The following is an 85,691-nucleotide window of genomic DNA, read 5'->3' as shown; positions in this document are numbered from 1 at the left end:
ACTCAACTTCGACTGCGCCGTCACTATTGCCGGAGGGAGAACTTAACAGCCCTGGGGTGTGAGTGGCCATGCTGGAAAAAATGAAAACGCCGACTTCATCGTAATGGGTTCTCCTTGGCAGCAACGGCAGACAACACGAACCGGCGCAAACACCGGCGAGCGGATGAACGCATGAGGCGCTCACTGTCGCGATCGCTTCGCGTGACCCGCGTTGCGAGTTTTCAACGATCGGATGATCTGAATGTGCCGCAGCCGCAAGGGGCGCAGCGCATTCTGGGGGCGGCCGTAGCTACCGGCCCGGCACGGTGAAAGAACGCCGTCGACTTTGAATCAGATTCTGATTGCGCGGCACCGTTCCATTGCAGCGTGTGCGGCCAGCGGCGAGGCACGACGCGGAAAAGAACGGCGATTGTGCCATAGCTTTTTCAGACTTGACCGAAAAGACAGGAACATGCAGGCAAAACGGTAAAAACGTACGTTATCTTCGCGAGATGAGGAAAAAGCGACCGTTTTAAAACCGGGTCGGGCTCTCATAGCGTACAGATTCGACGTTGCAGATGTGTTTCCTGGCACACGGCCGGCGGCGTTTTCCTTCAACTTTCGACGCTTCGGGCTCAACGATTGCGCTCGATCTCGGGACGGCCTTTCTGTTTACAGGTTTACCGTATGTATACGTAGTAACAGTTAACAAGGTGACTCGTTTTCTGTGGATAACTCCGGTTTACCGAATTGATTCATCGGCTTGCCGCTCGCATAACAGGATGCACAGCGTGTGCGGCAGCGGAGGGTATACAAGGGTAACTTTTCGCGATTTTCGGCCGCGGCAAAGTTACCCCGTTTACGTCCACAACGGTTCCACATGAGTTGCGCCGGTAAACGGCGCGGTTATCCACAAGTTTCAGTGGATAACTTTTCTTGGCGCCGATGTTCGGTGCGCGCGGTTAACTACGGGTTAACTCACCGTACCCTGGCGCAACGCACGCAAGAGGAAGCGGGCAGGATCGATGTCTTCGGCCAAATCCCGTTCGAGCGGCCACGGTTCACCTTCGATCTGCGAGGCGATCAGCTCCGCTCCAAGTGCCGCCCATACCAGACCGCGAGAACCGTACGCGAACCCGCCGTACAAGCCGTCGACGCGTGGCAGATCGAGCGGCCATGCGCCACGCAGGCGCTGGGCATCGCGGGCCGAGGCGGCTTCGTCGGCGAAGTTGCCGATCATCGGCATCCGGTCGCTCGTGACGCAGCGAAACGCGACGCGCCCGGCGAGCTTCACCGCCTCTGCCGGGTCGACGATGCCGTCAAAGGCCGGCAGCATCTGCGCAACGCGCTCGAGGTTTTCCAGATGGCCATCCGGTCGCAACGCGGTGTCGGGGTCGTCGAGTTCGTAGGTGGCGCCGGTCAGCGTGACGCCGTCGGCGAGCGGGACCGCGTAGCCTTCGCCTATAACCGGCATCTCGAGTGTGAGCACCGTGCCCGGCGGCAGCAAAGTCAACTGGCCGCGGATGCTGCGGGTCGGCGCGTACTGCAAACCGGCGAGCCGCGCGGCGTCGTGCGCGCTCGCGACAATGACCACCGGCGCGCGCGCGATGGCTTGCCCAGTTGCGTCGAAGACGGTCCATTGATTGCCGGACCGTTCGAGGCGCGCCACGTCTACTCCGAAGCGGCGTTCGAGCAGCCCGCCCGCGGCTGCGCACTGCGCGGTGCAAAGCGACGCCGGGTCGATCCAGCCGCCTTGGGGGAAAAGCCAGCCGCTTCGCGCGAGCGGCATGCCCGCAAGCCTTTGCGCCTCGTTCAGCGAAACGGGCGTCACATATTCCGCCGGGTAACCGAACGCGGCGATTGCCTCGCTCATCGAGCGGGCTTCTTCGTCGTCCGCGGCGATCTGCAACAGCCCTGGCGCGCCGCGCAATGGACGGTAACCAAGCCGTTCGAGCGCGGCCCAGCGTCTGAGCGTGTAGAGAAAGCCCGCGCGCGTGACGCGCGAAGCGACGCTGTCGTCGCGCGAGATCATGGGATGGAACACGCCGGCCGGATTACCCGAGGCGTCCTGAGCCACCGACGCGTGCCGCTCCAGCGACGTGACGCGCCAGCCGCGTGCGGCCAGCCGCTCGATCGCCGCGCAACCCGCGAGGCCGGTGCCGATTACGATCGCATGCCGCTCATCGACTTCAAGTGGCGCGGGCGGCTCATAGCGGCGGACACGCCAGCGCGGCGCGAAATGGCCGACCAGCATCGCGCGTTTCCAGCCGAAACCATCGACTTTTTGGTACACAAAGCCGTTTTGCGTCAACGCGCGCTTGATGTCGCCGGCACTGCTGTAGGTTGCGAATGTGGCGTTCTCGCCGGCCATCCGGGCGAGCGCCTTGAAGATCGCCGGCGTCCACATTTCTGGGTTTCTTGCCGGGGCGAAGCCGTCGAGATAGAACGCATCGGCGCGCAGCCTCAACGCCGGCAGGCTCTCCGCGGCGTCAGCGAACACCAGTGTCAACGTGATTCGCCCACCCTCGAATTCGAGCCGGTGCGTGCCGGGGACGAGCATCGGCCATTCAGTTGCCAGCGTTTCCGCGAGCGCGGCGATCTCGGGATTCGAGATCGTCGTCGCATAGACGCTGCGCAAATCGGCTTGAGTAAACGGATGCTTCTCGGTCGACACGAAGTGCAAGCGCTCGCAGCGCGCCGGATCGGCACGCCAGGCGGCCCAGGTCATCAGGAAGTTGATCCCCATGCCGAAGCCGGTTTCGAGCACGGTGAAGACGCGGCGGTCCTGCCATCGCTGCGGCAGTCCATTGCCGCGGAGAAAGACGTATTCAGCCTGTTCGAGACCGCCGACAGCGCTGTGATAGATGTCGTCGTAGAACGGCGAAAAAGGCGTGCCGTTGTCGCGAAAAGCGAGGACGGCGGGGATCAGCGGATCGGTCATGCGCGGCGGAAATGACGCTCGAAAGAGCGAGTCAGACGTTACCGCCAGCGCGCGCAGCTCGCCGGGCGGCGAAAAAGACGCGCTGCAACGTTGGCAAAAACCAACGCTAAGCCCCGTCCATACTGGGTTTCAGCCTTCAATTGGGCTCTGCGAGGAGGAAAAAGGAGGGTTTCCCCTCGATATCTGCCCCAGAACCGCTTAAATCTTCGAAACCCTTATCCTGATTGGGTTTGCGCTGCGCTATCATAGCAAGCGCCGCGAAGGGAGCGGCAGCACGGCCGACGGGCAGTCACTGCCCGGCGCTAATTGTCCGGAGGGGATCCGGAGCCGCAGCTGCTCGACGGCGCGGCCCGCGCACGTATAATCGGCGCGTTCGCGCTGTTCGTGTCAACCTAAACTCAGAAAGGAACCTTAATGAACAAACAGGAACTGATCGACGCCGTCGCAGGACAGACCGGCGCCAGCAAGGCTCAAACCGGTGAGACGCTGGACACGTTGCTTGAAGTGATCAAGAAGTCTGTGTCGAAGGGTGACGCGGTCCAGTTGATCGGCTTTGGCAGCTTCGGTTCGGGCAAGCGCGCAGCACGTACGGGTCGTAACCCCAAGACCGGTGAAACTATCAAGATCCCGGCCGCCAAGACCGTCAAGTTCACGGCTGGTAAGGCGTTCAAGGACGCAGTCAACAAGCGCTAAGCAGATTACTGCCTGGCAGTTGACACCCGCCAACGGCGGGTTTTTTTTCGTCTGCGATTTCTGTTTAGCCGCGACGGGCGTCGCGGTTAAACAGTCAGCACCAAGCGGAAAGGCCGCTCGAGCTTAATCGTGGCGATGCACGATTTCGCCGTGGCCATGACCGTCGTGGTCGTGATCATGGTGATCGTGGTCATGATCATGGTCGTCTTCGTCGAAGTCCCATGTCGGGAACGGATCGGCGAATTGTTGCCACGCTTGCGGTCCCGCCGCGTATTCCTCATCGGTCAGGAGGCATGCGTCGAATTTCGCTTGCCAGACAGCCGGGTCGATGCCGACGCCGATCATCACCAGTTCCTGGCGGCGATCACCGATGCTCAGATCGTCCGGATCGCCGTACCAGTCGGCGGCAATTTCGGCGGCCAGCTCGTCATCGCCGTCCGGCCATTCGCTGCGATCCTGCGCGGCCCACCACATCCCCGCCGGACCATGCCGGCAAGCGCCACCCGCCTGCGACAGCGAACCGGCGATGTCGTTACGCGTTGCGAGCCAGAAGAAGCCCTTGCTGCGCAAGACGCCCTTCCACTCCTGATGCAGCAACGCCCACAGGCGCTCCGGGTGAAACGGCCGCCGCGCGCGGTAAATGAAATTGCCGATGCCGAATTCGTCTGCTTCACCGTGATGGGCATGGCCGTGTTCATGGTCGTGCTCATGTTCGTCGTTAAGCGACGCCAGCCAGCCCGGTGCGCTAGATGCCTCGTCGAAATCGAAACGCCCGGTGTTCAGCACTTCGGCCAGCGGCACTTCGCCGAAACGGCTCACCACCTGCACTGCACGCGGATTGATGCGGGCGAGGATGCGCTGCAAACGCGTGAGTTCATCCGCGCTCACCAGATCGGCCTTGTTCACCACCAGCACATCGCAGAATTCAATTTGCTCGATCAGCAATTCGACCAGCGTCCGATCGTCCTCTTCAGTCGCCGCGATGCCCCGCTCGGAGAGTGCGTCGGCTGAACCGTAGTCGCGCAGGAAGTTGAACGCATCGACCACCGTCACCATCGTATCGAGCTGTGCAACGTCGGACAGCGACGCGCCGTCGTCGTCGACAAAGGTGAAGGTTTCGGCGATCGGCATCGGTTCGGCCACGCCGGTCGACTCGATCAGGATCGCATCGAAGCGCTTTTCACCGGCAAGCCGCTTGATCTCGACCAGCAAGTCGTCACGCAACGTGCAACAGATGCAGCCGTTCGACAGTTCGACGAGCTGCTCTTCGATATGCGAGAGCGCGGCGGCGTCGCGCACGAGCGTTGCATCGATATTGACGGCGGCCAGATCGTTGACGATCACGGCGACGCGCAAACCGGCGCGATTCGCGAGGATGTGGTTCAGGAGCGTGGTCTTGCCGGCGCCCAGAAAACCGGAGAGCACGGTGACGGGCAATAGCGGCTGGTTCATCGCAGTACGGTAAAACAAGAGGATTGGAAGGCGTGCCGGGTTGGGGTCGCATGACTCCGGGGCCGGAAGACGGCCGAACACCGACGGCAGCACGAAGCCGCATTGTGCATCAAACGGGGGGCGGCCGCGTGACGGGCCGGATCGGGACGCGGGTGAGTCAGCGTGCAGCAGCCGGCATCAGATTCCACTTGCGCAGGATCGCGGCGATCTGCATCGCATACTTATCACGCAGTGCCGGCGTCTCGGAGTGATACGCGCCGACCGCCTGCCAGGTATTGCCGTACTTGTTCATCTGGCGGCGCAGATGCCATGCCGCGATATAGACGTTCTTGCAAGGCTCCATCAGCGTGCCTTGCGAGATACCGTACTGCGCGAGCACGGGCAGATGGATCGAATTGATCTGCATCACGCCGTAGTCGGTCGAGCCGTTTGCGTTCTTGTGCTGCGCGTCCGGCCGATTGTGTGACTCCTGCCACGCAATTGCGCGCAGAATCAATGGGTTGACCTTCTGATACTTCGCCGCTTCGTCAAAGCAATCGGCGCGTGCCTGCCCTGCTGCGATCAGCACGGCAAGTCCTGCGGCGACGGTGACAAAGGTTCGTTTCATCAGTCAAGACGACTAAACAAATCGCAAGGGTAAGATTTGGTAAGGCCATACATCGGCCATACTTCAGTCTCTGGCAGCCGGTGAGGCGTACTGGCCGGGCTTTCGTCGGCCATCGGGGAAAACCCGTGTTGGCAAGTCACAACCAGTACCTCGAACGGCTCGTATCATACCGACAGAGTTACATGCGTCAAGTTGGCTAACCGACATAATCAAGCGTAAAACGAAGCGCTTCTGCGGTTCGGCGCACACAAGCGCGTTTGCTTTCAATTGATTGACAGTCTGCGACGGTCTTTAGAGTAATCGCACGGCGCCGTTCGTTTTGTGACAAATCCGACATGAAAAACTGTTACTGTTCCTTTTTTTCGGGCATTGGATGTCCGGCATCCAAGGCGTTGATCGCTTGTGAAGCCGGCTGGCAGACCGACAGGGCGGCGGCCTGCTCAAATGTTCGCACTGCATGACCGTTGGCGGCTGTGGCCGTCGGCATCGATCCCACATTCCATGAGAAGAAATCGTATGGCATTGCGTCGCGTCGCAACGGCGCTGCTGGTGGCTGGATTGATCACCGCGCAGACAGCACAGGCACAGGTGACACTCAACTTCGTGAACGCCGATATCGACCAGGTGGCCAAGGCGATCGGCGCGGCGACCGGCAAAACGATCATCGTCGACCCACGCGTGAAGGGTCAGCTCAACCTCGTGTCGGAAAACGCCGTGCCTGAAGATCAGGCGCTCAAGACCTTGCAATCCGCTTTGCGGATGCAGGGCTTCGCGCTGGTTCAGGACCACGGCGTGCTGAAGGTCGTACCCGAGGCCGATGCCAAGCTGCAAGGCGTGCCGACCTACGTCGGCAATACGCCGGTGGCGCGAGGCGATCAGGTGGTCACGCAGGTGTTCGTGTTGAAGAACGAGTCGGCCAATAACCTGTTGCCGGTGTTGCGTCCGCTGATCTCGCCGAACAATACCGTGGCGGCCTACCCGGCCAACAACTCGATTGTCGTGACCGATTACGCCGACAACGTGCGGCGTATCGCACAGATCATCGCGGGTGTCGATACGGCCGCCGGCCAGTCGGTAGCGGTCGTGCAGTTGAGGAACGCCAACGCGATCGACATCGCCACGCAGTTGACCAAGATGCTCGACCCGGGCGCGATCGGCAGCACCGACGCGACGCTGAAGGTGTCGATCACCGCGGACCCGCGCACCAACTCGCTGCTGATTCGCGCGTCGAACGGCGGCCGGCTAGCAGCCGCGAAGCAACTGGCGAAGGAACTCGACTCGCCGACCACCATGCCCGGCAACATGCACGTCGTGGCGCTGCGCAACGCTGACGCGACCAAGCTCGCGAAGACCTTGCGCGGGATGCTCGGTAAAGGCGGCGACACCGGCTCATCGGGTGGCTCGAACGAAGCGAATTCGTTCAACCAGAACGGTGGTGGTGGAGGTGGCTTTGGCAGCAATTCGACGGGCACGTCGGGTACGCCGCCGCTGCCGTCGGGCGGACTCAACAGCAGCTCGGGAGCGTCACCATTGGGCGGTGGCGGGGGCGGATACGGTTCGAGCGGCGGGTCGGGTTCAGCCGGCCTGCTCGGCGGCGACAAGGACAAGAGCGACGACAATCAGCCGGGCGGCATGATCCAGGCGGACTCCGCGACCAACTCGCTGATCATCACGGCGGCCGAGCCGGTGTACCGCAACCTGCGAGCGGTGATCGACCAGCTCGACGCGCGGCGCGCGCAGGTCTATATCGAGGCGCTGATCGTCGAGTTGAACTCGAACACGAACGCCAATCTCGGCATTCAGTGGCAGGTCGCGAACAATTCGATCTTTGCCGGCACCAACCTGGCGACCGGCACCGGCAACAGCATCATCAATCTGACGGCTGCGGCCGCAGCGACGGGCGCTACCGGCGGTCTCGCCGGGGCGCTCGCAACCCAGAATATCCAGCAGGGCCTCAACGTCGGCTGGATTCACAACATTTTCGGTGTGCAGGGACTCGGCGCGCTGTTGCAGGCACTTTCGCAGACGCAGGATGCGAACGTGCTGTCGACGCCTAACCTCATCACGCTCGATAACGAAGAAGCCAAAATCGTCGTCGGTACGAACGTGCCGATCCAGACGGGTTCGTATTCGAACCTCACGAGCGGCACTACCAGCAACGCATTCAATACGTTCGACCGCGTCGATGTCGGCCTGACGCTGCACATCAAACCGCAGATTACCGAGGGCGGGATTCTCAAGCTGCAGCTCTACACGGAAGACTCGGCGATCGTGAACGGCACGACCAACGCGGCGACCAATCCGGCTGGTCCCGAGTTCACCAAGCGTTCGATCCAGTCGACGGTCCTCGCCGATAACGGCGAAATCATCGTGCTGGGCGGCCTGATGCAGGACAACTACCAGGTCAGCAACAGCAAGGTGCCGTTGCTGGGCGATATTCCGTGGCTTGGCCAGTTGTTCCGTTCGGAACAGAAGACCCGCGCCAAGACGAACCTGATGGTGTTCCTGCGCCCCGTGATCATCACCGATCGCGATACCGCGCAGGCCGTGACGTCGAACCGTTACGACTACGTCCAGGGCGTGACGGGTGCGTACAAGTCGGACAACAACCTGATCAAGGACAAGGATGATCCGGTGGTTCCGCCGATGCCGATCGGCCCGAGCCAAGGTGGTTCGCCTGCGATGAATCTGTTCGATCTCGACAGGATGCGTCGTCAGCAGATGGCGCCGCCGCCGGTCACGAATGGTGGCGCTGTGCAGACGAATCCGGTCACGAATGGCGGTGCTGTGCAGACGAATCCGGTACCCACGGCACCGTCCACGGCGTCGCCTGGAGTGCAGCCGTGAGCACGCCGTCCACGCCGCCGTCAGCTCCGGGATCGTCCGCAGCGGCGCGCGTCGCTGCATCGACGCAAGCCGGGGCGATTTCGCCCGCTGTCGTGGCGGAGCATGCCGAACGCATCGCGCCGTCGGCGGTCGCCGCACGGCTCGTGCCCTACGGCTTCGCCCGAGGCGGCCAGATTCTGGTCGCGCATCAGCACGCCGATAGTCTCGAAGTCTGGATCAGCGAACGCACCAGCGATGCTGCGCTTGCCGAAGTCGCACGCAACTTCGGCGCGTTGTCCGTGGTGCGTGTGCCGGCCGACGAACTTGCGCTCGCGATCAACCAGGCTTACGCGCGCCAGGACGGCAGTGCGGCACAGGTGGTCGGCGAAGTGGAAGGTGAAGTCGATCTGTCGCGTTTGATGCAGGACATTCCCGAGATCGAGGATCTGCTCGAGTCGGAAGACGACGCGCCGATCATCCGCATGATCAACGCGCTGCTCACGCAGGCCGCACGCGAACAGGCCTCGGATATTCACATCGAGCCGTTCGAGACTTCTTCTGTGGTGCGCTTCCGTGTCGACGGCACGTTGCGCGATGTCGTGCGGCCGAAAAAAGCGCTGCACGGCGCGCTGATCTCGCGGATCAAGATCATGGCGCAGCTCGACATTGCGGAAAAGCGTCTGCCGCAGGACGGCCGGATCACGCTGCGCGTCGGCGGACGTCCGGTCGACGTGCGTGTCTCCACATTGCCGACCGGCCACGGTGAACGCGCGGTGCTGCGTCTGCTGGAAAAAGACGCCTCGCGCCTGAATCTCGAAGCGCTCGGCATGGCCCCCGACACGCTCGTCAAGTTCGACAAACTGATCGGCAAACCGCACGGCATCGTGCTGGTGACCGGCCCGACCGGCTCGGGCAAGACGACCACGCTGTACGCGTCGATGTCGCGGCTCGAGACCGCGACCACCAACATCATGACGGTCGAAGACCCGATCGAATACGACCTCTCAGGCATCGGCCAGACGCAGGTCAACGAACGGATCGGCATGACTTTCGCGCGGGCGCTGCGCTCGATTCTGCGGCAGGATCCGGACGTCATCATGATTGGCGAAATCCGCGACCTGGAAACGGCGCAGATCGCGGTGCAGGCGTCGCTCACGGGTCACCTTGTGCTGGCGACCCTCCATACGAACGATGCGGCTTCGGCCGTCACGCGTTTGACCGACATGGGCGTCGAACCCTATCTGCTGGCGTCATCGCTGCTCGGCGTGCTGGCGCAGCGGCTGGTGCGGCGCCTGTGCCCGGTATGCCGCGAAGAACGCGTCGAAGAGGACGGCAGCGTGCGCTGGCATCCGGTCGGTTGCGAGAAATGCGGCCAGTCGGGTTACGCGGGACGTCGCGGTGTCTACGAACTGCTTCTGATTGACGACGAAATCCGCACGCTGGTTCACCGCAACGCATCCGATGCGGAAATTCTCACTTCGGGCCGCGCGCAAGGCATGCGTACGCTGCGCGAAGATTCGGACCGCTGGCTCGCCTCCGGGCTGACGTCGCTCGAAGAAGTGATCCGCGTAACGGGCGGAGCATAAGCGCATGCCGGCATTTCGTTTCGAAGCGATCGATGCAGCGGGTAAAGCGCAAAAAGGCGTGCTCGACGCGGACAGCGCGCGCGGCGCGCGGACCAATCTGCGTTCGCAGGGACTGACGCCACTCGTCGTCGAACCGGCTGCGACGCGCACACGTGGTGAGCGCAACCAACGCTTGTCGCTGGGACGGCGTTTGTCGCAGCGCGAGCAGGCGATTCTCACGCGGCAACTGGCCAGCCTGCTGATTGCCGGTCTGCCGCTCGATGAAGCGTTATCGGTGTTGACCGAGCAATCGGAGCGCGACTACATCCGCGAGCTGATGGCGTCGATTCGCGCCGAAGTGCTCGGCGGCCATTCGCTCGCGAACGCGCTGACGCAGCATCCCAAAGACTTCCCCGAGATCTATCGGGCGCTGGTGGCTGCCGGTGAACATACCGGCAAGCTCGGTCTCGTCCTCTCGCGTCTGGCCGACTACATCGAGCAACGCAACGCGCTCAAGCAGAAGATCGTGCTCGCGTTCACCTACCCGGCGATCGTGACCCTCATCGCCTTCGGCATCGTCACGTTCCTGTTGAGCTACGTGGTGCCGCAAGTGGTGAACGTGTTCGCCAGCACCAAACAGCAACTGCCGATCCTCACCATCATGATGATGGCGCTGTCCGGTTTCGTGCGGCACTGGTGGTGGGCGATGCTGATCGGCGTGGTCGTGCTGGTGTATCTGGTGCGTTCGATCCTGAAACAGCCCGGCCCGCGCCTCGCTTTCGACCGGTGGCTGTTGACCGCCCCGCTGCTCGGCAAACTCGTGCGCGGCTACAACACCGTGCGCTTTGCCAGCACGCTCGGCATTCTGACGGCGGCGGGTGTGCCGATCCTGCGCGCGCTGCAAGCCGCAGCCGAAACGCTCAGCAACGTCGCGATGCGCGAGAACATCGACGATGCGATCGTGCGTGTGCGCGAAGGCACGTCCTTATCGCGTGCGCTCGGCAATACGAAGACCTTTCCGCCCGTGCTGGTTCACCTGATCCGTTCGGGTGAAGCGACCGGCGACGTGACGACCATGCTCGATCGTGCGGCCGACGGCGAAGCACGTGAGCTGGAGCGTCGCACGATGTTCCTGACGAGCCTGCTCGAGCCGTTGCTGATTCTGGCGATGGGGGGCGTGGTGCTGGTGATCGTGCTGGCGGTGATGCTGCCGATCATCGAGTTGAACAACCTGGTGCAGTAAGGCTGAAGCCAGGCAGAACGCCTGGGTCAGCGCACGTAGATGGTAGGACCTGGCGCGTTGGCCGGCAGGAACACTTCGGAATGCGCGCCATTGCGGTCGATGATGATCGAGCGGGCGCGGACTTCGGAGAGTTTGGCGCCTTGCATGAGCGCGCTGCCGAGCGATACCGCATGCGGCGGTTCGCCACCGACGCTGACGATGGCTGCGGCCCCTTCCTGCAAAGCGAGGATGCCGAACAGATGCACGTCCTGGTTGGCGCTGCGGGTGAGCTGGCCGCCGAACAGCGTGGCAGCCTGATCGGTCGACACCTGCGTATGCGCGGCGGCAGCGGGCAACGGCGCGCCGGACGTCGTGGAGATCGTGATGACCCAGTAGGTCAGCGTCGCGCAGAACACGGCGAACAGTGCGAGCGACAGAAGGCGGATTTGGATAGCGTTCATGCGCATATTGTACGGACTATTGTGAAAATTGCGTTGGGGTGCCTGGCGGTTTCCCGCAACCCTTCAAGAACATGACATTAAAATGACCGGCCGGGCGTGTTCAATGGCACCTTGATTGCCTGACGCGCGAATCCCGCCCGATCGAAATTTCACCTGAAAAGAGGTAGCAAGCTATGCAATTGTCGACCCTTCGCCGTCATGAAATCGCGGGTCCGCGCAGCCGTCGTCAACGCGGTTTCACGCTGATTGAAATCATGGTCGTGATCGCGATTCTGGGTATTCTGGCCGCGCTGATCGTGCCGAAAATCATGAGCCGTCCGGACGAAGCGCGGCGTGTCGCCGCCAAGCAGGACATCGGCACCGTGATGCAGGCGTTGAAACTCTACCGTCTCGACAACGGCCGTTATCCGACTCAGGAGCAAGGCCTGCGCGCGCTGATCGAAAAGCCGAGCACGGATCCGGCGCCGAACAACTGGAAGGACGGCGGCTACCTCGAACGTCTGCCGAACGATCCGTGGGGCAATAGCTATCAGTATTTGAACCCCGGCGTGCATGGCGAGATCGATGTGTTCAGCTATGGCGCCGATGGGAAAGCGGGAGGCGAAGGTAACGACGCCGACGTAGGGTCGTGGCAGTAGTCGAGTAGTTCATCGTTTGTGGCCGGCACAATGCGACTGTCCGCTTGCAAGTCCCGTGTGGACACTCCGTGTACGGCGTCGCTGCCGGACACGGCGTGCGCCGGCGCGCGCGTGCGCGGCGCACGTGATTTCAGTGCGGGCGGCAGGAAGCGTGCAGCGGGTTTCACGCTGCTGGAAATGATGGTGGTGCTGGTGATCGCAGGCATTCTGGTATCGCTGACCGCGCTGACGATGACTCGCAACCCGCGTACCGATCTGAACGAAGAAGCGCAGCGTCTCGCGCTGCTGTTCGAATCGGCCGGCGACGAAGCCCAGGTGCGCGCAAGGCCGATCGCGTGGCAGCCGCTCGATGGCGGTTTTCGTTTCGATCTGCGTACTGAAGACGGTTGGCGTCCGCTGCGTGACGATCTGCTTGGGCCGCGCAACTGGGAAGGTGGTGTGACCGGCGTCACGATCGATTACCCCGGATCGGACTCGCACCCGAGCCGTGTCGTGTTCGGCACTGAAGCGATCGACGTGCCCGTGCAGATCACGCTGTTTTCTGCCGCGGGGCGCGCGACGATCATCGGCACTGGCAATGGCCGCTATGAGGTGCACTGAGATGCGTCGTTGCAGGGACAGGGGCGCTCGCGAGATGGTCCACGGCGCGCAGCGCGGTTTTACGATGATCGAAGTGCTGGTGGCGCTGGCGATCATCGCGATTGCGTTGGCGGCGTCGTTGCGCGCGGTGGGGAGTCTGGCGAGCGGCGAAGCCGATTTGCATCGACGGCTGCTGGCGGGATGGAGCGCCGACAATACGCTGGCGCAACTGCATTTGACGCATGGCTGGCCGAACGTTGGCTCGACGAGCTTTGACTGCTCGCAGGGCAATTTGGAGTTGATCTGTACCGAGCATGTGACGGCGACGCCGAATCCGGTGTTTCGTCGGGTGGAAGTGACGGTGACGACGCCGGGGCGTTCCGGCAATCTCGCCCAGATGGTCACGGTGGTCGCGAATGAAAACAACCGTTCGCTCTGAGCGCCGCGGCCGATCGGGCGCGCGTGGTTTCACGCTGATCGAGTTGCTGGTCGCGATTGCGATCATGGCGGTGATTGCCGTGCTGTCGTGGCGCGGGCTGGACCAGATCATTCGTGGCCGGGAGACGATCACGAACGCGATGGAAGACGAGCGCGTCTTTGCGCAACTGTTCGACCAGATGCGGATCGACGTGCGGCAGGCCGCGTCGGATGATGAGTCTGGGCAGGCGGCCGTCTCGGTCAGCGGCAGCGTGCTGCAGATCGTACGGGAGATGGTATTGCCGGGGACGGCGCCGCGGTTGCAGGTGGTGAGGTATCGCGTGTCCGAGGGGCGCGTGGTGCGGTATGCGTCGCCGCCGCTGGGGAATGTAGGCGAGTTAAGGGGCGCGCTGCGCGGTGGTGAGGGGAATGGGTGGACGGCGGTGCCTTTGATGGGGGGCGTCGGGGCTATTTCTGCGCGGCTGTATGTGCCGAAGGTTGGCTGGACCACGCAGATGAAGGATGTGCAGAGTGCGATTACGGAGAACGATAATAATTTGAAGGTGCCCCAGTTGGGGAATGCGCCGCTGCCGCGGTCGGTGACTGGGCTGGAAGTGAGTGTTGGGGGTAAGTCGTTGGCGCGGCCTGTAACGCGGGTTTTTCTCGTCGGAGAATGAGTATGAGGTTCTCTTTTTTGTCTCCGCGACGCTCTGGGGTTTTGGGTTTTTTGTTGTCTTCGCGACGCTCTGGGTTTGGGCGCGTGCGCGCGTGCCTTTCGGTTTGGTCTTCTTTGCCTGCTTGGCGGTTTTGTCTGCACGCTTGCGGTGTTGGCCTTTCCTTGATTTGCTATCGGTCTATTAGCGTTCCCCCTGTGCGGGGGGGCACCTACTTTTCTTTGCCGCCGCAAAGAAAAGTAGGCAAAAGAAAGCGGCTCAAACCGCTAATGCTAAGTGGGCACCGTAGTTTGCTTGGGGTAGTGGTGCATCTGGAATCTGTGTTCGTGCCCCTGCATGCGCTAGTGACAAGGGCGTCATACTTCCCGTCTCGCACTGCGTGCTCGCCGGAAGAGCAATTCGACAAACCAGTGGTTCGCTTGGTTCTGCCCCACTCGCAATTGCCGCCTTTCGCTTGGGTCGCGCGTGCAACGCGCGACCAACTAGTCAGGCGTATCGCCGAGGCGAAGCCGACGGCTCCCGCGACGCGGGAGCCCGCCCCCTGGTTTTCGGAATTACTCTTCGGCGCGCGCAGCGCCGCCGGAAGTATGACGCCCTTGTCACTAACGCCGAATGTGAGAGAACACAGATTCCACGGAGCCACTAGCGGTTCTGAGCTGCGGTTCCCGCTTAGCATTAGCGGTTTGAGCTGCTTTCTTTTGCCTACTTTTCTTTGCAGCCGGCAAAGAAAAGTAGGTGCCCCCCCGCACAGGGGGAACGCTAATAGACCACTAACAAATCAAGGAAAGGCCAACGCCATAAGCGCACAGACAAAAGCGCCGACTAAGCAAAAAAGCCAATCAAAGACCAACACCGTAGGCAAACACCCAAGCGCCGCGCAGGCAACCCAACGCGGAGCAGCCATCATCAGCGCCCTACTAGTAGTCGCGCTATCAGCGATATTAGTATCGGGCATGCTCTGGCGCCAGCAAGTCCAAATCCGAAGGATCGAAAACCAACGCCTCCTCTCCCAGGCGCAATGGGTCGCCCGCGGCGCGCTGGACTGGACGCGTCTGATCCTCCGCTCCGAGGGCGACACCTCGGCAGGCATCACCTACCTGGGCGGCCTATGGGGCGTCCCCATCTCCAAAACACGCCTGTCGGATTTCCTTGGACAAATAGGCGAAATCAGAGCCGAACAAGGCCAGGCAACCTATCTCTCAGGTTCAATCGAAGACGCCCAGGCGAAATTCAACCTCCGTAATCTGGTCTCGAGCCCCGCGCCGGGCGTCATGCAGATCAACACGGAGCAGATCGGCGCCTATCAGCGCCTGCTGGTATCCCTCGGCGTGAACAGCCAACTGGCAAAAAGCACCGCCGTGCAGATGCGCGCGAGCCTCGGTCAATCGGCGACACGCTTCCAGACCGTTACGTCCACTACCGGCGCGTCGACAGCTCCGATTACCGCGGGTGGCGGCGCCACGAGCGGCAGCTTCACCGACAAACCCGGTATGGAAGACGGCGACGACAACGCGGCCGTCGCGCCGCTGCAAATGACCAGCGTCGATTCGCTGTTGGATATCCCCGGCTATACGCCGGAAATGATCGCCCGCTTGCGGCCATTCGTCACCGTGCTGCCGACGGTGTCGGCGGTCAACATGAATACGGCCTCCGCCGAAGTGATCGCGGCGATCGTGCCGGGGATGAACCTGTCCGCCGCGCAGGCCTTCGTCGCGCGTCGGCAGACAGTGTTTTTCCATAATGTCAGCGATGTGCAACTCGCCTTGCGCGGCGCCGGCGTACAGTCGGTCTCGGTCGACCCGAGTGAAATGGACGTCAACACGAACTACTTTCTGATCCACGGCCGCGTGCAGCACGAACGCGCGGAAGTGGACCGCACGACCCTCGTCTATCGCGACGCATTGACTCACACTACGCGTATCGTGCGGGTACAAGACCAACTATGAATAACGCCTTTCCCAGAGAGAGTGGCCTTTGAGCACACTGATCGTCCTACTGCCGCCGCGTGATCCGGCGGTGCCATCGCAGGAATGGCAACTGCCTGAGTTGCCGTTCGTGCTGCTCGACAAGTCGGGCCGCACCCAACGCGCGGGCCGCTCGGCGCTCGCGCTGCTGCCGCGCGCTGCGTCGACGGTGCTGATGGTCGCCGCCCGCGACCTGCTGATGATGCCCGCCAAGCTGCCGCCCTTGCGCGGCCCGAGGTTGCGTCAGGCGCTGCCGAATGTCGTCGAGGATCAGCTGATCCAGGACCCGCAAACCTGTCACATCGCCGTCGATCCGCAACCGATCGCGGGCGGCCGGCAGTTGCTCGCGATCATCGACCGCGGCTGGTTCCGCTTCATCTGCGAGGCCTTTGCCTCCGCCGGCCACCGCAGCGTGCGCGCTGTGCCGGTTACGCGCTGTCTGCCGCAAGCCGTCGCGCTCGACACGCCCGCCGAAGTCGCGGAAATGGTCAACGCAGGCGAGCCGGTCATGGCGGGCTCGGCGAGCGTGGCAACGTCGCTGCCGGGCGTGGCGCCGGTGATGGCGCCTGGCGTCGCGTCGGTCGTGCCGATGGTGGCGGCCGTGCTCGGCGCCGTCGCCCAGACCGCGCCCGCATTGCTGCTCGGGAGTGCGGTCGAAAGCGCGCCGCTCAGTGGTACGCCGCGCGTCGAGCTGGCTATCGCGCGCGGCGTGCAAGGCGAAGGGCTGGCGGTGCCGGCTAACGCCGTGAACGCGACGCTCAGCGCGCTCGCCGGCGCGGCGCCAATTTCGCTGTACATGCTGACGGAAGTGCCCGGCAACGAGCCGAGTCTCGCAGCAGCCAGCCCGGCGAAGCTCGCGGCTCATATCCATGGGGCCAGCCCGCTGCCGTTCGAGCAACTCGCCCGCCGCGCGCTGGAGTGCCGCTTCGACCTGTGTCAGTTCGAGTTCGCCTCGCAGCCGTGGCGGCTCGACCGTGCGACGCTGCGGCGTCTGCGCCTGCCGGTCGCGCTGGCTGTCGGCGCGCTGGTGATCGCGATTATCGGCGCGAACGTGCAGTGGCTGATGCTCGCGCGTCAGCGCGACGCGATCAACACGCAGATGACCGAGCTGCTCCTCAACGCCTTCCCCAAGACGACGGTCGTGCTCGATGCGCCCGATCAGATGTCGCGGCAGTTGCAACAGTTGCGGGTGGCGGCGGGTGAGTTGTCGCCGGACGATTTCCTATCGCTCGCCGATGGCCTCGCGCGTTCGTTGGCGCCGGTGCCGGTCAACGGTATCGCCGCGCTCGACTATCACGACCGGCGGCTCGATGTGACCTTCAAGCCCGAGGTGAAACTCGATCCCGATTTCGCCAAACGTCTCGCGCGCAACGGCCTGACCGGCGCGATCGACAGCAATACCGGCAAGTGGACCATCAGGAACGGACAATGAAAGCTGAACTCGCCCAAAGCTGGGCTGGATTCTGGGACCAGCGCACCGAACGCGAAAAAACGCTGCTGGCATGGGGCGGCGGGGTGCTGGCCGTGGTGATCGCGTGGTCGGTGCTGTGGGCGCCGGCGCACGATGGCCGCGCGCATCTGCGTGAATCGCTGCCAACCTTGCAGCGTCAGTTGGCGCAGATGACTGCGCAGGCGAACGAAGCGCGCCAGCTCTCCGCTGCGGCTCAAGGTGTCGCGCCGACCGGCGCGGCGCTGAAGGACGCGCTCACCGCCTCGCTCGGCGATCATGGCCTTGCCGCGACCCAGGTCCAGGTGATCGGCAACATCGTGCAGATCCAGATGAAGAACGTGGCGTTCCCGGCGTGGACGAGCTGGGTCGACGATGCGCGCAAGCAGTTCAAGGTGCAGGTCGCCGAGGCGCACGTGACCGCGCTCAAGGAAGACGGCCAGGTGGATCTAACGGCGTCGATGCAGCCATCTACCGCGAAATGACCGCGCCGTTACAGGATTTCGCATGACTTACTGGATGCGGCGCCTGCGCGTCGCGCTACCCTGGCTGGCGGTCGCGGTGCTGGCGAACGCAGTCGTGATGCTCACGTTGTTGCCGGCCGCCTGGATTACGCCGCAGTTCGCCAGACAAACCCATGGCCACGTCAATCTCGTCAATCCGTCCGGTTCGCTGTGGCACGGCTCGGCCACGCTGATGCTCGCCGCCGGTTCCGACATGAGCGCGGCGACCCTGCTGCCGGGGCGGATCGAATGGCGCACGGCGTTCTGGCCGCTCTTCACCGGCCGTGTGCGGATGACCATGCGGCACAGCGAAGCGATGCCCGACCCGATCACCGTCGATGCGACCCTGCGCAGCGCGACCATTACGCCGGGTGCGATGGCGGTGCCGGCTTCGCTGCTGAGCGGCCTCGGCGCGCCGTTCAATACGCTCGATCTGCAAGGCGACGTGCGCCTCGCATGGTCCGATTGGCGCAGTTTCAATCAGGAAGCGTTCGGCCAGTTGACCGTGACCCTGAACGATGTCAGTTCGCGCGTCTCGCTGGTCAAGCCACTGGGTTCTTACCGGCTGTTGTTCCAGGCGCAGGGTGCGTCGTCCACGCTGGATCTGACGACCCTGAAGGGGCCACTGATGCTGACTGGCAATGGCACGGTGTCAGCCGCCTCGACATCGTTTCGAGGGACGGCCAGCGCCGCCCCGGAAGCGCGCGACAACCTCGCGGGACTGCTGAATCTGTTGGGCCGGCCAAGCGGACCGGATACGGTCGCGTTGACGTTCGCGCACTGAGGCGCCGGTTGCAAGAAAAAGAGGCATGGCTGCATTGCGCGGCTATGCCTCTTTTGCTTTGACTTTACGAGTCCCGTGCCTAGTTGCTCTGCGCCGATTGCGGCGCGGCTCCGCTTTGTGCCACCGGCGTCGCCGACGCTGCCGGCTGCGGCGCGGGCGCCGCCATGTCGCCCGTTTCGCGGTTCATTTGCGACGCGTCCCAGCCGCCGCCAAGCGCCTTCACCAGACCCACCGACGACACCATGCGCTGCCCGGCGATGTTCTCCAGCTTCTGCTCAGCCAGGAAGGCCGTGGTCTGCGCGGTCAGCACGTTGACGTAGCCGACCGTACCCGCCTTGTATTCGTTCGTGACGATGGCCAGCGCCTGACGCGCTGAATCCACCGCTTGCTGCTGCACGACGATTTCCTGTTCGAGGATGCGCTGCGAGGCGAGATTGTCCTCGACGTCCTGGAACGCGGCCAGAATCGTTTGACGGTACGCCGCGACGTTCTGGTCGTAGGCAGCGCGTGCGGCTTCAGTCTTTGCCTCTCGCAGGCCGGCGTCGAAGATCGTGGCGGCGAGTTGCGGGCCGAGCGTCCAGAAGCGCGACGGCGCGGTCAGCAATTGCGAGAACACCGAACTCTGGAAGCCACCCGTGGCCGACAGCGTCAGCGTCGGGAAGAACGCGGCGATCGCGACGCCGATCTGTTCGTTCGCCGCCGCCGCCTTGCGCTCAGCCGATGCGATATCCGGGCGCCGCTCGAGTAGCGCCGACGGCATCTGCTCGGGCACGGCGGGCGGCGTGGCGGTGAGCGGCATCGGCGGAATCGAGAAGGTCGAGGCCGGCTCGCCGACGAGTACGGCGATCGCGTGCTCGTCCTGCGCGCGCTGCACACCGTTGTCGATCGCGGCCGCCTGGGCCGATTGCAACTGCGTTTGCGCCTGGATCACGTCCGAGCGCGCGGCGACGCCGGCCGCGTACTGGTTCTGCGTGAGTTGCAGTGACTGCTGATAGGCCGCGACGGTGTCGTCGAGCAGCTTCTGGGTGGAGTCGAGCGAGCGCAGCGAGAAATAGGTTTGCGCGAGCGTAGCCTGGGCCGACAGCCGCGCATTCGCCAGATCGGCGGCGGCGCCCTGCTGACCGGCTTTCTGCGAATTGACCGAACGCGTGACCGAGCCCCACAGGTCCGGCTCCCAGCTTGCGTCGAGTTGCGCGTTGAAGCTGTTGCTGACGCTGGAGCGGGTTGAGTTGCCACTGGACGACGAACCGTTGCCTGAGCGCGTGGCGCCTGCCGATGCACCGATGGTCGGGAAATATGCCGCGCGTGCTTCGCCCACCAGCGCACGTGCCTGGCGATAGGCGGCTGCAAATTGGGCGACGGTCTGGTTCGACGCGTTCAGTTGGTCTTCGAGCGCGTTGAGTTGCGGGTCCTGGTAGATAGTCCACCAGTCGCCGCGGTCGTGCTGATCGGCCGGCTGGGCGACTTTCCAGCCGGGCGCGGCTTCCTTGTAGGACGCGGGGATCTCGGCCGCGGGCCGCTTGTAGTCGGGGCCGACCACGCAACCAGCCAGCACGGTGGCGAGGGCCGCGGCTACCGCGATAGTCAGGGCGCGGGGCGCAAGCGTCCGCGCGCGCGAGATTCGTTCAAACTGCATGCAATGGATTCCTTCTGGACGCCGCAGTGCGGCCGATGGCGGCACTGCCGACCGGGCGAGATCATGGCTCTGCCGGGATGTTAGCGTATGGGACCGCTTGGGCGCGGGAAACTGAAAGGGTAATGCGGGGGGAGGCGGAGGTGTGTTACTTAGCGTGTCGGGATGGTTACGTGCTGTTACCGGCCTGGCTGCCTTTGGCGACGGAAACGCGCCGCGCAGGCAACAAAGGCCGGTTCCACGACTAGAGAGTCAAACTCGCGAATCCGATGACGTGGGTTGCCGGGCCTGCTTGCCAGCCGCAGCCCGGCACGGCGCGCCTGAGCGTGCCGGGCAAGGGCCAACCGGGCTTGCAGCAGCGGCAGCGGTCGCGACGACACTCCCCGCCGCAATGACGGACCCCACCGGTTCCACCGGGACGACTTGGGTCCCCTTCTGCCCTCGCCGATGCTCCACCCACGCCAACATCGCGACTCCCACTGATCCACCGGGCAGGACGAACAGCACGGCGAACAACGCCAGCTTCCACCAGCGATGCGGACCTTGAAAGCTGCTCAACGCGGAATCGGTCAGGGAGCGGCTCAAGCCGCCAAGGGTGTTTTTGAGGTACAGCATCGGGGAAATCCTTTTGGCACGGCGCCATTGCGGCGTGCAGACAATCGGTCAGAACATGGTCTCGGGTGGCGCGGGTCGCGCGTAACTCGTTGCCTATAATAATATTGACTATGCAATTAAATTTCAAGATACTTTGCTTCGCGCGCTGTCGCGGTGTTGTTTTTTGCGCCGTTGGCACGACGCGAAATGAAATTTGACTTGTCTGCTTAGGCAGCTAGAATCCGTTCTGCTTGACGATGTTCCCGGATACACGATGCCCGACGGCCCTTACAACGCGGACGAGATTCACCTCGAATCGAGTCTCGGCTATTACCTGACGAAAGCGCGAAACGTGCTTGTCGAGCGGATGGACCGTGCGGTCAAACCGTTAGGACTGACCGCCCAGCAAATCGGCGTGATTCTGGTGTTATCCGCGCAGCGCGCGAGCACGCCGTTCGAGTTGTCGCGCGTCATGTCATACGACAGCGGATCCATGACGCGTCTGCTCGATCGCCTTGAAAAGAAAGGCTTTATCGTGCGCACGCGCAGCGACGCCGACCGCCGGATGGTCAAGCTGGAGCTGACGCCGCAGGGCCACGAAGCGGCGCGGCAATTGCCCAGTCTGGGAGCCGCCGTGCTGAACGAGCAGTTGCGCGGATTTTCCGCCGCCGACCACGCCACTCTGCTCGACCTGCTCGGCCGTTTCATTGCGAACGGGATCGATGAGGGAGGAAGCGCATGTTGCGGCCTCGGACCATCGCAGGACTCGCTGGAAGACTCACCCGAAGAACCTCCGCCAGGTCACGGCGGGCAGTAACCAAGAGGCGCTTTTGAAAGCGCCATCGTTTGAAAATGTCTGTCTGGGCAGAGGGTGATCCGGCATGTAAGCGCGCCACTTGAAGGGGGCGATAAAGCTGCCGCGACAAGCTTTCCCGGCTGAGGAGAAACACACATGGCTGCCACGGCTCCCGCCGAAGCCCTACCCGTCGCCGAACCCACTCCGCTCAAAGGCGGGGTGCTGGCGTTGCTTACCGTCGGTCTCGCGCTCGGCACGTTCATGGAAGTGCTCGACACCTCGATCGCGAACGTCGCCGTGCCGACCATTTCCGGCAGCCTCGGCGTGGCGACCAGTCAGGGCACCTGGGTCATCTCGTCGTATTCCGTGGCCTCGGCGATCGCGGTGCCGTTGACCGGGTGGCTGGCGCGGCGCGTCGGCGAGGTGCGGTTGTTCACGCTGTCCGTTCTGCTTTTCACGATCGCCTCGGCGCTGTGCGGCTTCGCGCACAACTTCGAGTCGCTGATCGCGTTCCGGCTCCTGCAAGGGCTGGTCTCGGGGCCGATGGTCCCGCTTTCGCAGACGATTCTGATGCGCTCGTACCCACCGGAAAAGCGCGGGCTTGCGCTCGGCCTTTGGGCCATGACCGTGATTTGCGCGCCGATTTTCGGGCCCGTGATGGGCGGCTATATCACCGACAACTACACGTGGCCGTGGATCTTCTACATCAACGTGCCGATCGGGTTGTTCTCGGCGGTGTGCGCGTTCCTGCTGCTGCGTGGCCGCGAAACCAAGGTCACCAAACAGCGCATCGATGCGGTCGGCCTCACGCTGCTCGTGATCGGCGTGTCGTGCCTGCAGATGGTGCTCGACCTCGGTAAGGATCGCGACTGGTTCAACTCGACGTTTATCATCACGCTGGCCATTATCGCGGTGGTGTCGATTGCGTTCCTGCTGGTGTGGGAGATGACGGACAAGGAACCTGTTGTCGATCTTTCGCTGTTCAAGGATCGTAACTTCGCACTCGGCGTGGTGATCATTTCATTCGGGTTTATGGCGTTCTTCGGGTCAGTGGTGATTTTCCCGCTCTGGCTGCAGACAGTGATGGGGTATACCGCCGGGCTTGCCGGCTTGGCGACGGCGCCGGTCGGCATTCTCGCGCTGTTTTTGTCGCCGATGATCGGCAAGAACATGCATCGGCTGAACCTGCGTGTGGTGGCGAGTTTTGCGTTCATCGTGTTTGCGTTTGTGTCGTTCTGGAATTCGACTTTTACGCTCGATGTGCCGTTCAATCATGTGATCTGGCCGCGGTTGGTGCAGGGTATTGGCGTTGCCTGTTTCTTTGTGCCGATGACTACTATTACGCTGTCCAGCGTGTCGGATGAGCGGCTTGCTAGTGCTTCCGGGTTGTCGAACTTTTTTCGGACTTTGTCTGGGGCGATTGGGACGGCTATTAGTACGACGTACTGGGAAAATGACACTATCTATCATCATGCGATGTTGACTGATTCTGTTAACGTTTATGCGGCTAATACGAATGCCTATACCAACGCGTTGGGGAGTCTCGGGCTTTCTGGTGATAGCCTCACCGCTCAGTTGAATCAGGTTGTTACTGCGCAGGCTTATATGATGGCCACCAATGACTTTTTTCGTATTTCTTGTGCGGCGTTTCTTGTGCTTGCTGTGCTTGTTTGGGTTACTAAGCCCAGGAAGGGGGTTGGGCCTTCTATGGGGCACTGAGGGTTTTTTTTGCCTTCGGCGGTGGTGGTTTTTTTGTTGGGTTGTTGGTGTGGTTGAGCTCTGTGTTTGTGCTCCTGGGGCGTTGGCCTTTCCTTGAATTGTTAGTGGTCTATTAGCGTTGCCCCTGTGCGGGGCGGCACCTACTTTTCTTTGCCGGCTGCAAAGAAAAGTAGGCAAAAGAAAGCAGCTCAAACCGCTAATGCTAAGCGGGGCCTGCGGTCTGCTGCGGGTAGTGGTGCATCTGGAATCTGTGTTCGTGCACCGGCATACGCCAGTGACAAGGGCGTCATTCTTCCGGCGGCGCTGCGCGCGCCGAAGAGTACTTCTTAAAACCACTCGTGATGCTTTTGCGTTGTCGGGTGGTAGCGTCGGATTTCTTGTGTGCAAAGCCGATCGGATTGTTCTACACGCGGTGTCTGGTGCAGCGATCCTCGTAGAGGATCGCGAACTGGTTCGTTGCTGACTGCGTTGCCGCTTTTTCCTCTCCTACTGCGTTATCGCTTCCCCGCTCGTTCCCGGGACCGATTGTCCCTGCAATGCATCGGGGTGCATCGCCGTTGGTGCTGGTTGCGATGGTTTTGTGTCGCTCTGCGGCGCGCCCGGCGTGTTGCCTCGTACGTATTGCTTGAAGTCGGCGCCCGCCTCCCATGGGTTTGGTTTGCAACCCATTGAGCCGTCGCAATGCGCTGCGAAACCTATCGTTGCTGTGCCGTCCGGGTTTGGGGTCCGCGTTATCTGGTACGCCAGCGCGCGCTTGCCGCCGTCCGGGCCCGATGTCTGGATCAACGTGTCAGTCGAAGACTCGATCTTGTACGTCGAATGGCCCGCTACCCACGTCTGCGCTCGCTGCCACCAGATATCACACTCGGCCTTGCTCGAACACGTCAACGGCGTCGTCGCGATCTGCATCACGTCTGGGTCCACCTGCCCCTGCGTCGAACACCCCGCCGCCACTATGCACACTACGGCCAACAGACCTTTTTTCATCGCCTTGAAGCCTCCCGCTCTGGAGCGTGTCGTCTAAGTTGGACCGCATCCCCGGCACGGTGTTTCATGTCCATTTGCGAATGGCTAAACGAACGGCGATTTTGCCGATACAGTTGGGCCGACGGCGGCGCTTTGCGTAGACGTTACCTGTGCCCAATAAAAAGCGGCCCGCCAAGGCCGCTTCGTGCTTCACAAATGAAAATGCCGCTCAGCGTTAACTGAACGGCATTAGTCCCCAGGCTGCTTTTTCCGGCGCGCTGCCTACGTTCGTCGTCGTTTAGACGCTAAACCGGTTCAACGTGTACGCCCTGTAGGCCGCGACGAATGCGTCGAATGAAGCCACCTCTTCTCGCTCAAGCTTGGCCTGCTCTGCAAGCGATTGCGTAGCGAGGTCGGCGAATTCTTTCGTCTGCGCGGCATCCAGCGGGCGCGCGCGGAAATAGGCGGCGTGCGCTTCGCTTTGCTCGAGGCCAAAGGTGAGGAAGCTCTGCTGCTTGTCGCGCATCGTCTGTAATACGCGTGCAGACGGTGTCAGCGAGACATCCGCCAGTTTTGCCCGTTGAACCGCCACGGCGCGTGCGTGTGAGTCGCCGCCATGCAGCGCGTCGAGTGTTGCCGCGGCTGCGTCGATCTTGACCAGTAGTTCGTTCGCCCAATCTGTCATCGCGATCGGGTTGCCGTCGCGCGTCAGTTCGAGGCCCGGTTTGCGGCCTTCCATCGTCACGCGGCCGAAGTTCTGATTGGCCTCCGCGTACGCGTCCGGCGGCAGCGGTGCGCTGTCGTCGAGCGCGCAGACCAGCAGGTAGGCGTCCAGAAAACGCGACGTCTCCAGTGAAATGCCGGTCGGCTCGAAGGGATCGATGTCCATGCAGCGCACTTCGACGTATTGCACGCCGCGGGCAGCCAGCGCATGCAGCGGCCGCTCGCCGGGATGCGTGACGCGCTTCGGGCGGATCGTCGAATAAAACTCGTTTTCGATCTGCAGCACGTTCGTGTTGATCTGCACCCACTCGCCGTCGCGCTGCGTGCCGATCGCTTCATACGCGGGATACGGCTGGCTCACGGCCTTTGCGAGCGCGTCGAGGTAGCCCGGCAACGTGTCGTAGTCAGCGTGCAGCGCGGCTTGCGCCGTGGTGTTCGAGTAGCCGAGGTCGCTCATGCGCAAGCTGGTCGCGTACGGGCGATACAGCGTGTCGGCGTCGAAGGTTTCGAGCGTGTGTTGGCGATCGCGCAGGAAGCGGCGATCCAGTGCCGGCGATGCGCCGAACAGGTACATCAGCAGCCAGTTGGTGCGGCGGAAATTGCGGATCAGCGCGAGGTAACGGTCGGACTGGAAATCGACGGCGTTTGCCGTGGATTGCTGGTCGGCATGCAACGCCCGCCACACTTCTTCGTTCAGCGAATAGTTGTAGTGGATGCCCGCAATGCACTGCATCGTGCGGCCGTAACGGAGCGCGAGGCCAATGCGGTACACGTACTTCAGTTTGCCGATATTCGACGTGCCGTAATGCGCGATCGGAATGCCTTCGTCCGTTTCAGGCAGCAGGCCCGGCATCGAGTTGTTCCACAAGATCTCGTCGCCGAGTTCGGCGTAGACGAAACGGTGCAGCGTATCGAGCTTCTCGAGCGTGATCGCGACGTCGTGTTCAGCCGGCGTGATCAGTTCGAGCAGCGCTTCGGAATAGTCGGTGGTGAGCGACGGATGCGTGAGCGCCGAGCCGAGCGCGCGCGAATGCGGCGTCATGGCGAGCTTGCCGTCGTGCGTTACGCGCAAGCTTTCCCTTTCGATGCCGCGCAGGCCGCGTATCAGCGCGTCGCGCTGTGGGCCTGTGGTCAGCACGGACAGGCGGTGCGAGAACGCGTCGTTCGTGCGGGAAGGTGTCGTGTTTGGCATTGATGCGAGTCGGGCGTTGTCGGCCGCCATGTGCCGCTTCACTGCTTAGGTGCAGCACTGCGCGGTTGACAACGTTCGGCGGAATTTTCGAGTAGCGGGCACTTTAACATCTCGCCACGACGGCTGCTTGAGGCCGCTTCGGGCGGCCTTCCGACGACACAACCTGGCCTGATTTCAGCACGGTTCAGCACGAAAGGGGCTGCCCTGCGCCTTACGCTACCCTTCACGCGCCCGACGCGCGATTCGCGTGGCGTCGTCCGAGTGCTGCCGCCGAGCTAGCCGCCTGCCCACGGTCCGTCGGTTCCGTGCGGCCCTCCTCCCGGACCGCCACACGATCTCAGCCGCCGCGCGCTGCGCCGGCCCGATCCGCCACCTCGTTCCACAGGTGCATCGCCGCGTACGCGCGCCATGGCCGCCATGTGTCGGTGCGGGTGCGTTGCTGCGTGGGCCGCACGAGCGCCGGATCGCGCGCGCAGATCGACTGCATCAGCACGAGGTCCCAAGCAGGCCAGGCGTCGGCATCACGCCATGCACGCATCGCCACATACTCGACTGTCCATGGCCCGATGCCAGGCAGTGCGAGCAAGGCTGTGCGCAGGCTGTCGGCATCGGCGACGTTGCTGTCGAGCGGCACGTCGCCCGAAGCGACCGCCTGCGCAAACCCTTGCAACGCCGCTACGCGTTTACCCGGCATGCCGATCTTTTCCAGATCCACCGCCGCGAGCGCGGCGGGTGTCGGAAAGCGCCACGCGGTGTTCTCATGCGGATGACCCTCGATGCGCTCGCCGGCACGCTGCACCAATCGTCCGATGATGGTGGTCGCCGCCTTCACGCTGACCTGCTGCCCGACGATCGCGCGCACCACCAGCTCGAAGCCCGACCACGCGCCCGGTACGCGCAATCCCGGCACGGCTTCGATCAACGGCGCGAGCCATGGGTCGGCGGCCAGTTCAGTGCCGATTTTCTTCGGGTCGGCGTGCAGGTCGAACATCCTCGCGATCGGCGCGGCGAGCGCGTCGGCGTGACGGCTCGCAGGACCGTCGATGTTCGCAACGATGCAGCGCTTGCGCGGATGCAGGCGCACGGTCAGCGTGCCACTGTCGCCGGCCCAATCGATCGCGCGGCGATAGGCGCCGTCTTCGACGGCTTCGACGCCGGGCGTCGCGCGTCCGCCGAAAAAGCGCAGCAGACGCGGCCAGTCGAAGGGTGGTTTGAAGGGCAGTTCGAGTGTTGCGACGTCGTCAAGCGTGCTCACGCGGCATGGTCCAGGTTGGTGGTGGTTGCGATGGCCGCGTGGTCGCGGCGGTTGGGTTCGTCGCGCGAAACGTCGCCTGCGTGCTGGGCTTCGTTATCGAGCAGTGCAGCCTTGCGCGGCAGGCCCCAGCGGTATCCCGCCAGCGCCCCGCCCTTCTGCACGACCCGATGACACGGAATCGCCAGCGCGACCGGATTCGTCGCGCACGCGCTCGCCACTGCGCGCACGGCCCGGGGTGAGCCGACCGCTTCCGCAATTTGCGAATAGCTGCGCGTCTCACCGTAGGGAATGCGCCGCAGCGCGTCCCATACACGTTGCCGGAACGCGGTGGCGGCGATATCCAGCGGCAGATCGAAGTCCTGGCGGGTGCCGCGCAGATACGCGTCGATCTGGGCGATGAACGGTGCGAGCCGCGCTGCGTCTTCGACCAGTTCGGCGTTGGCGAACTCGCCGCGCAGATCCTCGACGAGCATTGCGGCATCGTCGCCGAAACCGATTTTGCAGATGCCTTTGTCGGTTGCCGCGATCAGCACGAAGCCGAGCGAGGTCGAAGCGCTGGCGTAGCGCACGGTAAGCCCGGCGCCTTTACGGCGAAACGCGGATGGCGCCATGCCCAATTCGGCTGAAGCGCTGTCGTACATCCGCGATGGCGAGCCGAAGCCGGCGTCGAGCGTAGCGCGCGTCACGTCCGACCCGCTCTGCAGCGCATCGCGCAACGCGGCGCCGCGTTGCGCGGCCTGATACTGACGCGGCGAGACGCCGACCACGCGCTTGAACAGACGCTGCAAATGGAACGGGCTGACGTGCACCGCGTCGCTTAGCTGCGCGAGCGTGAGGCGTTGCTGCGGATCGGCATCCAGCGCGGCGCAGGCGCGATTGACGATCTCCAGCTCGCGCGGCAGGCCGCCGGGCTGGCAACGCTTGCAATCGCGATAGCCCGCGGCGCGCGCGGCGTTTGCGTCGGCAAAGAACGCGACGTTTTCGCGGCGCGGCTGGCGCGACGCGCACGACGGGCGGCAGAACACGCCCGTCGTTTTGACGGCGTAGAAGAACGCGCCATCGGCCTGCGGCTCGCGGCGGGTGACGGCTTCCCAACGTTCGGCGTCTGTGGCCCAGCGCGGCGTGCTGACGGCGGCTTCGTTGCTGGTCTCGGTAAGATCGGTGCGGTTCATGATGGTCCCGGAAAGGCGGTGTCGATGCTCACCAATGTAGGCCGCATGCCGACACACTACGCCCCGGTTCTTGCTCTGTCATTGCGCTTCCTCGTAGGGCCGGAAGCCCCGCCGGTCGCCCGTTTCGCCTCAAACTGCGACAATTTGGCCCGATATCGGGTTTTCCCTTAAAAAGTTATTGCGTCGCATCAACCCCATGTGTATATTAGTACCTGTCTCCTCCATGTCTCCTCCTGATATGGATTCAGCCCGCTCCACATAGAGCGGGCTTTTTTTCGTCTGAACATTTTTGATCTGCCCCTCGTGGCGGGTTCATCGCCCGCTCTCGCGGCGCCGTCCTTTCTCCTACACTGGTGGCTGTTCATCCGTTCTGCGAGCAAGCCTTGGGGGCGTTCGATATGAAAATCCACATTCGCGAGATCGATCACATCGTCATTCGGGCGTCGAACGTTCCGCAGATGACGCGCTTTTACTGCGAGGTGCTCGGTTGCAGCGTCGAGAAGGAGCAGCCCGATCTGGGTCTGACGCAGTTGCGCGCGGGGCGCTCGCTGATCGACCTGCTAAAGGTCGGCGCCAAGCTCGATCACCCCGAAAACGGCGTGCCGGGCGCGGGGCGGAATATGGACCACGTGTGTTTGCGGGTTGAGCCGTTCGACGCCGAGGCGCTCAAGGCGCATCTGGCCGAACACGGCGCGCGGCCCGGCGAGGCGGCTTTGCGCTATGGCGCGGATGGGTTTGGGCAATCCCTGTATCTGTTCGACCCGGAAGGCAATATGGTCGAGCTCAAAGGGCCGCCCGAAGCGTCGCGTGTGACGTCGCTGTAACGGGCGCTGCCAAGGCCTTTACCAGGCTACCAGGCTACCAGGCGTCGGCGGGCGCCTTCAACACCGTCCACTCGATCTTCACCGCATCGGCTTCAGCGCTACCGAGCCATGCTTCGCCGTCCTGCACGGTGCATTGCAGACGCATGGTCCGTTCGGCCAGCGAGCCGAGCGCGGCGGCGACGTCTTCGCCGAGCGTCCATACCGTCACATTGCGCATGCGTTCGACCTTGCTGCGCACGCCTTGCCACCAGATGTCCGACGTGCGGCCGCCATAGGCGATCACGATCACCTCGTTCGAGCGGCCGCTGGCCTTGGCAATGCGCCGTTCGTCCGGCTGGCCGACTTCGATCCAGGTTTCGATCGCGCCGGTGAGGTCCTTCTGCCACAGGTCCGGTTCGTCGACATCCGACAAACCTTTGCAGAATTCGAGGCGTTCCTGCGCGAACAACGCGAACGCGGCGACGCGGACCATCATCCGTTCGTCGGTTTCCGAGGGATGGCGGGCGATCGTCAGGGAATGGTCGGCGTAATAGTGCCGGTCCATGTTGGCGATCTGGAGTTCCGCCTTGTAAATCGTCGATTTGAGAGCCATGCCGTTACTAAACCAGGCGCTCGCTCCACCGGAGCGAACAGAAAAAGAATCGTCGACGGCGCGTTGCCGTGTTCCGTGTTTGTTGTACATCGCGTGTTCCTCCCGAGCCGAAAAAGCCGGCTGCTGTTGCGACTATCGCAACGGGAGAAGCATTTATCGCGCCACTGTCGGCTCGAAAGCGGTGCCATACACCCCGGCAGCGGCTTCCCGTAAGGCTTCCAGCACGACGGAGGCCGCTGGCGAAAGCAGATGCGACTGGCGCGTGATGATACCGAATGTATCCATTCTGCACGGTAAATCGATCGGTACCTGCTTGAGAACACCGTACTGTTGGTACTGACGCGCCACTTCGTCAGGTAAAACCGCCAACATGTCGCTTTGAAGTAATAAGCTCGAAATCGCCAAAAAATTGTTAGTATTGACGACGTTTTGGGGCGGATTCAGTCCGATCTGCGAAAACATCAGATCAAAGCGATGGCGCAAAACGCTGCCCGGCGGGTGCAAAACCCAGCTCGCGTTGACGATTCCGCGCAGTGTCAAACTTGTTTCATTTTCGAGAGCATGGCCGGGACGCGCCACCACGCACAGCGGCTCGTCGGCGAGCGGTTCGTAGCGGACTTCCGTCTTGAACTGGTTCTGCCGCTCCAGTACCCGGCCGACCATGATGTCCAGCTCGCCTTCGGCGAGCTTCGGCAGCATCACGTCCGACGTTTCCACCTCCACCCAGATTTGCAACTGCGGATAGCGTCCCTTCACGCTGGCGATGGCGCGCGGCACCATCGTTGCGGCGGCCGCGGCGATCACGCCGATCCGCACCTGGCCGGCCAGACCGGCGCGCAGTGCCGAGATTTCATCGTGCGCGTGGCTGAGATTCGAGAGCACCATGCGCGCGTGACGGATCATCACTTCGCCATACAGGGTGGCGTGCATGCCGTGCGGCGTGCGGTCGAACAGACTCACCTCCAGCATGTCCTCCAGCTCTTTCAGGAGCCGCGACGCGGCGGGCTGGGTCATGCCGAGCACGTCGGCGGCACGCCGGACGTTGCCCTCCTCTTCCATCGCTGCGAGCAGCAGCAACTGCCGCGTCTTGAGCCGCGCCCGCACGAACCAGTTCGAGTAGCTACGCGTCATGGCCTGTCTCCCTATGCAGCTCGATGCCGTCTGTCGGACGATTTGCCGTCGTTGAGTCTCCATCATGCCATATCGAAATTGATATCGGGATGGCCGAAAAAGGGATTGGAAAGTTATTGGGGTGGCTCATACCATTCGTGGACTTTCTGAGCTTCCCCATGTGGCGCCCTCCCGTCGATGAATCGCGATCCGCTCGTCCCGCTCGTTGCCAGTCCGTTCCGCCATTACATCAATGGCGGATGGGAGACGGGCGCGACCACCGGCGTGTCGCTCAATCCGTCGGATCTGGATGAACCGGTCGGCGACTACGTCCGGGCCGATGCAAGGCAAACCGATACGGCCATCGAAGCGGCCAGCGCGGCGTTCCGCGAATGGTCCCTGGGTTCGGCGCAGCGCCGCGCGGATGCGCTCGATGCGATCGGCAGCGAGATGCTGGCACGGCGTGACGAACTCGGCCGGCTGCTCGCGCGCGAGGTCGGCAAGCCGATGCCGGAGGCCTTGACCGAAGCCACGCGCGCCGGCCAGATTTTCAAGTTCTTCGCCGCCGAGGCACTCCGCGCGTTTGCCGAACCCGTGGCGGCGGCGCGCGCCGGCGTCGAGATCGATGTGACGCGTGAACCGCTCGGCGTTATCGGCATCATCGCGCCGTGGAGCGCGCCGCTGGCGATTGCCGCCGCCAAGATCGGCGCTGCCCTCGCCCACGGCAATTGCGTGGTCTTCAAACCGGCCGAATCGGCAGCGGGTTGCGCGGCGGCGCTGGCATCGATCGTCAGCCGCGCAGGTTTGCCGGCCGGCGTATTCAATCTTGTGATGGGAAGTGGCCGGCAGGTCGGCGCGCGGATCGCCGCGCATCCGTTGGTGGCGGCGATCAGTTTCACTGGGTCGGCAGAAACCGGCACACGTGTCCTGCAGGTTGCGGCTGCAAGGCAAGCACGCGTGCAACTGGAAATGGGCGGCAAGAATCCCTTCGTGGTGTTGGCTGATGCCGACCTCGACAGCGCCGTCGATGCAGCCCTCAGCGGCGCGTATGGTTCCACCGGCCAATGTAGTACGGCTGCATCGAGGTTGATCGTCGAACGTGCGGTGTTCGAGCCGTTCGTCGACGCATTGCGGGCGAAGCTCGCCAGGCTGAGCGTCGATCACGCACTGAAGCACGGCACGGATATGGGCCCGGTCGCCAACGCCGCGCAGTTGGAGCGCAATCTCGACTACGTGCGCGTTGGCCAGGAGGAAGGCGCGCAACTGCTGCACGGCGGGCGTCAGTTGGAGCGCGCGACACGCGGCTACTTTTTCGAACCGGCTTTGTTTATCGGCGAACCCGAACACCGCATCGCACGAGAAGAGACCTTCGGTTCGCTCGCTGTCATGCTGAAAGCGGACGACTACGACCACGCGCTGCATCTCGCGAACGACACCGCTTACGGTCTATGCGCCGGCATCTGCACGCGCTCCTTGAGCCGCGCGCGGCATTTCCGCCGCCACGCGCAATGCGGCCTCGTCACGATCAATCTGCCGACGACCACCATCGAGCATCACGCGGCTGGTGGCGGTCGCAAGGCATCGGCCTACGGCGCAACCGATGCAGCGTTCTGGACGGCCGTGAAAACGGCCTACGTTGCGGGTTGATGGCCATGAGACTCGCTTACCACGCCACATCTCCCACGGCTCATTCCGCTGCCCGTAGCAGCGCCGTAGCCGCCGTGTATCTCGCAGTTCACTCGGCCGCGAATCTCATCGCTCAGCATGCCGCGTGTTGCACGGCGCACGCTGCCGCGATTCGAACGGCTTACCCCATCGCCCATCCACGCCCCGGCTGACGCCGCCGTGCATTCCCTGCTGCAAATAAACGAAACCAATGCAGCTTTTCAACCTCAGGAGACAAGTATGACCAGCAAGCTTCGCCGTTTGACGCTATCCGCGATCGCCGCCGCGGCTCTCGCCGCGCCCTTTGCCGCACAATTCTCCGCACGCGCCGATCAGCCGCTGAAAGTCGGCTTCCTCGTGAAGATGCCGGAACAGGCGTGGTTCATCAACGAACAGAAAGCCGCCACCGCGCTCGGCCAGAAGGACGGCTTCGCGGTGGTCAACATCGGCACGCCGGATGGCGAGAAAGTGCTGGCCGCGATTGATAACCTCGGCGCGCAAGGCGCCAAAGGTTTCGTGATCTGCGCGCCCGACGTGCGGCTCGGACCGGCGATCCAGGCGCGTGCGAAGCGTTACAACATGAAGTTCGTCACCGTTGACGATCAACTGGTCGACTCCACCGGCAAGCCGCTGCCGAACGTGCCGCATCTGGGCATGTCCGCGTTCAAGATCGGCAATCAGGTCGGCACGGCGATCTCCGAAGAGATGAAGCGCCGCGGCTGGAAGCCGGAAGAAGTCGGCGCGCTGCGCATCACGAACTACGAACTGCCGACCGCCAAACTGCGCACCGACGGCGCAACGGAATCGCTGTTGGCCGGCGGCTTCAAGAAGGAAAACATCTTCGACGCGCCGCAAAAGACGACCGATGACGAAGGCGGTTTCAACGCATCGTCGCCGGTGCTTGCGCAGCATCCGAACATCAAGAAGTGGGTGATCTTCGCGTTGAACGAGGAAAGCGTGCTGGGTGGCGTTCGCGCGACCGAACAACTGCACATTCCGGCGGCGGACGTGATCGGCGTCGGCATCAACGGTGCGGGCGAAGCGTTTGCCGAGTTCCAGAAGAAGGAACCGACGGGCTTCTACGGCACGATCGCAGTGAGCTCGACGATGCACGGCAAGGAGAGCACGGAGAACCTCGTCGAGTGGATCAAGGACGGCAAGCAGCCGCCCGCCGACACGCAAACCACCGGCAAGCTGATGGTGCGCGGCAACTGGCAGGACGTGCGTAAAGAGCTCGGAATTTAAGCGGTATTCGAGTCTGCACACTGCGGGCCTTTTCACGTTCACGCTGACGTCAACGCGAGATCGGCCCGCATAGCTTGTCCACCCGCTAGAGGCTTTCGATGACGGTTTCTCACACTGGCGAAACGGGCCAAGCGGCGCGGCCCGCGCAAGCGCCCTCGCCTACGCTTACGTCGACTGATCCGTATCTGCAACTCGACGGCATCACCGTGCGCTTTCCCGGCGTGCTCGCGCTCGACCAGGTGTCGCTCGACGTGCGGCGCGGCGAGGTACATGGGTTGATGGGTGAAAACGGCGCCGGCAAATCGACGCTGCTCAAAGTGCTGTCCGGCGTGAACCAGCCGGCAGCGGGCACCTTGTTGCTCGATGGTGTTGAGCAACAGTTCACCACGACCAAGGCGGCCATCGCGGCGGGCGTCGCAATCATCTATCAGGAACTGCATCTGGTGCCTGAATTGACCGTTGCAGAAAACCTGATGCTCGGAGCCCTGCCCAACCGCTTCGGCGTGCTCGATGAAAAGGCGCTGATTGCACGCGCGGTGCGCGAGCTGGAAAGACTAGGCGAAAAAATCGACCCGTCGCAACAGGTGAAGAATCTGTCGATCGGTCAGCGCCAGATGATCGAAATCGGCAAGGCGCTGATGCGCGATGCGCGCGTGATTGCGTTCGACGAACCGACGAGTTCGTTGTCGTCGCGCGAAACCGCGCAGCTGTTCCGGATCATCCGAGCGTTGAAGGCCGAGGGCCGCGCGATCATCTACGTCACGCATCGGATGGACGAAGTCTACGAACTGTGCGACCGCGTGACGGTGTTTCGCGACGGTCGCCGCATCGATACGTTCGAAGCCGGCGACGGACTCGATCGCGATCGCCTGATCAGTTGCATGGTGGGCCGTTCGATCGCCGACGTGTACGGCTACCGCACACGCGAACTGGGTGGCCTGCAACTCGAAGTCAGGGACCTGATGGGACGCGGCTTGCGCGAACCGGCCTCGTTCACCGCACGTAAAGGTGAAATTGTCGGCTTCTTCGGTCTGGTGGGTGCAGGCCGTTCGGAGCTGATGAAACTGATTTACGGCGCCGTCAAGCCGAGCGCCGGTGAGATCGTGCTCAAGGGAAAACGTGTGCGTTTCGCCACGCCGCGCGATGCCGTGCGTGCGGGCGTTGCACTGTGCCCGGAAGATCGCAAGCAGGAAGGCATCGTCTCGATTGCTTCTGTGTCGGACAACCTCAACATCAGTTGCCGCCGTCACTTCAGCCGCTTCAACGTGCTTAACGGCCGCAAGGAAGCACAGACCGCCAAAGAGTTCATCAGCAAGCTCTCAATCAAAACGCGTAACGGCGAAACACCGATCGGCACCCTCTCCGGCGGCAATCAGCAGAAGGTGATTCTGTCGCGCTGGCTCGCTGAAGACATCGACGTGTTCCTCATGGACGAACCCACGCGCGGCATTGACGTCGGCGCGCGCAGTGAGATTTACGGCTTGCTGTATGGGCTCGCTGAAGCGGGCCGCACGGTCATTGTCGTGTCGAGCGATCTGGCTGAGGTGATCGGCGTGGCGGATCGCGTGATCGTGATGAAGGAAGGCTGCATCGTCGGCAATCTGCCGAAAGCGCAGGCCACGCCGGATGCGCTGATCAAGCTTGCACTGCCACGCTGAGGACGCCACGCTCACCAGACCACTGAATGCAACCGACGGCAACTGCGTCGCGCCATCGAAAACGGAATAGACATCATGCAGACACCCTCAACCGACTCCTCCACGCCAGCCATCGCTTCCTCGGGCCTGAGCGCGCGCGCCGCGCGCACCTGGGACCTCATCAACAAGTCCGGCATCGTGATGGTGTTCATCATCCTGTTCGCGGCTTTGTCGTTCACCGTGCCGGATTTCTTAAGCTCGCGAAACATCCAGGGCTTGCTGCTCTCCGTCACGCTAATTGGTTCGATATCCGTAACGATGATGTTCGTGCTCGCGCTGGGCGAAGTGGATTTGTCGGTGGCGTCGATCGTTGCGTTCGCGGGCGTGGTGGCGTCCACCCTGATTACCGCGACGCATAGCGTGACGCTCGGCATCGCTGCCGGCGTGCTCGCGGGTGGCGCGGTCGGACTGGTCAACGGCGTGCTGGTTGCGCGCTACAAGATCAACTCGCTGATCGTCACGCTCGCGATGATGGAGGTCGTGCGCGGCCTCGCCTTCATCACATCGAACGGCGACGCGGTGATGATTTCCGAAGAGCGTTTCTTCGACCTTGGTGGCGGCGCGTTCCTCGGTATTTCTTATCCGATCTGGAGCAACATCGTCGGCTTCGTGCTGTTCGGTTTTCTGCTGAAGAAAACCGTATTCGGCAAAAACGTGCTGGCCGTGGGCGGCAATAGCGAGGCCGCTTTGCTCGCGGGCTTGCCGGTCACCCGAATCAAGATCACAGTGTTCGTATTGCAAGGCCTCGTAACAGGCTTTGCAGGCGTGATGCTGGCGTCACGCATGAGCCTCGGCGACCCAAAAACGTCGGTGGGTCTCGAGCTCGGCGTGATCTCCGCGTGCGTGCTCGGCGGCGTTTCGCTGACGGGTGGCGTCGCAACGATTTCCGGTGTGCTGGTCGGCGTGCTGATCATGGGTTCCGTGCAGGACGCAATGAGCCTGATGAATGTGCCGACCTTCTACCAATACCTGATTCGCGGCGGGATTCTGCTGCTCGCGGTGTTGTTCGATCAGTACCGCCGCAGCAAGCGCGTGCACTGACGCTGACATACGCCCCGGGCCAGGCGCCCCGCACTACATGCTTGCCAACAGGAGATTTCATGGCTGATTCCAACCAGACTAAAAAGCCGCTGCGCAGCCAGGCGTGGTTTGGCCTCAAAGATCGCGACGGCTTTCTGCATCGATCGTGGATGAAAAACCAGGGCATTCCGCACGACGAATTCGACGGACGTCCGGTGATCGGCATCTGCAATACGTGGTCTGAGCTCACGCCGTGCAATGCGCATTTTCGCGAGCTCGCCGAGTACGTGAAAAAAGGCGTGCACGAAGCGGGCGGTTTGCCGCTCGAGTTTCCGGTGATGTCGCTCGGCGAGACCAATCTGCGGCCTACCGCGATGCTGTTTCGCAATCTGGCTTCGATGGATGTCGAGGAGTCGATTCGCGGCAATCCGATGGACGGCGTGATTCTGCTGGTCGGCTGCGATAAGACCACGCCGGCGCTGCTGATGGGCGCGGCGTCGTGCAATCTGCCGGCACTGGCCGTGTCGGGCGGACCGATGCTCAACGGACGATTTCGCGGCAAGAACATCGGCTCGGGTACGGGCGTCTGGCAGATGTCCGAGGAAGTGCGCGCCGGCACGATGACACAGGAAGAATTCACCGAAGCCGAGTCGTGCATGAACCGCTCGCGCGGCCACTGCATGACGATGGGCACGGCGTCGACGATGGCTTCGATGGTCGAATCGCTCGGCATGGGCTTGCCGCACAACGCGGCGATTCCCGCAGTCGATGCACGCCGGCAAGTGCTCGCGCATCTGGCCGGCCGGCGCATCGTCGACATGGTTCGCGAGGATCTGACGATGGACAAGATCCTCACGCGCCAGGCGTTCGAAAACGCGATTCGCACCAATGCGGCGATCGGCGGGTCGACCAATGCGGTCGTGCATCTGATAGCGCTCGCCAAACGCATTGGCGTGGAGCTTTCGCTGGAGGACTGGGAGCTCGGCTCGAACGTGCCGTGTCTCGTGAATCTGCAACCGTCAGGCGAGTACCTGATGGAAGACTTTTACTACGCGGGTGGCTTGCCCGCCGTGCTCAAGCAACTCGGCGAGCAAGGTCTGCTGCATCGCGAAGCGCTGACGGTGAACGGCAAGACGATCTGGGACAACGTGCGCAACGCGCCGAATCACGACGAGAAGGTCATTACGACGTTCGCCGAGCCGTTCAAGCCGAAGGCCGGCATCGCGGTGCTCAAGGGCAACCTGGCGCCAAACGGCGCGGTGATCAAGCCGTCGGCGGCGACACCTCATCTGCTGAAGCATCGCGGCCGCGCAGTGGTATTCGAGAACATCGAGGAGCTGCACGCGAAGATCGACGACGAATCGCTCGATATCGACGAGCACTGCGTCATGGTGCTCAAGGGCGCGGGGCCGAAGGGATACCCGGGCTTCGCCGAAGTCGGCAACATGCCGCTGCCAAAGAAGGTGCTGCAGAAGGGCATCACGGACATGGTGCGCATTTCGGACGGCCGCATGAGCGGCACGGCATACGGCTCGGTGGTCCTGCATGTATCGCCGGAAGCGGCCGCGGGCGGGCCGCTCGCGTTCGTGCAAACCGGCGACATGATCGAACTCGACGTCGACGCCCGCCGCCTGCATCTGGATGTCACCGACGAAGAACTCGCGCGTCGCCGCGCTGCCTGGCAGCCGCCTGCGCCGCCCACGCGCGGCTACTACAAGCTCTACGTCGAGCACGTGCTGCAAGCGGACCAGGGGGCGGATCTGGATTTCCTGGTCGGATCGAGCGGCGCGCCCGTGCCGCGCGACTCGCATTGATGGTCTTTTGAACGGTTAGCCGTTTCTCCCTGCGCTTTGCGAGAAGGCGTATTGCCGATGCGGATCGAAAGCCCGCATCGGCTTTTTTATCGGCGTCACATCATAGAAAACGCGCATGGAAAGCGCACGCAGAAATAAAAAGCGGCCGGGCACTCAATGCCCAGCCGATTTTTAACTCGCAGGTTCGCAGCCCCTCAGATTTTTAATATCAGAGGGTTTGTAGCGTAAATTAAAACCCGTCAAACCGGGCGTTTACCCGGGGTGTTGGCGTTTAGCTTATTGTTTGATGAATCGATCGTTTGCCCAGAGGCCTTGTGTATCGCTATTCCCAGCGTTCACGAATTCGACGTCATGGCCAACCACGCGCACAACGCGGAAACTCGAGTTTTCCGGCGTCGAAACGCACTGATATCCCGAGAAGAATTCCTGCATCTTTTGCTGTTCCCCGGCTTGCGCGTGTTGGTCGGCGGCGTCGAGTTTATCCTTCGACAGACAGCCATACGCGTTGGCCTTGAACTGGATTGTTTGCTGCGGCTTGACCATGGCGTCTTGAGCCTGAACAGAAGCGGCAGCCAATCCCGCAATGGCGAAAACAAGGGCGATTCGCGTTTTCATATTTTCCTCCGGTGCGGGTTGAATTACTCAGGTTAGCTATGTATTTAACTTTAACGTCGAACCCGCACCTTGCACTTTAGGAGAACGCGCAAGAACGACAAGCACATCTTGTGTGCGGTCGCAACAGCGGCGAATTGTCGCACCACCTGTCGCACCTGCTTAAGCCTTGAGCAGCCGCTTAAACAGGACGGATTGAAACGGATAACTAAAAGACGGGCAGGGTGCGCCGCTTTAACCAGTAAAGCTTTGCGGCGCGTATTGGCGTAAACGTGAGGCACCAATTAAGTGATTTACTACAATTAATACAGGCATTTGGTGCGTTGCACACAAAGTCATTCACCCGACTAATCAAAAATCACGAAATAACGGTGTGTATACAGAAGATAAACGGTGCCAGGTGTCCCAGGCGACGCAGCATGGCGTGGCTGGTTGACGCAGGTTGAACTCACTCAGCCGTGCCGATCGGTCTTGAAGAACTCGGACTGGAACATGCACATGCGCAACGCATTGTGATAGCGGCCGTTGCCGAAAAACTCCTCGATCAACTCGGCCTCATGCCGGAAACCGCACTTCTCATAGATGTGGATGGCAGCGGTATTCGACTTATCGACGATCAGGTAGACCTTGCGCAGGTTCAGCACCGAAAACGCGTAGTCGATCGCGAGCTGCGTGGCGATGGTGGCGTAGCCGCGGCCTTGCGCATCCGGTGCGATGATGATCTGAAACTCGCCGCGCCGGTGGATATAGTCCAGCTCGATCAGCTCGACGACGCCAACTGTCTGGCCGTCGTTGTCGATCGCCACGAAGCGGCGCTCGCGCAGGTCGTGCACGTGCTGGTCGTAGAGCTGGGTCAGTTCGGAGAACGTTTCATAAGGCTCTTCGAACCAGTAACGCATGATCTTTGCGTTGTTGTTCACTTCGTGGACGAAGCGCAGGTCGGTGCGCTCGAGCGGGCGCAGGGTCAGTTCGCTGCTGCGTTCGATAGTCATTGGATTCCCCTTGAGAATTATTGATTTGATTCCGCAGCCTCAGCATGAGAACTCAAGCTTGCGTTTCCTGTTAGTCCGGGCGCAGCGCGGGGAGTTCTTACAACGCCTCTCGTCCGCGTAGCGCGGTCTTGCGAAGCGCGAGACGCTGCGCGGGTTCGGCAAGGGAGGGGCGTCGCGTTGTCGCAGGCCGCTTATCGCAAATTTGTGAGGGGCTCGGCACCGTGTGGGCACATGCGGTGCTCTACAATGAAATCATGCTCTTGCGATGGAGGCTACCGTGATCGAGCAATTGATATTAGGCGCCTTTCTGGTCATCCCGCTGCTCATCGTCGCGTTTCTTTTCTCCGACGAATTGTGGCAGGAGCATCGGCATTTGCACGACCTGCATCTTGAGCCCACGAAGCCGCGCCGTATCGACTGGCGGCATCCGTTGCGCCGCTCGCGGCATCGGGTTTGACCCTTTCAGTGGAATGCATGGAACATCGCGCCGCAAGCGTCGCTGCGAGGCGAGGACGGTTCGCGAATGAGACCCGCAAATAAAAAAGCCTGCCGTTTCGGGCAGGCTGAAAAGAGATCCACACTCAATGCCTTGTGGGTACAAGGCAGACGCCAGTCTAGTCACATTGCGCGATCGGCTGGTTTCACCGGCCATTACACATATTACGGGGCGTGACCAGTTGCGTCGTCTTCGGCGTTCGCACCGTCAGCGGGGGCGCGCCAATGATTGCGAATGCGCGTGGCGAGCGCTTCGAGCGTGGCCGCATCGGCGACTTCGCGTGCATGCATGCGCAGCGGCTGTCCTTCCCAACGCGGAATCACGTGAAAATGCACATGCGGCACCGTTTGTCCCGCCGCGGCGCCATTGAACTGTCCGATGAACACGCCGTCCGGGCGCAAGGCCGCGCGCACGGCGATGGCGAGTTTCTGCGTCATGCGCATGCAGGCCACTGTCGAGGCATCCGACAACTCGAAAATCTCAACCGCCGCTTCCTTCGGCACGACCAGCATGTGGCCGTCGGCTTGCGGCATCAGGTCCATGAAGGCCAGCGCGGCATCGCTTTCCGCCACTTTGATGCAGGGTAGTTCGCCGCGCAGAATCTTCGCGAAGGGATTGCTGTCGTCGTAGTTCATCACGCGTCCTCTAGTTGCCGTACGGTTCAAGGTGGAGATGCTGTCGGCGATATTGTCCACCACCTCTGTTACAGCCCGCTGTTACATCGCGCGCGCTGCGCGTTTGATCGCTTGCGGAGGCTGGCCGAACGCGCGCAGAAAGGCGCGCCGCATCCGTTCGGTATCGATAAAGCCGGTTTCGACCGCGACAGCTTCCATAGAGTGACGGCCTGCTTCGAGCATGGCGCGGGCGGCTTCCACACGCAACGCCTCGATGGCCTTAGCCGGCGATTGGCGCGTTTCGTCGCGAAAGGCGCGGCTGAACTGGCGCGGACTCAGATGCGCGACGTCGGCGAGCTGTTCGACCGTCAACGGCTCGCGCAGATGGTTCTTCGCGTACGACAGCGCGTCCTGAATGCGGTCGGACTTCGGTTCCAGGTCGAGCATGGCCGAGAACTGCGACTGGCCGCCGGTGCGCCGGTGATAGACCACGAGTTTCTTGGCGATGGCGCGCGAGACCGCGATGCCGAGATCGCTTTCGATCAGCGCCAGACACAAGTCGATGCACGCCGTCATACCGGCCGAGGTCCACACCGAGCCGTCGGCGACAAAGATGCGGTCTTCGTCGATACGCGTATCGGGAAAGCGCTGCTGCAAGTTGCGGGCGTGGTACCAGTGGGTCGTGGCATGCCGGCCGTCGAGGATGCCCGCTTCGGCCAGCACGAAGGCACCGGTGCAGATACTGGTGGTGCGGCGCGAGGCGGCGAGGGCGTCGTTCAAAAACCCCAGCAATCCCGCCGACGACGGCTCGATCTGCATCGCGCCCGTGACGACCACCGTGTCATACGGCGGGTCGCCAAACGCCTTTGTCGCAATCTCGACGCCCGACGAGCTGCGCACCATCCCGCCCTGTTCGGAGATGACTTCCACTTGGTATTCCGGCTGCCCGGCCTCGAGGTTCGCCAGTTCGAACACGGAGATCGCCACCATATCGAGGATCTGGAAGCCGGGGAAGACCACCACGCCGATGCGTTTCATTGCGATGTCCTAAAACGAGGTAAATATGACATTTGAGACAAGAGGCTACGCGCTTAGACTTCACTCGTCAACACCGCGATGCCCACAAAAAAGGCGCAGCGGGGGAGGTTCCAGTTTTCCCCATTCATCGATCAGGGCTCAGGCGTGACGCGCTAAGCCCGCAAGGAGATTCACCATGGCAACGCAAGCAAACAAGGGCACGGCATTGATTACGGGCGCATCGTCGGGCATCGGTGCGGTTTATGCGGACCGCCTCGCGCGGCGCGGTTACGACCTGATTCTGGTGGCGCGCGACGTCAAACGTCTGACGGGCGTAGCCGAGCGTCTGACCGCGGAAACCGGCCGCCATATCGAGACCATCGCTGCCGATCTGACCATCAAGGGCGACCAGCGGCGTATCGAGGAGCGTTTGCGCGCCGACCGCGGCATCACCATGCTGGTCAACAACGCGGGCGTCGGCGCGACGGCTTCGCTGATCGACTCGAATATCGACGACCTCGACGGCATGATCGAGCTGAACGTGACAGCGCTGACGCGGCTGACGGCTGCAGCCGTGCCGGGTTTCGTGGAGCGGGGCAATGGCGTCCTGATCAATATTTCGTCCGTCGTCGCACTCTCGCCGGAGTTGCTGAACGGCACCTACAGCGGCACCAAGGCCTATGTGCTGAACCTGACGCAGTCGCTGCATCATGAAGTGGGCGACAAGGGCGTGCAGTTGCAGGCCGTGCTGCCGGGCGCCACCAGTACCGCGTTCTGGGACCGCGCCGGTCTCGCGGTTGAACATCTGCCGTCGCAGATCGTGATGACCGCCGAGGACATGGTGGACGCCGCGCTCGTGGGCCTCGACCAGCATGAACTCGTGACGATTCCGTCCTTGCCGGATGCGGCCGATTGGGAGCGCTTCAACACCGCACGCCAGCATCTCGGGCCGAACCTGTCGCACAGCGTGCCGGCTGCGCGTTATACGCGCGGGTAATCGCTGGCTTGGTGTGCACCTCGCGAGCGCCTAGCGCCAGTCGGTTGAAACGTCGTCGGGATCGACCAGTGTCAGTCCCGACGACGGCAGCGGCAAGGCCGTCTTGTAGCGCACCTGCTTGAGCGCAAAGCTCGAACGAATGTTGGAGATGCCCGGGATCTTCGTCAGATGGTCGACGATGAACCGCTCCAGCGTCTGCATATCCGGCATCACCACGCGCAGCAGATAGTCGGCGTCGCCCGTCATCAGATAGCACTCCATCACCTCGGGGCGCTCCGAAATCGCCTGCTCGAAGCGAGTCAGCGCGTCTTCCACCTGCTTTTCCAGACTCACCTGAATGAACACGTTGATGCGCAGCCCGAGCGGCTCCGGATTCAGCAGCGTGACCTGCTGCTTGAACAGGCCGAGCTTTTCGAGCGCGCGCACGCGGTTGAAGCAGGGCGTGGGCGACAGATTCACCGAGCGGGCCAGATCCGCATTGGTGATGCGCGCGTTCTGCTGCAACTGGCTCAGGATGCCGATGTCGATGCGGTCGAGTCGTCTGGGTGGCGTGGTCATAGAGTAAATATTCTGTCGTGTGGGCCAAATCCGGAATAAATAGCCTATCTCAGTGCAGGATCACAAGCAAATGAGACGCTCATTTTGTGAGCACGTGGTTACCATTGACTCACTCGATCTTGAACCGAACGCGTCGATGCGGGAGTGGTGCCATGACGGATTTGTCCAGCGGTAGCAAGCAGTTGCGGTCTTTGGATCTCCAGCGCGCGGAGCGTGCGGAGGCGGAAGATGCTGACCCGCAGGAAACCGCCGAATGGCTGGAAGCGCTCGATGCCGTGGTCGCTCATGTCGGCCGTGATCGCGCGCAGTTTCTGTTCGACAAGCTCGCGGGCCATGCGCTGTTGCTGGGTGTGGAATCGGCGCGGACCAACGTCACGCCGTACCAGAACACGATCCCGTTCGATCAGCAGCCGCGCTATCCGGGCAATCTCGAACTCGAAGAACGTCTGGCAGGTGCGCTGCGCTGGAATGCGCTGGCGATGGTGGTGCGCGCAAACCAGGCGTACGGCGAACTCGGCGGCCATATCGCGAGCTATGCGTCGGCGGCGGATCTGTTCGAGGTCGGCTTCAACCATTTCTTTCGCGCCGCGGCGCCGGGCGGAGAGGAGGGCACGGGCGACCTCGTCTACTTCCAGCCGCATTCGTCGCCGGGTGTGTATGCGCGGGCTTACCTCGAAGGCTTTCTCTCTGAGGAACACCTGCAGCATTACCGTCGCGAGATTGGCGGGCCTGGGCTGTGTTCGTATCCGCATCCGTGGCTGATGCCGGACTTCTGGCAGTTCCCGACCGGCTCGATGGGCATTGGTCCGATCAACGCGATTTACCAGGCGCGCTTCATGCGCTATCTCGCCAATCGCGGCCTCGTGCAAACGGAAGGTCGCAAGGTGTGGGGCTTCTTCGGCGATGGCGAGATGGACGAGCCGGAATCGACCGGCGCGCTGTCGATTGCGGCGCGCGAAGGGCTCGACAACCTCGTGTTCGTCATCAACTGCAATCTGCAGCGGTTGGACGGCCCGGTGCGCAGTAACGGCCGCATCATCGACGAGCTTGAGGCGCACTTCATCGGCGCAGGCTGGAATGTGATCAAGGTGGTGTGGGGCTCGGACTGGGACGCGCTGTTTTCACGCGACCGCACCGGCGCGTTGCTGCGCGCGTTCGCACACACCGTCGACGGCCAGTTCCAGACCTTCTCGGCCAACGACGGCGCGTACAACCGCGAGCGTTTCTTCGGCCAGAACCCGGAGCTTGCCGCGCTCGCCGCGCAGCTGAGCGACGACGACATCGACCGTCTGCGCCGCGGCGGCCACGACGTGCGCAAGCTGCACGCGGCGTATGCGAAAGCGCTCGCGCATCGCGGCCAGCCGACGGTGATTCTCGCGAAGACGATGAAGGGCTTCGGCATGGGCACCACGGGCCAGGGCCGCATGACCACGCATCAACAGAAGAAACTCGGCTTCGACGACCTCAAGGCGTTTCGCGATCGCTTCCGCCTGCCGCTCACGGATGAGGACGTCGAACAGGTGAAGTTTTACAAGCCAGCGGACGACAGCCCGGAGATGCAATACCTGCATGCTCGCCGGGCTGCCCTGGGAGGCTATCTGCCCAGAAGGCGGAGAGTGGCGTCGAAGGGGCTGATCGTCCCGCCGATGTCCTCCTGGGGGCAATTCGCACTGGATTCGAACGGCCGCGAGATGTCCACGACGATGGCGCTGGTCCGCATGCTGACCGCGCTGCTCAAGGACAACGAAGTCGGCCCGCGCGTGGTGCCGATCGTCGCGGATGAAGCACGCACCTTTGGTATGGCGAACATGTTCCGCCAGGTCGGCATCTATTCGCCGCTCGGGCAGTTGTACGAGCCGGAAGACCTCGGCTCGATGCTCTACTACCGCGAGGACACCAAAGGGCAGATTCTCGAAGAGGGGATTTCGGAAGCGGGCGCGGTGTCGTCGTGGATCGCGGCGGCGACTTCGTACAGCGTGCACAACCTGCCGATGCTGCCGTTCTACATCTACTACTCGATGTTCGGCTTCCAGCGGATTGGCGATTTGATCTGGGCGGCTGCGGATCAGCGCGCGAGAGGTTTTCTGATCGGCGCGACATCAGGTAAGACGACGCTCGGTGGAGAAGGGTTGCAGCATCAGGACGGCACGAGCCATCTGGCGGCATCGACGATTCCGAACTGCCGCGCGTACGATCCGGCGTTCGCTTACGAGGTTGCCGCGATCGTCGACGAGGGCATGCGTGAGATGGTCGAAGAACAGCGCGACGTGTTCTATTACGTGACCGTGATGAACGAGAACTACGCGCAGCCTTCGGTGCCGGGTGGTGATTTGACGACGCTGCGTGAGGGCGTTCTTAAAGGCATCTATCCGCTTGGCGGGGATGCGCAGGCGGCAACGTCGGCAGTTTCAGCGCAGGTGCAATTGCTCGGCGCGGGCGCGATTCTTGGTGAGGTCATCGCGGCGCGACGGTTGCTCAAGGACGACTGGCAAATTGAAGCCGCGGTGTGGAGCGTGACCAGCTTCACCGAGTTGCAGCGTGACGGCATGACGTCGGAAAGAAACGCACGTCTTGGCGAGCCGACAGAGGCGCCCTACGTTACGAAAGCGCTCGAAGCATCGCACGGCCCGATCATCGCCGCGACCGACTATGTTCGCGCGGTGCCAGAACTGATCCGCGCCTACGTGCCGCGCCGCTATGTCACGCTCGGCACGGACGGTTTTGGTCGAAGCGACACGCGTCAGGCGTTGCGCGAGTTCTTCGAAGTGGACCGCAAGTCGATCGTGATCGCGTCGTTGAAGGCGCTGGTGGACGAAGGCGCAATCGATGCGAGCGTGCTCGCCGAAGCACGCAACAAGTATCGCGGCGATGCGCCCGTGGGCGCTGCTTCGTGGCAGTGCTGATCAGCCGCTCACTGACACCTGATTCTTCCCATCGCGTTTCGCCCGATACAGCCCGACGTCGGCGGCTTCGATCAACGTCGTCACCGGTTCGGTCGCGGACGGCACGATGTTCGCCGCGCCGATGCTGATCGTCACGACGCCCGCCGCCGATCCTGCATGCGGAATCGCGAGTCCTTCGATCGCAAGGCGGATTTTCTCGGCAAGCAAGCGCAAGCCACCCGACGATGTTCCCGGCAACACCACCGCGAACTCTTCGCCGCCAAACCGGGCCGCGAGATCGGGCGAGCGTCCCAGACACGACTCGACGGTGTGCGCGACGCGCTTAAGAACCTCGTCACCGGCAACGTGTCCATAGGTGTCGTTGTAGGCCTTGAAGTTATCCACATCGATCATCAGAAAGCCGAGGGCCGTCTTGTCGCGCGTGCCGCGACGCCATTCGGCGGCCAGGTACTGATCGAGGTAGCGGCGATTCGACAAACCGGTCAATCCGTCCGAATGCGTGAGCCGCTGCAATTCCAGATTGGTCGCGAGCAACTGCTGTTGCGACTGGCGCAGGGCCTGATACGCCTCGTCGCGCTGCAACAGGTTCAGATACGAGCGTGAGTGATAGCGAATCCGCGCAATCAATTCGATGCGATCCGGCAGCTTCACGAGGTAGTCGTTGGCGCCGGCGGCGAAGGCCGCGCTTTTCACGAGCGGCTCTTCCTTGGTCGACAGCACGATGATCGGAATATCGCGCGTCGCCGGTTTCTGCCGGTATTGCCGTACGAGGGTGAGGCCGTCGGTGCCGGGCATCACGAGGTCTTGCAGGATCACCGTCGCGCGGGTTTCCTCAGCGCAGCGCACCGCCTCTTCGGGCGACGCGCAGTAATGGAAGTCGACGCTCGTTTCGTCGGCCAGCGCCTGGCGGACCGCCTCGGCGATGATCGCCTGATCGTCGACCAGCAACACCATGATCGGGCACTCGGCCGCGGGCGGATTGCCGAGGATGCGCGCTAACGCGTCATCGATGGCGCTATTCGGTGCGTCCTCCGCGTATGCCTGCGCGTTCGCGTCGTGTTCTGCGAGTTCCTGCGCGGTGGTGGCCTGATGCGGTTTCGGAGTGTCCATATTGGTCAGCCAGAATGAATGTCAATGAGTCGTAGCGGGCTAATGTGCGGCTAGTGTGCGCTTACCGGGCCTTAACGTGTGCCGACGGCGGCGGCGAGCGCAGCGGCAATACGGGGCAAAGGCAGAATCGCGGCGGCGGCGTCGAGCGCCGCCGCCGCCTTCGGCATGCCGTACACGGCGCAGGTCGCTTCGTCCTGCGCGATCGTGTGATACCCCTTTGTGCGCATCGCCTTGAGTCCGATCGCGCCGTCGCGGCCCATGCCGGTCAGCAACACACCGATCGCCCGCGCCGGCCAGCGCGCCACGACACTATGAAAAAACACGTCGACGGAAGGCCGGTAGGGTGTTTCCGCCGGCACGTTCGTATAACCGAGTACGTTAGGCAGCTTCAGGTGCAAATGATCGTCGGTGGCGGCGAGCAACACGACGCCTGCTTCCGGCCGGTCGCCTTCGCTGGCGATTCGCACCGGCAGCGCCGACTGCTGGTTCAGCCAGTCGGCCATGCCGGCGGCGAACGCCGCGTCGACGTGCTGGACAACGACGATTGCCGCCGGGAAATCCTTCGGCAAACCGGCGAGCAGGGTGGCGAGTGCCGCCGGGCCGCCTGCCGAGGCGCCGATTGCAACCAGCGGCGTGTCGCGGTTCGTCATGCTTCTGGGCGCCGCCGCAGTTGCTGCGCCAGGCGCGTTGCGCTCAGTGACCAGCGCGGCGATGCTGTCGATCTTGGCGATCAGGGTGGCGATGCTCTTGTGCGCGTCAGGGCCGCTCAACGAGGGCGTATCCACCGCATCGAGCGCGCCCGCGCCCATCGCTTCGTAGACCCGCCACGCGTTCGCGCCCACGTCGACGGTCACGATCAGGATCGCGCACGGCGCCTTCGCCATGATGCGGCGCGTGGCTTCGATGCCGTCGACGTTAGGCATCACGAGATCCATCAGCACGATGTCGGGCCGCTGCGCGGTGCAGAAATCGACCGCCTGCTGGCCGTCCTGCGCGACCCACAGCACCTCGTAGTCGTGGCGTGCAGCAAGCGCACGGCGCAGTGCTTCGACGGCGAGGGGCAGGTCATTGACGATTCCGATTTTCATCCGTTTTACCCGTGGGTTTAACCGTAAGCTTCGCCGATCAGATCGCGCACTGCGTCGAGCAGTGCTTCGTCGTGGAAACTGCCTTTCGCCAGATAGTAATCCGCACCCGCGTTCAGGCCGGCGCGGCGGTCCTCTTCACGATCCTTGTACGAGACGATCATCACCGGCAGCGACTGCAGTTGCGGATCGCGCTTGATGAGCGTGACGAGTTCGATGCCGTCCATGCGCGGCATGTCGATGTCGGTAATCACGAGGTCGAAGTGCTCGCCACGCACCGCGTTCCAGCCGTCCATGCCGTCGACGGCGATCGTCACGTCGTAGCCGCGTGTCGCCAGCAGCTTGCGTTCGAGCTCGCGCACGGTGAGCGAATCGTCGACCACCAGCACGCGCCGCGTGACGCGCCGGGCGGTGAGGGTAGCGCCGTGCTGCGTATGTTTCAGATCGCCGCCTGCGACGAGCCTTTCGACTGAGCGCAGCCAGTCGTCGACGTCCGCGATCAGCACCGGGTCGCCGTTTTCCATCAACGCGCCGGCGGTGATGTTCCTGATCTTGCCGAGGCGCGGGTCGAGCGGCTGCACGACCAGCATGCGCTCGCCGAGAAAGCGATCGACCACCACGCCGTAGGTTTCTTCACCGTCGCCGATCACGATCAGGCTGACGGTATCGCCTTCGTTGGCGGGCGGTGCGGTGTCGAGAATCTGATGCGCGGTGACGACGCCGATGCGGCGGCCGTCGAAGGCAATGTGCTGATGGCCCTCGAGCAATTCGATATCCGCGCGGCTCACGTGCAGCGTGCGGTTCACATGCGCGAGCGGCACGGCGTACGGCTCGCCCGCGACTTCGACGAGCAAGCTGCGAATCACCGAGAGCGTGAGGGGCAACTGCAACTGCACGCGCGTGCCGAAGCCGGGTTCGTGTGTGATGCGCACCGTGCCACGCACGCGCTTGACGACGTCGTGCACCGCGTCGAGTCCGACGCCACGGCCTGACACCTCGGTGACCTGATCGCGCAGCGAGAAGCCGGGCAACAAGAGGAATTCGAGCAGTTCGGTTTCGGACAGACGGGCGGCCGTTTCCGCACTCGCCAGTTTTTTGCGAACGATCGACGTGCGCAGTGCGTCGAGATCGATGCCCGCGCCGTCGTCGGAGACGCTGATGAGCAGGGCGCCGGCGGTGTGACGGGCGTCGAGCGTGAGCGTGCCTTCTTCGGGCTTGCCGCGCGCGAGACGGACCGCAGGCGCTTCGATGCCGTGGTCGATCGCGTTGCGCAGCATGTGGCCGAGCGGCGCTTCGAGCAGATCGAGAATGTCACGGTCGACCTGAGTCGATTCGCCGACCAGTTGCCAGCGCACCTTCTTGCCGAGCGAACGCGCGACGTCGCGCACCATGCGTGCGAGACCGCTGGTGCCGTCGCCGAAAGGGCGCATGCGGCATTGCAGTGCGGCGTCGTACAGCTGTTGCGACAGATGGGTCGAGCGGCGGTCGAAGCTTTCCAGATCGGCCAGGCGCTCGGCGAGCAGGTGCTGCGATTCCGCTGTGAGGCGGCGCAGTTCTTCGAGTGCGGCGTGTGCGCGCGGGTCGAGCTTCAGGTCGGCGAGCGTTTCGTGCAACTGATCCAGCGCGCGGGTGCCGTCACGTTGGACGCGTTTGACGCGCAGCATCGATTGCGCGAAGGGTTTGAGCCAGCGTGATTCGACCAGCGATTCGCCGGATAGGGAGAGCAGCCGGTCGAGGTTGTCGGCGCGTACGCGCAGCATGCGGCCGGGGTCTGTTGCTGGGGCGCTTGATTCGGTCGAGGTGGACGCGGTTGTGGTCGACGACCCGGAGGCACTTGCAGGAGCGGCCCAGGTTGCCGTGGCGGATGAAGAAGCGAATGGGGTCGCAGAGGCAGACGCAGGGGCGTTTGCCGGAGCAAACGGGGTTCCCGAGACTGGCGCGGATGCATTTGCACTCGCGCTGGCCGGTGCGGCTGAGGCAGGTGTCGCTTCTGCGCGCAGGGCGTTGGCTAGCAGATTGAATGCAGCGTCAGCGTCGGCCGATGCGGTTTGCGGTTTGGTAGCTACGCTGGATGCAGATGCAGAACCGTCGACGCGAGCAGGACTCACGGCAGGAGCAGAGGCAGCCGGCGGCACAGCATCCCGCCGCATTGCCACTCCATGCGGCACGACGTCCACCATCCGCGCTTGCAACGAAGCCACGCACGCACTAACCGCATCACGCGCCGACTCGTCCTCATCATTACCGATGCGCGCAACGATATCGACCCCGCGCAGCAACTCGTCAATCCAGGCAGCATCGAGCAACGCTCGCCCTTCCTGCGCCGCGACGAAACAATCTTCCATCGCGTGCGCGAGTTCGACACCAACCTGCACGCCGACGATACGCGCCGCACCCTTCAGCGAATGCGCCGCGCGCATGCAGGCCTCGAGTGCGGCGGCATCGCGCGGTGCGCGGTCGAGGGTGAGCAGGCCGTCGTTGAGCACGCGTGCCTGGGTCCGCGCTTCTTCGCGGAAGAGATCGATCAGCGACGGGCGGCGCGGGTCGTCCGTCATCCGAGACTCCGGTTCAAGGTATCGAACAATGCATCGGCGTCGAGCAGGCCGACCGTCATGCCGCGCCACGGGGCCACGGCGCGCGTATGCGCAGCGGCGGCTTGCGAGAGCGTCGCAGGCGGCGGGCAAAAGGTGGAGATCGCGATCCGATGCACGCCGTCGACCTGATCGACGGGCAACACCGCGTGCTCTTCGGCGCGCGAGATCACCAGCAAACGCGGAAGATCGTGACGCGCTTTATCGTCGCCTGCAGTGGTGTCGGCTTCGAACCCTAGCAGATGCGCGAGCGACAGGCACACCAGCAAGTCGCCCTGCACGTTCACCACGCCCAGCACCGCGCGATGCTGCCGATGCGGCAACGTGTGAATCGGCCGCGTCTGCACGATGCGTTTGAAGATCGGCGTGGGCAGCGCGAGCCATTCGCCGCCGATACGGAAGATGAGGAACGATTCACTTGCGCCTTGCTGATCATGTCTTTGCTGTCGCGCCGGCGTGTCAGCGTCATTCAGCGAGAGATCCACAAGCGGGATCGGACGCTCCAGCAATTTAGCCGCGGCCGCTTCGAACACGGGGCAATTCAGACAGCGCACGTATTCGACCAGCCGCTCGCACGACGAATCGCCTCGTACGCCGATGCGGTTCCAGCAATCGTCGAAGGTCACCGTGTGGTCTTCAACCACGTTGCGCTCCCTGTGCGCGCGACGCGCGGTCCATCAACAGACGCGCGCCGTTGCGATCGCCTTCGAGTTCGAGCAGCGTCGCCAGATGCGCGAGCGCCTCGGCGTGCTGCGGTTCGAGATAGAGCGCCTTGCGATAGTGGCCGCGTGCGAGGTTCGTATCGCCGCTGGCGTCGGCCAGCACGCCGAGCAGATAAAACGCGTCGGCGTGCGGGGCGTGCTGTTCCAGATAGACCTTGATCGCGTTCGCGGCTTCCGTCAGACGGCCCGCGTCGGCCAGCGCGCGTGCGGCTTGCAGCGTGTCGCGTGCGGCGTTGGTCGGCGAGGTGATGTGCGGTGGCGCAAACTCGTGCGACTGCGACGCAGCTTTGGACGGTTTCGGCGTGCGTTGCGGAATACCGCTTAAAGACGTGCGCGCAACCGGATCGGGCCACGCGAAAGGCTCGGCTGAAAACACCTGCAGCGGCGCGAGCGCGGGCACTGGCGAATGCGTCATCGCGAGTGCCGCGGCGGTGGCGAGCGACGCGGTGTGCCAGCCGTTGAGCTGCGCTTCAGCGGGCGTGGCGCGGTGGAACGCGAACGCCAAGGGGATCTTCGCCGACTGCATGCCATAACGCATCAACAACCCGGTTTCCGAAGGACCGACGAACAGCGTGCCGTTTTCAGCCAGCACGCCGTTGAGCGCATGCAAGGCCGTCTGCTGTGCGTCGCGGTCGAAGTAAATCAGCACGTTGCGGCAGAACACGAAGTCGTAGACGCCGAGCGCCGCGGCATCGAGTTGCATCAGGTTTGCGTGCGAGAACCGGACCGCGTCGACGATGCGTTGCGCGAGACGCCAGCTGTCTTCGTGGCGCGTGAAGTGGGCGTCGCGAAATGGGAACGCATTGCCGCGAAACGAGTTGCGGCTGTACACGGCGCGCTGAGCGAGGGCCAGCGAGCGCTCGCTGATATCCATTGCGTCGATGCGCATGTGCGCGGCGTCGATGCCGGCGTCGAGCAGCGTCATCGCAATCGTGTACGGCTCTTCGCCGGTGGAGCAGGGCAGACTCAGAATTCGCAGCGGCAGCGCGGTGCCGCGCTCGTCAAGGCGTTCGTGCGCAAGACGCGCGAGCGCCCTGAACGCGTCGGCGTCGCGATAGAACCAGGTCTCCGGCACCACCACCGTTTCGACCAGCGCCTGCACCATCGAGGGCGACGCGAACGTGGCTTCCCAGTAGTCGGCGAGCGTGGCGTCGGCGTGACCGTCGGCGCACCAGGCCGCGGCGTGCTGATCGACCGCTCGCTCGATCGACTGATGACCGAGCGATGCTGCATCGAGCCCGATGGTTCGATGCAGCAGATCGACGAAGCGTCGATAGAGCGGCGCGTTGTCGTGATGCGCGTTCATGCGTGCGCCTCGGGAAACAGCAGGGCTTTGACGTCGTCGGGCAGCAGATGCTCGACGCGAATCCATTGCACCAGACCGCCTGCTTCGCTTGCGACCGGGCCCAGATAGCGCGCGTTCGGCATGTCGATGCCGGCGTCATGAAACGCCTCGGCGTCCAGACGAATGGTGCGCGTTGCGCCTTCGAGCAGCAGCGCGAGCAGGCGCACGGTGCCCGCATGCGGATAGCGCACCAGCACCACGCGTGTCGACATCAACTGGGCGGCGGGGCGGCCGAGCGCGAGCGCCGGCAGATCGATCACCGGCAGCGGCGCGCCCTCGTGATCGAGCACGCCCGCGACCCACGACGGCGCGCCGGGAATCATCTTCGGCGGCGACTGCGGCGTGAGCGGCATCAGACGCTCCACCTGCGTCGCGTCGATCACGTAGCGTTCGTTATCGAGCGTGAAGAGGATGAAGAGCATCGGCGTGGGCTTGGGCTGTATGAGAGGCGTATGGGTGAATCGGCGTCGCGTGCTTCGGTGAACCCGCCGCGGCGCGTCAGGCCACCACCTTGAAGCGCGATACGCCGGTGCGCAAGCTATTGGCGACGTGCGTCAGATCGTCGATAGCCTGGGTCGACTGGCGCAGCGATTCCGCCGTCTGCTGCGCGGCCTCCGAGAGCTGCGTCAGTGCCTGGGTAATCTGCTCGGCGCCGGTGGCTTGCGTCTGCATGCCTTCGTTGACCATCGAGAAGCGCGGCGCGAGTTGCTGCACCTGCTGGATGATCTGCGTGAGATGGCCGCCCACGTTCTGCACGTCGAGCATGCCGCGGCGTACCTCTTCGGAGAACTTGTCCATGCCCATCACGCCCGCGGCCACCGCCGACTGGATCTCCTTGACCATCTGTTCGATGTCGTAGGTCGCCACGGCGGTTTGATCCGCGAGACGGCGAATCTCGGTCGCCACGACCGCGAAGCCGCGGCCGTATTCGCCGGCCTTTTCTGCTTCGATCGCTGCGTTCAGCGAGAGCAGGTTGGTCTGATCCGCGACCTTGGTGATGGTGGCGACGACCTGGTTGATGTTGCTGGCCTTTTCGTTGAGGATCGCGAGCTTCGCGTTGACCGAGCCGGCCGCTTCCATCACGAGGCGCATGGTGTCTTCCATGCGCGCGAGACCGGCGTGGCCGGTGCCGGCGAGTGCGGCTGATTGGCCTGCTACTTCCGAGACCTCGTTCATCGTGCGCAGCAGATCGCGCGAGGTTGCGAAGATTTCGCGCGACGTGGCGCCGATCTCGGTGGTGGTCGCGGCGGTTTCGTTCGCGGTGGCCTGTTGTTCACGCGAGGTCGCAGCGATTTCCGTCACCGACGTGGTGACCTGAACCGCCGACTTCTGCGCCTGGCCGACCAGCGCGGTGAGCTCGTCGGTCATACGGTTAAAGCCCGCTTCGAGCGCGCCGATCTCGTCCGCGCGGTTCAGTTGCAGACGTTGCGTGAGGTCACCCGTGCGCATGACGTCGACGACTTGCAGCACCTTCGCCATCGGCGTGGTGACCGCGCGCAGCAGCCAGTAGCCGGCCAGCACGGCGGCGACGGCGGCAATCAGCAGCATCACGAGCAGCACGATACGGGTAGCCTCGACCGAGCGGCGGATGTTTTCGGCGGCTTTATCGGCGTCGGCCTTGTTGTTTTCGACCAGATTGCGCGCCGAGAGGCGGCCTGTTTCCCAGATCGGCGTGAGTTGCGTGTTGAGGATGCGCGCGGCGTTTTCTTTCGAACTCGGCAGGACGTTCAACAGGGAGGCCTGGATCGGCAGGTACTGTGTGTGTTGCTGGCGGAAGTCATTGAAGAACTCACGATCGTTGTCGCGGAAAATGGTCGCGCCGTAGTCGCCGAGGAGCTTCTGAAGTACTTGCTCGGTCTCCTGCAAACGGGCGGTGTCGCGCTTGACGGAGTCGGGGTCCGCGTCAACGTAAATGAGACGCTGCGTGACGGTGTAGTTCTCGAACCAGGCCGCGCGCATCGCGGTCGCGTAGTAGAGGCCGGGCATCGAGTCTTCCTGCTGACTCTTCGCGTCGCGGTCGATGCCGCCGAGTTGCTCGAAAGTGACGATTGCCATTGCCAGCATCACGATCAGCACGATCCCGAAGCTGCACAGAATCCGTTGCCGGATGGTCCATTGTTTCACGCGCACGCCCCTTAACTTTTTTGCTTGGGCTCGACGCCCGATGTCGACTTGTAGGTCTCGGGGTCGAAGGATCGGAAAGCTTTGCGGATCGTCGGATTTGTCCGACGGGTCATGCGGCGAATTTTACATTGATCGTGGGAATGGATGGCGGTCGGTGAGGGGGGCCGACCCAGGCGTTACACGCGTAATGCCCGGTTACCAACTGCAGCATCTATTTCCGCGCGCGCCCTACACAATCTGCTCCATGCCTGAACGGCGGGAGAGAAACATGAAAAAGATTGCTGTGGCGTTGTTGATGGTGGGGAGCCTGAGCGTGGCGGGTCAAGCGTCGGCGCATGGCAACGGCGGCGACGTGGTCGGTGCGCTGATCGGCGGTGCCGTGCTGGGCGCGGTGGCGACGTCTGTGCTGAATCCGGCGCCTGTGGTCGCTTACCAGCAGCCGGTCTATGCGCAACCGGTGTATCAGCCGGCGCCCGTGTATGCGGGGCCGCCGCCGGGATACTGCTATGACCAGTACCAGCGTGCGTACGTCGCGTGCGGCGCGCCGCCGCCCGCACAATATGAGGAGTATCCGCAGCAGCCTCAACAGGGCTGGTAAGGGACGTGCGGAGGCGCGCGCAGCTTCGATGCTCGCGCGCACCAGAGAAAAAGGCCGTCGCAGGGTGCGACGGCCTTGTCTTGTTGGGTATCTCTGCTCAGTGCTTGTGATGCAGCCACTCCGCATAATGCGTATCGAGCCAGCGCTCGAGGCGCTCCGGCTTCGTCTTTTGGCGATAGTGGGACGCGGCCCAGATCGCCACGCCGACCACCAGCATCACCAGAGGTCCCAGCAAATAAGCCATTAACGATTCAGACATGGGAGCCTCCGTCCCGACGTGCATCGATGCTTTAGTTTAGACGATGAACGGCGAGAAAAAAGGACGCTGTGAAGGGTCGGCTGGCAGCGCGGCGGGATTGACGTGAATGGGATTGCGGGGCGTGGTGCGGGGTGATTGAGAACCTAGTGAAGAAGGTATTTTTCTTTTTCTGGGAAGGTGCTTGCCTCGGGTCATTCTTTCTCTGTGTACCATCAAGTGTACTGTCGGCCAATGGTGAGGTAAGTAGCGGCAAGCGGCCTATTAGCTGCCGCGTTTGCCGCATCTGCCGCACTTAGCCGATCACGCCGTGCCGGCTGTTCTCGATCTGGGCGTCGACAAAATTCGCCCACAGTTGCAAGGTCCGACGCCGTTCCGCGGCGTGCTCAGCGTGATGACCTCCATCCGTGGCGTCCTTGACGGTATGCGCCAGCGCATTCTCAATCACGTCCACAGACTGCCCCATCTCGCGCAAGTGGGTCGCCGCAGTGCGTCGAAAGTCATGTAGGACGAAATGCTCGACGTCGAGTCCGAGCGATTTGACCGCTTGATTGAGCGTGCTCTTCGCGATCGGCCGGTCGTCGCCCCTGACACTCGGGAATACGAAATTCCGACTGGTTTTCGTGTCCTGAAGCTCGCGAAGCAGAGCGACCGCCTGATGCGAGAGATGCACCACATGCTTACGGTCCTTATTCATGCGCTCAGCCGGGATCGTCCATCGTGCTGCGTCGAGGTTGAATTCGGACCAGGCCGCCTCGATGAGGTCCGATTTCCGCACCATCGTCAGCACCAGCAGGTGTAAAGCCAATTTCAGCGGGCGTCGAATGTTCGACGCGTAGATCGCCCGGAGCATGGCGCCTATTTCGTCAGGATCGAGCACGCGCGTGCGGCTGTCCGGCGTCGCGATGAAGCGTGCCGGGATGAGTTCTGCCGGATTGGACGCGGCGAGTTGCCGGGCGATCAGGTACTCATAGAGCCGCTTGACGGCGTTGCGCGTGTGCAGCGCCATTTTGGGCGAGCCGCGGCTTTTGATCTGGTCGCATATCGCGCGGATGTCGTCGTCCGTCACGGCTTTGATCGGCTTGGCCCCGATGGCAGGAAGGACGTCTTTTTCGAGCGCGCGCCGCGTGGTGCGCTGATATTCCGCCGACTTGCCGGCCATCTCCGTCGCGAGATAAAGCTCGGCGCCTTCGCGCAGCACCTCTGCCTTGCTTTCCGCACCGCGGTCGCGCCGCGCCGTCGCCACCGGCGAGACGCCGTTCGCGACCATCTCCGCGTACTTCTGTGCCTTGGCGCGCGCGACCCGCAGCGAAATCATCCGGTAATCGCCGATCGTAACGAGCGGCTGGCGCTTGCCGTTCAGCGAATAGCGGAAGCGCCAGACTTTGGTGCCCGTCGTCATGATTTCGATGACAAGGCCGTTGCCGTCTGCAACGCAATATCGGGTGGCGCGCGGTTCGAGCGCGCGGATCTGCGTTTCGGTGAGCGGGGCGGCTAGTTTTGGCATGGCGGATTGTTTGATGCGGGGATGCCGGCAATTTTAGACTGGCTGGATTTTGTGTACCAACGAAATAGGTGGATTTGGGTCAACAGAGGATGTTCAATGCACGGCAGTGCAGACGTGGAGCGGGGGTCGTCGGTGAAACCGCGCGTTGTTCCAGATCCCAAGGGTACCAATTTGGCGGCTTCACCGAAATGCTCTTGAGCGGGCAGTTTGGCCGCTCAGACGCAACTTTCACTTTCTCGGTGGACGACAACCTCTGGCGAGGTGCTTGCGATGATAGATCGTCGTTTGGCAGTAGATTATTTCCCGATACAAAACCGGCTGAAAATCACCCCGAGAAGATCGTCCGAGCTAAATTCACCAGTGATCGAGTTCAGTTGATCCTGCGCGAGACGCAGTTCTTCGGCGAACAGATCGAGCGCTTGAGAGTTCTGATCGGCGTGTGCCGCTGCCGTCGCCAGATGCTCCTGGGCCGCGCGCAGCGCAATCAGATGCCGCTCGCGCGCGAGGTAGACGCTCTCCGCGCCGGCCTGCCAGCCGGCGATTCGCAGCAATTCTTCACGCAGCAACGCTACGCCATCGCCCCGTTTCGCCGACAGCCCCACTTCGCTGAGTTCGAGATCCGCGTCGAGCGGCGTCACCGATGGCGCGAGCCCGGTCAGATCCGTCTTGTTCAGCACGCGCACCACCGGTACGCCGCTCGGGAAGCGCGCAGCGATCGTTTCGTCTTCGGCGGTCATGCCGGTACGTGCATCGAGCAGATGCAGCACGACGTCCGCGCGCTCGATCTCGCTCCACGTGCGCGCAATGCCGATCTTTTCCACCTCGTCTTCGGTATCGCGCAGGCCGGCCGTATCGATCACGTGCAGCGGAATGCCTTCGATCTGGATGGTCTGCGCAACCTTGTCGCGCGTCGTGCCGGCGATCGGCGTGACGATGGCCAACTCGGCGCCGGCCAGCGCGTTCAGCAGCGACGACTTGCCGACGTTCGGCTGCCCAGCCAGCACCACCGACAAACCCTCACGCAGCAACGCGCCCTGGCGCGCTTCGCTCAGCACGTGCACGAGGCGCTCGCGGATCCGCGTGAGCTTGCCGCGGGCGTCGGCGGCTTCGAGAAAGTCGATTTCTTCTTCCGGGAAATCGAGCGTCGCTTCGACCAGCATGCGCAGCGTGATGACTTCTTCGACCAGAGCATGGATGTCGCGCGAAAACGCACCGTCGAGCGAGCGGCCCGCCGAGCGGGCGGCAGCTTCGGTGCTGGCCTCGATCAGATCGGCGACGGCTTCCGCTTGCGCCAGATCCAGTTTGTCGTTGAGAAACGCGCGCCGCGTGAATTCGCCCGGCTCGGCCAAACGGAGACCGAACGCACGGCCGGCGTCGATGCACCGCTGCAGCACCAGTTGCAGCACGACCGGACCGCCGTGCCCCTGCAGCTCGAGCACGTGTTCGCCGGTGTAGGAGTGCGGCGCGGGAAAGTACAGTGCAATGCCGCGATCGAGCGCGCTGCCGGTGTCATCGAGAAACGGCACATAGCTCGCGTGACGCGGCGCGAGTGCCTGGCCAGTGAGCGCTTGCATCAACGGTTGCGCGGCGGCTTCCCCGGCACGGCCGAACGAAATCCGCACGACCCCGATTCCGCCTCGGCCGGGGGCGGTGGCAATGGCGACGATCGGATCGGAATCGGTGGCGAGCATGGGAACGAGGCTGTCAGAAGGGATTGAATGCGCATGAGTAAGCGCCGGGCATTGTAACGCGGGCATCCATTGGCTCTGGACTCGGGCCCGATTCCTAACGCAGCCCGATTTTCATAAGACAAATGAGGATTTATCTCACACAAGCTAAGATAGCCTAAGACACATTTGCGACAGATGACGCGCCAGAATGCCTAGAACGCACGCTGTACAAGGAAAAGACGGAATTCTATAAAATCGTGAAACGCGTTATTAGCTGGTGATTTCAGGCTAAAAATAGCTCATTTAAGCAATAAAATAGCGCGTTTGGTTGTCCACTGATTATGCGCCGAATTGCACAATCGGGCCCATGCCGACCTCCAAAGAAAAAGCAGCTTTCGCCAAACGGCTGAAAGACTCACTCCCCAAAGAAATTAAGGGTGGGACCGATTTAGCCAGGGAATTCAACCTGCTTTATAGCAGTGGCCCTGCCGTCTCACCACAAACCGCGCACAAATGGCTCGCGGGTACGACGATTCCAAAGCGCGACAAGTTGCAGGTTTTAGCGACGTGGCTGCAAAAGGACGTTCACTGGTTGCACTACGGGCCGACGCCCTCCGGCAAGGCTAAGCCGCTTGCCCGCGGCGAGAAATATCCGATGACGCCGGAAACGGTCGAGCTGGTGACGAAGATGGCTAACCGCTTCGTGGGTTTGTCGCCGAGGCAGCGCAATCTGGTGGAAGAACTGATGACGGAGTTTGACGGCGGCACGCAACAGGAAACTGACGCCGCGCCTGAAGACGCATCGACAACGACATCGAAAGATAAAGGCCAATCGACCGAGTCATAAAAAAAGCCGCCCGGTGCAAAACCGGGCGGCTTTTTTACAGCCAGCTTCTGCCTGTCAGTCAGCGGGCGCTACCACCCGCTTCAGGCAAGACATCAATCAGGCCGCTTTCGTCTTCGTTTGACCCATCATCCGCGTGATGTAGTACTGCTGGGCGATCGACAGCACGTTGTTCACCACGTAGTACAGCACCAGACCGGCCGGGAAGAAGAAGAACATCACCGAGAACGCGATCGGCATGAACATCATCATCTTGGCTTGAACCGGGTCCGGCGGCGTAGGGTTCAGCTTGGTCTGCAGGAACATCGAGACGGCCATCAGCACCGGCAGGATGAAGAACGGATCCTGTTGCGACAGATCGTGAATCCAGAGAATCCACGGCGCGCCGCGCATTTCAACCGACGACAGCAACACCCAGTACAGCGAGATGAACACCGGAATCTGAATCACGACCGGCAGACAGCCGCCGAACGGATTGACCTTTTCGGTCTTGTACAGCTCCATCAGCGCCGAGTTCATCTTCTGCGGATCGCCCTTGAAGCGTTCGCGCAGGGCTTGCATACGCGGCGTGATCGCCTTCATGCGCGCCATCGACTTGTAGCTCGCGGCCGACAGCGGGAAGAACACGGCCTTGATCAGCAGCGTGAGCAGCACGATCGACCAGCCCCAGTTGCCGACATAGCTGTGGATCTTCTCGAGCAGCCAGAACAGCGGCTTCGCGATGATCGTGACCCAGCCATAGTCCTTCACCAGTTCAAGACCCGGGGCGATGCCTTCGAGCATGCGCTCTTCTTCCGGACCGGCGAACAGGCGCGCGGACACATCAACCGACTGGCCCGGGGCGATGGTCGCCACCGGCTGCTTGACGCCAACGCGATACAGCGTCGGATCGATCTTCTCGACATAGATGTCGCGCTTCGCACCTTGCTGCGGAATCCACGCCGACGCGAAGTAATGCTGCACCATCGCGATCCAGCCGTTGTCGGCCGAATTGACGAAGTCTTCCTTGTTCTTGTCGATGTCGCTGAACGTCATCTTCTGGAAGTGGTGCTGGTCGGTGTAGACAGCCGGTCCGATGAACGTGTGCGAGAAGCGCGGCGTTTCCACCGGCGTATCGTCGCGCACCAGCTCCATATAGACCGACGGCGTAACCGGCGCGGTCCCGACGTTCTCGATCTTCGTGTCGACGCCGATCACATAGCTGCCGCGCGTGAACGTGTAGGTCTTGATGACCTTCACGCCACCCTTCACCGGCGACTCGAGGCTGAGCTGGAACGACTTGGCGTCGCCCGTCAGATCGTGCGGCTGGTTCGGCAACGGCGTGAAGACGTCGGTGTGGTTCGGGAAATCGCCGCCGAGCAGACCGGTGCGCGCCAGATACGTATGGTTCGCGGTACGGTCGAACAGCGTGATGACCAGATCGGGCTGCTTGCCGTCGCCTTGCTTGACGAGCGACAGCTTCGACAGCGTGCCGCCGCGGGTGTCGATCTCGCCGTTATAGACGTCGGTGCTGAAGCTGATCAGCTGGCCCTGAGCCGCAGCAGCCGGCGCAGTGCCCGGCGCAGCAGCGTTGGTGGCCGGCAGATCGGCGGATTGGGTTCCCGGCGTCGTGGTTCCCGGTGCGGCGCTACCGACGGTCTTGGTCGGATTGGCGCTCGGGAAGAACATCGACGGGCGTCCGTGGTCGCGTTGCCAGTTGTCGAACAGCATGACCGCTGACATGAAAAAGATGACCCATAGGACGGTGCGTTTGATATCCATGCGTTGTCTCAGTGTCGATGGAACGGCGCGTCAGCGCTTTTCAGAAGTGGGAGGCGGGACGAGATCGATGCCGCCCGCGGAAAACGGGTGGCAGCGGCAAATACGCCTGGCGGCGAGATAAGTCCCGCGCGCGGCGCCATGATACTGGATTGCTTCGCGCGCGTAATCAGAGCAGGAAGGGTAAAAACGGCACCGGTTGCCGAGCATGGGGCTGACGGCAACCTTGTAGAAACGCAATAAAGCGATGAGTACCGTTTGCATGACTGGTGCGGCCTAACGGCGCCGCGCAACGTGGAGTACCGGGCGACGCCCGCGCAGCCTGGCTGCCCGACCTACTTTGGCGGCCTGTACTGCAAAGCGGGCGGTCACTTGAGCGTCATTCCGTCTTGGGCGCTTCCGCGGGCGGCGCCTCGCGACGGACAATTTCGCGCGCTGCTTTATCGAGCAGCGTCTCTATTTCGCTGCGGCACAGCGCCCTCAACGGCGGCGACGAGGCGCTCGGCAAAGCTTTCTTGTCGAAGCGCGTGTGCAGACGCAACAGCACATCCCAACCGCCGAATTCCGCGCGACGCAGCCGGAAGGCTTCACGCGCGAGTCGACGTACCAGATTACGCGTGGCCGCGCGCGGCGCATACTTCTTGCCGATCACGAGACCTAAGCGAGCGTCGTTACCGGTGGGCCGGCCGTACACCACGAAGTGCGCGGTGCGCCGCCACGGGCGCAAACGAAAAACGGATGAAAATTCATCCGTTTTCAGTAGCCTTGCGGCTTTGGGGAAGGCGGCTTGCGCTCGCAACGGAATCGAGCCCAGTTGCGGCGCCCCAGCCGCTCCCGCTTCACCGCGGGCTTCGCCTGTAGGCACAGACAGAGCGCGCAATCCGCTCGCCAACCTTAGATGGCGAGGCGCTTGCGGCCCTTCGCGCGACGTGCGTTGATGACCTTGCGGCCACCTGCGGTCTTCATGCGAACGCGGAAGCCGTGGGTGCGCTTGCGACGGGTAACGGAAGGTTGGTAAGTACGTTTCATGTTGCTCTCACTTGATCGACTGATCGAAAATTAACCGCACGATCATCGCTGAAGCGGCAATGGCCGGAGGTTTACAGAATTGGTTTTCGCGGAACCCGCTATTTAAACCGGTTTTCTTTTGGCCGTCAATAGTTTAGCCTGCTTCGGCCTGACCCCAAGAGGAGTTCGCCAGATGATCCGTCCCTGTGGATAACTCCCTTTCGCCGACGATTTGGCGTTAGAATCTCGCCTTACTTCCCAAAAATTCTGCACGCCGCTCCGGCTCGCTTGCCCCGCAAACCCTTGTGGCACAAGCGCCTGGAGCCATTACGCCTGGTTCGGCCTGACTGCTCAGGGCCTTGTTGCGTACGCGCGACAGGGGCAGCGGCGAACCGCCGTGCACATCATAACGACAGCAACTCGATGAACGATTTCTGGCAACACTGTTCCGCATTGCTGGAGCGCGAGCTAACGCCCCAGCAGTACGTGACGTGGATCAAACCGTTGGCCCCGGTCGCCTTCGACGCCGCTGCGAACACGCTTAGCATCGCTGCGCCGAACCGCTTCAAGCTCGACTGGGTCAAGAGCCAGTTCTCCGGCCGCATCGCGGATATGGCCCGCGATTTCTGGCACGCTCCGGTCGACGTGCAATTCGTGCTGGACCCGAAAGCAGGCATGCGCGCCCCCGCGGCGACGTCGGCGCCGGCTCCGTCGCGTCCATCTTCGGCGTCTGGTGCAATGGGCGGCGGCCATTCGGCTGGTTCAAACGGCGGTGGGGCCGCCGTGGACGCAGCCGTCGGTGCCGTACAAGCGTCGCAGGCCGCGCGCGCCAATGGTGCGAACAGCGCGATGGCGACCCTCAACGCAAATGTACGCGCTGCCGCTGACCACAACGCGAACGCACGCGCGGTCGCTGAAGATGCCGCCGACCTCGATCTCCCCAGCCTCGACGCGAACGAAGCCGCCGCCGCCCGCCGCACGTGGCGCCCGGGCCAAAGCGCGAGCTCGAACGGCAACGGCGACAACGACTCGATGTACGAGCGTTCAAAGCTCAACCCCGTGCTGACCTTTGACAACTTCGTGACCGGTAAGGCCAACCAGTTGGCGCGCGCCGCGGCGATTCAGGTCGCGGACAACCCCGGCATTTCGTACAACCCGCTGTTCCTGTATGGCGGCGTGGGTCTGGGCAAGACCCACCTGATCCACGCGATCGGCAACCAGCTTCTAATGGACAAGGCTGGCGCGCGGATTCGCTACATCCACGCGGAACAATATGTGTCCGACGTGGTGAAGGCCTACCAGCGCAAGGCGTTCGACGATTTCAAGCGCTACTACCACTCGCTCGACCTGCTGCTGATCGACGATATTCAATTTTTCTCAGGCAAGTCGCGCACACAAGAGGAATTCTTCTACGCGTTCGAGGCGCTGGTCGCGAACAAGGCGCAGGTGATCATCACCAGCGACACGTATCCGAAGGAAATCTCCGGCATCGACGACCGCCTGATCTCGCGCTTCGACTCCGGCCTGACGGTGGCGATCGAGCCGCCCGAGCTGGAAATGCGCGTCGCGATTCTGATGCGCAAGGCGCAATCGGAGTTCGTGAGCCTGAATGAAGACGTCGCGTTCTTCGTCGCCAAGCATCTGCGCTCGAACGTCCGTGAACTGGAAGGCGCGCTGCGCAAGATCCTCGCGTATTCGAAGTTCCACGGCCGCGAAATCACGATCGAAGTGACGAAAGAAGCGTTGAAAGACCTGTTGACGGTGCAAAACCGGCAGATTTCGGTGGAAAACATCCAGAAGACCACGGCTGACTTCTACAGCATCAAGGTGGCGGACATGTATTCGAAGAAGCGTCCGGCGAACATTGCGCGGCCGCGGCAGATCGCGATGTATCTGGCGAAGGAGCTGACGCAGAAGAGTTTGCCGGAAATCGGCGAGCTGTTCGGCGGACGCGACCACACCACGGTGCTGCACGCGGTGCGCAAGATCGCCGCCGAGCGCGGCACGGACGCGCAGCTGAACCACGAACTGCACGTGCTGGAGCAAACGCTGAAAGGTTAAGCAGGTCGGGCGGGAAATTCGACCTGTTTATTTCCAAACTCGCCCCCATTTTAGTGGAGCGGTTCCGTTTTCAGGCACAATACAGGTTTAACCGCCCGGCGGCCGCGGGCGGAATTCACGCCGTGACAGGCGCTGCGTGGCGCCGGCGGGGAGCCGCGGTTGCGCGCTGTAAGGCTGGCAAGTCAGGCGCGCAGGCCGTTATATCAACGAAGGAACTCTATGCAACTGGTCAAGACCGAACGCGATAACCTCCTCAGGCCGCTGCAAACCGTGAGCGGCATCGTCGAACGCCGCCATACGTTGCCGATCCTCGCCAATTTGCTGATTACCAAGAACGGCCCTGAAGTGTCGTTCCTGTCGACCGACCTCGAGTTGCAGATCACCACGCGTGCCGATTTTGGCGTGGGCGGCGATTCGGTCGCGACCACGGTGGCAGCAAGAAAGCTCCTCGACATTCTGCGCGCCATGCCCGACGGGCAGGTCACGCTCACGCTGAACGACAAGCGTTTGACCGTGCAATCCGGCAAGAGCCGCTTTGCGCTGCAAACTCTGGCGGCCGACGAGTTCCCGACCGTCGCTCAGGCTAAAGACTACGGTGCGAACCTGGTGGTTCCCCAGAAAACGTTCCGCCAGTTGCTCGGCATGGTCCATTTTTCGATGGCCCAGCAGGACATCCGCTACTACCTGAACGGCATGCTGCTGGTAGTGGACGGTGACCAGCTAATGGCGGTCGCAACAGACGGCCACCGTCTGGCGTTCTCGTCGATGAAGATCGAAGGCTCGTTCGCGCGTCAGGAAGTGATCATTCCGCGCAAGACGATTCTTGAACTGCAGCGTCTGCTGGAAGACATCGACGACACGCTGAAGATCGACATCGCGCCGACGCAGGTGAAGTTCACGTTCGGCCAGGTCGAACTGGTGTCGAAGCTGGTGGAAGGCAAATTCCCCGACTTCCAGCGCGTGATTCCGAAGTCGCACAAGAATCAGTTCGTGATCGGCCGTGAAGAACTGCAGCGCTCGCTGCAACGCGCCGCGATTCTGACGTCGGACAAATTCAAGGGCGTGCGCTGCATCATCGAGCCGGGCCAGTTGAAGATCATGTCGACCAACGCCGATCAGGAAGAGGCGCAGGAAGAACTGGAAATCGCGTACGACGGCGACAGCGTCGATATCGGGTTCAACGTCACGTATCTGCTCGACGTGCTCGCGAACCTGAAGGTCGACATGTTGCAAGTGAGCCTTGGCGACGCCAGCTCCAGCGCGTTGATCACGATTCCCGAGAACGACGAATTCAAATACGTCGTGATGCCGATGCGCATCTAACGCGTCCAAAACCAAAGAACACACCAAGGGGCGCAGCGCCCCTTTGGCGTTTTTATGGTGTTTTGAAAAGTCCCGAGCAGCAACCTTGCAGTAACGCAGAACCGGAAAAAATCCATGACTGAAACGAACAATTCGCAACCCGATAACAGCTACGGCGCCTCCTCGATTCAGATCCTCGAAGGTCTGGAGGCGGTACGCAAGCGGCCGGGGATGTACATCGGGGATACGTCAGACGGGACCGGTTTGCATCACCTCGTATTCGAAGTGCTGGACAACTCCATCGACGAAGCGTTGGCGGGGCATTGCAACGATATCCAGGTGATCATTCACGCGGACAACTCGATCTCGATCACCGACAACGGCCGCGGTGTGCCGACCGGCCTGAAGATGGACGACAAGCACGATCCGAAGCGCAGCGCCGCTGAAATCGTGATGACCGAACTGCACGCCGGCGGCAAGTTCGACCAGAACAGCTACAAGGTGTCCGGCGGCCTGCACGGCGTGGGCGTCTCGTGCGTGAACGCGCTCTCGGCGTGGCTGCGCCTGACCATTCGCCGCGACGGCAAGAAGCACTTCATGGAATTCCACCGTGGCGTGCCGCAGAACCGCGTGATCGAAGAGATCGACGGCGTGGCTGTCTCGCCGATTCAGCTGATTGGCGACACCGAAAACCGCGGCACCGAAGTGCACTTCCTGGCTGACGAGACGATCTTCGGCAATGTCGAATATCACTACGACATTCTGGCCAAGCGGATTCGCGAACTGTCGTTCCTGAATAACGGCGTGCGCATCAAGCTGACCGACCAGCGCACGGGCAAGGAAGAAGATTTCGCGTTTGTGGGCGGCGTGAAGGGTTTTGTTGAGTACATCAACAAGAACAAGGCCGTGCTGCACCCGAACATTTTCCACATCAGCGGCGAGAAAGACGGCGTGGGCGTGGAAGTGGCGATGCAGTGGAACGACAGCTACAACGAAAACGTGCTGTGCTTCACGAACAACATTCCGCAGCGCGACGGCGGCACCCACCTGACCGGGTTGCGTGCGGCAATGACGCGCGTGTTGAACAAGTACATCACCGATCACGAAGTCGCGAAGAAAGCGAAGGTCGAGACGGCCGGCGACGACATGCGCGAAGGGCTCTCGTGCGTGCTGTCGGTGAAGGTGCCGGAGCCGAAGTTCAGCGCGCAGACCAAGGACAAGCTGGTGTCGTCGGAAGTGCGCGCGCCGGTGGAGGATGTGGTCGCGAAGGCGCTCGAAGAATTCCTGCTGGAAACGCCGAACGACGCGAAGATCATTTGCGGCAAGATCGTCGACGCGGCGCGGGCGCGCGATGCGGCTCGGAAGGCGCGTGAAATGACGCGTCGTAAGGGCGTTCTGGATGGCGTGGGTCTGCCGGGCAAGCTGGCGGATTGCCAGGAGAAGGACCCGGCGAAGTCGGAAATTTATATCGTCGAGGGCGACTCGGCAGGCGGCTCGGCGAAGCAGGGGCGTGACCGGAAGTTTCAGGCGATCTTGCCGCTGCGCGGCAAGGTGCTCAACGTGGAGAAGGCGCGCTATGACAAGCTGCTTTCTTCGGAGCAGATTGTGACGCTGATTACGGCGCTGGGTTGCGGGATCGGCAAGGAAGACTACAACCTCGACAAGCTGCGTTATCACCGCATCATCATCATGACCGATGCTGACGTGGACGGTGCGCACATTCGGACGCTGCTGCTGACGTTCTTCTATCGTCAGATGCCGGACATGATCGAGCGTGGGTATATCTATATCGCGCAGCCGCCGCTGTTCAAGATCAAGGCGGGTAAGGATGAGCGGTATTTGAAGGATGAGGCTGAGGTTAATGCTCACATCCTGAAGCTGGCTTTGCAGGGGTCGGAGTTGTTGGCTTCAGAAGGTTCTACCCCTATTACTGGCGATGCGCTTGGTGAGTTGGCTCGGGCTTACTTGTTGGCTCAGGCCGTAGTTAACCGTTTGAGCCGGTTGTATGACGCTGGGGCGCTTGAGGCTGTGATGGATGGGGTTGTTATCGACCTTTCCAGTGAGGAAGCGGCTGCAGTGTCGGCGGCGGCTCTCGAAGCCAAGTTGCGTGATGATGCGTTGAAACCTGAGGTTAAGGTCACGACGATGTATGACCCGGTGCGTGAACTGCGCTCGCTGCGCGTTGCGCGGACTCATCACGGCAATCAGAAGATTTCTGTGCTGGATCAGGATTTTCAGCTGACCGCTGATTACCAACAGCTGATCAATACCGCTAATACGTTTAAGGGGTTGATTGGGACTGGGGCGGTGATCAAGCGCGGTGAGCGGAGTATGGCTGTTACCGACTTCAAGAGCGCTATGAAGTGGTTGCTGGCTGATGCTGAACGCAATATCTCGAAGCAACGCTATAAGGGTCTCGGTGAGATGAACCCTGGGCAGCTTTGGGAGACGACGATGGATCCGACCGTGCGTCGCTTGCTTCGTGTGCAGATTGAGGATGCGATTGCGGCTGATGGGATCTTTACGACGCTTATGGGGGATGACGTGGAGCCGCGTCGGGCTTTCATTGAGTCGAATGCGTTGAGGGCGGGGAATATTGATGTTTGATGCTGCTGTTCTGCAGGGAAACGGAAATCGTTGGACTAACGCTGGGTTAGCTGGACTCGAATGTACGGAAATGATTAGATTTTCGTGCTCGCCATCAGACAGCACTCAGCGGTAGGTGCGCGCCGCATGTATTGAAGGGTGCGGTCCGGCTGTTGTTGCCTCGAATTGCCCGATTGCGGAACTCGAAGGGTTGCAGGTGAAAAGCCTGTAACCCTTTTTCGCATTTGTGTCTGGGGCAATGTCGTCATGGAGGTGGGTTCGATCAACATCGCGGAAGAGCATCCGGTGCGAGCGTGTCCCGGATTTCTATCCTTGGTTCCGTAGATTTGGCCGCAACGCTGCACAGTTGCGTTCTCGGAAGGTGAAACGGTGTTGATGTCCACCCAGAATTGACCCTATGCCGCTGCTCGCTCTTTTATATCGTTGAGCACGGCAACGATTCGTAGAACATCGGCTTGCGGGAACAAACCGCTCACTCCCTGATCATCGAAATCGGTGAACGGGCTCTCGTACAGCCGGCGTGGGTCCATCGCGCCCCGATCGGTCAGATGGTCGACGATTAGGTTGATGAACTCAATCTGGTTGGCGTTGAGGTTTCTGCTCGTCAGAAAGTCAGCGAAAGCAACCTTGGCGGCATCCCGCTCCAAACCGACGAGGGAGCGAATGAACAGCCCGAGGCCGCCGTTTGCGTCAAGGCCTGCCAGGTCGTCATCCGTTCCAACGCCGTCCTCCAAAAGAATGCGTTGCAGTTCAGTCAAGTCTTGCGGCGTAAGCTGCTCATTCCGTCGCAACTTTTGGACGGTGATGTGATCTGCGTGCAACTTGAGGAAATGCCGCACCTTCATCTGGAAGCGCGCCTTGTCAGTGCCGACACTGACGTCGGGCAGCACGATTTCGGCACTTTCACCGATCTCATCCTCGAAGTCGGTATAGACGATCTGACGCTCGTCCGCCTCGATCAGTTTGATCAGGGAGCGGAGTTGCCGGCGCATCTGTTCCAGAGTCCAAGCGTCGATACCGTTGCTGCAGGGCCCCGCGATGCCAAGCTCCGTCGCGCGCGAACGTTTGATAAGGTGGTTCGGGGATGCCCCGCGTTCACTACAGGTGGCATGCGACTCGGCGACAGACTTCGATTTCCTGCCGTACTTCTTGGCCGACTTGCATCCACGGAATCTAAAAACGACCCACTACGATCTTCGCCCGCTGATCGATACAACGGCCTATCACCGGGCGGTAATGGCGCACTACGAGTAGCGACAATCGCGAGCATCACGCGTTAGTGGACGCGCGAGCTTATCGAAAAGGGTGGCTTGCCTGGATGGACACCCGCAAAACGGAACAAATGCGCTAGCATTTGCATCGATACTTTTATAAGGCGCCATTGTGAGCACGATCCATCCTTGGGAACGCCGCATATATATCGATACGGAATTTACTGATATAGCGGCACCTCGCTTGATAAGCTTTGCGATGGTGTCCGAAGACGGACACGAGTTTTACGGCGAGGTTGCGGAGGTGGATGAGGAAGTTTGCAGCGCTTTTGTGCGAGCCCAGGTATTGCCTCAGCTCGGAAAGTTTCCGGGGTGCATTATGACGCGCGACGCCTTGGCCGAGGCAGCGCGAATCTGGATGTTGAAGTTTAGCGGCTTAAGACAACGGCCCGTCATCTGCTACGACCATCCGATTGACCTTCAGCTTTTGTGGGAACTCATTGGCCGGAAGCCTGCAGGTTGGAAAGAAAAGCTGATTAGCTTGAGAATAGATCCAGTTCGGAGGGAGCAGTATTTCAGAGAACACGGTGGACACCATCATGCACTTCACGACGCTCGCGCGAACAGGGCTGCGTACAGGTGAGGGCTATAGTTCAGTCTTGCACAGCAAGTGTAAGCGCGAATTTACGCACGCCGCTTTGAGTTCGCTGGCGCACTGTAGCTAGATCAGACAGGCGCCGATACTTCGTGCGGCTTCGGGAAGTTGAACGGCAGCGGATCGCTGATATCGCGATCCGGCGTGCGCTGCGGCAGCTCAGTCAGTAGATTAAGCAGATATGCGTCCCTGGGCAGTGAAGACAGGTCCGTGCGTAGACGAAAACTGGCCATCATGTGACCAAAAAGTAATCGACTGGGCGGCGTCAAGCCGAACGCTCATGGGCCTCGGTCTGAAATTGCCGGATGGCGACGTCAACATCGGATTCGCCACGTCCGAGCATGTGTACCGTCGTACACGGCACGCCACCTGCGGAGAACTTGCGACGCAAAAACTCAGCTTGAGCAACGTCGTGTCTTGATAGAAAGACCTGATAACCGCGGGCACGCACAAGATTGCCCAGCAAATCGGCAAATGCAGACGCGTGGACGACATCGTTGTGCTGGAGGGGGTCGTCCATAACTAGGGCTGGCCACCGCGACCACGGAAAGGACAAGCTTGCGGCACATAGCATACTAACGGCGAGAGCGGCCATTTGACCTTCGCTGTGATTAAGAAGTGGATCCAACGAGCCAACATAGTTAGGAGTCTCTTTGCAACCACGCTTCGGTGGCCCGCTGGGGACCGACAGCACGGCTATGTGGACGGTGCACGCGTTCATCTTTGCAACGCGGATATCAGCTGTGCGCCGTAAAATATAGAAGCCCGATGCGAGCGGTCGACAAGCCGGCGACACGTCCATGTTTGCAATTGGGCCGGACCTCTGCCGGGCGTTTCGTTTGGCAGACGCGAGTTCTACGTGGAGCTTGCAGATACGTGGCGGGATAACGAATGCTCGGACTTCGTCAAACGGGAAGTGCTACCACTGCTCCAAGGAAACCCGATTCCCGTTTGCATCGCGCGCGAACGTTTGATCAATTGGTTTGCGGATGGTCCCCGTTCGCTGCGGGCGGCATGCGATTCGATAGCTGGCCGATATCTGAGGCAGCACAAGGCGCCACTGGCTGCGAGAGTGGCTCGCGTGATCCGCATTGATGAGGTGTGGAAGGCAGTCGACCCGCTGGACATGCGTGCCGGCTTCGATACTGCGCTGGCGCGGGCGGTCACGATGTTCGCACGCTGCGCATCCGCACCACGCTTATGGGGCTACTCATGGTCGACTGAAGAAGAGCTTCGTGAGCCGCTCCGGCTCCGAAAGCTTCGTCGGAGCTATTCGGCAACGTCAGAGACCACCCGAAGTCATCCGCTTGTTACTTTCGACGACCGCGCGGTCTTCAACTTGCGAATCGATCAAACTCACTTCGGAGGCTTACGCGCGTTGCGATCGGCGTCGCTGTGTGGATGTCCCTAAAAGTCTTCTCTAACGCTATACCAAATGATCGCAGGAGCCTCCCGGATAGTCGAGTAAATATCGCGGATTTCAAAAAAGCGCGGGTAGCTACCGGTCACATGACTGATTCCAAATCTCTTTAGGGCGATAACAGCCCGTGGGACATGAAAATACTGCGTGACAACGAGAGCACTTTCCAGATGGCGCGTTTTCATATAGGCGCTAGCGTTTCTGGCGGTGTCCCATGTGTCAAGACCCATGTTATCCATGACTATCTGCTCCTTGGGAATGCCTCGTCTGACAAGATAATTTTCCATCGCCAGCGCTTCGTCGGTACCTTGTTTATCAACACCACCACTCACAAATATCTGACGGCACGCCCCATTCTCATAACATTGGCGCGCCCGATCCAGTCTTGCCGATAACCTGTTCGATGGGCTACCATCCGCATGAACTTCGTTACCGAAAACGACGGCAATGTCAGATTTTTGAGGCTTAAAGAGCAGTCCTATTGAGGCTACAATCAGGGAAGTAATTAACCAGACTCCGGCTATCCACTTCAATATTGAAATTAACATGCAAACATGAAAAAAGTCATTGGTGTGGTTGCGCTTCTAGTCGTTGCCTGGATTGCCATAAACACAAGCATCCCGACGCCGCCCAAGTCAAAAGTGTGCAGCGCAGAATGGTTTAGCTACGTGGGCCAGCACTATTTCGACATCTCCGATGGGCAGGGGCATGGGCCTGACCCCGGAAGTAGCGAGTGGTTGGGTTCGGTGGAATGGAAGGCAAAGCTTCCCATTCGGGGCAATCTTCCCGACATCGAGCGGTGCGAACGGATCCAGCAACAGCTTGAGAGCCATACGTTCATTATCAATAACGCGCTTGGACTGGACATTTCACTTTGATGGAGCGGCTAAGCCGAATGCACTCCTCATCTGCGTTACCACTTGCATGCCATATTTTCCAGGGCATGCCCGCCCTTCGTGCCCTGGAGCAAGTAGCTGATATTCACGATGGCCACCTAGGGCCTTGAGATTGAAAAACTCTTTCAGTGTTTTAATAAGCGTCGTCAGCGCGTCCAACTGAGCCTTGGTCGGCATTTCGTGGTCGAACGCTACCGCGTCGCGCCCAATGTCCAACGTCCCCTTAAGTTTTTCCCATAGCGACTTCCGGCTGTATTCCTGCTGCCACGCCTCGCCCGCTTCAGCAAGATTCTCAAGAAGCACAATTCCAAGTTTTCCAGTGTTATCTCCCATCACGTGCGACCCAACGAAGCGCACATCTCTGGCTTCGAAAATTTCACCGTTGCACGAGACCGCATAGTGATACCCGATGTCGTAAAAGCCATGCATGTCGTATTCCTGAGCCTTTTTCATCTGCTCGATGGCCCCTTGCTCGTTGACAGCGCATGAATAACTATGGCCGGCATGGTGGATGACCACATCGCTGTAATCCCAATTTGAAGGGGTCAAGGTATCCCTCGGAGGCTTGGCGCCCCAGGACGAGCGCTCCACCAGTGTGTAGCCGGACTTCTTCAACACTGTGATGATGGCTTGTCGCGTCGCGGCCCGGTCATTCACGGTCACCGCGACAATCTGTCCGGCCTTATAGTTGGCAACGGGATCGCCCTGCGACCAGTGTTCAGGTGTGTACTGATAGTCCGACATGATTAACCCTCCTGAACCTTGAGATTGCCAGTGGGCGCCTTGAACACTAGGTGAACCTGGATATCGCTGCCGGGCCTGCCATCGATATCGGCAAAACCGCTTTCATCCGTCATGCCATGGCTCGCCTGCCCGTCAACGTTGGCGACGTATTGACGGTTTGCCAAGGGCTCCTGCGTGTCACTATCTACGAACTGGAAGCGCCGCCCCAATTGTGGCTCACCGCCTTGCTCGGGCTCAGCCCCGGGGTTGCCCGTGTTTTGGGAGGAACTCTGCTTGTCGGCGTCATCGGAGCCGACCTCTTCCCACAGACTGGAGAGCGAATTTATCAGGCGCGGCTTCTCTTCGCACGAACACATGCAGAGATCGTTATTCAGCGCCGGCTGTTTGCCCATGAGCTTGGTCGGCCTCCTTGGACCATCTCCCACAATGCGGCCCTTCGAGTTGCACCTAGGGCAGTCAGCATAGTCACCTAGCATGACCAAAGCTTTTCCCATATTAAGGCAACTGTTAGATGATGCGATCGCAATTCCGTCTGCGGTCGTCTTGTCGCCGTCAACAATGTTGTATCGAATCAAGGAACACTCCCGACCTTTGCTTAAGCGCAGGACTATAAACAGTAACTCAAGAGGATGGAATCGAATAATTTCATAGAAATAGCAGGTTTGACTTGAAGGGCGACTCCTCCGAAGTGCCGTCTATTGCCAGCCACATTGCAGCGCGCCGGTGTCAGGATGATGCAATTCTTTCCGATATTCATTTTGCATGGCATCAAGAAGAAGCTTGTACCGATTTAACATTTGTTTTCCAAATCTGGATTGCGATATTTATATTATTTTATGTAGAATCGCGCGATGACGCGGGGGCGCGTGTTGAATAAAAAGAGGCGGTATGGGAGCGCAAGACCTGATTGGGGCGATTACCGGCGGACTCGCACAAAGTGACCGGCTACTGAAACTGGATAGCCCGCTTGGTGAAAATGTGTTGCTACCGCAACGCCTTGTAGGAAATTCTCGAATTGGCCGTCACTACGAGTTCACGCTTGATGTCGTCTCGACCAGCGATGGAATCGAACTCAAAAAGCTGATCGCCCAGCCTGTAACCCTATGGATGCAGCAATCCGATCAGTCGTACGCTCCGCATCATGGTTACGTTCATACTGCGCGGCGCCTGGGGTCTGACAGCGCCCTGACCAGTTATCAGATCGGATTTGCATCATGGATGCATTTTCTGCGGTTCCGAAAAGATGCGCGTATTTGGCAAGATAAATCGGTTGATGAAATCCTAACCGATGTTTTCAATATGCATCCGCAGGCCCAGGGTGCATTTCGCTTTACGTTGCGCAATCCGCTGCCGCAACGCTCCTTCTGTGTTCAATACGAGGACGACTGGAATTTCTGTCATCGCCTGATGGAGGCCGAAGGACTCTTCGGTTATTTTGAGCAGGCTGGCGACGGGAAATCGCATACGCTGGTAGTCACCGATAATCTCGATGTGTTGGCGCCACTGTCGCCGCAAGCGGTTGACTTCTACCGATCCGGCACTAACAGTGAGACCGGCGCGTTCGTGCAATGGAGTGGTACTCGCACGCTTCAAAGTACGACCCTCACGACGCGCACGTTCGACTACAAGGCGCCGTCATCCGCCGCAAATCCGAAGGGCACGACGATCCCAACGCTGACCACGCAAGGCAACCTGCCATCGCAAGCTGAGGTGTATGAATACACTGGTGCGTATAGCTATGCGGAGCAGGCGCGCGGTGATCAGCTTTCCAAGGTGCGCATGGAAGAATGGGAATCGCGGGCCAAGCGATTTCATGGCGTGGGCGCAGTCCGACGCATCGATGCGGGTCGATGGTTCGAACTCGCCGATCACCCGGATCACAACCTCGGTAGTCAGCAGGAACGGCAGTTTGCGGTGATCGGCGTCGAATGGACGATCGAGAACAACTTGCCCGTGTCCAGCGGCACGACTGACTTTCCGCATAGTCTGACCAGCGCTTTGGCCGCCGCACGGACGCAGCATGGCACGCAGGCGTTAATCATCAAATCAAGCGATGGCAGTGAAGGCTTCTTCATGGCGAGCGTGGAGGCACAGCGCCGGACAGTGCCATATCGTAGCCCGCTGGACCATGACAAGCCACTGATGCATTTGCAGACAGCGACCGTGGTTGGGCCTGCCAACCAGGAAGTGTTTACAGACACACTAAACCGGATCAAGGTTCGGATGCACTGGGATCGGCTGAACCCGGGCGACGAAACGGCTTCGTGCTGGATGCGCGTCGCGCATTCAAATGCTGGCGGTAGTTATGGCGGAGTCCACGTTCCGCGCATTGGCGAGGAAGTCATTGTGTCGTTTGTCGATGGCGACTGCGATCGACCTATCGTCACGGGACGCCTCTACAACGGCTCAAAGACCCCGGACTGGCATTCGAACGGAATCCTCTCTGGATACAAGTCGAAGGAGTACCAGGGCAGCGGATTCAACCAGATGGTGATGGACGACGCCACCGGGCAGAACCGTGTCCAGTTGTATAGCAGCAGTACCAACGCGCAGTTGCACCTTGGATATCTGGTCAGTCAAACGGGCAACACCCGCGGCGCATATCTTGGGAGCGGGTTCGACCTCAAGTCGGACGCCTACGGCGCGGTCAGGGCCGGTCAGGGGCTCTACATATCGACCCATCCCACCACCGGCGCCGCAACCCAGCCGCTCGACGTTCGCAACGCAAACGCCCAGTTGGTCAATTCGGAAAGCGTGATGGAATCGCTGTCGCAGTCGAGTGAGACTAATCAGGCCGGGAGTCTTAAGGATGGGTATGAATCGCTCAAAGCATTTACGGATGCGACCCAGAATAGCGTTTCCGGTGCGGCGGGTACAGGCGGCAACACGGCGGGCGGTGGGACTGGCAATGCGAACGCATTTAAGGAGCCGGTCATGTTGTTTGCGACCCCTGCGGGGTTTGCGACATCGACGCAAAAGTCTGCACAGGTTTCTGCGGATCAGCACATCAATCTGGTGAGCGGGCAGAGCACGCACATCGCATCGGGGAAATCACTGCTTGCCAGCGTGACCGAGAAGATCAGCCTGTTCGTGCAAAACTCGGGAATGAAGCTCTTTGCGGCGAAAGGCAAAGTAGAGATCCGGGCGCACTCGGACAACGTGGAAGTGACTGCCCAGAAAACCTTGAAGTTACTCTCGACGAGCGAGACGATCGAGGTCGCTTCGGCCAACGGGATTCTGCTGACGTCAGGTGGTGCCTATATCAGGATCGAAGGGGGCAACATCCAGATCCATGCGCCAGGCACGGTCGACATCAAAGGCAGCCAGCATTCGTTTGAAGGTCCTGCACGGACTAACTATTCGCTGCCGGACTTACCGCAATCGGGCCCAGCGCAGTTCAGCCAGAAATTCCTGTTTCGTTCAATCGACGACGGAAAGTCTACTGCCGATGTGAGCTACGGCATGTTCGCTGTTCCTGCCGGCTCAACTACGGTGCAACGAGTGCTCGCAGGGCTGTCCTCGGACTCTGGATCGGAGCGCAAGCTAAATCCCGAGAACACAGAGGCGGTAACGGTGCTCTACGGGCAAGGCGAATGGGGCACTTTATTCGATGCAGATATTGATCGTGAAGCAGAGGCTTCCAGTGGTTCACTCGACGAAGAAGATGGGGTTGCGTAACGATGGCGGAAGATAACCAATACACGGTCCAACCTGGCGACAGCCTTAGCTCGATCGCTCAGAGAAACGGAGTTACAGTCAGCGATCTTGTGAAATTGAACAAGATAGACAACCCCAGACTCATCTACCCTGGCCAGAAACTTGTCCTGCGCGAGCAGCCAGAGCAGGATGCCGAATCGTATTTTAGCGAATTGTGGATTCGCATAACCGATGCCAATGGCGCGCCAATTCCTGACCTTAAGACCAAAGTAGTTGCCGGGGCTGACTCTCAAGAGCATGTGACGGATAAGCAGGGACTCATTCCACCTATCCAAACGCAAAAAGCATCGGAAAAAGTCCAGGTCTTTGTCGCAAAGATTGACGGCGGGACGAAAAAGGTTGCAGAGATTGCTCCGCCTGCAGGCGTGCATCAGGCGACCCTTCGCAGTCCAAAAGTAAAGCTCGATACAGCGCTGCGAGTACATCAGGGCGGAGCCGATCATCACGAGGCGGCGCCGTTGCCCTTGCCACCAGGAGAGACTCAGCAAAACCGGGATACAGCCGGAAATCCGGTCGTAAATGTAGGTGTCGAATGCCCGAATAACGACAACTTGCGACTGGGGCCAAATGCCAAGTTTCGCGACTACATCATTTCTGCTGGCACCAGGAGTGGATTTAAACCGCAAGCCGTTGCTTCTGTCATCAATATTGAGGCGGCCAAATTGGTAGTCTCGGTTGAGAAAAAAGTCAAAATCCACGGCAAGATCAAAACAAAAATCGTCAAAGTGTCGACCGGCGAATGGAACCCCGCGTCCGCTGCTTCGGGCTCCAGCGCCCGCGGACTGACACAATTCCTGGCGGGCACGTGGCTTGGCGAGGCAGTCCGCTCCGGAACGTTCGTTAACGAAAAGGCTGAAGCGAACGGGTGGGTAACGAAGGATGCGCACGGCAAATATCACGTCGTCCCGGCCCATAAAGCCGAGCTGCTTGATTTCAGGTCGAATGCCGAGGCCGCGATCATGGCAGCCGTCGACTATGGGATGTCGAATTTCCGTGCACTCCAGTCAAACGGATACAATTTCTCTGGACTGAACGACGGCGAGCGAGCGAAGATCCTATATTTGTCCCATCACCTCGGATCGGGCGACGCGAACAGATATCTTGCCGGGACTATTGCTGCCGATGATACGTACTCACAGGCGACACCGGGTCATCCGGCTAGATTGATCGCTCGAGGGGCAAAAACTCTTTTGATCGCACAGATTGGTGCTTCTGCTGCAGCCAAACGCGCAGAGGACAATGGTGGCAATTACGTGAAGGCACATCGACTGTGGCTGAGTCAGCTGATCGACAACGGTGTCAACTTCAAGAACTTTGCCTGTGACCCGACCAAGCTTGCTGACGTACGCCCCTTGCTGGATCTCGTGACCGCAGTGGGCGGGACGAACCCGACTTTTTAGGAGATGAATTTGTTTAAGTTGTCACTGATCGGGCTTTTTTTGTCGTTTTGCTGTGCAGGCTCTTACGCACAGACGGATGGTGGAGACCACGACTCCATTCAGACCGCTGCCGGTACGCTGTCTATCGTGAAGGTAGAGCACGTAAAAACAGACGGCGTTACCTTCAATGCCTCGTTGAACGGTGCGCAGTTCGACCAGCTTTATGGGTCTCACTACACCTACTACACAGACTCCACCGGGGCGGACAAACCCGCCACGCGCGTAGTCGTCCAGGACTTCATCGGCGGGTTCTCCGATACTCCCTCTGTGTCGTTATATGACTTCCGAAAAAAACCACCGGTTGCACTGCCGATCAGTAACAAGCTCGATGTGGATGACGTTCGTTGGACAGATAGCGCTGTACTGCTGAGTGCGAATGGCAAGTGGTACTCGTTCTTCCGCAATAAGCTGTCGCGTTCACAACCTCCCAAGAAAACCGCGCAGTAAGTATCGGCTGGGTGGCGGTGTAGCGGAGTCCACTTGGGCATGGAACGGACGCCTTCACGTGGCACATTACGTAGTCAAGTGAAGGCGAGCGCTCATTTCGAGCTTGAACATCCATGGCGACTCCGCACCTTAAGGCGCCCAACGCTGGCAAACCGGAGTCGTTCCTCTTCGTCGATCGGTATCGCGACTACCCTTCGCAAACACAATGGGTTGTTGAGCGTGTCTCGATAAACCCCACTATGTTCAAACGACTTTTACCTTCGCTTCTGCTTGCGACGATTGGCTTCGCCACTGCATTTTCGGCTGAAACAACCACTGTAACGCCCAGATTTTCGGACTTCCCTGCGGGAGCATACGGAGGAAAGCTTTACATACCCTCGTACTACGCCAAATCAGATGACATGTGGCGAGATGACATGGGCAAGGCGGTGGCGCCGCCCAAAGTCAACTTCGCTGGAAAATACTATATCGGCTTGCATAGTTGCGGAACAGAGTGCAGGTACTACACGATGTCTGATCTGTCAACTGGCAATGACTCAAAGGCCTTAGACATGTTTTCTTCTGATGGCGAGAAGCCGCAAAAAACAAGTGATGGAAGAACCTATGTTACCGAGCTGCTAAGTCGTCCGGACAGCAAAATGGTAGTCGCTGAGTATCATATCGACCAGTCTGCTAACAAACCGGAGGAATGCCGGGAACGGATATTCTTGTTGAGCGACGATGAAAAATAGGTTACTCCCATAACGGCGACGATTCCCTCTTGCCAGTTGCAGAAGTAGGCTTGACGAACCTAACTGAAAACGAAATCGGCGAAGCTTTTCGATGATGGATCTTATCCGGTTGGGAGATGACACAGACCACGATGGCAAAGTTATCAGCGCGTCGCTGTCCGGCCACAAGCGACCTGTCGCATTTCTGGTTGAAATCTTTGACAATCAGTACCGACTCGGGATGTGCGAAACTCCGAGCGTCGTCCGTCGCGTTCGGAAATAGCATCCATATGGCTGCCATGCAGGCGGACCGGCAGCTTGATCGTCAATTTAGGTAATCGTGAAAAAGACAGCCAAGCCGTCGTGGGTTGATGTCAAAGGACATCTCTCGCAATTCGATCGTACCGGTTTGCTTGCGCTCGTTCAAGACCTGTACGCGGCGAGCAAGGAAAACCAGGCGTTCCTGCATGCGCGATTTAACCTGGGTGACGATCTTCTGAAGCCATACAAACGCACCATTGACAGATGGGTATGTCCTGACGTTTTCAGGGATCAGGCCGCTTCGGTCTCGAATGCGAAGAAGGCGATCTCGGATTACAGGAAAGCTGTCGGACGACCAGAAGGGTTGGCAGAGCTTATGGTGTTTTATTGCGAACGCGCCGCTGGATTTTGCGCTGAGGTTGGCTTCGAAGACGACACGTTTTTTGCTGCGTTAGTACGAATGTATGAACAGGCTCTGAGATCGTCGGTTGCCTTGTCGCGTGACGAGCGCGATCGATTCTTCGCGCGACTCGACGCAGTATGTCGAGTCTGCAATAGCTTTGGCTACGGGGTCAGCGATGATATGCGGATCCTCTTTGCGGAATACGTCCCCGATGAGCGCTGATTGCAGGTTCACGCTTAATCGCTGTCGAGCGCGCGGTTGTTGATGAACCGGGGGGCGCGGAAAAGGCAAAGTGCGGCCAGTTTCGGACGTTCGATATCAGTGCCTAAATCGTCGACAACCCACCGCGCGAAACATTCCGGTGACGAGCACATGAAAAGCGAACCGGGGGTTTTCAATGACCCGCCAAACGTTGCAGCTATCGCAAGCAAGGGTGTCCTTTGCGGACGCGATTGGATTGACGATGAGGGTAGCGCGTGGCAATTTCACGGCTCTCAATCTAGTCGGCAAGAAGGCGATGCCCTCGTGGTAAGTTTGCAGAACATCGTTGAGTTGGACGATACGATTCGCGACTTGCCCGATCTTCCGGTCGGATGCCACGCCTGGCGAACCGGCGGCCGGCGCGCATTTTTAGAGCGTAGTTTCCAGCTGAGCTAACCACCCGGGCTACTCCCATTGATTCAACTCGCAATCGCCAAGTCGCCGGCCAACGTTAGCCAATATCGATCGTGCGGCTCGTGGATCGCTGCTGCTCCTGTTTCGGCACCGTCAACGTCAGGACGCCCTTGTCAAACTTTGCGAGAGCGTGGTCGGGATCGGCATTTTCCGGCATCGGGATTGTGCGCGTGAAGGCTCCATATGCACGCTCAAGCCGGTAACAGCCGTCCTCCTCACTGTGCACATCCTGCTTCTTTTCGCCACGCAATACCAACGCTCCGTCCTCGACGCTAACGGTCAAGTCCTCCCGCTCCATGCCTGGTAGTTCGACGGTCACGCGCAGTATCTTTCCCTCGTCGACCACGTCGATGCGCGGCTGGAAACGCGATGAACTGAAGTCGCCAAACCATCGTTCGAGCGCGCCGCGCGCCGCGAACGGATCATGAAAGAAATCCTCCATCGCACGCCACGAATCACGGGGGAAAAGTCGCGAAATGTCGGGCCACGGAACACGTGACGGTTCGCTGTCGGGCGGGCTTTGCGCACTGTCCGCCTCGGGCTTGCGTCCTGAACCGCGGAGAAATTTGAAAGGGTTCCACTTTTTCAGGTCGGTGTTCATCGTATGCTCCTCGATGGTCTGACAGGAGAACCGGATGTGCATCATTGCGTTCACACTGCCACGTTTCTGCCGACGTCCATGGACACACCGTCTGCAGTCAGACTGACGGGGTGCGGCGAGACGTCGCGCTGCGTCTACCGCCCGGGTGTGACGCGGCAGATGCCAGTCGGCAAGCAGACGGGCATCGCGCCCGCTCGTGACCAAGCCGATATATCCACCATCTGCGAGGGCCGGGCCGCTTGCGAACTGACGCACCGGCACGGCCCATATGCTGATCGTTTACCCGCATCACCCTTCCTCCATGACGTTCTGTATCCGCACCTCCACGAACGGGCGATGGCGACCTCGCGGCCGCCACCGGTTTTTTCTCCTGTCGTCGTTGCGGCTCTGCCGGGCTCAGTCCGTCTGCACCTCGATCCGGCGTGGGCGTGCTTCGTCTCGACGCGGAATCGTCAGTTTCAGCACGCCGTCCTGCAGGTTTGCATCGATCTTCGATGTATCGAAGTCCGGGCTCAGCGAGAACGCGCGCGCGAAATGCGGTTCCCGGATCTCGGCGTGCTGCAACCGCAGACCGGCGGGCGTCGGCACAACTGCTTCGGCCTCGATATAAAGATTGCCGTCGTGCACCTTCACGTCGAGTTTGTCCTTTGTGACGCCTGGCAGGTCCGCCCACAGCGTGATGCCCTGGCTGTCCTCGAACACGTCGACTGCCGGTGCGAGCGTCATCCGCCGCGCCGGCTGGTCACCCTCGCGTCGTGCTACCGCGTTCTGGTCGCGCTCAGCGACCTGTGTCCTGTCGTTCATGGCTTGCTCCTTGAATGGCTGACATTACTGGACGGTAATGGCTCGCGGCTTCGACGCTTCACGCTTGCCTACGCTGATCGACAGGCAACCGTTGGTGTAGCGCGCCTGCACCTTGTCGGGGTCCGCATTCTGCGGCAGCTCGATCACGCGCCGGAAACTGCCGCTGAACCGCTCCTGTGCATAGGTGCGGGTGTCGTCCCGGGTTTTGTCATCGCTGCTGGTCTGGGCGGGCTTGCGCTCACCGCTGATTGTCAGCAGGCCCTTGTCGATCGACACGTCGAGTTCGGCCAGCTTCAGACCGGGCGCGAACGCGACGATTTCGATTGAGTCGTCGGTCGTACCGATGTTCAGCTGCGGAAAGGCCCCGAAGCGGCCCGAGCGGATGCTGGACGGAAAACCGCCGAACAGGCTGTCCATCTGCCGCTGCAGACGGTCAAACTCACTGAACAGGTCGGTTCCGGAAAAGAGATCACTCATCGTATCCTCCTTCGATGCAGCGAGGAGGCGAACGGGCCTACGCGCTCCAGTCCGCCTGCCAGGCCGCTGGCAAACAAATCGAAACACGCAGCGCACCGGATGTGACCGGCGCATCTGCCTGAGCGAAATCAAAGATAGAACCTACGGTGAAAATTTCAAGGGGCGGTGGTGAAATTCCGGTCTTGAAAATCGCCTGCCAAATCCTATTATCACGGTGCGTTGCAACGGAACCGGAGGACACCATGGAATTCGATTCGGACTGGCTCACGCTTGGCAGACACCGCGTCCGGCTGCGCTCGACCAGAGGCTTTCCGACGGAATTGATGCGTAGCGTGGCGGAGGCCGTGCAACTCGCGATCGACAACAACATGAGCGCCCGCGCGCGGCTGGTCGAGATCGTCTTCCAGCACGAACAAACCTACGATATCGCTGTCGGCACGACACTGACCGAAGACCGCGTTTGTGCGCCGCAACTGGAAGCGGCGATTGCGGTGGTGCTCGGCCTGCTGCCGGATCAGGTGAACATCATCGTGACGACAGTAAGTCAGGAGGAAGTCGACCTGCACTTCGGCGTGTATGAGCGCATGCTGGCCGAGAAACTGGGCGTGGTGCCGCCAATCCAGTGATCTTCGGGCGATTGCGCTTAGCCGCAGGAGCAGCCTCCACGAAACAGGTCAGAGGCTACACCCTGAATCATCAGGAAACAGGAGACTAAAATGAAGATCCTGTTCATGACGAGCGTAGCGCTTACCCCCGCCAAAGCCCGCGAAGCGATGCATAAGAACGGGAAGGCTGGCTGACGGGTGTGCTGTGAACCGCCTCTGACCCAAAGCAGCCAGCCTCTGGCAAACCAGGCGGTTCACAAGCCGGATGGGAGCAGCATCACGAAAGAACGCTCGCAGGCACTGCTGGCATCGGCCGTCCTGGCCGTTGGCTCAGCTGCTGCTGTGGCCGCCGAGCCGCCCCTGAAAACGCTGCCGTCACAACAGGACATTTGGATCACTGGCACGATCCAGCGGGGCAACGGGCAGTACGCGCCGGGTGAACATACGTCGCTCCGGCTGGACCGTCCGTCAACCTAGCCCTGCGACGACAAGGTTGTGACAGATATCGTGCTCGGAATGGCCGGCGTACCGGATCGTTTGCTTCTGGCTGCCCTATTTGGGGCAGCGGGTCGCGGTCAGGGGATGCGTCATCTGTCCGGATTCCAGTATCCGGTTCACGCCGATGCTGGACTTCGTGTTTCCGATCTACTGACGGCATTCGCGGGACCTCCCGGACCATAACAAGGTCCGGGACGCGACACCCGTTTTCCTCCGTTCAGCCGGCGACGACCTGACCTAATGCCGGCGGTCTTGCTGTCTGGGCGAGCCCATCTTGATTCCGAATGGCTGCTTTGCAGAAAGCTCGGCGGCCGCTCCGGGTCGCGTGCTGCCGATCGCCATCAGGCAGTGATCGGCCACTTTCGGTCGTTCGACGGACCGGTCAAAATCGCTGACACCCACCCATTAGCGGGCCCGGTGTCAAGTGAGCAAACAACACCTTCGACTGCCTTAGCAGCCGATTTCGATTGCACTGACCGAATGCAGTAGCCGAGCGCACCCGTTTCTTCGATTCATGGCTGCGACGGATCGCGCCAGACACCCATCAGGCTCAAGCGATCGGCGTACATCGGTTGCCTGTCG

77 protein-coding genes are annotated in these 85,691 nt (G+C 61.3%); 37 read left to right on the top strand and 40 right to left on the bottom strand.

Annotated elements, in window-relative coordinates; all coding sequences use genetic code 11:
- Positions 1 to 952: 952 nt before the first annotated feature.
- Positions 953 to 2,920, bottom strand: a complete 1,968-nt coding sequence (gene mnmC, locus M0D64_RS35890; protein ID WP_171925288.1) for a bifunctional tRNA (5-methylaminomethyl-2-thiouridine)(34)-methyltransferase MnmD/FAD-dependent 5-carboxymethylaminomethyl-2-thiouridine(34) oxidoreductase MnmC — start codon at positions 2,918 to 2,920, stop codon at positions 953 to 955.
- Positions 2,921 to 3,334: 414 nt separating this feature from the next.
- Between mnmC and M0D64_RS35885 the strand changes: the two genes are divergently transcribed.
- Complete coding sequence (locus M0D64_RS35885) at positions 3,335 to 3,613, top strand: HU family DNA-binding protein (protein WP_006050811.1); 279 nt, start codon at positions 3,335 to 3,337, stop codon at positions 3,611 to 3,613.
- 123 nt (positions 3,614 to 3,736) lie between these two features.
- On the opposite strand, the gene M0D64_RS35880 is transcribed toward M0D64_RS35885, so the two are convergent.
- From M0D64_RS35880 to M0D64_RS35870, 3 genes are all read right to left on the bottom strand, one after another.
- Positions 3,737 to 5,065 (bottom strand): GTP-binding protein, encoded by a 1,329-nt coding sequence (locus M0D64_RS35880; RefSeq protein ID WP_171925287.1) that lies wholly within the window; start codon positions 5,063 to 5,065, stop codon positions 3,737 to 3,739.
- Positions 5,066 to 5,222: 157 nt separating this feature from the next.
- The gene (locus tag M0D64_RS35875) at positions 5,223 to 5,672 is read right to left on the bottom strand and encodes a lytic transglycosylase domain-containing protein (RefSeq protein ID WP_093634514.1); all 450 of its coding nucleotides are present in this window, start codon (positions 5,670 to 5,672) and stop codon (positions 5,223 to 5,225) included.
- A gap of 346 nt (positions 5,673 to 6,018) precedes the next feature.
- On the bottom strand, positions 6,019 to 6,195 hold the full coding sequence (locus M0D64_RS35870) for a hypothetical protein (RefSeq protein WP_171925286.1): 177 nt from the start codon (positions 6,193 to 6,195) through the stop codon (positions 6,019 to 6,021).
- On the opposite strand from M0D64_RS35870, the gene gspD reads away from it, so the two are divergent.
- The 3 genes from gspD to gspF are packed head-to-tail and all read left to right on the top strand — an operon-like array spanning position 6,189 to position 11,306.
- Complete coding sequence (gene gspD, locus M0D64_RS35865; protein WP_154558750.1) at positions 6,189 to 8,519, top strand: type II secretion system secretin GspD; 2,331 nt, start codon at positions 6,189 to 6,191, stop codon at positions 8,517 to 8,519. The genes M0D64_RS35870 and gspD overlap by 7 nt on opposite strands.
- Complete coding sequence (gene gspE, locus M0D64_RS35860) at positions 8,516 to 10,084, top strand: type II secretion system ATPase GspE (protein WP_301717709.1); 1,569 nt, start codon at positions 8,516 to 8,518, stop codon at positions 10,082 to 10,084. Before gspD ends, gspE begins: the two co-directional genes overlap by 4 nt.
- Before the next feature lie 4 nt (positions 10,085 to 10,088).
- Positions 10,089 to 11,306 carry a type II secretion system inner membrane protein GspF gene (gspF, locus tag M0D64_RS35855; protein WP_093634517.1) on the top strand — a complete coding sequence of 406 codons (1,218 nt, stop codon included), beginning with the start codon at positions 10,089 to 10,091 and terminating at the stop codon, positions 11,304 to 11,306.
- A 26-nt stretch (positions 11,307 to 11,332) separates the two neighbouring features.
- Here gspF and M0D64_RS35850 read toward each other — a convergent pair whose 3' ends face one another.
- The gene (locus M0D64_RS35850) at positions 11,333 to 11,746 is read right to left on the bottom strand and encodes a type II secretion system protein N (RefSeq protein WP_154558751.1); all 414 of its coding nucleotides are present in this window, start codon (positions 11,744 to 11,746) and stop codon (positions 11,333 to 11,335) included.
- A 173-nt stretch (positions 11,747 to 11,919) separates the two neighbouring features.
- On the opposite strand from M0D64_RS35850, the gene gspG reads away from it, so the two are divergent.
- The 8 genes from gspG to M0D64_RS35810 all read left to right on the top strand — a co-directional run bounded on the left by gspG (position 11,920) and on the right by M0D64_RS35810 (position 18,752).
- Positions 11,920 to 12,384 (top strand): type II secretion system major pseudopilin GspG, encoded by a 465-nt coding sequence (gene gspG / locus M0D64_RS35845; protein WP_154558752.1) that lies wholly within the window; start codon positions 11,920 to 11,922, stop codon positions 12,382 to 12,384.
- 30 nt (positions 12,385 to 12,414) lie between these two features.
- Positions 12,415 to 12,984, top strand: coding sequence for a GspH/FimT family pseudopilin (locus M0D64_RS35840; protein WP_266261237.1), 570 nt, complete (start codon positions 12,415 to 12,417; stop codon positions 12,982 to 12,984).
- Between the two features lies 1 nt (position 12,985).
- Positions 12,986 to 13,402, top strand: coding sequence for a type II secretion system minor pseudopilin GspI (gspI, locus tag M0D64_RS35835; RefSeq protein WP_171925283.1), 417 nt, complete (start codon positions 12,986 to 12,988; stop codon positions 13,400 to 13,402).
- A complete protein-coding gene (locus tag M0D64_RS35830; RefSeq protein WP_266238842.1) occupies positions 13,380 to 14,057 on the top strand; it encodes a type II secretion system protein J in 678 nt (225 codons plus the stop codon). The genes gspI and M0D64_RS35830 overlap by 23 nt, the downstream gene beginning before the upstream one ends.
- 584 nt (positions 14,058 to 14,641) lie before the next feature.
- Positions 14,642 to 16,000, top strand: a complete 1,359-nt coding sequence (gspK, locus tag M0D64_RS35825; protein WP_266261238.1) for a type II secretion system minor pseudopilin GspK — start codon at positions 14,642 to 14,644, stop codon at positions 15,998 to 16,000.
- Positions 16,001 to 16,028: 28 nt separating this feature from the next.
- The gene (gspL, locus tag M0D64_RS35820; RefSeq protein ID WP_266238840.1) at positions 16,029 to 17,450 is read left to right on the top strand and encodes a type II secretion system protein GspL; all 1,422 of its coding nucleotides are present in this window, start codon (positions 16,029 to 16,031) and stop codon (positions 17,448 to 17,450) included.
- Positions 17,447 to 17,950 carry a type II secretion system protein M gene (locus tag M0D64_RS35815; protein ID WP_266238839.1) on the top strand — a complete coding sequence of 168 codons (504 nt, stop codon included), beginning with the start codon at positions 17,447 to 17,449 and terminating at the stop codon, positions 17,948 to 17,950. Before gspL ends, M0D64_RS35815 begins: the two co-directional genes overlap by 4 nt.
- Before the next feature lie 22 nt (positions 17,951 to 17,972).
- Complete coding sequence (locus M0D64_RS35810; protein ID WP_154558757.1) at positions 17,973 to 18,752, top strand: type II secretion system protein N; 780 nt, start codon at positions 17,973 to 17,975, stop codon at positions 18,750 to 18,752.
- Between the two features lie 79 nt (positions 18,753 to 18,831).
- Here M0D64_RS35810 and M0D64_RS35805 read toward each other — a convergent pair whose 3' ends face one another.
- On the bottom strand, positions 18,832 to 20,388 hold the full coding sequence (locus M0D64_RS35805) for an efflux transporter outer membrane subunit (RefSeq protein WP_154558758.1): 1,557 nt from the start codon (positions 20,386 to 20,388) through the stop codon (positions 18,832 to 18,834).
- 249 nt (positions 20,389 to 20,637) lie between these two features.
- Positions 20,638 to 21,000 (bottom strand): hypothetical protein, encoded by a 363-nt coding sequence (locus M0D64_RS35800; RefSeq protein ID WP_266238838.1) that lies wholly within the window; start codon positions 20,998 to 21,000, stop codon positions 20,638 to 20,640.
- Positions 21,001 to 21,253: 253 nt separating this feature from the next.
- On the opposite strand from M0D64_RS35800, the gene M0D64_RS35795 reads away from it, so the two are divergent.
- Both M0D64_RS35795 and M0D64_RS35790 read left to right on the top strand, forming a co-directional pair.
- Positions 21,254 to 21,796, top strand: coding sequence for a MarR family winged helix-turn-helix transcriptional regulator (locus M0D64_RS35795; RefSeq protein ID WP_171925277.1), 543 nt, complete (start codon positions 21,254 to 21,256; stop codon positions 21,794 to 21,796).
- A gap of 135 nt (positions 21,797 to 21,931) precedes the next feature.
- Positions 21,932 to 23,494: a DHA2 family efflux MFS transporter permease subunit gene (locus tag M0D64_RS35790; RefSeq protein ID WP_266261236.1), complete on the top strand. Its 1,563-nt coding sequence runs from the start codon at positions 21,932 to 21,934 to the stop codon at positions 23,492 to 23,494.
- Positions 23,495 to 23,980: 486 nt separating this feature from the next.
- On the opposite strand, the gene M0D64_RS35785 is transcribed toward M0D64_RS35790, so the two are convergent.
- The 4 genes from M0D64_RS35785 to ada form a co-directional block, all read right to left on the bottom strand.
- Positions 23,981 to 24,481 (bottom strand): hypothetical protein, encoded by a 501-nt coding sequence (locus tag M0D64_RS35785; RefSeq protein ID WP_266238837.1) that lies wholly within the window; start codon positions 24,479 to 24,481, stop codon positions 23,981 to 23,983.
- 277 nt (positions 24,482 to 24,758) lie between these two features.
- The gene (gshA, locus tag M0D64_RS35780) at positions 24,759 to 26,375 is read right to left on the bottom strand and encodes a glutamate--cysteine ligase (RefSeq protein WP_266261235.1); all 1,617 of its coding nucleotides are present in this window, start codon (positions 26,373 to 26,375) and stop codon (positions 24,759 to 24,761) included.
- Between the two features lie 337 nt (positions 26,376 to 26,712).
- Entirely contained in the window at positions 26,713 to 27,630 is a 918-nt protein-coding gene (locus M0D64_RS35775) for a DNA-3-methyladenine glycosylase (RefSeq protein WP_266238835.1), read from the bottom strand.
- Positions 27,627 to 28,802: a bifunctional DNA-binding transcriptional regulator/O6-methylguanine-DNA methyltransferase Ada gene (gene ada / locus M0D64_RS35770; protein ID WP_266238834.1), complete on the bottom strand. Its 1,176-nt coding sequence runs from the start codon at positions 28,800 to 28,802 to the stop codon at positions 27,627 to 27,629. Before ada ends, M0D64_RS35775 begins: the two co-directional genes overlap by 4 nt.
- Positions 28,803 to 29,200: 398 nt before the next feature.
- Here ada and M0D64_RS35765 point away from each other — a divergent pair, with 398 nt between their 5' ends.
- Positions 29,201 to 29,626: a VOC family protein gene (locus tag M0D64_RS35765; RefSeq protein ID WP_266238833.1), complete on the top strand. Its 426-nt coding sequence runs from the start codon at positions 29,201 to 29,203 to the stop codon at positions 29,624 to 29,626.
- A 34-nt stretch (positions 29,627 to 29,660) separates the two neighbouring features.
- Here M0D64_RS35765 and M0D64_RS35760 read toward each other — a convergent pair whose 3' ends face one another.
- Positions 29,661 to 30,218 (bottom strand): YaeQ family protein, encoded by a 558-nt coding sequence (locus tag M0D64_RS35760; protein WP_154558807.1) that lies wholly within the window; start codon positions 30,216 to 30,218, stop codon positions 29,661 to 29,663.
- A gap of 153 nt (positions 30,219 to 30,371) precedes the next feature.
- Positions 30,372 to 31,349, bottom strand: a complete 978-nt coding sequence (locus M0D64_RS35755) for a LysR family transcriptional regulator (RefSeq protein WP_266238832.1) — start codon at positions 31,347 to 31,349, stop codon at positions 30,372 to 30,374.
- Positions 31,350 to 31,526: 177 nt separating this feature from the next.
- Between M0D64_RS35755 and M0D64_RS35750 the strand changes: the two genes are divergently transcribed.
- From M0D64_RS35750 to M0D64_RS35730, 5 genes are all read left to right on the top strand, one after another.
- Complete coding sequence (locus tag M0D64_RS35750) at positions 31,527 to 32,975, top strand: aldehyde dehydrogenase family protein (RefSeq protein WP_266261234.1); 1,449 nt, start codon at positions 31,527 to 31,529, stop codon at positions 32,973 to 32,975.
- Positions 32,976 to 33,233: 258 nt separating this feature from the next.
- Complete coding sequence (locus M0D64_RS35745; RefSeq protein ID WP_266238830.1) at positions 33,234 to 34,238, top strand: arabinose ABC transporter substrate-binding protein; 1,005 nt, start codon at positions 33,234 to 33,236, stop codon at positions 34,236 to 34,238.
- Between the two features lie 98 nt (positions 34,239 to 34,336).
- Positions 34,337 to 35,896: an L-arabinose ABC transporter ATP-binding protein AraG gene (araG, locus tag M0D64_RS35740; RefSeq protein WP_266261233.1), complete on the top strand. Its 1,560-nt coding sequence runs from the start codon at positions 34,337 to 34,339 to the stop codon at positions 35,894 to 35,896.
- A 75-nt stretch (positions 35,897 to 35,971) separates the two neighbouring features.
- Positions 35,972 to 36,976, top strand: a complete 1,005-nt coding sequence (gene araH / locus M0D64_RS35735) for an L-arabinose ABC transporter permease AraH (protein WP_093634676.1) — start codon at positions 35,972 to 35,974, stop codon at positions 36,974 to 36,976.
- A gap of 59 nt (positions 36,977 to 37,035) precedes the next feature.
- Positions 37,036 to 38,769, top strand: a complete 1,734-nt coding sequence (locus M0D64_RS35730) for an IlvD/Edd family dehydratase (protein ID WP_154558770.1) — start codon at positions 37,036 to 37,038, stop codon at positions 38,767 to 38,769.
- Positions 38,770 to 39,045: 276 nt separating this feature from the next.
- Here M0D64_RS35730 and sap1 read toward each other — a convergent pair whose 3' ends face one another.
- Complete coding sequence (gene sap1 / locus M0D64_RS35725) at positions 39,046 to 39,384, bottom strand: surface attachment protein Sap1 (RefSeq protein WP_154558771.1); 339 nt, start codon at positions 39,382 to 39,384, stop codon at positions 39,046 to 39,048.
- Positions 39,385 to 39,833: 449 nt separating this feature from the next.
- Complete coding sequence (gene speG, locus M0D64_RS35720) at positions 39,834 to 40,373, bottom strand: spermidine N1-acetyltransferase (RefSeq protein ID WP_266238828.1); 540 nt, start codon at positions 40,371 to 40,373, stop codon at positions 39,834 to 39,836.
- A 277-nt stretch (positions 40,374 to 40,650) separates the two neighbouring features.
- On the opposite strand from speG, the gene M0D64_RS35715 reads away from it, so the two are divergent.
- Positions 40,651 to 40,830: a hypothetical protein gene (locus M0D64_RS35715; protein WP_168435575.1), complete on the top strand. Its 180-nt coding sequence runs from the start codon at positions 40,651 to 40,653 to the stop codon at positions 40,828 to 40,830.
- Positions 40,831 to 41,033: 203 nt separating this feature from the next.
- On the opposite strand, the gene M0D64_RS35710 is transcribed toward M0D64_RS35715, so the two are convergent.
- Both M0D64_RS35710 and M0D64_RS35705 read right to left on the bottom strand, forming a co-directional pair.
- Positions 41,034 to 41,504: an HIT family protein gene (locus M0D64_RS35710; protein ID WP_266238827.1), complete on the bottom strand. Its 471-nt coding sequence runs from the start codon at positions 41,502 to 41,504 to the stop codon at positions 41,034 to 41,036.
- Between the two features lie 81 nt (positions 41,505 to 41,585).
- Positions 41,586 to 42,521 carry a GlxA family transcriptional regulator gene (locus tag M0D64_RS35705; protein WP_266261232.1) on the bottom strand — a complete coding sequence of 312 codons (936 nt, stop codon included), beginning with the start codon at positions 42,519 to 42,521 and terminating at the stop codon, positions 41,586 to 41,588.
- 175 nt (positions 42,522 to 42,696) lie between these two features.
- On the opposite strand from M0D64_RS35705, the gene M0D64_RS35700 reads away from it, so the two are divergent.
- A complete protein-coding gene (locus M0D64_RS35700; protein WP_154558776.1) occupies positions 42,697 to 43,497 on the top strand; it encodes an SDR family oxidoreductase in 801 nt (266 codons plus the stop codon).
- 30 nt (positions 43,498 to 43,527) lie between these two features.
- Here the strand turns inward: M0D64_RS35700 and M0D64_RS35695 are convergent, their stop codons facing one another.
- Positions 43,528 to 44,055, bottom strand: a complete 528-nt coding sequence (locus tag M0D64_RS35695; RefSeq protein WP_054037036.1) for an Lrp/AsnC family transcriptional regulator — start codon at positions 44,053 to 44,055, stop codon at positions 43,528 to 43,530.
- Between the two features lie 152 nt (positions 44,056 to 44,207).
- On the opposite strand from M0D64_RS35695, the gene mdeB reads away from it, so the two are divergent.
- Positions 44,208 to 46,958, top strand: coding sequence for an alpha-ketoglutarate dehydrogenase (mdeB, locus tag M0D64_RS35690; protein ID WP_266238826.1), 2,751 nt, complete (start codon positions 44,208 to 44,210; stop codon positions 46,956 to 46,958).
- On the opposite strand, the gene M0D64_RS35685 is transcribed toward mdeB, so the two are convergent.
- From M0D64_RS35685 to M0D64_RS35655, 7 genes are all read right to left on the bottom strand, one after another.
- Positions 46,959 to 48,068 carry a diguanylate cyclase gene (locus M0D64_RS35685; RefSeq protein WP_154558778.1) on the bottom strand — a complete coding sequence of 370 codons (1,110 nt, stop codon included), beginning with the start codon at positions 48,066 to 48,068 and terminating at the stop codon, positions 46,959 to 46,961. It abuts the gene before it with no gap.
- 71 nt (positions 48,069 to 48,139) lie between these two features.
- Complete coding sequence (locus tag M0D64_RS35680; RefSeq protein WP_171925263.1) at positions 48,140 to 49,156, bottom strand: chemotaxis response regulator protein-glutamate methylesterase; 1,017 nt, start codon at positions 49,154 to 49,156, stop codon at positions 48,140 to 48,142.
- Positions 49,157 to 49,173: 17 nt separating this feature from the next.
- Positions 49,174 to 51,708: a hybrid sensor histidine kinase/response regulator gene (locus tag M0D64_RS35675; RefSeq protein ID WP_266261231.1), complete on the bottom strand. Its 2,535-nt coding sequence runs from the start codon at positions 51,706 to 51,708 to the stop codon at positions 49,174 to 49,176.
- Positions 51,705 to 52,388: a chemotaxis protein CheW gene (locus M0D64_RS35670; protein WP_266238824.1), complete on the bottom strand. Its 684-nt coding sequence runs from the start codon at positions 52,386 to 52,388 to the stop codon at positions 51,705 to 51,707. The genes M0D64_RS35675 and M0D64_RS35670 overlap by 4 nt, the downstream gene beginning before the upstream one ends.
- Entirely contained in the window at positions 52,381 to 53,772 is a 1,392-nt protein-coding gene (locus M0D64_RS35665) for a protein-glutamate O-methyltransferase CheR (RefSeq protein WP_266238823.1), read from the bottom strand. Before M0D64_RS35665 ends, M0D64_RS35670 begins: the two co-directional genes overlap by 8 nt.
- The gene (locus M0D64_RS35660; protein ID WP_266238822.1) at positions 53,769 to 54,233 is read right to left on the bottom strand and encodes a chemotaxis protein CheW; all 465 of its coding nucleotides are present in this window, start codon (positions 54,231 to 54,233) and stop codon (positions 53,769 to 53,771) included. Before M0D64_RS35660 ends, M0D64_RS35665 begins: the two co-directional genes overlap by 4 nt.
- A 76-nt stretch (positions 54,234 to 54,309) precedes the next feature.
- Positions 54,310 to 55,875, bottom strand: a complete 1,566-nt coding sequence (locus M0D64_RS35655) for a methyl-accepting chemotaxis protein (RefSeq protein WP_301717710.1) — start codon at positions 55,873 to 55,875, stop codon at positions 54,310 to 54,312.
- A gap of 328 nt (positions 55,876 to 56,203) precedes the next feature.
- On the opposite strand from M0D64_RS35655, the gene M0D64_RS35650 reads away from it, so the two are divergent.
- On the top strand, positions 56,204 to 56,533 hold the full coding sequence (locus tag M0D64_RS35650; protein ID WP_266261230.1) for an ecotin precursor: 330 nt from the start codon (positions 56,204 to 56,206) through the stop codon (positions 56,531 to 56,533).
- A gap of 97 nt (positions 56,534 to 56,630) precedes the next feature.
- Here the strand turns inward: M0D64_RS35650 and M0D64_RS35645 are convergent, their stop codons facing one another.
- The 3 genes from M0D64_RS35645 to mnmE form a co-directional block, all read right to left on the bottom strand.
- Positions 56,631 to 56,792: a hypothetical protein gene (locus tag M0D64_RS35645; protein ID WP_166618149.1), complete on the bottom strand. Its 162-nt coding sequence runs from the start codon at positions 56,790 to 56,792 to the stop codon at positions 56,631 to 56,633.
- 292 nt (positions 56,793 to 57,084) lie between these two features.
- Complete coding sequence (locus tag M0D64_RS35640; RefSeq protein WP_266238820.1) at positions 57,085 to 58,296, bottom strand: tyrosine-type recombinase/integrase; 1,212 nt, start codon at positions 58,294 to 58,296, stop codon at positions 57,085 to 57,087.
- A 296-nt stretch (positions 58,297 to 58,592) separates the two neighbouring features.
- Complete coding sequence (mnmE, locus tag M0D64_RS35635) at positions 58,593 to 59,987, bottom strand: tRNA uridine-5-carboxymethylaminomethyl(34) synthesis GTPase MnmE (protein WP_211706321.1); 1,395 nt, start codon at positions 59,985 to 59,987, stop codon at positions 58,593 to 58,595.
- A gap of 346 nt (positions 59,988 to 60,333) precedes the next feature.
- On the opposite strand from mnmE, the gene M0D64_RS35630 reads away from it, so the two are divergent.
- On the top strand, positions 60,334 to 60,813 hold the full coding sequence (locus M0D64_RS35630) for an XRE family transcriptional regulator (protein ID WP_266238819.1): 480 nt from the start codon (positions 60,334 to 60,336) through the stop codon (positions 60,811 to 60,813).
- A 96-nt stretch (positions 60,814 to 60,909) separates the two neighbouring features.
- On the opposite strand, the gene yidC is transcribed toward M0D64_RS35630, so the two are convergent.
- The 4 genes from yidC to rpmH all read right to left on the bottom strand — a co-directional run bounded on the left by yidC (position 60,910) and on the right by rpmH (position 63,597).
- Complete coding sequence (yidC, locus tag M0D64_RS35625; RefSeq protein ID WP_266238818.1) at positions 60,910 to 62,571, bottom strand: membrane protein insertase YidC; 1,662 nt, start codon at positions 62,569 to 62,571, stop codon at positions 60,910 to 60,912.
- 30 nt (positions 62,572 to 62,601) lie between these two features.
- Complete coding sequence (gene yidD, locus M0D64_RS35620; protein ID WP_007180115.1) at positions 62,602 to 62,832, bottom strand: membrane protein insertion efficiency factor YidD; 231 nt, start codon at positions 62,830 to 62,832, stop codon at positions 62,602 to 62,604.
- Positions 62,833 to 62,947: 115 nt separating this feature from the next.
- Complete coding sequence (rnpA, locus tag M0D64_RS35615; protein WP_171925254.1) at positions 62,948 to 63,448, bottom strand: ribonuclease P protein component; 501 nt, start codon at positions 63,446 to 63,448, stop codon at positions 62,948 to 62,950.
- A 14-nt stretch (positions 63,449 to 63,462) separates the two neighbouring features.
- Entirely contained in the window at positions 63,463 to 63,597 is a 135-nt protein-coding gene (gene rpmH, locus M0D64_RS35610; protein ID WP_004198824.1) for a 50S ribosomal protein L34, read from the bottom strand.
- Between the two features lie 402 nt (positions 63,598 to 63,999).
- On the opposite strand from rpmH, the gene dnaA reads away from it, so the two are divergent.
- The 3 genes from dnaA to gyrB all read left to right on the top strand — a co-directional run bounded on the left by dnaA (position 64,000) and on the right by gyrB (position 69,546).
- The gene (gene dnaA / locus M0D64_RS35605; protein WP_266238817.1) at positions 64,000 to 65,637 is read left to right on the top strand and encodes a chromosomal replication initiator protein DnaA; all 1,638 of its coding nucleotides are present in this window, start codon (positions 64,000 to 64,002) and stop codon (positions 65,635 to 65,637) included.
- A gap of 219 nt (positions 65,638 to 65,856) precedes the next feature.
- Positions 65,857 to 66,960, top strand: coding sequence for a DNA polymerase III subunit beta (gene dnaN / locus M0D64_RS35600; protein WP_054037057.1), 1,104 nt, complete (start codon positions 65,857 to 65,859; stop codon positions 66,958 to 66,960).
- A 114-nt stretch (positions 66,961 to 67,074) separates the two neighbouring features.
- Complete coding sequence (gene gyrB / locus M0D64_RS35595; RefSeq protein ID WP_266238816.1) at positions 67,075 to 69,546, top strand: DNA topoisomerase (ATP-hydrolyzing) subunit B; 2,472 nt, start codon at positions 67,075 to 67,077, stop codon at positions 69,544 to 69,546.
- A 395-nt stretch (positions 69,547 to 69,941) separates the two neighbouring features.
- On the opposite strand, the gene M0D64_RS35590 is transcribed toward gyrB, so the two are convergent.
- The 3 genes from M0D64_RS35590 to M0D64_RS35580 all read right to left on the bottom strand — a co-directional run bounded on the left by M0D64_RS35590 (position 69,942) and on the right by M0D64_RS35580 (position 73,380).
- Complete coding sequence (locus M0D64_RS35590; RefSeq protein ID WP_266261229.1) at positions 69,942 to 70,538, bottom strand: type I restriction-modification enzyme R subunit C-terminal domain-containing protein; 597 nt, start codon at positions 70,536 to 70,538, stop codon at positions 69,942 to 69,944.
- Between the two features lie 1,139 nt (positions 70,539 to 71,677).
- The gene (locus M0D64_RS35585) at positions 71,678 to 71,932 is read right to left on the bottom strand and encodes a hypothetical protein (protein ID WP_266261228.1); all 255 of its coding nucleotides are present in this window, start codon (positions 71,930 to 71,932) and stop codon (positions 71,678 to 71,680) included.
- Positions 71,933 to 72,819: 887 nt separating this feature from the next.
- Positions 72,820 to 73,380 (bottom strand): YdcF family protein, encoded by a 561-nt coding sequence (locus tag M0D64_RS35580; RefSeq protein WP_266261227.1) that lies wholly within the window; start codon positions 73,378 to 73,380, stop codon positions 72,820 to 72,822.
- A 6-nt stretch (positions 73,381 to 73,386) separates the two neighbouring features.
- Between M0D64_RS35580 and M0D64_RS35575 the strand changes: the two genes are divergently transcribed.
- Positions 73,387 to 73,710: a hypothetical protein gene (locus M0D64_RS35575; RefSeq protein WP_266261226.1), complete on the top strand. Its 324-nt coding sequence runs from the start codon at positions 73,387 to 73,389 to the stop codon at positions 73,708 to 73,710.
- Here M0D64_RS35575 and M0D64_RS35570 read toward each other — a convergent pair.
- Both M0D64_RS35570 and M0D64_RS35565 read right to left on the bottom strand, forming a co-directional pair.
- A complete protein-coding gene (locus tag M0D64_RS35570) occupies positions 73,702 to 74,472 on the bottom strand; it encodes a peptidoglycan recognition family protein (RefSeq protein ID WP_266261225.1) in 771 nt (256 codons plus the stop codon). The two genes, M0D64_RS35575 and M0D64_RS35570, sit on opposite strands and share 9 nt — an antisense overlap.
- Before the next feature lie 2 nt (positions 74,473 to 74,474).
- Complete coding sequence (locus M0D64_RS35565) at positions 74,475 to 75,047, bottom strand: PAAR domain-containing protein (protein WP_266261224.1); 573 nt, start codon at positions 75,045 to 75,047, stop codon at positions 74,475 to 74,477.
- 92 nt (positions 75,048 to 75,139) lie between these two features.
- Here M0D64_RS35565 and M0D64_RS35560 point away from each other — a divergent pair, with 92 nt between their 5' ends.
- The 7 genes from M0D64_RS35560 (at position 75,140) to M0D64_RS35530 (ending at position 82,106) form a co-directional block, all read left to right on the top strand.
- A complete protein-coding gene (locus M0D64_RS35560; protein ID WP_266261223.1) occupies positions 75,140 to 75,349 on the top strand; it encodes a hypothetical protein in 210 nt (69 codons plus the stop codon).
- Positions 75,350 to 75,360: 11 nt separating this feature from the next.
- Positions 75,361 to 78,150 carry a type VI secretion system Vgr family protein gene (locus M0D64_RS35555; protein WP_266261222.1) on the top strand — a complete coding sequence of 930 codons (2,790 nt, stop codon included), beginning with the start codon at positions 75,361 to 75,363 and terminating at the stop codon, positions 78,148 to 78,150.
- Between the two features lie 2 nt (positions 78,151 to 78,152).
- Positions 78,153 to 79,589: a LysM peptidoglycan-binding domain-containing protein gene (locus M0D64_RS35550; protein ID WP_266261221.1), complete on the top strand. Its 1,437-nt coding sequence runs from the start codon at positions 78,153 to 78,155 to the stop codon at positions 79,587 to 79,589.
- Positions 79,590 to 79,598: 9 nt separating this feature from the next.
- A complete protein-coding gene (locus tag M0D64_RS35545; protein WP_266261220.1) occupies positions 79,599 to 80,075 on the top strand; it encodes a hypothetical protein in 477 nt (158 codons plus the stop codon).
- 113 nt (positions 80,076 to 80,188) lie between these two features.
- On the top strand, positions 80,189 to 80,806 hold the full coding sequence (locus M0D64_RS35540; protein ID WP_266261219.1) for a hypothetical protein: 618 nt from the start codon (positions 80,189 to 80,191) through the stop codon (positions 80,804 to 80,806).
- A 319-nt stretch (positions 80,807 to 81,125) separates the two neighbouring features.
- A complete protein-coding gene (locus M0D64_RS35535; RefSeq protein WP_266261218.1) occupies positions 81,126 to 81,671 on the top strand; it encodes a hypothetical protein in 546 nt (181 codons plus the stop codon).
- 150 nt (positions 81,672 to 81,821) lie between these two features.
- Positions 81,822 to 82,106, top strand: a complete 285-nt coding sequence (locus tag M0D64_RS35530; protein WP_266261217.1) for a hypothetical protein — start codon at positions 81,822 to 81,824, stop codon at positions 82,104 to 82,106.
- A 55-nt stretch (positions 82,107 to 82,161) separates the two neighbouring features.
- Here M0D64_RS35530 and M0D64_RS35525 read toward each other — a convergent pair whose 3' ends face one another.
- The 3 genes from M0D64_RS35525 to M0D64_RS35515 form a co-directional block, all read right to left on the bottom strand.
- A complete protein-coding gene (locus tag M0D64_RS35525) occupies positions 82,162 to 82,725 on the bottom strand; it encodes an Hsp20/alpha crystallin family protein (protein ID WP_266240360.1) in 564 nt (187 codons plus the stop codon).
- Between the two features lie 396 nt (positions 82,726 to 83,121).
- Positions 83,122 to 83,529 (bottom strand): Hsp20/alpha crystallin family protein, encoded by a 408-nt coding sequence (locus M0D64_RS35520; RefSeq protein WP_171929347.1) that lies wholly within the window; start codon positions 83,527 to 83,529, stop codon positions 83,122 to 83,124.
- A 24-nt stretch (positions 83,530 to 83,553) separates the two neighbouring features.
- A complete protein-coding gene (locus M0D64_RS35515; RefSeq protein ID WP_266261216.1) occupies positions 83,554 to 84,006 on the bottom strand; it encodes an Hsp20/alpha crystallin family protein in 453 nt (150 codons plus the stop codon).
- Between the two features lie 242 nt (positions 84,007 to 84,248).
- Here M0D64_RS35515 and M0D64_RS35510 point away from each other — a divergent pair, with 242 nt between their 5' ends.
- A complete protein-coding gene (locus M0D64_RS35510) occupies positions 84,249 to 84,632 on the top strand; it encodes a hypothetical protein (RefSeq protein WP_266261215.1) in 384 nt (127 codons plus the stop codon).
- Positions 84,633 to 85,691 lie beyond the last annotated feature (1,059 nt).

The organism is Paraburkholderia sp. WS6, from assembly GCF_030464835.1.
GTDB lineage: Bacteria > Pseudomonadota > Gammaproteobacteria > Burkholderiales > Burkholderiaceae > Paraburkholderia > Paraburkholderia madseniana.
Note: the sequence above shows the minus strand (reverse complement) of the source record. Positions and strands in the feature narration are given on the sequence as shown.

Coding starts and splice junctions, on each gene's coding strand:
- mnmC (WP_171925288.1), bottom strand. CDS start 2,920: ATGACCGATCCGCTGATCCCCGCCGTCCTCGCTTTTCGCGACAACGGC.
- M0D64_RS35885 (WP_006050811.1), top strand. CDS start 3,335: ATGAACAAACAGGAACTGATCGACGCCGTCGCAGGACAGACCGGCGCC.
- M0D64_RS35880 (WP_171925287.1), bottom strand. CDS start 5,065: ATGAACCAGCCGCTATTGCCCGTCACCGTGCTCTCCGGTTTTCTGGGC.
- M0D64_RS35875 (WP_093634514.1), bottom strand. CDS start 5,672: ATGAAACGAACCTTTGTCACCGTCGCCGCAGGACTTGCCGTGCTGATC.
- gspD (WP_154558750.1), top strand. CDS start 6,189: ATGGCATTGCGTCGCGTCGCAACGGCGCTGCTGGTGGCTGGATTGATC.
- M0D64_RS35870 (WP_171925286.1), bottom strand. CDS start 6,195: ATGCCATACGATTTCTTCTCATGGAATGTGGGATCGATGCCGACGGCC.
- gspF (WP_093634517.1), top strand. CDS start 10,089: ATGCCGGCATTTCGTTTCGAAGCGATCGATGCAGCGGGTAAAGCGCAA.
- M0D64_RS35850 (WP_154558751.1), bottom strand. CDS start 11,746: ATGAACGCTATCCAAATCCGCCTTCTGTCGCTCGCACTGTTCGCCGTG.
- gspG (WP_154558752.1), top strand. CDS start 11,920: ATGCAATTGTCGACCCTTCGCCGTCATGAAATCGCGGGTCCGCGCAGC.
- M0D64_RS35840 (WP_266261237.1), top strand. CDS start 12,415: ATGCGACTGTCCGCTTGCAAGTCCCGTGTGGACACTCCGTGTACGGCG.
- gspI (WP_171925283.1), top strand. CDS start 12,986: ATGCGTCGTTGCAGGGACAGGGGCGCTCGCGAGATGGTCCACGGCGCG.
- M0D64_RS35830 (WP_266238842.1), top strand. CDS start 13,380: ATGAAAACAACCGTTCGCTCTGAGCGCCGCGGCCGATCGGGCGCGCGT.
- gspK (WP_266261238.1), top strand. CDS start 14,642: ATGACGCCCTTGTCACTAACGCCGAATGTGAGAGAACACAGATTCCAC.
- M0D64_RS35815 (WP_266238839.1), top strand. CDS start 17,447: ATGAAAGCTGAACTCGCCCAAAGCTGGGCTGGATTCTGGGACCAGCGC.
- M0D64_RS35810 (WP_154558757.1), top strand. CDS start 17,973: ATGACTTACTGGATGCGGCGCCTGCGCGTCGCGCTACCCTGGCTGGCG.
- M0D64_RS35805 (WP_154558758.1), bottom strand. CDS start 20,388: ATGCAGTTTGAACGAATCTCGCGCGCGCGGACGCTTGCGCCCCGCGCC.
- M0D64_RS35800 (WP_266238838.1), bottom strand. CDS start 21,000: ATGCTGTACCTCAAAAACACCCTTGGCGGCTTGAGCCGCTCCCTGACC.
- M0D64_RS35795 (WP_171925277.1), top strand. CDS start 21,254: ATGCCCGACGGCCCTTACAACGCGGACGAGATTCACCTCGAATCGAGT.
- M0D64_RS35790 (WP_266261236.1), top strand. CDS start 21,932: ATGGCTGCCACGGCTCCCGCCGAAGCCCTACCCGTCGCCGAACCCACT.
- M0D64_RS35785 (WP_266238837.1), bottom strand. CDS start 24,481: ATGAAAAAAGGTCTGTTGGCCGTAGTGTGCATAGTGGCGGCGGGGTGT.
- gshA (WP_266261235.1), bottom strand. CDS start 26,375: ATGCCAAACACGACACCTTCCCGCACGAACGACGCGTTCTCGCACCGC.
- ada (WP_266238834.1), bottom strand. CDS start 28,802: ATGAACCGCACCGATCTTACCGAGACCAGCAACGAAGCCGCCGTCAGC.
- M0D64_RS35765 (WP_266238833.1), top strand. CDS start 29,201: ATGAAAATCCACATTCGCGAGATCGATCACATCGTCATTCGGGCGTCG.
- M0D64_RS35760 (WP_154558807.1), bottom strand. CDS start 30,218: ATGGCTCTCAAATCGACGATTTACAAGGCGGAACTCCAGATCGCCAAC.
- M0D64_RS35755 (WP_266238832.1), bottom strand. CDS start 31,349: ATGACGCGTAGCTACTCGAACTGGTTCGTGCGGGCGCGGCTCAAGACG.
- M0D64_RS35750 (WP_266261234.1), top strand. CDS start 31,527: ATGAATCGCGATCCGCTCGTCCCGCTCGTTGCCAGTCCGTTCCGCCAT.
- M0D64_RS35745 (WP_266238830.1), top strand. CDS start 33,234: ATGACCAGCAAGCTTCGCCGTTTGACGCTATCCGCGATCGCCGCCGCG.
- araG (WP_266261233.1), top strand. CDS start 34,337: ATGACGGTTTCTCACACTGGCGAAACGGGCCAAGCGGCGCGGCCCGCG.
- araH (WP_093634676.1), top strand. CDS start 35,972: ATGCAGACACCCTCAACCGACTCCTCCACGCCAGCCATCGCTTCCTCG.
- M0D64_RS35730 (WP_154558770.1), top strand. CDS start 37,036: ATGGCTGATTCCAACCAGACTAAAAAGCCGCTGCGCAGCCAGGCGTGG.
- sap1 (WP_154558771.1), bottom strand. CDS start 39,384: ATGAAAACGCGAATCGCCCTTGTTTTCGCCATTGCGGGATTGGCTGCC.
- speG (WP_266238828.1), bottom strand. CDS start 40,373: ATGACTATCGAACGCAGCAGCGAACTGACCCTGCGCCCGCTCGAGCGC.
- M0D64_RS35710 (WP_266238827.1), bottom strand. CDS start 41,504: ATGAACTACGACGACAGCAATCCCTTCGCGAAGATTCTGCGCGGCGAA.
- M0D64_RS35705 (WP_266261232.1), bottom strand. CDS start 42,521: ATGAAACGCATCGGCGTGGTGGTCTTCCCCGGCTTCCAGATCCTCGAT.
- M0D64_RS35700 (WP_154558776.1), top strand. CDS start 42,697: ATGGCAACGCAAGCAAACAAGGGCACGGCATTGATTACGGGCGCATCG.
- M0D64_RS35695 (WP_054037036.1), bottom strand. CDS start 44,055: ATGACCACGCCACCCAGACGACTCGACCGCATCGACATCGGCATCCTG.
- mdeB (WP_266238826.1), top strand. CDS start 44,208: ATGACGGATTTGTCCAGCGGTAGCAAGCAGTTGCGGTCTTTGGATCTC.
- M0D64_RS35685 (WP_154558778.1), bottom strand. CDS start 48,068: ATGGACACTCCGAAACCGCATCAGGCCACCACCGCGCAGGAACTCGCA.
- M0D64_RS35680 (WP_171925263.1), bottom strand. CDS start 49,156: ATGAAAATCGGAATCGTCAATGACCTGCCCCTCGCCGTCGAAGCACTG.
- M0D64_RS35675 (WP_266261231.1), bottom strand. CDS start 51,708: ATGACGGACGACCCGCGCCGCCCGTCGCTGATCGATCTCTTCCGCGAA.
- M0D64_RS35665 (WP_266238823.1), bottom strand. CDS start 53,772: ATGAACGCGCATCACGACAACGCGCCGCTCTATCGACGCTTCGTCGAT.
- M0D64_RS35660 (WP_266238822.1), bottom strand. CDS start 54,233: ATGCTCTTCATCCTCTTCACGCTCGATAACGAACGCTACGTGATCGAC.
- M0D64_RS35655 (WP_301717710.1), bottom strand. CDS start 55,875: ATGCTGGCAATGGCAATCGTCACTTTCGAGCAACTCGGCGGCATCGAC.
- M0D64_RS35650 (WP_266261230.1), top strand. CDS start 56,204: ATGAAAAAGATTGCTGTGGCGTTGTTGATGGTGGGGAGCCTGAGCGTG.
- M0D64_RS35645 (WP_166618149.1), bottom strand. CDS start 56,792: ATGTCTGAATCGTTAATGGCTTATTTGCTGGGACCTCTGGTGATGCTG.
- M0D64_RS35640 (WP_266238820.1), bottom strand. CDS start 58,296: ATGCCAAAACTAGCCGCCCCGCTCACCGAAACGCAGATCCGCGCGCTC.
- mnmE (WP_211706321.1), bottom strand. CDS start 59,987: ATGCTCGCCACCGATTCCGATCCGATCGTCGCCATTGCCACCGCCCCC.
- M0D64_RS35630 (WP_266238819.1), top strand. CDS start 60,334: ATGCCGACCTCCAAAGAAAAAGCAGCTTTCGCCAAACGGCTGAAAGAC.
- yidC (WP_266238818.1), bottom strand. CDS start 62,571: ATGGATATCAAACGCACCGTCCTATGGGTCATCTTTTTCATGTCAGCG.
- yidD (WP_007180115.1), bottom strand. CDS start 62,832: ATGCAAACGGTACTCATCGCTTTATTGCGTTTCTACAAGGTTGCCGTC.
- rpmH (WP_004198824.1), bottom strand. CDS start 63,597: ATGAAACGTACTTACCAACCTTCCGTTACCCGTCGCAAGCGCACCCAC.
- dnaA (WP_266238817.1), top strand. CDS start 64,000: ATGAACGATTTCTGGCAACACTGTTCCGCATTGCTGGAGCGCGAGCTA.
- dnaN (WP_054037057.1), top strand. CDS start 65,857: ATGCAACTGGTCAAGACCGAACGCGATAACCTCCTCAGGCCGCTGCAA.
- gyrB (WP_266238816.1), top strand. CDS start 67,075: ATGACTGAAACGAACAATTCGCAACCCGATAACAGCTACGGCGCCTCC.
- M0D64_RS35590 (WP_266261229.1), bottom strand. CDS start 70,538: ATGCGCCGGCAACTCCGCTCCCTGATCAAACTGATCGAGGCGGACGAG.
- M0D64_RS35585 (WP_266261228.1), bottom strand. CDS start 71,932: ATGGACGACCCCCTCCAGCACAACGATGTCGTCCACGCGTCTGCATTT.
- M0D64_RS35580 (WP_266261227.1), bottom strand. CDS start 73,380: ATGTTAATTTCAATATTGAAGTGGATAGCCGGAGTCTGGTTAATTACT.
- M0D64_RS35575 (WP_266261226.1), top strand. CDS start 73,387: ATGAAAAAAGTCATTGGTGTGGTTGCGCTTCTAGTCGTTGCCTGGATT.
- M0D64_RS35570 (WP_266261225.1), bottom strand. CDS start 74,472: ATGTCGGACTATCAGTACACACCTGAACACTGGTCGCAGGGCGATCCC.
- M0D64_RS35555 (WP_266261222.1), top strand. CDS start 75,361: ATGGGAGCGCAAGACCTGATTGGGGCGATTACCGGCGGACTCGCACAA.
- M0D64_RS35550 (WP_266261221.1), top strand. CDS start 78,153: ATGGCGGAAGATAACCAATACACGGTCCAACCTGGCGACAGCCTTAGC.
- M0D64_RS35540 (WP_266261219.1), top strand. CDS start 80,189: ATGGCGACTCCGCACCTTAAGGCGCCCAACGCTGGCAAACCGGAGTCG.
- M0D64_RS35530 (WP_266261217.1), top strand. CDS start 81,822: ATGAAAAGCGAACCGGGGGTTTTCAATGACCCGCCAAACGTTGCAGCT.
- M0D64_RS35525 (WP_266240360.1), bottom strand. CDS start 82,725: ATGAACACCGACCTGAAAAAGTGGAACCCTTTCAAATTTCTCCGCGGT.
- M0D64_RS35520 (WP_171929347.1), bottom strand. CDS start 83,529: ATGAACGACAGGACACAGGTCGCTGAGCGCGACCAGAACGCGGTAGCA.
- M0D64_RS35515 (WP_266261216.1), bottom strand. CDS start 84,006: ATGAGTGATCTCTTTTCCGGAACCGACCTGTTCAGTGAGTTTGACCGT.
- M0D64_RS35510 (WP_266261215.1), top strand. CDS start 84,249: ATGGAATTCGATTCGGACTGGCTCACGCTTGGCAGACACCGCGTCCGG.